Source organism: Clostridium paridis, assembly GCF_016765615.1.
Classification (GTDB): Bacteria; Bacillota; Clostridia; order Clostridiales; family Clostridiaceae; genus Clostridium_T; species Clostridium_T paridis.
Map to the genome: position 1 here is coordinate 837271 of NZ_JAESWA010000022.1, position 115343 is coordinate 952613.

106 protein-coding genes and 2 other annotated features (2 of these 108 only partly in view) are annotated in these 115343 nt (G+C 29.8%); of the genes, 18 read left to right on the plus strand and 88 right to left on the minus strand.

Annotated elements, in window-relative coordinates; all coding sequences use genetic code 11:
• From JK634_RS11895 to msrA, 11 genes are all read right to left on the minus strand, one after another.
• Positions 1-215 carry the 5' portion of a flavodoxin gene (locus JK634_RS11895; protein WP_202767861.1) on the minus strand. The gene continues 211 nt to the left of window position 1, outside the view, so 215 of the gene's 426 nt are visible here — the first part of the coding sequence; the start codon lies at positions 213-215; its stop codon lies off the left edge, out of view.
• A 284-nt stretch (positions 216-499) separates the two neighbouring features.
• The gene (locus JK634_RS11900) at positions 500-1552 is read right to left on the minus strand and encodes an undecaprenyldiphospho-muramoylpentapeptide beta-N-acetylglucosaminyltransferase (RefSeq protein ID WP_202768122.1); all 1053 of its coding nucleotides are present in this window, start codon (positions 1550-1552) and stop codon (positions 500-502) included.
• A gap of 120 nt (positions 1553-1672) precedes the next feature.
• Positions 1673-3445, minus strand: coding sequence for a single-stranded-DNA-specific exonuclease RecJ (gene recJ / locus JK634_RS11905; RefSeq protein WP_202767862.1), 1773 nt, complete (start codon positions 3443-3445; stop codon positions 1673-1675).
• A 9-nt stretch (positions 3446-3454) separates the two neighbouring features.
• Positions 3455-4663 (minus strand): M16 family metallopeptidase, encoded by a 1209-nt coding sequence (locus JK634_RS11910; RefSeq protein WP_202767863.1) that lies wholly within the window; start codon positions 4661-4663, stop codon positions 3455-3457.
• A 136-nt stretch (positions 4664-4799) separates the two neighbouring features.
• Positions 4800-5360 carry a DJ-1 family glyoxalase III gene (locus JK634_RS11915; RefSeq protein WP_202767864.1) on the minus strand — a complete coding sequence of 187 codons (561 nt, stop codon included), beginning with the start codon at positions 5358-5360 and terminating at the stop codon, positions 4800-4802.
• 13 nt (positions 5361-5373) lie between these two features.
• Positions 5374-8280, minus strand: a complete 2907-nt coding sequence (locus tag JK634_RS11920; RefSeq protein ID WP_202767865.1) for a DNA topoisomerase IV subunit A — start codon at positions 8278-8280, stop codon at positions 5374-5376.
• Between the two features lie 16 nt (positions 8281-8296).
• Positions 8297-10246: a DNA gyrase subunit B gene (locus JK634_RS11925; protein WP_202768123.1), complete on the minus strand. Its 1950-nt coding sequence runs from the start codon at positions 10244-10246 to the stop codon at positions 8297-8299.
• A gap of 273 nt (positions 10247-10519) precedes the next feature.
• Positions 10520-11908, minus strand: a complete 1389-nt coding sequence (locus JK634_RS11930) for a glycosyltransferase family 2 protein (RefSeq protein WP_202767866.1) — start codon at positions 11906-11908, stop codon at positions 10520-10522.
• 109 nt (positions 11909-12017) lie between these two features.
• Positions 12018-12302, minus strand: coding sequence for a DUF1294 domain-containing protein (locus tag JK634_RS11935; protein ID WP_202767867.1), 285 nt, complete (start codon positions 12300-12302; stop codon positions 12018-12020).
• Positions 12303-12371: 69 nt separating this feature from the next.
• A complete protein-coding gene (locus JK634_RS11940) occupies positions 12372-13355 on the minus strand; it encodes a DHH family phosphoesterase (RefSeq protein ID WP_202767868.1) in 984 nt (327 codons plus the stop codon).
• Positions 13356-13542: 187 nt separating this feature from the next.
• A complete protein-coding gene (gene msrA / locus JK634_RS11945) occupies positions 13543-14019 on the minus strand; it encodes a peptide-methionine (S)-S-oxide reductase MsrA (RefSeq protein WP_202767869.1) in 477 nt (158 codons plus the stop codon).
• Positions 14020-14115: 96 nt separating this feature from the next.
• Between msrA and uvsE the strand changes: the two genes are divergently transcribed.
• The 4 genes from uvsE (at position 14116) to metA (ending at position 18502) form a co-directional block, all read left to right on the plus strand.
• Positions 14116-15363 carry a UV DNA damage repair endonuclease UvsE gene (gene uvsE, locus JK634_RS11950; protein ID WP_202767870.1) on the plus strand — a complete coding sequence of 416 codons (1248 nt, stop codon included), beginning with the start codon at positions 14116-14118 and terminating at the stop codon, positions 15361-15363.
• Positions 15364-15469: 106 nt separating this feature from the next.
• Positions 15470-15633: a binding site (T-box leader), on the plus strand.
• 46 nt (positions 15634-15679) lie between these two features.
• Positions 15680-15949 carry an ACT domain-containing protein gene (locus JK634_RS11955; RefSeq protein ID WP_202767871.1) on the plus strand — a complete coding sequence of 90 codons (270 nt, stop codon included), beginning with the start codon at positions 15680-15682 and terminating at the stop codon, positions 15947-15949.
• A gap of 96 nt (positions 15950-16045) precedes the next feature.
• Positions 16046-17401: a PFL family protein gene (locus tag JK634_RS11960; protein WP_202767872.1), complete on the plus strand. Its 1356-nt coding sequence runs from the start codon at positions 16046-16048 to the stop codon at positions 17399-17401.
• Between the two features lie 183 nt (positions 17402-17584).
• The gene (gene metA / locus JK634_RS11965) at positions 17585-18502 is read left to right on the plus strand and encodes a homoserine O-acetyltransferase MetA (RefSeq protein ID WP_202767873.1); all 918 of its coding nucleotides are present in this window, start codon (positions 17585-17587) and stop codon (positions 18500-18502) included.
• A gap of 44 nt (positions 18503-18546) precedes the next feature.
• On the opposite strand, the gene secG is transcribed toward metA, so the two are convergent.
• The 12 genes from secG to JK634_RS12025 form a co-directional block, all read right to left on the minus strand.
• Positions 18547-18777 carry a preprotein translocase subunit SecG gene (gene secG / locus JK634_RS11970; protein ID WP_202767874.1) on the minus strand — a complete coding sequence of 77 codons (231 nt, stop codon included), beginning with the start codon at positions 18775-18777 and terminating at the stop codon, positions 18547-18549.
• A gap of 205 nt (positions 18778-18982) precedes the next feature.
• Positions 18983-20281, minus strand: a complete 1299-nt coding sequence (eno, locus tag JK634_RS11975; RefSeq protein ID WP_202767875.1) for a phosphopyruvate hydratase — start codon at positions 20279-20281, stop codon at positions 18983-18985.
• Between the two features lie 199 nt (positions 20282-20480).
• Positions 20481-21101, minus strand: coding sequence for a DUF2238 domain-containing protein (locus JK634_RS11980; protein ID WP_202767876.1), 621 nt, complete (start codon positions 21099-21101; stop codon positions 20481-20483).
• A 107-nt stretch (positions 21102-21208) separates the two neighbouring features.
• Positions 21209-22300, minus strand: a complete 1092-nt coding sequence (locus JK634_RS11985; RefSeq protein ID WP_202767877.1) for an iron-containing alcohol dehydrogenase family protein — start codon at positions 22298-22300, stop codon at positions 21209-21211.
• A 76-nt stretch (positions 22301-22376) separates the two neighbouring features.
• Positions 22377-23288, minus strand: a complete 912-nt coding sequence (locus JK634_RS11990; RefSeq protein ID WP_202767878.1) for an aldo/keto reductase — start codon at positions 23286-23288, stop codon at positions 22377-22379.
• A 125-nt stretch (positions 23289-23413) separates the two neighbouring features.
• On the minus strand, positions 23414-24160 hold the full coding sequence (gene larB / locus JK634_RS11995; protein WP_202767879.1) for a nickel pincer cofactor biosynthesis protein LarB: 747 nt from the start codon (positions 24158-24160) through the stop codon (positions 23414-23416).
• On the minus strand, positions 24153-25436 hold the full coding sequence (gene larC, locus JK634_RS12000; RefSeq protein WP_202767880.1) for a nickel pincer cofactor biosynthesis protein LarC: 1284 nt from the start codon (positions 25434-25436) through the stop codon (positions 24153-24155). The genes larB and larC overlap by 8 nt, the downstream gene beginning before the upstream one ends.
• Positions 25437-25501: 65 nt before the next feature.
• Entirely contained in the window at positions 25502-26227 is a 726-nt protein-coding gene (locus tag JK634_RS12005; RefSeq protein ID WP_202767881.1) for an energy-coupling factor ABC transporter ATP-binding protein, read from the minus strand.
• A 12-nt stretch (positions 26228-26239) separates the two neighbouring features.
• A complete protein-coding gene (locus tag JK634_RS12010) occupies positions 26240-27040 on the minus strand; it encodes an energy-coupling factor transporter transmembrane component T (RefSeq protein WP_202767882.1) in 801 nt (266 codons plus the stop codon).
• Positions 27037-28020: a cobalt transporter CbiM gene (gene cbiM / locus JK634_RS12015; protein ID WP_202767883.1), complete on the minus strand. Its 984-nt coding sequence runs from the start codon at positions 28018-28020 to the stop codon at positions 27037-27039. The genes JK634_RS12010 and cbiM overlap by 4 nt, the downstream gene beginning before the upstream one ends.
• 70 nt (positions 28021-28090) lie before the next feature.
• Positions 28091-29248 carry an aldo/keto reductase gene (locus tag JK634_RS12020; protein ID WP_202767884.1) on the minus strand — a complete coding sequence of 386 codons (1158 nt, stop codon included), beginning with the start codon at positions 29246-29248 and terminating at the stop codon, positions 28091-28093.
• Positions 29249-29276: 28 nt separating this feature from the next.
• Positions 29277-30455, minus strand: a complete 1179-nt coding sequence (locus tag JK634_RS12025) for an iron-containing alcohol dehydrogenase (protein ID WP_202767885.1) — start codon at positions 30453-30455, stop codon at positions 29277-29279.
• Between the two features lie 328 nt (positions 30456-30783).
• On the opposite strand from JK634_RS12025, the gene JK634_RS12030 reads away from it, so the two are divergent.
• The gene (locus JK634_RS12030) at positions 30784-31188 is read left to right on the plus strand and encodes a winged helix-turn-helix transcriptional regulator (protein WP_207753627.1); all 405 of its coding nucleotides are present in this window, start codon (positions 30784-30786) and stop codon (positions 31186-31188) included.
• Between the two features lie 63 nt (positions 31189-31251).
• Here the strand turns inward: JK634_RS12030 and larE are convergent, their stop codons facing one another.
• The gene (gene larE / locus JK634_RS12035) at positions 31252-32088 is read right to left on the minus strand and encodes an ATP-dependent sacrificial sulfur transferase LarE (protein WP_202767886.1); all 837 of its coding nucleotides are present in this window, start codon (positions 32086-32088) and stop codon (positions 31252-31254) included.
• A gap of 185 nt (positions 32089-32273) precedes the next feature.
• Entirely contained in the window at positions 32274-32597 is a 324-nt protein-coding gene (locus JK634_RS12040) for a winged helix-turn-helix transcriptional regulator (protein ID WP_238882459.1), read from the minus strand.
• A 122-nt stretch (positions 32598-32719) separates the two neighbouring features.
• Between JK634_RS12040 and JK634_RS12045 the strand changes: the two genes are divergently transcribed.
• A complete protein-coding gene (locus JK634_RS12045; protein WP_202767887.1) occupies positions 32720-33253 on the plus strand; it encodes a nitroreductase family protein in 534 nt (177 codons plus the stop codon).
• A gap of 50 nt (positions 33254-33303) precedes the next feature.
• On the opposite strand, the gene JK634_RS12050 is transcribed toward JK634_RS12045, so the two are convergent.
• The 27 genes from JK634_RS12050 to JK634_RS12180 all read right to left on the minus strand — a co-directional run bounded on the left by JK634_RS12050 (position 33304) and on the right by JK634_RS12180 (position 65386).
• Complete coding sequence (locus tag JK634_RS12050) at positions 33304-33885, minus strand: protein kinase (RefSeq protein ID WP_202768126.1); 582 nt, start codon at positions 33883-33885, stop codon at positions 33304-33306.
• Positions 33886-34056: 171 nt separating this feature from the next.
• Positions 34057-36606, minus strand: a complete 2550-nt coding sequence (locus JK634_RS12055; RefSeq protein ID WP_243425598.1) for a cation-translocating P-type ATPase — start codon at positions 36604-36606, stop codon at positions 34057-34059.
• Positions 36607-36850: 244 nt separating this feature from the next.
• Positions 36851-38386: a 2,3-bisphosphoglycerate-independent phosphoglycerate mutase gene (gpmI, locus tag JK634_RS12060; RefSeq protein WP_202767888.1), complete on the minus strand. Its 1536-nt coding sequence runs from the start codon at positions 38384-38386 to the stop codon at positions 36851-36853.
• Positions 38387-38536: 150 nt separating this feature from the next.
• A complete protein-coding gene (gene tpiA, locus JK634_RS12065) occupies positions 38537-39283 on the minus strand; it encodes a triose-phosphate isomerase (protein ID WP_202767889.1) in 747 nt (248 codons plus the stop codon).
• A gap of 87 nt (positions 39284-39370) precedes the next feature.
• The gene (locus JK634_RS12070) at positions 39371-40549 is read right to left on the minus strand and encodes a phosphoglycerate kinase (RefSeq protein ID WP_202767890.1); all 1179 of its coding nucleotides are present in this window, start codon (positions 40547-40549) and stop codon (positions 39371-39373) included.
• A 116-nt stretch (positions 40550-40665) separates the two neighbouring features.
• Positions 40666-41670, minus strand: a complete 1005-nt coding sequence (gene gap, locus JK634_RS12075; RefSeq protein ID WP_202767891.1) for a type I glyceraldehyde-3-phosphate dehydrogenase — start codon at positions 41668-41670, stop codon at positions 40666-40668.
• 89 nt (positions 41671-41759) lie between these two features.
• Positions 41760-42794, minus strand: a complete 1035-nt coding sequence (locus tag JK634_RS12080; RefSeq protein WP_202767892.1) for a sugar-binding transcriptional regulator — start codon at positions 42792-42794, stop codon at positions 41760-41762.
• Positions 42795-42952: 158 nt separating this feature from the next.
• Positions 42953-44320 carry an RNA polymerase factor sigma-54 gene (rpoN, locus tag JK634_RS12085; protein WP_202768128.1) on the minus strand — a complete coding sequence of 456 codons (1368 nt, stop codon included), beginning with the start codon at positions 44318-44320 and terminating at the stop codon, positions 42953-42955.
• Between the two features lie 239 nt (positions 44321-44559).
• Positions 44560-45588 carry a BMP family lipoprotein gene (locus JK634_RS12090; RefSeq protein WP_202767893.1) on the minus strand — a complete coding sequence of 343 codons (1029 nt, stop codon included), beginning with the start codon at positions 45586-45588 and terminating at the stop codon, positions 44560-44562.
• A gap of 297 nt (positions 45589-45885) precedes the next feature.
• Positions 45886-46728 carry a DegV family protein gene (locus tag JK634_RS12095; RefSeq protein ID WP_202767894.1) on the minus strand — a complete coding sequence of 281 codons (843 nt, stop codon included), beginning with the start codon at positions 46726-46728 and terminating at the stop codon, positions 45886-45888.
• A gap of 13 nt (positions 46729-46741) precedes the next feature.
• A complete protein-coding gene (locus JK634_RS12100; protein ID WP_202767895.1) occupies positions 46742-47203 on the minus strand; it encodes a tRNA (cytidine(34)-2'-O)-methyltransferase in 462 nt (153 codons plus the stop codon).
• Positions 47204-47356: 153 nt separating this feature from the next.
• Positions 47357-48196 (minus strand): Cof-type HAD-IIB family hydrolase, encoded by an 840-nt coding sequence (locus JK634_RS12105; protein ID WP_202767896.1) that lies wholly within the window; start codon positions 48194-48196, stop codon positions 47357-47359.
• Positions 48197-48200: 4 nt separating this feature from the next.
• Positions 48201-50417 (minus strand): transglutaminase TgpA family protein, encoded by a 2217-nt coding sequence (locus JK634_RS12110; RefSeq protein WP_202767897.1) that lies wholly within the window; start codon positions 50415-50417, stop codon positions 48201-48203.
• 23 nt (positions 50418-50440) lie between these two features.
• On the minus strand, positions 50441-51376 hold the full coding sequence (locus tag JK634_RS12115) for a DUF58 domain-containing protein (RefSeq protein WP_202767898.1): 936 nt from the start codon (positions 51374-51376) through the stop codon (positions 50441-50443).
• A gap of 154 nt (positions 51377-51530) precedes the next feature.
• Positions 51531-52466, minus strand: a complete 936-nt coding sequence (locus JK634_RS12120) for an AAA family ATPase (RefSeq protein ID WP_202767899.1) — start codon at positions 52464-52466, stop codon at positions 51531-51533.
• Between the two features lie 162 nt (positions 52467-52628).
• Positions 52629-54056 (minus strand): VanW family protein, encoded by a 1428-nt coding sequence (locus tag JK634_RS12125; RefSeq protein WP_202767900.1) that lies wholly within the window; start codon positions 54054-54056, stop codon positions 52629-52631.
• 233 nt (positions 54057-54289) lie between these two features.
• Positions 54290-55303 (minus strand): glycoside hydrolase family 25 protein, encoded by a 1014-nt coding sequence (locus JK634_RS12130; protein ID WP_202767901.1) that lies wholly within the window; start codon positions 55301-55303, stop codon positions 54290-54292.
• A gap of 62 nt (positions 55304-55365) precedes the next feature.
• Positions 55366-56811 (minus strand): sensor histidine kinase, encoded by a 1446-nt coding sequence (locus JK634_RS12135; RefSeq protein WP_202767902.1) that lies wholly within the window; start codon positions 56809-56811, stop codon positions 55366-55368.
• A 31-nt stretch (positions 56812-56842) separates the two neighbouring features.
• On the minus strand, positions 56843-57565 hold the full coding sequence (locus JK634_RS12140; protein ID WP_202767903.1) for a response regulator transcription factor: 723 nt from the start codon (positions 57563-57565) through the stop codon (positions 56843-56845).
• The gene (locus tag JK634_RS12145; RefSeq protein WP_202767904.1) at positions 57537-58184 is read right to left on the minus strand and encodes a phosphatase PAP2 family protein; all 648 of its coding nucleotides are present in this window, start codon (positions 58182-58184) and stop codon (positions 57537-57539) included. The genes JK634_RS12140 and JK634_RS12145 overlap by 29 nt, the downstream gene beginning before the upstream one ends.
• A gap of 236 nt (positions 58185-58420) precedes the next feature.
• A complete protein-coding gene (locus JK634_RS12150) occupies positions 58421-59326 on the minus strand; it encodes a D-alanine--D-alanine ligase (protein ID WP_202767905.1) in 906 nt (301 codons plus the stop codon).
• 198 nt (positions 59327-59524) lie between these two features.
• Entirely contained in the window at positions 59525-60160 is a 636-nt protein-coding gene (nth, locus tag JK634_RS12155) for an endonuclease III (RefSeq protein WP_202767906.1), read from the minus strand.
• Between the two features lie 21 nt (positions 60161-60181).
• Positions 60182-60886, minus strand: a complete 705-nt coding sequence (locus tag JK634_RS12160; RefSeq protein WP_202767907.1) for a lysophospholipid acyltransferase family protein — start codon at positions 60884-60886, stop codon at positions 60182-60184.
• Between the two features lie 72 nt (positions 60887-60958).
• Positions 60959-61960 (minus strand): tRNA epoxyqueuosine(34) reductase QueG, encoded by a 1002-nt coding sequence (queG, locus tag JK634_RS12165; protein ID WP_202767908.1) that lies wholly within the window; start codon positions 61958-61960, stop codon positions 60959-60961.
• Between the two features lie 4 nt (positions 61961-61964).
• Positions 61965-62549, minus strand: a complete 585-nt coding sequence (gene epsC / locus JK634_RS12170) for a serine O-acetyltransferase EpsC (RefSeq protein ID WP_202767909.1) — start codon at positions 62547-62549, stop codon at positions 61965-61967.
• Between the two features lie 21 nt (positions 62550-62570).
• On the minus strand, positions 62571-63482 hold the full coding sequence (cysK, locus tag JK634_RS12175; RefSeq protein ID WP_202767910.1) for a cysteine synthase A: 912 nt from the start codon (positions 63480-63482) through the stop codon (positions 62571-62573).
• Positions 63483-63560: 78 nt separating this feature from the next.
• Positions 63561-63833, minus strand: a binding site (T-box leader).
• 287 nt (positions 63834-64120) lie between these two features.
• Positions 64121-65386 (minus strand): magnesium transporter, encoded by a 1266-nt coding sequence (locus JK634_RS12180; RefSeq protein WP_202767911.1) that lies wholly within the window; start codon positions 65384-65386, stop codon positions 64121-64123.
• A 311-nt stretch (positions 65387-65697) separates the two neighbouring features.
• On the opposite strand from JK634_RS12180, the gene JK634_RS12185 reads away from it, so the two are divergent.
• Positions 65698-67575 (plus strand): YgiQ family radical SAM protein, encoded by a 1878-nt coding sequence (locus JK634_RS12185; protein ID WP_202767912.1) that lies wholly within the window; start codon positions 65698-65700, stop codon positions 67573-67575.
• 31 nt (positions 67576-67606) lie between these two features.
• Here the strand turns inward: JK634_RS12185 and JK634_RS12190 are convergent, their stop codons facing one another.
• The 3 genes from JK634_RS12190 to JK634_RS12200 all read right to left on the minus strand — a co-directional run bounded on the left by JK634_RS12190 (position 67607) and on the right by JK634_RS12200 (position 71667).
• Positions 67607-69946: an HAD-IC family P-type ATPase gene (locus tag JK634_RS12190; RefSeq protein WP_202768129.1), complete on the minus strand. Its 2340-nt coding sequence runs from the start codon at positions 69944-69946 to the stop codon at positions 67607-67609.
• Positions 69947-70052: 106 nt separating this feature from the next.
• Positions 70053-70739 carry a hypothetical protein gene (locus JK634_RS12195; RefSeq protein ID WP_202767913.1) on the minus strand — a complete coding sequence of 229 codons (687 nt, stop codon included), beginning with the start codon at positions 70737-70739 and terminating at the stop codon, positions 70053-70055.
• Between the two features lie 49 nt (positions 70740-70788).
• Entirely contained in the window at positions 70789-71667 is an 879-nt protein-coding gene (locus JK634_RS12200; RefSeq protein WP_202767914.1) for a YegS/Rv2252/BmrU family lipid kinase, read from the minus strand.
• A 316-nt stretch (positions 71668-71983) separates the two neighbouring features.
• On the opposite strand from JK634_RS12200, the gene pssA reads away from it, so the two are divergent.
• The gene (pssA, locus tag JK634_RS12205) at positions 71984-72505 is read left to right on the plus strand and encodes a CDP-diacylglycerol--serine O-phosphatidyltransferase (protein WP_202767915.1); all 522 of its coding nucleotides are present in this window, start codon (positions 71984-71986) and stop codon (positions 72503-72505) included.
• A 65-nt stretch (positions 72506-72570) separates the two neighbouring features.
• Here the strand turns inward: pssA and JK634_RS12210 are convergent, their stop codons facing one another.
• The 5 genes from JK634_RS12210 to JK634_RS12230 form a co-directional block, all read right to left on the minus strand.
• Entirely contained in the window at positions 72571-73029 is a 459-nt protein-coding gene (locus tag JK634_RS12210; protein ID WP_202767916.1) for a hypothetical protein, read from the minus strand.
• Between the two features lie 77 nt (positions 73030-73106).
• Positions 73107-73280: a hypothetical protein gene (locus JK634_RS12215; RefSeq protein WP_202767917.1), complete on the minus strand. Its 174-nt coding sequence runs from the start codon at positions 73278-73280 to the stop codon at positions 73107-73109.
• A gap of 18 nt (positions 73281-73298) precedes the next feature.
• Positions 73299-73856: a rubrerythrin family protein gene (locus JK634_RS12220; protein WP_202767918.1), complete on the minus strand. Its 558-nt coding sequence runs from the start codon at positions 73854-73856 to the stop codon at positions 73299-73301.
• A 268-nt stretch (positions 73857-74124) separates the two neighbouring features.
• Complete coding sequence (locus tag JK634_RS12225; RefSeq protein WP_202767919.1) at positions 74125-76893, minus strand: AAA family ATPase; 2769 nt, start codon at positions 76891-76893, stop codon at positions 74125-74127.
• Positions 76883-78019, minus strand: a complete 1137-nt coding sequence (locus tag JK634_RS12230; protein ID WP_202767920.1) for a metallophosphoesterase family protein — start codon at positions 78017-78019, stop codon at positions 76883-76885. The genes JK634_RS12225 and JK634_RS12230 overlap by 11 nt, the downstream gene beginning before the upstream one ends.
• Positions 78020-78302: 283 nt before the next feature.
• On the opposite strand from JK634_RS12230, the gene JK634_RS12235 reads away from it, so the two are divergent.
• The 6 genes from JK634_RS12235 (at position 78303) to JK634_RS12260 (ending at position 82761) form a co-directional block, all read left to right on the plus strand.
• Positions 78303-78857 (plus strand): signal peptidase I, encoded by a 555-nt coding sequence (locus JK634_RS12235; RefSeq protein ID WP_202767921.1) that lies wholly within the window; start codon positions 78303-78305, stop codon positions 78855-78857.
• A gap of 83 nt (positions 78858-78940) precedes the next feature.
• On the plus strand, positions 78941-79588 hold the full coding sequence (locus JK634_RS12240) for a hypothetical protein (RefSeq protein ID WP_202767922.1): 648 nt from the start codon (positions 78941-78943) through the stop codon (positions 79586-79588).
• 85 nt (positions 79589-79673) lie between these two features.
• Positions 79674-80276: a hypothetical protein gene (locus JK634_RS12245; protein ID WP_202767923.1), complete on the plus strand. Its 603-nt coding sequence runs from the start codon at positions 79674-79676 to the stop codon at positions 80274-80276.
• Positions 80277-80322: 46 nt separating this feature from the next.
• Positions 80323-81051, plus strand: coding sequence for an LPXTG cell wall anchor domain-containing protein (locus tag JK634_RS12250; protein ID WP_202767924.1), 729 nt, complete (start codon positions 80323-80325; stop codon positions 81049-81051).
• Positions 81044-81625: a hypothetical protein gene (locus tag JK634_RS12255; protein WP_202767925.1), complete on the plus strand. Its 582-nt coding sequence runs from the start codon at positions 81044-81046 to the stop codon at positions 81623-81625. The genes JK634_RS12250 and JK634_RS12255 overlap by 8 nt, the downstream gene beginning before the upstream one ends.
• Before the next feature lie 20 nt (positions 81626-81645).
• Positions 81646-82761: a hypothetical protein gene (locus JK634_RS12260; RefSeq protein ID WP_202767926.1), complete on the plus strand. Its 1116-nt coding sequence runs from the start codon at positions 81646-81648 to the stop codon at positions 82759-82761.
• Between the two features lie 73 nt (positions 82762-82834).
• On the opposite strand, the gene JK634_RS12265 is transcribed toward JK634_RS12260, so the two are convergent.
• From JK634_RS12265 to JK634_RS12390, 26 genes are all read right to left on the minus strand, one after another.
• The gene (locus tag JK634_RS12265) at positions 82835-83431 is read right to left on the minus strand and encodes a signal peptidase I (RefSeq protein ID WP_202767927.1); all 597 of its coding nucleotides are present in this window, start codon (positions 83429-83431) and stop codon (positions 82835-82837) included.
• Positions 83432-83685: 254 nt separating this feature from the next.
• Entirely contained in the window at positions 83686-83868 is a 183-nt protein-coding gene (locus tag JK634_RS12270) for an alpha/beta-type small acid-soluble spore protein (protein WP_202767928.1), read from the minus strand.
• A gap of 143 nt (positions 83869-84011) precedes the next feature.
• Positions 84012-84728: a gamma-glutamyl-gamma-aminobutyrate hydrolase family protein gene (locus JK634_RS12275; RefSeq protein ID WP_202767929.1), complete on the minus strand. Its 717-nt coding sequence runs from the start codon at positions 84726-84728 to the stop codon at positions 84012-84014.
• 40 nt (positions 84729-84768) lie between these two features.
• A complete protein-coding gene (locus JK634_RS12280) occupies positions 84769-85233 on the minus strand; it encodes a pyridoxamine 5'-phosphate oxidase family protein (protein WP_202767930.1) in 465 nt (154 codons plus the stop codon).
• Between the two features lie 55 nt (positions 85234-85288).
• Positions 85289-86221, minus strand: coding sequence for an LCP family protein (locus JK634_RS12285; RefSeq protein ID WP_202767931.1), 933 nt, complete (start codon positions 86219-86221; stop codon positions 85289-85291).
• 96 nt (positions 86222-86317) lie between these two features.
• Entirely contained in the window at positions 86318-86596 is a 279-nt protein-coding gene (locus JK634_RS12290) for a hypothetical protein (protein ID WP_202767932.1), read from the minus strand.
• Positions 86597-86892: 296 nt separating this feature from the next.
• On the minus strand, positions 86893-88551 hold the full coding sequence (locus tag JK634_RS12295) for a sulfate permease (protein WP_202767933.1): 1659 nt from the start codon (positions 88549-88551) through the stop codon (positions 86893-86895).
• A gap of 141 nt (positions 88552-88692) precedes the next feature.
• Positions 88693-90417 carry a hypothetical protein gene (locus JK634_RS12300; protein ID WP_202767934.1) on the minus strand — a complete coding sequence of 575 codons (1725 nt, stop codon included), beginning with the start codon at positions 90415-90417 and terminating at the stop codon, positions 88693-88695.
• Positions 90418-90582: 165 nt separating this feature from the next.
• The gene (locus JK634_RS12305) at positions 90583-90729 is read right to left on the minus strand and encodes a hypothetical protein (protein WP_202767935.1); all 147 of its coding nucleotides are present in this window, start codon (positions 90727-90729) and stop codon (positions 90583-90585) included.
• 554 nt (positions 90730-91283) lie between these two features.
• Positions 91284-91802, minus strand: a complete 519-nt coding sequence (locus JK634_RS12310) for an acyltransferase (protein WP_202767936.1) — start codon at positions 91800-91802, stop codon at positions 91284-91286.
• A gap of 207 nt (positions 91803-92009) precedes the next feature.
• On the minus strand, positions 92010-92216 hold the full coding sequence (locus tag JK634_RS12315) for a pectate lyase family protein (RefSeq protein WP_202767937.1): 207 nt from the start codon (positions 92214-92216) through the stop codon (positions 92010-92012).
• 544 nt (positions 92217-92760) lie between these two features.
• Complete coding sequence (locus tag JK634_RS12320) at positions 92761-94005, minus strand: oligosaccharide flippase family protein (RefSeq protein WP_202767938.1); 1245 nt, start codon at positions 94003-94005, stop codon at positions 92761-92763.
• Positions 93992-95074 carry a polysaccharide pyruvyl transferase family protein gene (locus tag JK634_RS12325; protein ID WP_202767939.1) on the minus strand — a complete coding sequence of 361 codons (1083 nt, stop codon included), beginning with the start codon at positions 95072-95074 and terminating at the stop codon, positions 93992-93994. The genes JK634_RS12320 and JK634_RS12325 overlap by 14 nt, the downstream gene beginning before the upstream one ends.
• A gap of 317 nt (positions 95075-95391) precedes the next feature.
• A complete protein-coding gene (gene wzy, locus JK634_RS12330; protein ID WP_202767940.1) occupies positions 95392-96816 on the minus strand; it encodes an O-antigen polysaccharide polymerase Wzy in 1425 nt (474 codons plus the stop codon).
• A 4-nt stretch (positions 96817-96820) separates the two neighbouring features.
• Positions 96821-97945, minus strand: a complete 1125-nt coding sequence (locus JK634_RS12335; protein WP_202767941.1) for a glycosyltransferase family 1 protein — start codon at positions 97943-97945, stop codon at positions 96821-96823.
• Positions 97938-99020, minus strand: a complete 1083-nt coding sequence (locus JK634_RS12340; protein WP_202767942.1) for a glycosyltransferase family protein — start codon at positions 99018-99020, stop codon at positions 97938-97940. Before JK634_RS12340 ends, JK634_RS12335 begins: the two co-directional genes overlap by 8 nt.
• 411 nt (positions 99021-99431) lie before the next feature.
• Positions 99432-100556, minus strand: a complete 1125-nt coding sequence (gene wecB / locus JK634_RS12345; protein ID WP_202767943.1) for a non-hydrolyzing UDP-N-acetylglucosamine 2-epimerase — start codon at positions 100554-100556, stop codon at positions 99432-99434.
• 4 nt (positions 100557-100560) lie between these two features.
• Positions 100561-101670, minus strand: a complete 1110-nt coding sequence (locus JK634_RS12350) for a capsular polysaccharide biosynthesis protein CapF (RefSeq protein WP_202767944.1) — start codon at positions 101668-101670, stop codon at positions 100561-100563.
• 28 nt (positions 101671-101698) lie between these two features.
• Positions 101699-102736, minus strand: coding sequence for a polysaccharide biosynthesis protein (locus tag JK634_RS12355; protein WP_202767945.1), 1038 nt, complete (start codon positions 102734-102736; stop codon positions 101699-101701).
• Positions 102737-102738: 2 nt separating this feature from the next.
• Positions 102739-103950, minus strand: coding sequence for a glycosyltransferase family 4 protein (locus tag JK634_RS12360; RefSeq protein ID WP_202767946.1), 1212 nt, complete (start codon positions 103948-103950; stop codon positions 102739-102741).
• Positions 103951-104255: 305 nt separating this feature from the next.
• The gene (locus tag JK634_RS12365; RefSeq protein WP_274601346.1) at positions 104256-104915 is read right to left on the minus strand and encodes a sugar transferase; all 660 of its coding nucleotides are present in this window, start codon (positions 104913-104915) and stop codon (positions 104256-104258) included.
• Between the two features lie 58 nt (positions 104916-104973).
• Entirely contained in the window at positions 104974-105507 is a 534-nt protein-coding gene (locus JK634_RS12370; protein WP_202767947.1) for a NeuD/PglB/VioB family sugar acetyltransferase, read from the minus strand.
• A 150-nt stretch (positions 105508-105657) separates the two neighbouring features.
• Positions 105658-106347 (minus strand): polysaccharide biosynthesis tyrosine autokinase, encoded by a 690-nt coding sequence (locus JK634_RS12375; RefSeq protein WP_202767948.1) that lies wholly within the window; start codon positions 106345-106347, stop codon positions 105658-105660.
• Entirely contained in the window at positions 106322-107074 is a 753-nt protein-coding gene (locus JK634_RS12380; protein WP_202767949.1) for a YveK family protein, read from the minus strand. Before JK634_RS12380 ends, JK634_RS12375 begins: the two co-directional genes overlap by 26 nt.
• A gap of 608 nt (positions 107075-107682) precedes the next feature.
• Positions 107683-108444, minus strand: coding sequence for a tyrosine-protein phosphatase (locus tag JK634_RS12385; RefSeq protein WP_202767950.1), 762 nt, complete (start codon positions 108442-108444; stop codon positions 107683-107685).
• A 197-nt stretch (positions 108445-108641) separates the two neighbouring features.
• The gene (locus JK634_RS12390; protein WP_202767951.1) at positions 108642-109610 is read right to left on the minus strand and encodes a radical SAM protein; all 969 of its coding nucleotides are present in this window, start codon (positions 109608-109610) and stop codon (positions 108642-108644) included.
• Between the two features lie 200 nt (positions 109611-109810).
• Here JK634_RS12390 and JK634_RS12395 point away from each other — a divergent pair, with 200 nt between their 5' ends.
• The 3 genes from JK634_RS12395 to JK634_RS12405 all read left to right on the plus strand — a co-directional run bounded on the left by JK634_RS12395 (position 109811) and on the right by JK634_RS12405 (position 112815).
• Positions 109811-110383 (plus strand): sigma-70 family RNA polymerase sigma factor, encoded by a 573-nt coding sequence (locus JK634_RS12395; protein WP_202767952.1) that lies wholly within the window; start codon positions 109811-109813, stop codon positions 110381-110383.
• Positions 110384-110584: 201 nt separating this feature from the next.
• A complete protein-coding gene (locus JK634_RS12400; protein ID WP_202767953.1) occupies positions 110585-112087 on the plus strand; it encodes a cell wall-binding repeat-containing protein in 1503 nt (500 codons plus the stop codon).
• Positions 112088-112182: 95 nt separating this feature from the next.
• Positions 112183-112815, plus strand: coding sequence for a hypothetical protein (locus tag JK634_RS12405; RefSeq protein WP_202767954.1), 633 nt, complete (start codon positions 112183-112185; stop codon positions 112813-112815).
• A gap of 100 nt (positions 112816-112915) precedes the next feature.
• On the opposite strand, the gene JK634_RS12410 is transcribed toward JK634_RS12405, so the two are convergent.
• Both JK634_RS12410 and JK634_RS12415 read right to left on the minus strand, forming a co-directional pair.
• Entirely contained in the window at positions 112916-113296 is a 381-nt protein-coding gene (locus tag JK634_RS12410; protein WP_202767955.1) for a GtrA family protein, read from the minus strand.
• A 16-nt stretch (positions 113297-113312) separates the two neighbouring features.
• On the minus strand, positions 113313-114248 hold the full coding sequence (locus JK634_RS12415) for a glycosyltransferase (RefSeq protein WP_202767956.1): 936 nt from the start codon (positions 114246-114248) through the stop codon (positions 113313-113315).
• Between the two features lie 143 nt (positions 114249-114391).
• Between JK634_RS12415 and JK634_RS12420 the strand changes: the two genes are divergently transcribed.
• Positions 114392-115343 carry the 5' portion of a hypothetical protein gene (locus JK634_RS12420; protein WP_202767957.1) on the plus strand. 743 nt of this gene lie beyond the right edge of the window, so 952 of the gene's 1695 nt are visible here — the first part of the coding sequence; it begins with the start codon at positions 114392-114394; its stop codon lies off the right edge, out of view.

Genomic DNA, 115343 nt, shown 5'->3' on the forward strand with positions numbered 1-115343 from the left:
AAAGGTTCCATTTCCTTTTGTTCTATTCTGTTGTTATCCATAGAAGGACTACCTAAAGCTACGCTATCTGCTTCTGTTATATCAGAAATTTTTGCATCTGCAACATGTTTTATTAACACCTCTGCTCCTGCTTCTTTAGCACCTTCAGTAATAGCATTGGCTAAAACTTCAACATTTCCGCCATTACTCCAATAAATGATACTCACTTTTTTCATATATAGCACCTCGTTTTGTTAAATAATTAACAATTCGTTTGTTTAAGCTTATTTCCCACATGGAAACTCACAATACTAATTATATATCATGGAAAATATTTTGCAAGTTTCATATTAAAAGAAATATTAAGCGTTTATACTAGTCTAGCTTCATTTTACCAACCTTCTGCCTAAATTTCTACAAATTGCTCAATAATTTAACTTTATTTCATATTTTTAAAGGAATACTCGTTTTTCTTTAAATTTTCTCAATCTTTAGACAAATTAGCTAATTTGCCTTTCAATTACTTTTTCATATTATCCATTATTACATTTATTATTGCCTCTACACCATTGCTCATACTGCTCTTTCTCATAGCATTCTTTAGAACAGTTCCCTCTTTTTTCAACCTCTGTATGGATTCAAAAAGAGTATCTTTATTTAAGTTTTCCTCTTCAAGCACTAAGCAAAATCCCTCTTTTTTAAAAGAATTAGCATTTAAGATTTGATCTCCCCTACTAGCTTTCTTTGATAAAGGTATTAATAACATAGGCTTTTGAAGTGATAAAAATTCAAATATGGAGTTAGAGCCAGCTCTTGAAACTACATAATCTGAGCTTTTCATTAGGTGTGATAGTTCATTAGATACATACTCAAATTGAGCATAACCTTCAATTTTATCTAGTGACTTATCAAAGTTTCCTTTACCACATATATGAATAATATTGAACTCTTTTAATAATTCATCTAATTTTTCTCTTAGTGCATCATTAATAACTTTAGATCCTAAACTTCCACCCATTACCAAAATTATAGGTTTATTGGTCTTAAATCCAGCAATATTCTTTCCTTTAATAATATCTCCATTTATAATATCGTCTCTTATGGGAGAACCTGTAAGTACCCCCTTATTATTTTTCACATAATTTAAGCTTTCTGGAAATGTAACACATAATTTATTACAAAATGGAGCACTTAATTTATTAGCAAGTCCTGGTGTAATATCGGACTCATGTGCAACAACAGGAATCTTTTTTATAGTTGCTGCCATTACAACTGGAACAGCAACAAATCCACCCTTAGAAAATACTACATTAGGTTTTTCTTTAGATAATATTTTTAATGCTTCAAACAATCCTTTAGCTACTTTGAAAGGATCTGAGAAGTTTTTAAAATCAAAATATCTCCTCAATTTACCAGAACTAATAGAATAATATTGTATTTTTTCCTTCTCAATTATCTCCTTTTCAATTCCATCTTTACTACCAATATACTTTATCTCAAAACCTTTTTGTTTAAGTTTTGGTACCAATGCAAGATTCGGAGTTACATGGCCAGCTGTTCCTCCACCCGTCATAATTATCTTATACAAAAAATCATCTCCCTTTGACTAACTAAACCTACATTATATTATATTTTTGCTTATGACTTTATAACAAAAGATATTCATATATATTTTTCTAGTATAGGTTAAACTCTACATTAATTTTATAGACTCAATTTTAATTTGAATTGATTTATTATCCTTGTATTCATTAATACTTGGATAATATACCACTGCACATTTAATATTACAATAACTACTCTCTTCAATTTCTATAGCTTTTTCTTTTCCATATTTTCCAAATAGCATTTCTCTAAACTCTTCTCCAATATTAAATGCTATTCCGGAAATATTTTTGTTATTACCAAAACTAAAACTTACTCTAATTGAATTTTTATCTGCACCAATAAACCAAATTCGCTTAATAAAAATACCCTTTTCTCCAAAAAGAGGTTTAGGATTTCCTTTTCCAAATGGAGCTAGTGCCTCTAGCTCTTCTATAATTTCAAAACTTATTTTTTCAAATGATAATTTTGTATCTATTTTAATTTCAGGAACTAAGTCCTCATCTGTTAATTTGCAATTCTCTAATAATTTTTCTCTAAGAAGTGGTAGCTTTTCTTCTTTAATAGAAAGCCCAGCTGCCATTGGGTGACCCCCAAATTTTGAAATTATCTCTTTACACTTAGATAGTTCCTTATACATATCGTATTTTTCTATGCTTCTTCCTGACCCCTTAGGCATATCTTTTCCAGAAGTCATTATTATAGCTGGAACATTATATTTCTCTCTAACTCTTCCTGCTACTATTCCTGCAAGGCTTTCATGAATAGAAGGTTCATATATGAGCATAACTTTATCATTCTCATACCCTCCATTTTTAATTTTATCGATTACCTTCTCTAAGCTTTCACTTGTCATCTCTTGTCTTTCTCTATTTAACTCTAGCAATCTTTTAGCTAATTCACTTGCCTCCACTTCATCTTTACACATTAATAACTCTAATGCTACATCTGCAGTTTCTAATCTTCCAGTAGCATTTATGCAGGGGCCTAGTATAAATCCCAAATGATATTCATTTATATTTTTATCCTTTAAATTATTAGCTTCAATTAACGCTTTTAATCCTAAATTATCTGTTTTATTTAATTTTTTAAGACCTTCCTTAACTATAATTCTATTTTCTCCTAGCAAATCCACTACGTCACAAACTGTGGCTATAGTTACAACTTCTATTAAATAATCCATTTCCTTTGACTCAATTCCTAATTCCATGGCTAGAGAACAAATAAATTTATAGGCGATACCTGCTCCGCATAGAACTTTAAAAGGATATCTACACTCTTTCTGTTTAGGATTTATAATTGCATCTGCTGGCGGAAGCTTTTCCTCATTTATCCCTTGTAAATTTTCTATGAAAGGTACATCGTGGTGATCTGTCACTACTACTGTCATTCCTAGACTTTTCGCATAATCAATTTCTTCATATGCAGATATACCATTATCACATGTAATAATAAATTCGTATCCTTCTTCATGAAGTTTCTTTATTCTATCTAAATTCATTCCATATCCTTCATTTTCTCTGTGAGGAATATGATATGAAACTATTGCACCACATGCTTTTAACCCACTTAGCAACACATAAGTGGAACTTACCCCATCACAATCATAATCACCATATACGAGTATAGGAACTTTTTTTATAATTGCTTCTTTAATTAATTGCACGCCCTTATCCATATCTTTCATAAGAATTCCATCATGAAGATCCTTTAATTCCCCATATAAAAATTCATTTGCTTGATCCTTAGTACTTATTCCTCTATTTTCAAGAATGGTACCTATATATTCTGGTATTTCTAATTGCTTATAAAGAAAATTCTTCTTTTCTGAAGAGCTTCTCATAGTCCACTTATCGTTCATTATTTCTCCTTATTTCAATATTTGAATAGACGGTTCACTAATTACCTTCTTTACAGTTTGATAAATTAATTGAACATCAATACTATTCAAAATATCTTTATAATTTAAGCATTCAATTCCTTTATTATACATTATTTCATTTGTAGTAACATACTTAGCAAGCTCTACTCCTCTTTCAAGCCAAAAATCTCTTTTTAATACAAGCCTTTTAATTAAAACGTCCAATTCCTCATTAGTTAATTTCCCCACTTTTTCAATCGATTCTTTTAATATAAAATCTATACTCTCTATAGTGTTACTAATCTTCTCTTTTGAAGTTGATGTATTTATTGCAAGAAGCCTTATTCCTTTTTCATTTTTAAATTCAGTCGAAATATCATACGCATAACCTTTTGCGTTTCTTATCTCTTCGAATAACAACGAGCTTACCCCTTCTCCCAGCAGCATAGAATATAATCTCAAGGCCTCTGTTTCTAGTTCATTAAGCTCTTCTATATCAAAAATATATTCAATTTTAGCACCACTAAATCCACTTACTTCTTTTTCATAACTTCCGGTTCTATTTTTCTCAGTTGGAATCTTAACTCTATTATATCTTTTCTCGTTTATATTAAAGTTTTTAAGTTCCTCTAATATTTCATGTTTTTCTAAAGAAGAAACAATAGTAATTACACAATTCTCAGCTACATAATGTGTGTTATAAAAATCTTTTAGTTCTTTTATTGATATTGATTTAATTGATTTTTCATTGCCTATTATTGTTTCATTTATTCTTCTTTCCTTATATGAATTAATAAACAATTCATCTTCACAATATTGAGAGAAATCTTCTTTCCATTCATTAGCTTCTTGTAGTATAACACTTATCTCTTCACTAAAACCAACTTCACTAAATGAAGGATTATTTATTATATCTGAAAACAATCTGAATCCTTTCACAAAATCATAGCTAGAGCATGTGCCATAATAAATTACATATGGATAATTAGTCATTGCATTATTAAAGGCAAAAACCTCATCTAACTCAGCATTAATCTCTTTTTCACTTCTAGTCTTAGTCCCTTTAAAAACCATATGCTCTAGTGCATGAGCTACACCCTTATTGAAACCTTCTTCACTATTAGCTCCCGCTTCAAACCCTATACAAAATGATGTCATTTCTCCATATACTTTTCTATATAAAACTCTAACTCCATTATTTAGAACAATTTTTTCCATCATCTATTCTCCTAAGAAAGTAATTTACCTTATATTTTACCATCTTTAAATAATCTTTTAAATAAAAAGAGATTTAAAACAAGGTTATTTCCTCATTTTAAATCCCATAAAATTTCATTTTTTTAATGCATTATATCTAAAACAATTTATTATATAGCATTCCTTCTCTAAGGGAAGCTGCCTTTTCATTTTCTTCAAAATATTTTAGTATTTCATAAGAAAATTCTAAAGCTATAGCTGGTCCTCTACTAGTTATTATATTTTCATCAATTACTACTAAATCGTCTTTAGGTATTGCATTATTATGATCTAATTGCCCTTCATAACCTGGATAACAAGTGCTTGATCTACCACTTAAAATTCCAGCCTTTGCAAGAACTATTGGTGCTGCACATATTGCTGCAACCAATTTACCAGTTGCAAAATAGTCTTTAACCAACTCTATAACTCTTACATCTGCTCTTAAGTTATCAGAACCTGGTTGACCTCCTGGCAAAATAATTCCATCATATTGATTTAATTCCCCATCCACAATACTTCTGTCACATTTGACTACAATACCATGAGAACCTGTTACTTCAGTATCTCCAAGTGCAACCATATCACAAACTACATCAGCTCTTCTTAATACATCAACCACCGTTAATGCTTCAATTTCTTCAAATCCTTCAGCTAACAGTATCATTGCTTTTTTCATTAAGATCACCCCTCTACTTGAAATTGACCTCCTTAACAAAGTCCTCAAATACAACAATCATAAGATTACTTCCCCTACCTGCTCTATTTTGAAGCTTAATGTCTTCTAAGACAATTTCTCGTTTCTCTTTTTTCTTAGATATAATTATTACCTTTTTAAGATAATTATAGCCACATTTCTCTCCATTTACAATTAAAGTTTGTAAACATTTGCCCATAATAACTTCATCTTCTTCTTTTAATGAGATTCCTGTAACTCCTGAAGCTACTTTGCCCATTACGCTTACACTAGAACCTTCAAATAATATTCCCATTGCTTTTTTAGTTATAATCAAAATATTAGGATTATCTCCCATTTTTGAAACTGATACAACCCTATCACTTGAAGTTTTTAATTTATATCCTATAGTATTGTTATAATCTCCCTCAAAATCCTTAAGTGACGTTTTCTTTATCAAACCATTTTTAGTAAAGAAGTATATATATTCTTCTCCATAGTAATCATCAACTGAAATTATTTCAACAACCTCTTCACCTTGCTCAAATCCACTTACTATCTTATTAAGTTCGATTGAATCAATTTCCTCAACTATAGCACTCTTAAATTTAATTACTTTTCCTAAACTAGTAAAGATTAATACATCGTCTACGGAATTGGTTACACAGGACATCAATGAAGCTGGAACCTTTCCTTCTTTTATAACTTTTACTTGGCCTTTTTTATCTAGACCAATTGTAAAATCTATAGGTTGATATTCTTCTACATATGTTGCTTTTTTCACAAAATCTTCACTAGACAAAATACATAATGCTTGAGGATAAATATTTCTATCTGCATCTTCAAGTTTTGGCTCACTCACAGTAAAAATTAATCCATTTTCACTTTCTATTTTTATATATCTCTCTATTCTTTCACTTTCAAAAAGATCTACTCTAAGTAGTCCATCTCCTTCTTTTAGCTTAAGAGCTTGAAGTTTCGTATATCCAGTAATGAATTTATCTACAGTACTCTTTTTAATACTGCCCTTAGTAGTTATAAATTGAAGCGAATAATTAGGTGTGAAATTATTAATTACTAATGCACCAACTATCTTTTCATTATCTAGGTTAAGACTTCTTAGGATTTCGTCTGCTTTTATTCCTTTATCTTTCCACTTCATTTCTGGAATATCGTTAATTTTTATTTGATACATATATCCACTCTTAGTGAAAAGTTCAATTGATTCTCTAGTATTACCTGATAAAAGATAAGCTAAGGAATCTCCTTCTCTGTACTCTATATCTTCAGGATTAGAATTGCTTCTATTATAACTCTTTAGAGGAATTCTTTTAATGAAACCTTCTTTTGATAAAGTAACAATGACATCCTCTACTACGATTAATTCTTCAATATCTATTTTGGCTTCACTTTCATCATGAATTATTTCAGTTCTTCTATCATTTCCGTATTTATTAGATATTTCTGAAAGCTCTTCTTTAATTACTCTTAGAAGTTCTTTTTCCTCATTAAGTATCTTCTTTAATCTATTTATTTCCTTTTCTAATTCTTTATATTCTTTTTTAAATACATTAATTTCAAGACCTGTAAGCCTATATAACATAAGTTCTAAGATGGCTTCAGCTTGAAGTTCAGTAAATCCAAATTTATTTATTAAATTTATAGAAGCATCTTTCTTAGATTTAGAAGATCTTATAGTCGCAATAACTTCATCTAGAACATCAATTGCCTTAATAAATCCCTCTACTATATGGAATCTTCTTTCTGCAATTTCAAGTTCTCTTTTAGTTCTTTTTGTTACTATATCTTTTTGATGTTCAACATAATGTTTTATTATAGACTTTAATCCTAATGTTTCTGGTTTTCCATTAGCTAGTGCTACCATATTAAAGCTAACATTACATTGTAGTTCTGTCTTTTTGAACAAATATTTCAATACCTTATCAGCCATATCTTCATCAGCAGATTTTTTAAGTTCTATAACAGCTCTTATTCCTGTTCTATCTGATTCATCTCTAATATCTGTAATGGACTCTAATGCCTTAGCATGTCTTTTATCTCCTGTCATTTCTGATATTGCTTGAAGTAGTTTAGCTTTGTTTCTTCTATATGGGAATTCGGTTATTACAATACCCATTCTTCCATTTTCTAATTTTTCAATAGAGGTTTTTGCTCTTAATGCTACCTTACCTTCTCCAGTTTCATATGCAGATATTAATGTATCTTTTCCAATAATAACTCCACCGGTTGGCAAATCTGGCCCTTTTATAAATTTCATTAATTCTTTTGTAGTTATCTCATTATTATCTATATAAGCTAATGTTCCACCAATAACTTCTCTTAAATTATGTGGAGGAATATTAGTAGCAAGTCCAACCGCTATTCCAAATGTTCCATTAACTAAAAGATTAGGATATCTTGCGGGAAGAACCTTAGGCTCCATTTCACTATCAGAATAGTTTGGAACCATCTCTACAACTTCTTTTTCTATATCTCGAAGCATTTCCATTGCTATTGGAGAGAGTCTTGCTTCTGTATAACGCATAGCAGCTGCTCCATCTCCATCTATTGATCCCCAGTTTCCATGTCCATCAATAAGCGGTTCTCTTGTTGAAAAATCCTGCGCTAATATTACCATAGCATCATAAACTGAAGAATCTCCATGAGGATGGAATTTACCCAAGATGTCTCCGACGATTCTCGCTGATTTATAATAAGGTTTGTCTGGGAATGCTTTTAATAAATAAGCTCCATATAAAATTCTTCTATGAACTGGTTTTAATCCATCTCTTACATCAGGTAAAGCTCTTTCTTTAGCTACTTCTATGGCGTAAGGAAGATAATTATCTGGCATGGCTTCTTCTATAGGTATCCTTATAATATTATTATCTCTTGGTATATCATTTTTCTTTTTTGTTGCCATTATGTTCTAGTCCTCCTTAAAACTCACCATATTTATACATATAATGTTTTCTTGGTTCAACTATATCTCCCATTAGTAGTGAAACCATCTTTTCTGCTTTTGCTGCATCTTCTATAGTAACTTGGAATAAGGTTCTACTTTCAGGGTTTAATGTAGTATCCCATAATTGCTCTGGATTCATTTCGCCTAATCCTTTATATCTTTGAATTAATGAGCCTTTACCTATTTCCTTCTTAACTTTCTCTAATTCATCATCAGAATAAGCATACTTATGAACTTCTCCATTTTTAGTATTCTTATAGACCTTATACAGAGGAGGCTGTGCTAGATATAAATGACCATTTGCTATTAGTGGTCTCATATACCTATAAATGTAGGTCATCCATAGTGTTCTTATATGATAACCATCTACATCCGCATCACTTAGAATAATTATTTTGTCATATTTCATATCAGATTCCTTATAATTATCTAAAGTCCCCGTACCTATAGCTATATTAAACATTTTTAATTCTTCAGATGCTAATACATTTTCTAGCTTCTGCTTTTCAGTATTCATTATTTTACCTTTAGATGGCATTATTGTCTGGAATCTTCTATCTCTTGCTTGTTTTGCTGATCCTCCTGCAGAATCTCCCTCAACTACGATAAATTCATTAACCATTTTATCTTTTTGAGTACATACTGCAATTTTACCAGCTAATGGAGCTGTGCCTTTTCCTATTTTTTTCTTTTCTGCTTCATTAATTTTTTTGATCTTTTCTCTTCTTGCTGCCGCATCTAAAGCATTATTTATTATACTAGTTGCTAAAGTCTTATTGTCTTCTATCCATTCTGAAAGCTTAGTGTATGCTAAATCATTCATCATTGTATAAGCTTCATTATTGCCAAGTTTTGTTTTAGTTTGTCCCTCAAAAACAGGATTTGTTATCTTAATCCTAACAATAGCTGTCATTCCTTCTCTTAAGTCATCACCTTCAAATTCCTTGTCTTTTTCTTTTATTAAATTCAATTTCTTTGCCCATTCCTTAAAAGCTCTTGTCATTCCAGTTTTAAATCCAGTTTCGTGAGTTCCAGCTTCTGTTGTAGGAATATTATTTACATAACTTGCAATATATTCAGTTGTTGAATCTGTGAATTGTATACATACTTCACCGTACATATTTATGCCTTGAACACTTCTCTCACCTTCAAAAAGTATGGCTTCTGGATGAAGAGGAGTTTTACTTTCATTTAAGTACTCTATAAAATCAAGAAGTCCTCTTTCTGAATAATATTCTTTTACTATAACCTCTTCTTTTCTTTCATCCCTTAGTTCAAGTTTAATACCCTTGTTTTGGAACGCTAACTCCTGTAATCTTTCATCTATAATATCAACCTTAAAATCTGTTGTTGAAAAAACATCTGAATCTGGCATAAATGTAACTTTGGTACCAGTAACCTCTGTTTTGCCTTTAACTTGAAGAGTTGTAACTGGCGTACCTGGCATATCTTTTTTAAGTTCTTTATCAAAAGCATATTCGAATCTTTGAACATATACTTTTCCATTTTGAGAAACCTCAACTTCAAGCCATTTTGAAAGTGCATTTACTACTGCAGCACCTACTCCATGTAGTCCACCAGAGGTCTTATAATTGGCATTATCAAACTTACCTCCAGTATGTAATTCAGTAAATACCATTTCCACACCAGATTTTTTCTTTATTGGGTGTATTCCTGTTGGAACCCCTCTTCCATTATCAATTATTGTAACACTTTTATCTTTATTTAATATAACTGTAGCTTTATCTCCAAATCCATTTGAAATTTCATCTATTGCATTATCTAATATTTCCCACACACAATGGTGAAGTCCCTTACTTCCAGTAGAACCTATATACATCCCTGGTCTAACTCTTACTGGTTCTAACTTTTCTAGTGAAGTTAATGAATTTACATCATAACTTTGGTTATTTTTTTCTTCTATCATATTTTCCTCCATTACTCAAAGCCTTATAGAAGAATTACTATAAGTTTTTTAATACATTATATATATCGTATATACTTTCCTATATCATTAAAAAAATATACATAAACTTTCTACATTTGTCAAACATGTGTTCCGTTAGTTATTAATTGAAAAACAATAAAGTGACTCAAAAGCTCTTAATTACTACGGATAGCAATATTTCATCTTTCGAGTCACTTAAATATTATTTTATAGTGTTTTCCCTCATCAATTATATATTAAGCAAACTATTTACACATCATATATGCCTATTTGTCTAACGTGCTTTGTATGATTCCATTCCTTATTGTTCTTTCTTAAGATTCCCTGAATAGTTATTGGTATCCAAGTTAATGTGTATATAGCATATAAAAGATATCTAAAGAAAATAAAGAATCCTTTTTTACCGAAAAATACATAAGCTAAAAGTAAAAATGTTAATGTATAAAGTGCATGAGTTCCAGTTATAATATATATGTTTTGAATATCTCCTAATAAAAGTGGATAAACAAATGAGTTCAATGAATATAATGCAAACAATACGAACAAACTATTAGTTATCTTCTTATCCTTAAGTATTACATATGGAGTAATTAAGAATTGTACAATTACAAATCCCTTCCATCCCCAATCACTAAAAAGATAACTTATTGAATATAAATGCACTCCTGTAGTATTTACTTGTACAAAGGTTATTAAAGCTGATATACCAAGTAATAATACTGTAAAGGGTTGAACTACATACAACGCGCAATCGAAAGCTCTAATATCCCTATCCTTAATCGCTTTTTTAAGAAGCTTAAAGAAAAATCTTGAAGCTACATCCGCAAAGCCCTGCATCCATCTTCTACGTTGTACCCATGATTGCTTTAAAGTTAAAGGCTTTTCATCATAAATTATGGCATCATGTGCCCAGCCTACTCTCTCTCCATTTAAAATAAGCTTGCAGCTGAATTCTAAATCTTCTGTTAAGCAGGTTGCTCCCCAACCAAGTTTCTTTAACATTTCTACATCTATTGCAAAACCTGTTCCACCTATTTGATTTGATAATCCAAGGTTTGTTCTTGCCAATTGATAAAGTCTATTTTGTGACCAGAAAGCAATGGAATATGCTGATGCAATCCATGAATCTTCAGGGTTTTTAGAGTCTAGATATCCTTGAACAACTTTATACCCATCATTCATTTTTGCATTAATTTCTTTTAAGAAATCTTTTGCAATTACGTTATCTGCATCAAATACTGAAATGGCATCATAATTTTCTTCCATCTTATATAATTTTGCAAACATCCATTCAAGAGCGTAACCTTTACCTCTTTTTTCCTTGTCATTTCTCTCAAAAACCTTAACTCCATGTTTTCTTGATATTTGTGCTGTCTTGTCAGTACAGTTATCCGCAATAACAAAAATATCATATAACTCTTTGGGATAATCAAGTTTCTTTAAACTCTCTAATAAATTCCCTATTACCACTTCTTCATTATGAGCGGCAACGATTAAGGCATACTTTCTGTTTGCTTCATAATTCTTATTTTCCTTTTTTCTAAAAAATCCAAATAACGATATTATTAGATAATACGCAGTTATACTAAACACAAAAATTTGGAATACAGCTGTTGCAGCAAAAATGTAATTCCCCATTTTATCCACTCCTAAATAATATTTAAATCCTTAGTCTATTTTTCTATTCACACTAAGCAATTATAACTAAATTTATACGCTTTAATTAACGCACCTTTATTACTATATTTCAACTTAGTAAAAAAATCAAGTACAGTGTTAGTTGAAATAGAATAATTATTGGCACTCCAATAACAAATTTTAAGTGTTTTGTTTTGTGTCTAAACACTTGCATTCCAAGAAAAACTCCAATGCTTCCACCTAATAAAGCCAATAGAAATAAAGTTTTTTCTTTAGTTCTCCATTTATGTTTTCTTGCCGCACTCTTATCCTTAAATACTATAAAAAATCCTAAAATGTTTATAGCAATTAAGTAACCAATTACCAATTCTCTCAAATTATTGATTCCTTTCATATATAACCTTGATTATATAAAATTAGTTTGTCCTAAAAACAACTTACTATTCACATAGCATATCAAAATCTATAATATATTTCTATATTCTTTAATGGATTTTAAGAATTTATTAATTATTGCATCCTCAGTACTTATTACTATATCCTTAGTTTTATCTAGAGATATAAGTCCACCTGCCATTTCTTTATGTCCTCCGCCATTTCCTATTCCACTCAATGCATTATTTACGATTTTTCCTGCATCAAGCTCGTCCATTTCATTTCTTATAGAAAACTTATAATCTTTTTCTCTTTTACTATAAACAACTGCAAAATCTATTTCTTTAATAGATAACATGAAATCAGATATGCAAGCTAATAAGGAATCTGTACAATTTGCTCCTGCATCTGCAAAACCTATTCCTTCAAAAACTCTAATGCTCTCAATTGCATTAGAGTAAGCTGCTATTTCCTTAATCTCTAAATTATTTCTTAATATTTTATTTAATATATTAATATTTGCTTTTTTGTATAAAAAGCAATAATATTCTATATCTTTTTCTGAAGCTCCTCTACTAAGATCCAAAGTATCCATCTTAATACCATATAATAATGCTGTAGCTACATTTATATCCATTTCTACATTATTTTCAAAATAATATTCTGCTATAATTGAAGAACAGGCTCCATATTCATCTCTTATATCTTCAAAAATATACTTTTCTTCCACAAAGATTGGGTGATGATCAATACATGCTACGTTTTCACAGGAGATATCTGAAACATTTTTGTTGTTTTTCTGAGCATCAACTACGATAATTACCATATCTTTATTTAGGTTATCTATAGTATTAATATATTCAATATTTATATTTAATAGTTCTATCATCTTTTTTGTTGAATATCTCTCTATTTCTCCAGTACAATAAAAAGTTGCCTCAATTCCTTTAGATTTCAATAACTTCTTTAATGCAAACGATGAAGCTATTGCATCTGGATCCGGATTATTATGAGTTTGTATAAAAACCTCTTTATTTTTTAATTTCTCAATTAGTTTATTTAATTTACTCATTTTCCCCTCATATATCAATAAAGTATATTTTAAATATATTATATCATGCTTTTCCCATAAATTTTTCATAGACTTGCAAGACTTTTAAGTAATTTTATTGGTGAAAACTGAAAAAAGCTCCAAAACTTAATTTTACAATTAAATTTGAAGCTCAAACTTTCATAGTTTTTTATAAAAAGCCCTATAGTTACGCATTTAAATTTATATGACAATAACCACCTGGATTCTTTTTTAAATATTTTTGATGATATTCCTCTGCATCATAAAAGCATTTTAAGTCTTTTATTTCAGTTACTATTGGCTTATCATATTTTTCTTGTTCTTTATCTCTATAACTTTGGATCTCATCAAGATCACTTTTATCAATGTAATATATACCAGTTCTATATTGATGCCCTATATCAGGCCCCTGTCTGTTTTCTACTGTGGGTTCAATTATCCCAAAAAATTTCTCCAAAAGATTATTTAGGGAAAGTACCTTTTCATCGTATCTTACATAGCAGGCTTCAGCATGACCTGTTGTACCTGTGCAAACCTCTTCATATGTTGGATTTTCTTTTATTCCATTTGCATATCCAACCTTGGTTTCTTTAACTCCTTCAATCCTCGAAATGTATTCTTCAACTCCCCAAAAACATCCACCAGCTAAAACTATTTCTTTCAAACTTATCACCTCGTTAACATATTCTTTTTTTTATATTATGATATATATAAGTTACTTTGTAAATAATAAACTATATTGATTCTGGTAGGTGATTTTATGAATATTGGATATGCATGTATTTCATTAACTACAAATGCAAGAACAAACAGAAAATTGCTATTAAAAAATTATTCTAATGATGCCCTAAGATTAATAATAAAAGAGAATCTCTCTGATTTAATGAAAATTTTAATTAATAATAAAAAGAATAAAATTTTTCTTTATAGAATTTCCTCTGATATTATTCCTCTTGCTAGTCATGAAATTAATACTTTTCCATGGCAAGAAGTATTCAAGGATGAACTCTTAGAAATTGGTACATATATCAAAGAAAACAATATGAGGGTATCAATGCATCCTGGTCAGTATACGGTTATTAATTCACCTAAAGAAGAAGTTATAAAAAATTCTATTGCAGAACTTGAATATCACACAGATTTTCTTAATGCCTTGGGAGTAGATTACACAAATAAAATAGTGCTACATATTGGGGGCGTTTATGGTGACAAAACTTCTGCAAAAGAGAGATTTATATCAAATTTTAGAAGTTTATCAGATTCAACAAAGCAAAGACTTGTAATTGAAAATGATGAAAAAAATTTTTCGCTTGAGGATGTTTTAGATATTTCTTATAAGATTGAAGTACCTGTTATTTATGATAACTTGCATAATTATTGCTATGGTAGTAACAATCTCACTCATAAAGAAATATACAAACTAGTATCAAAAACTTGGAAATGTAAAGATGGAAATATGAAAGTTCATTATTCAGAACAGGATAAAAATAAGAAAAAAGGATCTCATTCACAAACAATTAATCTTAAACTATTTTTAGATTATTTTAATGAGGTTAAAGAATTTAATCCTGATATAATGCTTGAAGTTAAGGATAAAGATATTTCTAGTATTAAAATAATTAACGCTCTAAATGAGCTAAGTGGTATCCCTGCTTCAAAATCATTGATTTATGATGAATGGGCAAAATATAAATATTTAATTATGGCATACAACTATGATTTTTATAAAGAATGTAAGAATATTATTAAAAATAATTCTGGAATAGTTGAACTATATAATAAAATAGATTCTTGTACACAGAATCCTTTACTGGATGGAAATTTAGTTAACACCCTTGAGCATATATGGGGATACTTTAAAACTTCAGCTACTTCCCAAGAAAAAAAACATTTTTTCAAACTATTGTCAGAAAAAAATTTAATCAAATGTAAAGATTATTTATATAAGCTTTCTTATAAATACCATGAGGATTATCTATTAAATTCGTATTTTTTTAAAGAATTATAATGTTAACCAAACATCATTATTAGCATAAATTAATTAATAAAATTTTATTTTTATTTTCAAATTGACAATTTTTAATATACATTATAAAATAATCAATATAATAGAATATTAAGCGATGAAAAAGAAAAGTAACAATATTTATTCTTTTAGAGAGGTTGTGTTCGGTGTAAACAACTAGATTGATATTGTAAAAGGAGCTTTGGAGCATTAAATTTTTAAAGATGGGCTATTGCCAAAAAGGGTGGAACCGCGGATTTTTTCGTCCCTTTGTTGGCAAGGCTTTTTTTTATATATAATTTTAGAAGGAGTGGATAAAATGAAAGCAATATTAACAGTAATAGGTAAAGATAAGGTGGGCATTATAGCTGGTATAAGTAGTGAACTTCAAGCGTTAGAAATCAATATCCTTGACGTTACTCAAACTATTATGCAAGGATATTTTACAATGATCATGATGCTAGATTTAGAAAAAACCACTAAGAATTTTGAAGAAGTTAAGAACAGTTTACTAAAAAAAGGTGAATCTTTAGGAGTAGAAGTTAAAATTCAAAGAGAAGAAATATTTAATTCTATGCACACACTATAGGGTTTTAAGTTCAACTATTAACTTATTCATGCCTGATATCAAACAAGTATAAGTTAAGTTTCCTATAAAAAACCCTAAATAATATGGAGGTATCATATGAACGCAAATAATATATTAGAAACCATAAAAATGATAGAAGAAGAAAAATTAGATATTAGAACTATTACCATGGGTATTTCTCTTTTGGATTGTATCGACTCTGATGGAGATAAAGCTAGAGCGAAAATATATGATAAAATCACAAAATCTGCTGAAAACTTAGTTAAGGTAGGAGAACAAATTGAAAGTGAATTTGGTATTCCAATAGTAAATAAGAGAGTTTCAGTTACTCCAATCTCTTTAATTGGTGGTGCTACAAATGAAACTAGTTATGTAAAATTTGCCGAAACCTTAGATAAAGCTGCTGCATCTTTAGGAATTGATTTTCTAGGCGGATTTTCTGCTCTTGTACATAAAGGATATACAAAAGGAGATAAGATTTTAATTAACTCTATTCCTGAAGCATTAGCAACAACAAACAAAGTATGCTCTTCTGTTAATGTTGGTTCTACAAGATGCGGCATTAATATGGATGCAGTTAAAGAAATGGGAGAAATAATTAAAAGAACTGCTGAACTTACAAAAGATACTCAAGGGCTAGGTTGTGCTAAACTTGTAGTCTTTGCGAATGCAGTTGAAGATAATCCATTTATGGCTGGTGCTTTCCATGGTGTTGGTGAAGCTGAACGCATCATAAATGTTGGAGTAAGTGGACCTGGAGTTGTTAAAAGAGCTCTAGAGAAAGTTAAAGGAGGTAGCTTTGATTTAGTTGCTGAAACTGTAAAGAAAACTGCTTTCAAAATCACTAGAATGGGACAATTAGTTGCTTTAGAAGCATCTGATAGATTAGGAGTACCTTTCGGAATTGTGGACCTTTCTCTTGCACCAACTCCTGCAGTTGGTGACTCTGTTGCTCATATCCTTGAAGAGATGGGATTAGAAGTAGTAGGAACCCATGGTACTACTGCTGCTCTTGCTCTATTAAATGATGCAGTAAAAAAAGGTGGAGTAATGGCTTGTGGCCATGTAGGAGGCCTAAGCGGAGCTTTCATACCAGTTTCTGAAGATGCAGGAATGATAGATGCAGTGCTAAATGGCTCATTAAACTTAGAAAAACTTGAGGCAATGACTGCAATCTGCTCTGTTGGGCTAGATATGATTGCAATTCCTGGTGATGCTTCTGCATCTACAATTTCAGCTATGATTGCTGATGAGGCTGCTATTGGTGTAATAAATAATAAAACAACTGCAGTAAGAATAATTCCTGCACCTGGTACTAAAGTTGGTGACATGGTGGAATTTGGAGGATTACTAGGTAGAGCTCCAGTAATGACTATTAACAAATACTCTTCTTTTGATTTTATTCAAAGAGGCGGAAGAATTCCTGCACCAATTCATTCATTTAAAAATTAGTGATATTTTAGATAAAAATAGCGATAGCATATTACTATCGCTATTTTTTTATCTAATAATCCCACTAAACTTGTTCTTTCCTAACATACTTGTTTTATGTATAATATATATAATGCAAAAATTATATATATTAATTAAAATCCTTGCATTTTTATGCATATAAATTTAATTGGGGGTGAAAGCATGCCGTTAAAAATTCCTAGTGATTTGCCTGCTTTCAATATCTTAAGAGATGAAAATATTTTTGTAATGAGTAATTTAAGAGCTGAAACACAACAAATTAGGCCTCTTAAAATTGCTATTTTCAATCTAATGCCTACAAAGATTTCAACTGAAAATCAGTTACTTAGGCATTTAGCAAATACTCCACTACAAGTAGAAATTAAATTAATCCAAACTAAAACATACACCTCGTCTCACACGTCTTCACAGCACTTAGATAAGTTTTATAATTATTTCGAAGATATAAAAGACGAAAAATTTGATGGATTAATTATTACAGGCGCTCCTATTGAGCATCTTTCTTTCGAAGAAGTGGATTATTGGGATGAACTTACAGAAATAATGGAATGGAGCAAACACAATGTTTACTCTACTCTTCATATTTGTTGGGGGGCACAAGCAGGACTATATTATCATTATGGTATTCCAAAGTACAAGCTTAAAGAAAAAATGTTTGGAGTTTTTCCACATAAAACCTGCGTTAAAAACCACGAATTATTGCGTGGTGTAGACGACATCTTTTATGCTCCTCATTCAAGACATACTGAGGTATTAAGAGAAGATATTGAAAAGGTTTATGATTTGCAAATATTAGCTGAATCTGATGAGGCTGGAGTCTTTATAGTAACTTCAAAGTCCGGAAGAGATGTTTTTATTACTGGTCATTTAGAGTATGATAGAACTACCTTGCAAGATGAATACGAAAGAGATTTATCTAAAGGTCTTAATATCAAAATACCAGAAAACTATTTTCCTCATAATGATCCATCCAAAACACCTTATGTAACTTGGAGATCAGGTGCTAATATTATATTCTCAAATTGGCTAAATTATTTTGTTTATCAAAATACGCCTTATAATTTAAATGAATTAGACTAATAAAATATACAAAAAAAAATAACTCAGCATCTGCTGAGTTATTTCTATTTAACTAAATTTAAAATTACTGTATTTATCGCAAATAGAGCCATTGCTATTGCTGTTAATTTTGCCAACATAGCTTCTTTTGTTCTACCTTTATTTTTAGCAAAAAAGGTTTCACTTCTTCCTTGAATTAATCCACTTAATCCATCAGTTTTACCTGGTTGAAGCATTACAGAAATTATTACTGCCAATCCTAATATTGTCTCTAATATTATTAATGCTGTTTTCATCCCTAACCTCCTGATTACAACTTAATACTAAGCTATACTATTCCCAATACTTCAAAACTTAGTATAAAACACCTTTTAATATGATATCATATTTAGTAAGTTATTACAATAAGTTTATTATTTATACTTAAATTAAGTATAATATAATTAAGCCTATATCTTATTAGTGTTATAAGATATAGGCTTTAATATTTCTAGTTAATATCTATTGCTTTTTAATATTGAAGAAAGCATCTATTCCTCTATATTCTGCAACATCTCCTAATTCTTCTTCTATTCTAAGTAATTGATTATACTTAGCAACTCTTTCAGATCTGCAAGGTGCACCTGTCTTAATTTGGCCTGCATTTACAGCTACAACTAAATCAGCAATAGTAGTGTCTTCTGTTTCACCACTTCTATGAGATACAACAGCTGTATAGCCTGCTCTATTAGCCATTTCAATAGCATTAAGTGTTTCTGTTAATGTACCAATTTGGTTAAGTTTTATAAGAATTGAGTTTGCAACTCCCTTTTGAATTCCAGTATTTAATCTACTTGTATTTGTAACAAATAAATCATCACCAACTAATTGAATTTTTCCACCTAATCTATCAGTAAGTATCTTCCAACCTTCCCAATCTTCTTCTGCAACACCATCTTCTATTGATATTATTGGATATTTTTCAACCCAATTTGCATAGAACTCAACTAACTCTGCTGCAGTTAATGATTTTCCTTCATGTTTTAATTCATACTTACCATCTTTATAGAATTCTGAAGATGCAGCATCAATTGCAATAAATACATCTTTACCTGCCTCATATCCTGCCTTTTGTATCGCTTCTAATATTACTGTAATTGCTTCTTCATTACTCTTAAGATTTGGAGCAAATCCACCTTCATCGCCAACTCCAGTTGAGTAATTTTTTTCATTTAAAGTTGCCTTTAATGCATGATATACTTCTGAAGAAATTCTTACAGCATCACTAAATGTTGCTGCTCCAACAGGCATAATCATAAATTCTTGTAAATCAACTGAGTTATCAGCATGGGAACCTCCATTGATTATGTTCATCATAGGAACTGGAAGAACTTTTGCATTTACTCCTCCTATATATTGATAAAGTGAAAGTCCTAAATAATTAGATGCTGCTTGAGCTACAGCAAGTGAAACTCCTAGTATTGCATTAGCGCCTAACTTACCTTTATTTTCTGTACCATCTAATTGAATTAATACCTTATCAATATAAGTTTGATCAAAAACATTCATTCCAATTAATTCTGTAGCTATTTCTTCATTTACATTTTCAACTGCTTTAAGTACTCCTTTTCCATTGTATAGTGCTTTTTCACCATCTCTTAATTCAACAGCTTCATAAATTCCTGTTGAAGCTCCTGATGGAACTGCAGCTCTACCAGTAGTTCCATCCTCTAGTACTACCTCTACCTCAACTGTTGGAAAACTTCTTGAGTCTAATATTTGTCTTCCTATTACGTCAACAATTTCTACATATTGTTTCATTAATTATACCCTCCTTATAAAATAACTAGCCTTATTATTATTTCTAGATAATCAATTAATAATACTAGTTTTTAGTTTTACTTAGTTTATGTAACCTAAAATTTACTTGTGCTATTATTATTTTCCTTTTCTATTTACATTATACTCCATTTATTTGATAATTTCAACCATTTGATAATAATTATCACTTATTCATTGATTATTTATCATCTATTTCATTTAATAGCTTCTGTATAAACCTTAATTCATTACCTTTTTGAAAAAAATATATTCTTGAGGTAACTAAAATTCCACCTATAGTTCCTGCAATGATATCACCCATTGTATCTATTAAACTATATCTTTGAGAGTCCAATCCGAAAAGCTGATCAGTTATAAACTCATAAATTTCCCATACTCCTGCCATAGATATTGAAAAAAACAATGAAAATAATACACCTAATAGTGGATTCAATCTTTTTCTATCTATTTCTCTGGTAAGTTTATAGAAAATTAAGTAACCAATATAGGCTAAAATCATTCCAGAAATCAAATGTAAAAACTTATCCCAATAATAAAATGTTTTATAGAACCCACATACTTTACCTAAAAACATAGCTAAGAAAATAAAAATAACTATTAAATTATATATAGTTTTGGGCAATTTAAATCTGCTTTTCTGTAAAAGAAACCAGCTACTTAATAACACTGCAAATGCAAATAGAGTATTACCAATCTTATTTTGGTAACTAAAAAAAACTTCAACAATAATAGCTATCCCTAATAATGCTATAAAAATACTTGTTAGATTAAATAACTTATTGTTACCACTTTTCCTCAATATAACCACATCCAAAAATTAAACTCACAGTCTATAATATACGCCTTGCATAATATTAATATCCATATGAGTAAAATTTTTAGTAGAGTATAATTTTCTTAAGCCTATTATTGAAAACTTCTTTTATATATATTTAACAATTCTTCGTAAGTAATCTCTTCAGGGTGATTTGCTAACTTCCCTTTATTTTCAATCATTCCTCTAGCATATTCCTCAATTTCTACATCAGTTAGATTTATTTGAACTTTTGTAAGCTTTCTTAATATTTCTTCAAACTTTTCATAGCTATCAATTCCTAATATCTTATGGATTTTATCAACCTTTTCTCTGTACTTAAATACTCTTAAGTATTCCACGTACAACACTCCATTTGCTAGTCCATGAGGTAGATCTTTATTGTAGGTAAGTGCATATCCCATTCCATGAGGTAATGATGTCCCTGTCTGTGCAATGAGTATTCCACCTAACGTCGACGCAAACATTAGCTTTTCTCTAATCTTTATATCTAAATTTCCTGAAAGCAAAGAATCAATGCATTCTCCCCATATTTTCATGCCAGTTTCTGCAATTGCATCTGTTAAAATATTTGCATTTTTATTTAGATATCCTTCAACCAAATGTGAAAATGCATCTACAGCAGTGTTTACTGTTATTTTTAATGGAGTCTCTAAAGTATATCTTGGGTCTAAGAATGATATTATCGGAAATATGCTCTGTCCATAATTCTTTTTTGTTTTTTCTTTATGAAGAGTAACTATAGCATACTGTGTAACTTCGCTGCCAGTGCCAGAAGTTGTTGGTACTGCAACTATATCCACAGATTTAAGGTTTGGTTTTAAAAATACGTCTTCCCCACATATTGAGGTGTTTTTAACTAATATTCCTATTACCTTAGAAGAATCCAGCGGAGATCCTCCTCCTATACCTATTATAAAATCAATTTTTTCTTTTCTTCCTAGTTCTCCTGCTTTTTCAATGGTTTCTAAGGAAGGATTCTCCTCAATCTCATCAAAAATAATATATCCAATTGAAGCTCTGTTTAATGCTTCTTGAACATCTTGTAAAGAGCCATTTTTCTTAGATGATCCCCTACCTGTAACTATCAAAGCCTTTTTACCTAGCTTTATAAACTCCTTATAATTTTCTTGGATTATATTTTCCCCTGAAAATATCTTAGTCGGCATATAAAAACTGTTCATTCAGAATTCTCCTTTGCTATTTATTAGTTATAGTATATAACAAAGGCAGATTCCTTAGAATCCGCCTTTAAAGCTATTATGGTAGTTCATTACCTGCTGCTCTATAAATTTCATACCATTCTTCTCTTGTTAATGAAACATCCGAAGCGGTGCATATATCTTTTAATCTATCTTTATTAGTTGTTCCAACAATTGTTTGAATTTTTGCTGGATGTCTTAAAATCCACGCAACTGCAAGTGCTGAAGTTGATATATTCTTTTCTGCTGAAATCCTATCTAGCACTTTATTTAGTTCAGGGAACTTATCATTATTTAAGAAAACTCCTTCAAAGAATCCATATTGGAATGGTGACCAAGCTTGAATTGTAATATCCTTTAATCTAGAATACTCAAGAACACTTCCATCACGATCTATTGCTCCTGGGAATTTTGTATTTACATTAATTCCAGAATCAATCATTCCAGTGTTAGTAATGCTAAGTTGTAATTGGTTTATTATAAGTTTATGCTCTGTATATTTTTGAAGTAATTCTATTTGCATAGGGTTATGGTTACTTACACCAAAGCTTTTTACTTTTCCACTCTTGTATAATTCATTAAAAGCTTCTGCTACTTCTTCTGGCTCCATTAATGTATCTGGTCTATGAAGTAATAATGTATCAACATAATCAGTTTTTAGACGTTTTAAACTTGCATCTACTGATGATAAAATATGTTCCTTGGAGAAATCATAAAATCCTTTTCTAATACTGCACTTTGTTTGAATTTTAATTTTGTCTCTAAGAGCTGGAGTAAGTGCATCACCAAAAAGTTCTTCACTCTTTCCTCCTCCATAAATATCTGCATGGTCAAAGAAATCAATTCCACATTCAACAGCAGTATTAATAAGGTCTTTAACTTCGTCTACTGAAAATTTATTTATTCTCATACATCCTAATACTATTTCTGACGCCATAAGTCCGCTATTACCCAAATTAATTTGTTTCATTTTATTACCCTCCAAATTTTACTTATATTATTTATTATTTTCTTAATACATTATATATCGATTACAGTTGTATCTTTATATCACCTCCCTAAAGTTCTCATAAATTCTAAAATAGTGATATAATTTTACAATTTATTAATGATACTAGCATTATAAGCTGCTCCAAATCCATTGTCGATATTAACTACACTAACACCGCTGGCACAACTATTTAGCATTGATAAAAGTGCCGAAAGCCCACCAAAGTTTGCTCCATAACCAACACTTGTTGGAACTGCAATGACTGGTTTGTTTACAAGACCGCCTATTACACTAGCTAGAGCCCCTTCCATTCCAGCAATTACTATTACTACTTTTGCACCTCTAATTATATCTAATCTGGAAAAAAGTCTATGAATCCCTGCAACTCCTACATCAGTAATTTTCTCCACTCTATTTCCAAGTATCTTAGCCGTTTCCATAGCCTCTTCAACTACAGGTAAATCTGATGTTCCTGCTGAAACTATAGCAATATAACTATCTGTAACATCCTGTTTCTTTTTTCTAATAGTTATTGTTCTTCCTAGAGAGTTATACTCAGCATCATTATATAGTTCTTTAACTGCTAAATACATTTCATATGAAGCTCTAGTTCCTAATATGTTGTTATCTTTTGTTAGCATAAACTTTACTATGTCTCTTACTTGTTCTACAGTTTTTCCCTCGCAATAGATGACTTCTGGATAGCCTACCCTAAGTTCTCTATGATTATCTATCTTTGCAAAGCCTAACTCCTTAAATGGTAAGTCCTCTAGCTTTCCTAGTGCCTCATCAATATCTATTTTATTATTTTTTACTGATTCCAATAATTCCTTTATATCTTCTTTATTCATTACCATTCTCCTGAAGCATTTTATTAACTTCTTTATAAACTTTTTCTATTGGTATGTTATTTTCTATTGCTATATTTCTGCAATCTTCGTATTCCGCCTTATACTTAACTAATTCTCCTTTATAGAAAGAGCTTTTAATAGCTACCTCTCCATATTTAGTTTTAACTTTAGAAAATTCTCTGCTTAGCATTATTTTTTCAACTTTATATTTTCTTACTCCTATGGATGTACTTTCTTTAAAAATTACATCTAGCACTTCTTTTTCACAATTATTGTTAACTAATATACTTAACTTTATAGCTGGTCTTCCCTTTTTCATAAATATAGGTGTTTTATAAACATCTAAAGCTCCTTTTTCAAAAAGCTTTTCCTCAATATATCCATATAATTCTGGATTCATATCATCAATATTTGTTTCTATAATGTACTGTTCCTGTATTTCTTCACGCTCTTCCTTTACACCTAAATAAACTCTCAATATATTTGGTATATCTAAGTCTCTATGTCCGATTCCATACCCAATTTTCTCTACTGAAAAATCTATTTTATCAGTAAATTCTTTAACGTTTGCTGATAAAATTGCTGCTCCAGTTGGAGTAGTTGTTTCAAATTGGACTATTCCCGTATTCATCGGAATATTTTTAAATATTTCTGCTGTTGCCGGTGCAGGTACTGGCATTAAACCATGTGCGCATTTTACAAATCCACCACCAACTTGAACAGTAGATGCCATTATTTTATCTACTTTTAAATAGTCTATAGCTATGGCTGCTCCTACAATATCTACTATTGAATCAGTAGCCCCTACCTCGTGAAAATGCACTTCATCAAGAGATTTTCCATGAACTTTAGCTTCAGCTGCCGCTACTTTCATAAACATTTCTATACTCATTTTTTTAATATTATCCTCTAGAGTACTAGAGTTTATTATTTCTTCAATATCTTTTAAATTTCTATGCTGGTGTTCATGGGCTATTTTATTAATATGTTCATGATTGTGAGCATGTGTATGCCCATGTTCGTGAATATGGCTGTGATTATGCTCTTCTTCGGTGTGTTCATGATGTGTATGTTCATTTTTAAGTATTACATCAACTCTTGTTCCTGTTATTCCTTTTTTTGCCGAAGTTTCAAATTTTATTTCATACTCTGAATCCAATCCTAATTTTGAAATCTCTTTAATTAAATATTCTCTTGGGACTCCTAAATCTATCAAAGCGGCTAAATTCATATCCCCGCTTATTCCGCAAAAACAATCATAGTATAATACTCTCATATTTATCTCTCCATCACTTTCTCTTTTAAAGATTTATATACGGTTTTAAGGTTCCTATAAAAACCCTAGATTATGTTATATTCCTTTAAAAATTCTTCATCCTCTATAATGTTACAATATTTATCATCTCTTATAATTTTATGATTCTCTGAAAATACAATTGCTCTTTCAAACATTCCATCAACATATTGAAAGTCGTGAGTTGCACAAATTATTGTTTTTCCACTCTTATTTAGTGCAATCAATAAATCCCTTAGGAACCTTTTACCTTTTGGATCTATTCCACTCATAGGCTCATCTAATGTTAATATTTCTGGATTTAAGGCCAATACACTTGCAATTGCAACTCTTTTTTTCTCTCCACCGCTTAAATTATATGGGTGCTCATCTTTTATTTTTTCTATATTAAGCATTTTGAGACAATCATTAACTCTCTTATTAATTTCATCTTCTCTTAATCCCATTTGAATAGGACCAAAGGCTATCTCCTCAAATACTGTTGAGCAAAAAAGCTGAGTATCTGAATTTTGAAAAACAAAACCAACTCTTTTATGAAATAACTTCAAAAATTTATTATCTTTCAGTTTATTTTCATTAATTTCAGTTCCATCAAAAATATACTTACCTTCACTTGGAGATATAATTCCATTCAATAACTTCAAAAAAGTTGATTTCCCACTTCCATTAGGGCCTATTATCGCTATTGATTCTCCTTCTTTTATATGAATGTTAATATCCTCAAGAGCTTGTTTACTTTTGTAAGTAAATGAAGCTTGCTCTAGTTTTATCATTTATTAATCTCCTTAACTTGTTATAAATTGAAATATAAAAACAGTAAATAATAATATATTTATTATTATATAGATATAATCAAATTTTCCCAAGTTAAATTTTATAGGTGTGTTATATTCTCCTATGAAGCCTCTGCATTCCATAGCATAAGACATTTCTTCACTCATCTTATAGGATTTAAGAAATAAGTTTCCAATAATTTTTGAAATGGAATTATATTTATCATTATTAATTCCAACTGATCTAAGTTTAAATGCATATAGTAAATTAATTGAATACTCACCTAGAAGTACAATATATTTAATTGTTATCTCCAAAATCCATATAAATATATCTGGTATAAATAATAATTTTAATGACTTGCTAATTTCACTCCATTTAGTATTATGAGACAGTAAATTCGTTATGATTATTGTTGTTACAATCTTTTGACAAAGCAATAAACTATTATATATATTTCCATATAACATAGATGGTATTAATGCGACTAATGTTATGAATGGGAAAACTATACTTGATAGTAATATTCTTTTTCTTTCTTTACTATCCATAAAAAATAGAGTTATTAATATATATAAGTCAAATATAGATAAAAATATAAAACTTCTTGTTATTGATATCAAAACTACACTTAATATTGAGGCAATAACCTTAACGGTAGGATTTATTGAGTATATTATTTCATCCTTATTCTTATTTTGTCTTATTATAGCTATAATCCTAATTAATGAGAAAATACTTTTTTCTATATATGAATTTTTTTCATCTTTTGGCACGTAACTATCTTTTACTAAAAGCCATTCTTCTATCATTCTTCACCTTTCGTGTGTCTTCTTAAATTTATTTTTGAAATAATCTTAAACAGAATTACGATTAGTATTACCCCAGCTAAGGCTGATAATATATACCCTATATTTTCTTTTATTCCACTTATACCATAGCCTTGCATTGGTGCATTAAAATTAACTCCTTGTTCCATCCCTTTTGGTGTAAAACCAAGTGTCTTGCTTATCTCACTTGTATCCCATTCTCCCCAAGCAGTTCCAGATGCCAATAATCCTAAAGGGGTTGCTAAAATAATCACTAAAGCTATTACAAATATCCCTTTTATCTTACTAACACTCCCTTTGTATATTACTTCTGGAGAAACCTTCCTTACATAACTATACACTCCAGCTGTAATTATTCCTTCCAAAACCCCAACCACTAATAAATGAGGAATAGTCATAGCTGGTATAGAAACATTTAATCCATAGGGACTATATAATGGCAATCCGTTTCCATCCTTAAACAAAAGTGGCTGTATTCCAAATTCTATTGCGGCAAATAAAGCTGCAACATTAACTGATATATATCCACTAGCAAGAGCTCCAATATACTCCGCTTTCTTTCCTGGAATTACTTTTTTTATAAAACTAAAAATATAATATGCTGTAAAAGGCATTATAAATGCCATATTAAAACAGTTTACCCCTAGTGCCAGTACTCCTCCATCACCAAAGAACAATGCTTGGATTACAAGTGAAATAGTGACGGCAATTACTGCACTATATGGTCCAAGTAATATAGCTGCCAATGCTCCACCAACTGCATGTCCAGTTGTTCCACCTGGTAGAGGTATATTAAACATCATAGTCAAAAATGAGAACGCTGCTGAAATCCCAAGTAAAGGCATTTTTTGTCTTGTTACTTCTTTTTTAATCTTAATGCTAGCCCTTCTCCATATTGGAATCATTGCTGCACCAAATGTAGCACAAGTTGATGGACTTAAATAATTATCTGGTATATGCACTAATGAACACTCCTTTGAATTTAAATACAAATATTGCCATAAAAGCAAAAGCTTTTATGACAATATAAACTTATGCAAATAATGCAGTTACATTCTTTAATTCTTGACGAATTTTAATTGATTGCGGACAATGGCTTTCACATTTACCACATTCAACACAATTTATTGCTCTTTCCTCTGGCTTAACTGAACTATATCTAGCTTTTAGTTCTTTTTCAGTACCTGGAGTAACAAATAAACTATATTCGTTATAATAAGTGAAGTTCTTAGGTATATTTACGCCTTTTGGACATGGCATACAGTACTCACATGCAGTACAATTAACCTTCACTCTTTCTTTATATACATTTTTAACTTTATTCATTATTTCTAACTCTTTTTCTGATAAAGAGTTTGGAGCTGCATCACTAGCTGTTCTTATATTCTCATTGATATTATCCATATCATTCATTCCACTTAATACCACTGAAACTTCCGGGTGATTCCATACCCATCTTAGAGCCCACTCAGCTGGTGACCTTTTAACATCATATTCATCGAAGGCTTTCATTGCTTCTTCTGGTAGATTTTTAACTATCTTTCCACCTCTAAGCGGCTCCATAATAGCTACACCTAAGCCCTTACTAGCTGCATATTGCAAGCCTTCTTTACCTGCTTGATAATTTTCATCTAGATAGTTATATTGTATTTGGCAGAATGACCAATCATAATAATCAACGATATCTTTAAATACTTCTAGTTTATCATGGAAAGAAAATCCTGCATATCTTATTCTTCCATCTTTTATAGCAGAATCTAAGAATTCATCTATACCTAATTTCTTAAGATTTTCCCATACACCTGCATTAAGCGCATGAACCAAATAAAAATCTATTCTATCTGTTTGTAGACGCTCTAATTGAGCATTTAAATATTTATCCATATCTTCTCTAGTCTTTATTAACCAGCTAGGTAGCTTTGTTGCTAGATTTACTTTTTCTCTATACCCATCTTTAAGAGCTCTTCCCACGAATGGTTCACTCTCTCCTCCATTTCCCATTCCTGTACCGTGGTATGGGAATGCTGTATCAATATAATTTACTCCATTATCTATTGCGTGACGTATCATTTCAGTAGCTTTTTCTTCGTCTATTTTAGTACTATCTCCATTAATAATAGGCAGTCTCATACACCCAAATCCAAGCTCTGATACTTTTTCATTTGTTTTTCCATATGTTCTGTATAACAAAGTAATTCCCCCTCAAAAGTTATATTTCTTACTTATATGCTTTTAGCATAATTTCTATGGTCTCTTCAATTGATAATTTATATGGATCTAATTCAAATAGTCCACCCATTGTTTCTCTGGCATTTAGGGCTAGACTAGGAATTTCTTCTTTAGTAATATTATAACTTGACATTTTTAGTTCTCTTACACTACAATCTTCTTGTAACTTAACTAAAGCTTTTACAAAGGCCATAGGTCTTTCTTTTTCATTTATTGAATTAACATCAACACCCATAGCTCTCGCCATATTTACAAATCTTTCAGGAGATCTTTCCGCAAAAAATGTGTAATATGCCTCTGAAAGCATAATAAGTCCAGCTCCATGAGGAAGTTCTGGATGATTAGCACTTAGTGCATGTTCCATTGAATGCTCTGATGTACAGCTTGATGTAGATTCTACTAAACCCGAAATAGTATTTGCCAGAGCAACTTGTGTTCTAGCCTCTAAATCACTTCCATCCTTAACAGCCTTAGAAAGATATTTTGCTATTAATTCAATGCTTTTAAGTGCATATGCATCACTAATAGGTGTAGCTATATTAGCTATATATCCTTCAGTTGAGTGAAAAAGTGCATCAAATCCTTGATAAGCTGTAAGATTTGGTGGAACTGTAAGCATAAGTTCCGGATCTACTACTGATAGTGTAGGAAATGTATGTTCATTTCCAAAACCTATTTTTTCTTTAGTATCCTCCTTCGTTATAACTGTCCAAGGGTCTGCTTCAGTACCTGTTCCTGCAGTTGTTGTAATTGCAACAATAGGAAGTACATCTTCTTTAACAGGTAATCCTTTTCCTGAACCTCCCACAATATAATCCCAGTAGTCTCCAGGATTATTCACCATAACTGCTATGCTTTTTGCAGAGTCTATACTACTTCCTCCACCAAGTCCTATTATGAAATCACAGTTTTCCTTTTTAGCTAGAGCTGCCCCTTCCATAACATGACTCTTTATAGGATTAGGTAAAATCTTATCAAATAAAACATATTCAACTCTTTTCTCAGTAAGGATATTTTCCAGCCTGCTCAAATAGCCATACTTTTTTACTGATTTCCCTCCTGTGGTAACAATTAATGCCTTTTTTCCAGGCAAGTTCTCATTTAAAAGTTCATTTAATTTTCCTGCACCAAATAAAACTTTTGTTGGTATATGATAATTAAAATTCATCACAAAACCTCCTATTAATTAGCAAAAGTATATATATATAGTATATCATTTGGAATTTTTCCTACAAGACTGTACTTTATTGAAACATAGTATCCAATATGATACTGTGTTTCAGATGTTATAGGTTTTTTATAGGAAATCTAATTTATTCATACATAAATAAGTTATTAGTTGAAATTAAAGCCCTTAAACTTGCTAATTCATCTTAACTCCTATAAAATAGTTTTGATATTATATTTGTAGTATAATAATTTTAGTATAAAATGACTTTAGATATTATAAGGCTTTAAGATACAATAAAATTCATACTATTCTAGGAGGATACTTCATGGAAGAAAAAATAACTAAGTTGAAGGAAGCTACTTGTGAGATTGAAGTAACATTTGAAGTAATCGGTGGAAAATGGAAACCACTCATATTATGGTATTTAGGTGAAATTAACACTTTGCGTTTTGGACAACTAAAACATTTAATACCTGATATTACACATAAAATACTAACAAAACAATTAAGAGATCTTGAAGAAAATGGATTAATAGAACGAAAAGTTTATCCAGAAATTCCGCCTAAAGTAGAATATTCTATTACTGAAAATGGCAAAGAAGTTTTACCTATTCTTGAAATGATGTGCGATTGGGCTTATAAAAACAATTATTTTAATTATGATTTAAAATATGATTTATGCGGTGAAAATATAAAAAATACTTTATCATTATATGCCAATGATATTTAAGTCCCTATAAAGTAGAAAGATGTTACTAATAGCTTATATAAGCTATTAGTAACATCTTTTTTGCTATTTCTTTAAAACTAATTTTTTTTCGTTTTCAGAAAGAACTTCATTCATACTTCCTGTTCTATATCCTAACATATCTAGTGTTACATATGTGAAACCAATATTCTTAAATTCATTACCTATATTATCCATAACTTCTATACTAAAGAACTTTTCTCTCTCAGAAGGTTCTACTTCTATTCTTGCTATTTCTCCATGATGTCTAACTCTAACTTGCGTTATACCCATATCAAGCAGGAATTGCTCAGCCTTCTCAACCATCTTCAATTTATCTATAGTAATCTTGTTTCCATAGGGGAATCTTGAAGATAAACATGCAAAAGATGGTTTATTCCATGTAGGTAACTGAAGCTCTTTTGATAAATCTCTTATATCCTTTTTTGTAAGGTTAGCAAGCTTAAGAGGACTTACTACTTCAAGCTCTTTTGCTGCTTGCATTCCTGGTCTAAAATCTCCAGTATCATCAAGATTAGAACCATCAAAAACAAATTCAACTCCATTTTCTGAAGCTACCTCACCAATCTTAGTAAATAATTCTTTTTTACAATAATAACATCTATTTTTAGGATTACTTGCAAAGCCTTCTATATCCAATTCTTCTGAAGAAATTATAATATGCTTTACACCCATATCCTTTGCATACTTTATAGCTTCATTTAATTCTCTTTCAGGATAAGTTGATGAAGTCGCAGTAACTGCTACTAATTTATCTCCTAAAACTTCATGCGCTACCTTCATAAGAAAGGTACTATCAACACCTCCTGAAAAAGCTATTGCAGCGCTGCCATGTTCTTTTATTATATTTTTGAGCAATTCATATTTTTCTTTAAGTAGCATATTTTCTCCTCCTAATTTATATATATATGGCTTGTCTATTTTATAGGGTTTTAAGTTAAGTTTCCTATCAAAAACCCTATACATATCTATAGTATAATTAGACTCAATTATCTATACAAGAATGCACTTTATTGAAATATAGTATCCTAAATGATACTGTATTAAATCTTTACTTAACCTTTAGGTTAACACCACTTTTTTCCCCATATATTCATCTCATTAATTATATTTCTTAAGTCTTGTCCCTTCTCAGTCAATGAATATTCTACTGCTGGAGGGATAGTAGGATAAACCTTCCTTTGTACTACTCCACATTGTTCTAATTCTCTAAGTCTTAATGTTAATGTTTTAGGACTTATGTTATGCAGAGATTTCCTTAGTTCACCAAATCTTTTTGTCCCATCAAAAAGGTTTTTAATTACTAAAAATGACCACTTTCCATCTAAAACATTCAAAGCTTTTTCCACGCAACATATTGTATTATCATTGTTTTTAATTTCATCTCTCACACTAATTCACTCCTATAGTTCCTTTTAGGTAATCATATGTCATAAATGTAACCACTTCCAATTTTATAGTTATGGTGTTATACTTGTCAACATGAGAAATAATTTAATTGGAGGAATTTCAAATGAGTTTTTTTGAATTAGCTAAAAAAAGATATTCCGTAAGAAAATACGTGTCCAAAAGCGTAGAAGAAGAAAAGCTAACAAAAATATTAGAGGCTGGTAGAATCGCTCCTACAGCTGCTAACTTTCAACCTCAACGTTTAATCGTAGTTCAAAAAGAAGAAGGACTAACCAAACTAAAGAAAAGCGCAGATATTAAAGGTGCACCTTTAGCCATAATTATATGCTCAGACCACAATACTTCTTGGAAGAGAAGATATGATAATAAAGATACTGCTGACATAGATGCAAGTATAGTTACAACACACATGATGTTACAAGCTACTGAGCTAGGTTTAGGTTCAGTATGGATCTGTCACTTTGAACCTGATATTCTAAGAGAAGAGTTTAAATTACCAGATAATTTTGAGCCAATTAACATTTTAGCTATTGGATATGCATCACCTGAAGAAGATGCTTCTCAGAATGCTTCTCCAGATAGACATGATTCTAGGAGAAAACCCTTATCTGAAACAGTATTCTTTGAGACTCTTTAAAATAAAGAGGACTGTAAAAATGCACATGAGGCCTTTTTACAGTCCTTTATTTAGTTCAACTTAAAATATTTCTTGAATTTATCCATCCATTCCTTAGCAACTCTGGTGTCTGTCTTTTTTAGGTTCTCCACAAAGACTTCTAAAACATCTAACTTTTCTAATCCCTTCATTAGATGTCTTGGATATGATTTTTTTCTACTATAGCTATTTTTAGGATCAATAATTTTGATATTACCTTTCCCATCCACATAAACATCTCTACATCTAATATCTAGTTTTGTAAACTGCAATTTTTTAAATTCTTTTATAACCTTATATAATTCTTTAGTTAATTCTTTAGTTAATCCATTCTCTTTTATATATTTATCTAATCTAATACCTTCAACCAATTCACGAATTATATACTTATCTCCATGTTTTATTATCTTGGGAAAATATTTAGAGCCCTTAGCTCTCTTGAAAACTTGTGCCTCTTTTAAACATATTTTTTTATCATAAAATATTTTAATTATTTTTTTCCCTGGTAATAAATAAACAATTCCATTATGTCCTCTTCCTAAATATTCTCCCTCTTTAAGTAAATTCTCAACCTCATCATCTAGTTCCAAACTAACATCATACTTTTTATCCATACTATTATCCATAAAAATTACTTTATACCATAATATGCATTTAGAAATATTTTGCTATAAACTATGAAATATTTTCCGGGAAATAATTATAATATTTTTATTTATGATTATAGAGTATAGCATTAAACCTTCTATACTCTATAATTCACATTTAATATTCATGATATTTTATCATTGCTTAAATTCTGATGCATTAAATCTAATATCTGTTTTCTTATTATTACCTATTATTTTTATTACTTCCCACCATATTGATGATATTACACCTATGACTATAGCTAATAATAACATCTCAATTTCTAAACCCGAAGTTCTAAAAATTTCATTTAAAAATGGTATATACACTATTAAAAATATCATAATTAGTGCAAGACTATTAATAAGCAATCTTGCTTTACTTTGTTTTTCTTTAAATATATTAAATATACATTGAGTATTAGATCTATTTACTAGAACTAATATAACATTAGATACAATTAGAACTACCAACGCAAAACTTCTAGCATAATCTACATCAACCCCTAAATCCACCATGTAATGAAATGGAATAAAAGCTGCAGCAAACATTGATATGCCTTGCAATATAACTTTAAAGGTTAACATTTTAGTTAATAATGGCTCTTTGGGATCCCTTGGTGGCTTATCCATTATATTAGGTTCAGCCTCTTCCCCTTCAAAAATTATTGAACAAGTTGGATCAATTATAAGTTCGAGTAAAACAATGTGTACAGGTAATAAAATCTGTGGAAGATTAAATAAAGGTGAAAATAATGACAAACATATTATTGGTATATGGATAACCATAATATATACCATAGCTTTTCTGATATTATCAAATATCCTTCTTCCATCTTTTACAGAACTCACTATTGTTGTGAAATTGTCATCCATTAGTACCATATGAGCTGCCTCTTTTGCTACCTCTGTCCCTCTTTTTCCCATTGCTATACCTATGTCTGCAACCTTTAATGCAGGCGCATCATTAACCCCATCTCCAGTCATAGCCACTATTTCTCCTGATGCCTTCAATGCCTTAACAATCCTCATTTTATGCCCTGGAATAACTCTAGAAAATATATCGCAATTAGTTACTTCTTTGCATAACTCCTCATCACTCATATTATCTATCTCATTTCCAGTAATTGCTCTATCCTTAAATTGAAGTCCTATCTCATTTCCTATGGCCATAGCTGTTTTATTATAATCACCTGTTATCATTACAACTCTTATTCCAGCTTGCTTACATAGTTTAATTGCTTCTTTTACTCCTTCCTTCGGAGGATCTTGAAGTCCAATTAATCCTCTAAAGTTTAGCTCATACTTTTCAATATCTTGGTATAACTCCTTAGAGTCACAGTCACATATTGTAATAACCCTCAATCCCTTACTTGCCATGAAATCAACTTCTTTTAGGATTCTTTGTTTTTCTAATTCATTCATTTTGCATAGATGAAGTAATGCTTCATGGGAACCTTTTACTGCTACATAAAATCTATCATCTCTACTATAAATATTTGCCATTCTCTTGGTTTCTGAATTGAATGGAATATTTAACTCCAAATCAAAATTTTTAATGAAAGTATCTTTAATTCTTTCATTTGCAATTTTAATTATAGCCTTTTCCATTGGATCGTATGGATCCTTCTCACAAGCAAAAAGCATCAACCTGCTCAAATATTCATCCTTAAAATCATTAATATCAACATACTTTCCATCAAAAACACTTTTAACTTCCATATCATTTTTCGTGATTGTCCCAGTTTTATCAACTGCTAAAATGGTAGCTGAACCTAGAGTTTCAACTGCAGATATTTTTCTCATTAAAGCATTTTTTCGTGCTAAACGAAACGCTCCTAAGGAAAGAAATACTGTTAATACAACCGGAAATTCTTCTGGAATTATAGCCATTGCAAGAGTTATTCCTGCAAGTATACTTTTTATTATGTCATGGTTATAAAAATATGTCGCTATAATAAGTGTTATGCATAATATCAGCCCAACAATTGCCAAGTTCTTAACTAAGGTCTGTATCTTATTTTGCAATGGAGTAAGTTCTTCTTTTGTCTCACTTATAATTTTTGCTATCTTTCCATATTCAGTATTATACCCAGTTAACTCTACCTTTGCAGTGCATGTTCCAACCACTGAAAGAGTTCCAGCATATAATTTATCTTTCTTCCAATATTCTTCATTATCTTGCACATCTTTACTTATATTTTTAAATACTGGTTCAGCTTCTCCAGTAAGAATTGATTCATCTACAGAAAAGTTCGATACTTCTAAAATAGAACAGTCCGCCGGTATTCTATCCCCTTCACTTAATATGACAATATCTCCTGGTACTAGTTCAAAACTTTTTATTATTACTTTTTTCCCATCTCTAATTACTTTAACATCTGGCGCTGTTAATTCCTTTAAAGCATTTAAAGTTTTCTCTGTCTTCCATTCCTGAATAAATGTTATAGATGCTACGAATCCTACGAAAATAAGCATTATCAATGCTTCTTTAATATCTCCTAGGATAAGATATATTGTCGCAGTCCCAAGTAGAAGCAAAAACATAGGTTCCTTAAAAACTCCAATAAACTTTTTTATTGGGCTTGCTTTTTCATTATTAGTAACTTCATTTAGCCCATATTTATTTCTTAACTCTAAGACCTCTTTTGAAGATAATCCTCTCATACAATCATCCTTCATCATATCACCCCATAAGTTTTTCATTCTTACTTTAATATATGCTAATCACCATGATTTGTTTCAATTGATAATGAATTAATTATAAATATACGCTTTCAAGCTGATTATGTCAATATATTCCAAAGAATACTTATTTTCAATTGATAATAATAGTCTATAGTAAGAGTTAATATATTCCAATTAATAAACATTCCTTCTCCCTTAAAACTTATCTCAAAAACAAAAAAAGCGAAGGCACGCCTTCACTTTTTTATATAAATGCAATTTACTACTTAATTAAACTATTTCCTGTCATTTCTGCTGGTTTCTCTAAATCCATAACTTCAAGCATAGTTGGAGCTATATCTGAAAGTCTTCCGCCTTCTTTAAGTTCTCTTCCTTTAGCTTCATTACTAATCCAAAGGAATGGTACTGGATTTGTAGTATGAGCAGTAAATGGAGTTCCTGTTGAGAAATCAATCATAGTTTCAGCATTTCCATGGTCTGCAGTAATGAATACAGTACCATCCTTTTCTAAAACCTTAGACACTACTCTATCTAAACATGTATCTACAGTTTGAATTGCTTTTTCTGCTGCTTCAATAACTCCAGTATGACCTACCATATCAGGATTTGCATAGTTTAATATTATCATGTCATACTTATCTGAATCTAATCTATTTATTAGTTCATCAGTAACTTCGTAAGCACTCATTTCTGGTTTAAGATCATAAGTTGCAACCTTTGGTGAGTTTATAAGTGCTCTATCTTCATTTTCATATGGTTTTTCTACTCCACCATTGAAGAAGAATGTTACATGAGCATACTTTTCTGTTTCAGCAATTCTTAATTGATTTAATCCTTTGTTACTTACATATTCACCTAAAGTATTATTAATTCCTTCTGCTCTATATGCAACTTCTACACCTTCTAATGTTTTATCATATTGAGTCATAGTTACATATGTAAGATTAAGAGTTTCTCTCTTAAATCCTTCAAATACTTTATCATTTATAGCTCTAGTAATTTCTCTAGCTCTATCAGGTCTAAAGTTAAAGAATATAACTGAATCACCATCTTTAATTGTTCCAGTTGCATGACCTTCTTCTAAAACAACAGTTGGTAATACGAATTCATCAGTTTTGTTATCATGGTATGAATTTTCCATAGCTTCTACAGCTGAATTTGCAGTTTCACCTTTACCATTAACCATAGCATCATAAGCTAATTGAACTCTTTCCCATCTATTATCTCTATCCATAGCATAGTATCTTCCACTTATTGTAGCTACTTTCCCTATAGAATTTTCTTTCATATAATCTTCAATTTCTACAACAAAATCTTTTCCTGATGATGGTGCAACATCTCTTCCATCCATAAATGCATGTAGATATACTTTTGTTAAACCGTTATTCTTAGCTAATTTTAATAGTCCTTTTAAATGGTCTATGTGAGAGTGAACTCCACCATCTGATAATAAACCTAATAAATGTAATGATGAATTATTATCTTTTGCATTTTTAACAGCTTTTAATAACGCTTCATTTTTAAAGAAATTACCTTCTTCAATTTCTTTAGTTATTCTTGTTAATTCTTGATATATTATTCTTCCTGCACCTATATTTAAATGTCCTACTTCTGAATTTCCCATTTGACCAGTTGGTAACCCTACATCTAATCCTGATGCTTGGATTTGAGTATGAGGATACTCATTGAATAATCTATCATAATTTGGTTTGTTTGCAGCTTCAACAGCATTTCCATCTGACTTTGGAGCTATTCCAAAACCATCTAATATCATTAATAAAACGGGTTTCTTTGCCATAATTACCTCCAAAATAATACTTATTATTATAAAAAGAAACAGTCTTCTCTTTATTTTACTAGTTAATTATATTCTACCGCTAATAAAAAAACAATAGCAACAAACACTCTTTTAGCGTTGCTTATTGCTATTGCATAAATTTAAAATGGATTAGTAATTTACTATTGCAGCAAAGTCAGTAGCAACTAAACTAGCTCCACCTACTAAAGCACCATCTATATCAGATTGAGCCATTTGTGCTTTTATTGTATTAGGTTTAACAGATCCACCATATTGTATTCTAACTTTATCAGCAACTTCTTTTCCGAACATTTCTGCAACAACATTTCTTATAGCCATTATTGTTTCATTTGCTTGTTCGTCTGTAGCAGTTTTTCCAGTTCCTATAGCCCAGATTGGTTCGTAAGCTATAACAACTTTTTCTGCTAAATCAGTTGATAAACCTTCTAAATCAGCTTTAATTTGAGCTCCAACAACTGCATTAGTTGTTCCATTTTCTCTTTGCTCTAAAGATTCTCCACAGCAAAGTATTGGAATTAAATTGTGAGCAAATGCAGCTTTTACTTTTTTATTTAAAGCTTCATCAGTTTCATTGAAATATTCTCTTCTTTCACTATGTCCTAAAACAACATAGCTAACTCCCATAGCTTCTAACATTCTTGGAGCAATTTCTCCTGTGAAAGCACCTTTTTCTTCAAAGTGCATGTTTTGTGCAGCAACTTTTATGTTTGAACCTTCTACTGCTTTTAATACAGCATCTAAACAAACAAAAGTAGGGCATACTACTACATCACAAGTAGCATCCTTTACTAATGGTATTAATTCTTCTACAACTTTTACAGCTTCAGCTGGAGTGTAGTGCATTTTCCAGTTTCCTGCAATTATAGCTTTTCTCATTATTTTCACCTCATAAAAATTTGAATTAAGGTTTTTAGCTATATAATTTATATAAAGCTAAAAACCTTTAATGCATAATATTTAAAATTATTTATCGTTTAAAGCAACTATTCCTGGTAATTCTTTTCCTTCAAGGAATTCTAATGAAGCTCCACCGCCTGTAGAGATGTGAGTCATTTTATCACCAAATCCTAAGATATTAACAGCAGCAGCTGAGTCTCCTCCTCCGATTACTGTTGTTGCATCTGCATCTGCCATAGCTTTTGCAACTGCAATTGTTCCTTTGTTGAAGTTTTCGAATTCAAATACTCCCATTGGTCCATTCCAGATTACTGTCTTAGCATCTTTTACAGCTTCAGCATAAAGAGCATCTGTCTTTGGTCCTATATCTAATCCCATGTGTCCTTCTGGAATATTTTGATCTTCAGTAACAACAGCTTCAACATCTTTGAATTCTGTAGCAACTCTGTGGTCTACTGGTAATAAGAATTTAACTCCCTTTGCAGCAGCCTTTTCTATCATTTCTTTAGCATAGTCAACTCTATCAGCTTCAACTAAAGAAGTTCCGATTTCATATCCTTGAGCTTTTAAGAATGTATAAGCCATTCCTCCACCTATAATTAAAGTATCTACTTTTTCTAATAGGTTATTTATAACAGCTATTTTATCTGAAACCTTAGCTCCACCTAAAATTGCAACGAAAGGTCTTACTGGATTATTAACAGCTTCTCCTAAGAACTTTAATTCTTTTTGAATTAAATATCCACATACAGCTGTTTCAACAAACTCAGTTACTCCAACTGTTGAACAGTGAGCTCTGTGAGCTGTTCCAAATGCATCATTTACAAATACGTCAGCTAATGAAGCTAATTCTTTTGAGAATGTTTCTTCATTTTTAGTTTCTTCTTTTCTGCATCTTGTGTTTTCAAGTAATACAACATCACCGTCATTCATTTCAGCTACAGCTTTTTTAGCATTTACTCCAACAACTTCTTCATCTCTTGCGAAAACAACTTCTTTTCCTAACATTTCAGTTAACTTTACAGCAACTGGTGCTAATGATTTTGAAGCATCTTTTCCTAAATGTGAGCAAAGTATAACTTTAGCTCCATTTTCAACTAAATATTTTATTGTTGGAAGTGCTCCTGTTAATCTATTTATGTCAGTAATAACTCCATCTTTTAGTGGAACGTTAAAATCGCATCTAACTAGAACTCTTTTACCTTTTACTTGGATATCTTCAACAGTCTTTTTATTGTAACTCATATCTTCACCTCATAATATAATATTTGTTAAAAAAGGCCTGGCCTTATAGACTTTTAACTACAAAACCAGACCTCTTATAATTGTCTACGTTCTAAATATCTAATCTATTACTTAAATTATTTTGCAAGTTTAGCAAAGTAAGATAAAGTTCTGATTAATTGAGATGTGTATGACATTTCGTTATCATACCATGAAGCAACTTTAACCATTTGGTTATCTCCTACTTGGATGATCTTAGTTTGAGTTGCATCAAATAATGAACCGTAGCTGATTCCTATTACGTCAGAAGAAACTATTTCATCTTCAGTGTATCCGAAAGATTCAGTAGCAGCAGCTTTCATAGCAGCATTTATTTCTTCAACAGTTGTAGTTTTTCCAAGAATAACTACTAACTCAGTTAATGAACCAGTTATAGTTGGAACTCTTTGAGCGCCTCCATCTAATTTTCCTTTTAATTCAGGAATAACTAATCCTATAGCTTTAGCAGCTCCAGTTGAGTTAGGAATGATGCTTGCAGCAGCAGCTCTAGCTCTTCTTAAGTCACCTTTAGCGTGAGGACCATCTAATGTATTTTGGTCATTAGTGTATGCATGGATTGTAGTCATTGAACCATATTTTATTTCAAATTTGTCATTTAAAACTTTAGCCATTGGAGCTAAGCAGTTAGTAGTACATGAAGCACCAGAAATAACTGTTTCTGTTCCATCTAATATATCATGGTTAACATTGAATACAACTGTCTTCATATCTCCAGTTGCAGGAGCTGATATAACAACTTTCTTTGCACCAGCTTGGATATGAGCTTCAGCTTTTTCTTTAGAAGTAAAGAATCCAGTACATTCTAATACTATGTCTACTCCTAATTCTTTCCATGGTAAATCTGCAGGATTTCTTTGAGCAGTTATTTTAATTTCTTTTCCGTTTACAACGAAAGCGTCTTCCTTAACTGTTATTTCTCCATTGAATCTACCTTGAGCTGAATCATATTTGAATAAGTGTGCTAATGTTTTAGCATCAGTTAAATCGTTGATTGCAACAACCTCTAATTCTGAATGTTCCATCATCTTTCTTAATGCTAATCTACCTATTCTTCCAAATCCATTAATAGCTACTTTTGTCATTGAAAAAACCTCCTAAAAAGATATTTAATTATATAAAATATTCAAAAATATTTATATACACATTTAAGTTTGCTTAGTGAAAGTAATATTTATTCATTACTTTCAAAATATTTTATTATGTTTGTGGCAGCACCTTCATCAGTTACAAGTACTCCATATTCGTTTGTATTTTCTGTAGCTAAGATTGCTTCAACTTTATTTTTCCCACCAGCTACAGCAATATGAGTTCCTATTTTTTTAGCAACATCATAAGTAATTCCAATTGAGTTAGAAATAAAAACTACTTCTCCCTCTTTATTAAAATAACATCCAAAAGCTTCTCCTACTGCTTTTAAATCTCGTATTTCTTGCTTTTCAGCTTCAGTAAGACCTCTTTTTTCAGCCATTTCTTCTGCTATTCCTATTCCATATATAAGTACATTTGACTTATGAATACTATCAATAATTTCTTTTATTTCTCTTTCCTTTAAAAGTGTATCTAAAGCATTTCCACTTAAGTTATCTGGTACATGAAGCATCTTATAACTTCCATTTAGTTTATAAGCTAATTCTGCTGCTAAAGTACTAGCCTGAGTTTCTACTTTTTTACCCATACCGCCTCTAGCTGGAACTACCAATACATCATGAACATTCGACACCCTAGGAAAATTCTCTACCACCTCTTTAATGGTGCTTCCTCCTGTAATAGCAACTACATCTCTGCTTTTTATAATCTCTCTAGCGTAGTTTGCTGCTGCTTTACCTAACTCTTTAATAATAGAAGGATCAGCTTCTATATCTCCAGGTACTACAATTACTTTTCTTAGTCCAAGAATTTCACGTAACTTTTGTTCTACATCAGCCAAGCCTTTAATCTCATGAATAAAGTCCTTTAATTCTTCAACTACTTTTTCTCCCTGGGTGGTAACGCTCATTCCAGGAGTGCTTATTTGAATTAAATTTTGTGCTTTTAGAAAATTCACTTCTGTTCTTACTATTCTTTCGCTTAAGTTTAGCTTGTTTGCTAAAATTCTTCTTCCTATCGGTTGATAATAATATATGGTTCTCAAGATATTATATCTTTTTTCTAAGACATCAACTAACTCAGGAACAATATTTTTAAGCAATCTTAGAATATTCTGCAATGTCAACACTCCTTTGGTACACTAATGTCCCACTTGCAACTTTTACGTCCCACATCTATTATTATAAAACACTATAGTAATTTTTAAAAGACATTTTGTGAAATTTTTTCTAAAAAGTTATTATATTTACTTTACTTTTTCCTAATTTTAACTTAATATTAAAATCTTTTTCTCTTGCTTGAAGACTTTATTCCCATTTCTTCTCTATATTTTGCAACTGTTCTTCTTGATATATTAAACCCATTATTATTAAGCTCATTGCAAATATTCTGATCAGATAAAGGCTTTTCTTTACTTTCAGAATCAACGAGCTTTTTGATTTCATTTTTAATCTTTATTGTGTTAATATCCTCTTCCCCATTATCTCCAGCAATTCCTGTTGTAAATAAGTCTTTTATTTTTATAGTTCCTCTATCTATTAATATAAATTTATCTCTAATAGCTCTACTTACAGTTGATTCATGAACATCAAGAGCTTCTGATATCTCTTTTAATGTCATAGGCTTAAGGTAATTTTCCCCTTTATCAAAATACTCTTTTTGCTTTTCTAATATCTTTTCTAAAACTCTATATAAAGTGCTCTTTCTTTGCTCAATACTTTTAATTAAAAACATTGCTCCATTTATCTTTTGTTTAACATAATCTCTCGCTAAATTATCCTTTGATCCATTTAGTATCTCTTTATACATTGGGTTAATAGATAGCTTAGGTAGAACACCTTCATTCATTATGATAAAATATTCTCCATCAATTTTCCTTATTGTTGCATCAGGAATAATAAATTTCACTTCTTCCCCAGTATAAAAACCTCTAGAAGGTTTAGGCTCTAATGTCTTTATTATATCCCCATATTCTTGTGCCTCTTTTGGGGTTACATTAAGTGCCTTAGCTATTTGTGCATATCTATTCTCAGCAATATCCTCTAAATGTTCTTCAACAATTGTATAAAGTTTTTCATTTCCATATCCTCTCTTAGTAAGCTGGATTTCAAGACATTCTATGAGATTTCTTGCACCAATACCAGTAGGCTCTAAACTTTGTACAAGCTCCAACGCTTCCTCTCCAACTTCTTGAGAAATATTTAGTTCTTCCAAAATATCTTCAAGTGATATATCTAAGTAACCCCTAGCATCTAAACTCTCAATTATATACTTGCATATTGTTCTTTGGAATTCATCAATTGATAACTCCATAATTTGTTCTAACAAAAAATCCTTTAGTGTTTTTTCTGTAGAAATAAAAGTAAATGGAGACACTTCATCTTGGTCATAACTTCCGAAACTTTGGTTTCCATAGTTATCAAACTCAAAATACTTTATCATCTCTTTATAGTCGTACTTATCCTGCATCTTTACTTCTTCTAAATCCTTTTCATAATTTGCATCGATTACAGGATTTTCTGCATATTCTTTATTTATATATTCTAATAATTCATTTGATGACATTTGTAAGAGCTTAACGGATAATTGCATTTGCTGAGTCATTACAAGCTTCTGCTCTTGAGTTAATGTCATATTAAAATTCATATTCATGCCATCACCCTTATACTACATTTTATCTTTTATAGTTTAGTATCCTATTTACGTCATTATAAGTTTTTTATTGTTAACTTAAAACCCTGTAATCATTGTAACTTTAAACCCTTCAAAAAACAATAAAGTATTCATATTTTATTACATAGATTTTTTTATAGGAAACTTAATTTATTCTTGTTTGATATTAGTATTGAATAAATTATTAGTTGAACTTAAAAATCTAAAATAGATTAACCTTTAAATTCTCTTGCTTCATTAATACTCTTAGGAATCTTAATTATCTCAGTCATTATTTTATTTCTATAGCCTTCTACTTCATTTCTAATATTAGCAGGTATTATTTTAGGATTAGTAAATTCAAAATCTATTGCTAAATCTTTTATCCCCAAGGTTTTCATATTACTTACCCCGCTTTTAAAAGTCCCTGTAGCCAATTCTTTGCATGCATCATAAGTAACTTTGTCTATGTTTCTTATTAAGCTACCAAGGATTTGTGTGGAGTACTCAGGTAACTTTTTCCCCATGTTCACTCCTGTTGCAAAGACATATTTTTTTTCATCCTTTGCTGCCTTAAAGACACCTTCAGCTTCCTTGTCTAAGGTTTCAAATATAATATCACATCCTCTGTTATATAATTCTGTTGCATTATTATAAGCTTCATCTGTACTTAGTTCCTTTTGCCACATACGTGTATTTTGTCCATTTATTATTTTCTCTGCTGCAACTGGATTTGAGATTTTAAGTCCAGCTACTAAACCAGATAAATATTTATTTTCTTTTTCCTGATTGTTAAGTGAAATAAAGCCTACGCTATTAGTCTTAGTCAATCTCCCAGCTACCAAGCCCACTAAAAAAGCCCCTTCCTCATCCTTAAATTCAATAGACTTTACATTTTGATTATCACTTTTTCCATCAATTAGTGTAAAATACTTATCACTTAAATCTAGAGAAGCTCTATCTAAACTTTTTTTCATATTCGGTCCAACAGTCATAACTAATATACTGTCATTATATAATTTTTCTAGTTCTTTATAGTCAATTTCATTTGGGTTATTTTCTTTCACATTTATCTTTATATCAAATTCTTTGCTAGCTCTTATAAGACCATTATATGTACTTTCATTACGTCCATTATCCGTAATTATGTCATTTCCAGCTAGAAAACTAACTTGATTATTATTGTTAAAAGGTTCCATATAGATGTCATTATACCCCAAAAGGTTTGTTGACAATAATAGAAAGAGTGCAATTCTTTTCATTTCTCTACCTCCTTTTAACATTAGTTTTTCCACTATTCTTATTGTAATTCAAGCTGTAAATCTTGCAAAAAAATACATATTATAATGAAGTATTATAATATAGGCATTATAAATAACTATTTAAATGTACTCCCTCTATTTACCTATAATTTTTTATAGGTTTAATTGGATTCTAATGGGTTTTTTATAGGAAACTTAATTTATTCTTACATAAATAAATTATTAGTTGAACTTAAAACCCTATACTTCATAAAAACAAAAAAACTTGGCTTGTCCAAGTTTTTTCAGCTATTACATTTATTTATTTTTAGGGATAAAGAAAATTCCTGCTGCACCTGGTCCAGCATGTATTCCTACAGTACATCCAACTTCTGCTTTAATATACTCAATATTATTTTCATCTAGGTATTCTTTCAATTTATTATATACTTCATCCCCTGATGAATTTAATAATAGTAAAGGTTCCTCTTTATCTATTTCAGCACTTATTAAATCATCAATAATTTTCTTAATTACTTTTTTAGTTCCTCTAATCTTTTCCTTTACTACCATTTCTCCATTATTAACTTCTAATATAAGACGTATTCCTAAAACACTTCCAATCACACCTGCTGTTTTTGACAATCTACCGCCTTTTACTAAATGTTCTAATGATTCAAATGCCAATGAACTTTTAATTACTTGTTTCATTTTTTCTATTTCATCAACGATTTTTTCAATCTCCAATCCATCTTCTATAAGATTAGCTGCTTTAAGCACTAATAGCCCTAACCCTGATGTAACATTTTGTGAATCAATAACATATATATCATCACTTTCTAACATCTCTTTTGCTATGCAGGCAGATTGATAAGTTCCACTCATTTTTGATGATAGGTGAATAGATATAATCTTATATCCTTCACTTAAATATTTCTTATAACAATCATAAAATCTTTGTGGAGTTACTTGAGCTGTTGTTGGGAATATAGGCCCTTCCTTTACCCTTTGAAACAAAGTAGTTGTATCTATCTCAACTCCGTCTAAATAACTTTCTTCCCCAAAATTAATAAGCAGAGGTAATGACTCTATTTTTCTTTCTTCTAATATATCTTTAGATAAATCTGCTGTAGAATCCGTTATTATTTTAATTTTATCCATTAATAACTCTCCTTTACTTCATATTGGGGAAATTCAATTGTCTTAATGCTTCATATGCTACAATTGCAACAGTATTTGATAAGTTTAAACTTCTAGTGGATGTATTTATCATTGGAATTCTCATTCCGTGTACTTTATTATGAACTTCTTCTGGCACACCAGAAGTTTCTCTTCCAAACATGATAAAGTCTCCTTCTTGAAACTTTATTTCATCATAGTATTCTTGCGCGTGAGTTGTTGATAAGAAAATCCTTGATGTTCCGTATTTATCCATAAACGCATCAAAACTTTCGTGAATCTCTAAATCAAGATCCTTCCAATAATCTAATCCAGCCCTTCTTACACTTTTTTCGTCTATGGAGAACCCAAGTGGTTTTATTAAATGCAATTTAGCGTTTGTTAAAACACAAGTCCTAGCAATATTTCCAGTGTTTTGTGGAATCTCAGGCTGGTACAATACTATATTAATATTCAAACTTTTTCCCTCCATTTATGTTGATAATACTTTCACTATTATTTAGGTCAATCCTTACTAATAGATATAATAAGACTTTTAAAATTTTATATTTGTAAATAAAATACTAGAAATAATATTACACCATAACTAACTTATAGTCAAAATTCAATTTTATATTTTTTCCTCTAAAATAAACTTTCTAATAGCATATCCAACGCCACTATTATCATTATTAGTGGTTACAAAATCCGCTTTTTCTTTAATACTAGCAGATGCATTGCCCATTGCTACTCCTAGACCTGCATACTCAATCATGGAAATATCATTTTCATTGTCTCCAACGCATATAACTTCTTCTCTTTTTATTCCTAAATGTTCACTTAGAATTTTTACTCCGTTACCTTTTGAAACTTTCGCTGCATTAATTTCAATATTAAGTGGATATGAGCTAGTCACTTCTATATCAGGAATTTTTCTTAATTCCTCTTTAGCTCTTTTTATCTTTTTTAAGTTAAAACTAAATGTTATACATTTTAGTATTTCTTCTTCCTTTTCATTAAGTAACCTTTTCCACGCATCAATACCAACAATACTTTTTAGAGAAATTTTATAGTCTACTGGAATTCCTCTAGCAGAAAATAAATATCCCAGCAATTTTTGAAGTATACTTCCACTGTATATAGCATTACGAGTATGAAAATGAGGTGTAAGCTTATATTTTTTAAGTATATTAAGTATTTTTAGTGAAGTATCATATCCTATGACTCCTTTAAATATTTCTCCTCCATCCTTATCTATTATTATAGCTCCATTGGCTGCAATAATAGGTGCCTTTAAATCGATATAATCTGCATAAAAAGCAGCATTATTATATATTCTTCCTGTTGAAATTGCTACTACAACACCTTTTTCTTTAGCTTTTTTTATACTTTCTTTATTTTCATTACTTATCTTTTTTCTACTATTTAGCAATGTTCCATCCATATCTATGCATATAAGTTTATATTTCATCTAATTAATCCTTTCTTAAAAAGAAGAACTTTTTTATTAAATAGGTTATATTCCCATCTTTCTTCTTTAGATAGTTCTCAAAATAATCTACATATTCTTCTCCATTTACTAACTTAACTTCATTCCCATAATGTTCTAAATAAACTAATTGAATTAAATTTTTAAGCTTATTACTTAGAGTTACATCCTCTATTCTATCAATAAATTCTCCATAGGTTTCATAGCTTTCTTTAAGTATATTAATCGAACTCAAGCCTTTTTCATAATATAAAAATATTTTTTTTGCTGAAGTTTCTTCTCTAAGGAATTTATACTTTCTTTTTACCAGTACGATCCTTAGTGCAATCATAACTATTATAAGAATTCCAATAATCCTAAAGAATTTATCATTCTCTATTGTAACGTTATTTCTATTTGCTATATTAACTGAATTATTATCTTCACTTTTTTGTGATTTGGCTCTCTCCACTTTTCCTGATGCATTAACATTACTGCTATTACTTGTAGCAAAATTACTTATAGAATCTTTTTCACTAAATTCATACGCAGTGGGTGAAGCGTCTACCTCCTGCCATATATTATCTTGTTTTATTTTAGAGATATCTTCATCTAACTTATAGTTCACTTCACACCAAGCATGTGCATCCATATTAGTAACTATGTAGTTTCCATCATTATCTCTTTTATCTGAAAGTTTAAATCCTTCTACATACCTGGCAGGTACACCAGAAATTCTACACATCATTGTCATAGCAGTTGCAAAGTACTCACAATATCCTTTTTTTTCTGTAAAAAGAAAATAGTCTATGAAATCTTGTCCTTGTGGTACTTCTGATACATCTAAGGAGTACTCATAATTAGCCTCCAAATATTTTTTTATTGCCTCAACTTTATCTTTTGAGCTAATTTTATCTTTGGTGATATTTCTTACTAAATCAAAGGTTCTTAGAGTAACAGAATTAGGTATTTGCAAATAAAAATCTGGAACTTCACTGCTTATCTTGCCATCTGAAGCAATTTTCAACAACTTATTATCGATTATAGATTTTTCTATAAAGGAATCATCTAGAAATGTAACAGTATAAGGAGTGTTAGTTAAATTTTTAGAAAAAAATATATTACTAAACCCATCCTTATATATCCTTTGGTTACTTTCATCCTGAATATCTGTTGAATACTTTGGAGCGTAATAACTTTCATTTTTAATATTAGGAGATATTTTTACTTCTATAATTTTCCCGCCCAATTCTTTTATTTCCCTTACTAAATTATCACTACTAGTTTCCACATCATTTAAAACAATCTGTTGATGATTACTTACCCATCTATCCCCAATATAAGTATCTCTCACATTTCCCCTAAAATAATATTGCTTATTTATCTCACCTTGTAAAAAAGTAATTTTAAAAGCTTCCTTGTCATTCAATTTGAGCTTTCCACCTAATTTGTCTTGCGCTTGAGAAAAACCTGTTCTACCTTCACTATATCCTATAAAGCTCCCATCAGACGAATCATTATATTTAGTTTTATTTATAGATAAATTAGCTTTAATCTTGGTAGAGTATGCCCCAACTTTTCTGTATGGTAGTTTAGTTGATATTCCTATTAAAATAGCTATTAACCCTAGTGAAAATAGGATTAACTTCCACTTAGTGATTTTGTATTCTTCAAAGTCGTGACCCTCTTTTATAAGAAAGTGCTTTAAATTATTTGCACCAAATGTTAATAATATTGCTAACAGTAAAAATGGCATTGTATAAATTATTTCTTCTTTATAGCCTAGGAACCATAAAACAGCTACTATGGATAGATCTAAATATGTAAGAATTCCTAATGATCCTATCTTAGATAAATATGCTCCCCACATATATATAAATGGGACAATGGTTATTATAAAATATCTATATTCTTTAAAATCAGTAGATTTCCCACTGGATAAATTGCTGTTTATAATTTCAATAGAATTGTTCGCACCTCTAGAGATAAAGAAAATAAAAAACAAGCATCCAAATATAGCTATACTCATAGGAATTGTTATCCTATCTGATACTTCTTCTCCTAATACAGTCCATGTTAACAAAATTGATATGACTATGGTTCCAACTATATTTCCATAATCGATATTTTCAACTCTATAAGCACTTTTTAGTAAAAACAAAATATATACTACATTCAAGGATATCAGAAATAAATTTAATCTATGCTTTCTTATCCATTTCATAAAAATAATTACCTCGTAAAATATTAAATATTGATAATATTATCTTTGCTATATTTAGAAAAAGAGTAAAATAAACATTCATCAGCATGATACTTTTTTTCAATTTTACTTATATCTATATCTTCATAAAAAGGTACTATTATAATAGGAACCGTAACCAAACTTATATCGTCATTTAATAAATAATCATTTATATCCACGTCTCCAAAGCTAAAATTAGTTAGAAAATATTCTTCTAATAACTTTATACCTATGTAATCATGTATAAATAGATTTTTACTGTTCTTATTATTTATAAATAAATTAATTGAATATCCTTCACTAACTTTTTTAAATATATAATTAAATGCAAATTCGACTAATTCCTCTTCTTTTCTACCAGTAGGGTCAATGTCCATAATTTTTTTACTCATATCTAATATTAATATTTCTGATTTTCCTTGATTACATTCATATTCTTTAACATAAAGCTCTTGCCTTTTACAAAGCAATCTCCAATGTACCCTTTTCAAACTATCTCCTTGTCTATATTCCCTTAATTCCCTTAATTCATCCATACTATTAAAATTATATCCCTCATTCTTATGTATCTCCGGAATCTTATTATGGATTTCCCTTGTTTGAAGGTTTGTATTCCTTTTAACATAAACTTTTACTATGGATTTATAGTGTAGTTTAAACTTCATTTTTATTATTCCTAACGGATCTATAAGTGTGATATTTAATCTACCAAAATCATATATTCCTCTAATACATGGGACAATTTTATCTTGCAATTTTAATTCTCTCCAAAAAGAAAAAACATGTCCTTGATAGTTTTTCATAATATAACTTATTTCTTCATTTTCTATTTTTACAATTGGTAAATATAATGGAATTTTTGATTTTATCTCTGTTGTAATATTAATATTTTCTTCAGTAGATACCTCAAATTTATCTAATTCTATAGATAAATCCATAGCCTTATATATAACTGTAATATATGTTATGGAAAAGAAAAGAGCTAGTAGAAGCATATACAATATGCTTGAAAAAACAATCCCTCCCTCTATATACACTAAAAAAGCACTAATTATTATTAACAATAAATACTTTAAATCTATTTTGACCATGCTAAATTACCTTTGGTATAGCAACGCTATTTAATATATCTTTCATTATCTCATTAATATACTCTTCTTTATTTCTGCCACTATAGCTAGGTATAACTCTGTGATTAAAAACCAAAAAGATGTTTTCTTTAATATCTTCTGGTATAACGAATTCTCTTTCGTTTAGATAAGCACTTGCTTTAGCAATTTTTTGCAATGTTAGTGCTGCTCTTGTACTAACTCCTAGTAAAAGCCTATTATCTTCCCTTGTCTTATTAGCTATTGCTACTATGTATTTTATTATTTCTTCGTGAATGCTTATAGAATCAACTTCTTTAATTATTTCAAAGAATTGGCTTTTATTAATTACTTTCCGCGCTTCATCTAGTGGATTTAGATTATTTTGCATTTTAAGAATCTCCTCCTCACTTTCTTCTGTGGGATATCCTAAGGAAATTCTTATTGAAAATCTGTCCAATTGAGCTTGCGGAAGTATTGATGTACTTATATATTCTAATGGATTTTGTGTTGCAATAACAATAAATGGACTTTCTAACTTATAGCTATTTCTCCATTCAGTTATTTGTTTTTCTTCCATTGCTTCCAAGAGTGCACTTTGTGTTTTAGGGGAAGTTCTATTTAATTCATCTGCTAATAATATGTGTGAGAATATTGGTCCTTTTCTAAATTCAAACTCACCTGTATGTTGATTATAAATAGATACTCCTAATATATCACTGGGTAATAAATCTGGAGTACATTGTATTCTTGAAAAATTCAAATCCAAGCTTTTTGCTAAAGCTTTAACTAAGGTAGTTTTACCTAGTCCTGGCAAATCTTCAATAAGAATATGCCCTCCAGATATCACTCCTTTTAGCAAATCATTTATTTCCTTTTCCTTACCTAATATTACTTTATTTAAATTGCTTTTAATTTTTGTAACATAACTATAGTTCATATTATTTCTCCTATAACTCTAATTGCATATAAATATTTTAACATAATATTCCACAATAATAACCATCTTTAATTTTTACCATAAGAAAACTTTTATAAACAAATAAGGTTATAGCTAGTAAGTTAGTTTACTAGCTATAACCTTATGTTAATCACTAAAATATTAAGATGTTTTATTATCTGCTGGAGCCTTAGGTTGTTCCACCTTTTTAGTTCCTCTTTTTAAAACTCCATCAACCTTCCTATAGGTGTCTGTTGCAATAGTTTCTCTATTTATTTCCTTGCCACCTTGATAAGTTACTTGATAGCTTCTTACTTTATAACCTACTACAGGTTTTTTATCCCACTGAGTTTCTCCTTCTGGTAAAGTAGGGTCATCAACAGTAGTTGTTGTTGGTTGAATTGTTTCTAAGTTTTCTGCTACTAATTGATACGTTTTTCCTTGCATACTTTCAACATTTCCATATATATTAACATATACATTTCTACTTGCTGTGTAAGCTTCAACATAAACTGGGAAATCATAAGTATTTTTAAATTTATAATCCAATACTCCCCATACAACTGTCGCATCTAAACCAGGTTGAGAATAACTTGTTGGCATGGAATGATTTGTTCTTTCTACGGATCTTATGTTTGCAGCCATAACAGCTCTATAAAGAGTTGTTGAGACCTGACATATTCCTCCACCTAGACCATCTTCCACTTTATCTCCCACAAAAATTGCTGCATCTTTAAATCCTCTTGCGTAAGTTCTTTCTCCAACTGTTTCATTATAGCTAAAAGTATCACCCGGCATTAATAACTTACCATTAATATGACTTGTTGCTAATTCTACATTTGTAGACCTTCCGGGATTAGATGTAGCATAACTAGTTTGATATGATGACATTTTTCCAGTTATCTTAGAAAGCTGATCCTTTGTAATGGAAGGTTTGTCCTCTACAGTTGTCATAGCAATTTCTGTATCTTTACCAATCTCACCATTAATTGACTCTTTAAGTTTAGATGTCAACTCATCTTCATTGATCTTTACACCATTTTGTTCAGGTGTAATTGATATATTTCCATTACTTATAGAAATAGAGGCATCTTTTGCAGGTTTATTCATTTCACTAGTAACTTTTTGTTTAAAAGCATCTAATTTTTTTTCATCATATTTAAAATCTATAGATAAGTTCTTATTATTTTTACCATCAATCCATGCTTTTTTACCAAAAAAACTAGAATCCTTACCTACTGCTAATGCATCATTTGCAGTCTTTTCAACATCAAACTCAGTAGAAAGTTCTGAATAACCTAATGAAAAACTTGTATCATTGACCTTCAGGTTAATCTTTTTATCTTTAATTTTATCTACAAAATTATCTTTTAGAATTTGTAGTACTTGTTCTTTTGTTTTTCCAGATAAATCCACCCCTTGAACCTTAACCCCTGGGTATACTTGATCTGACCAGGATTTTATCTTGCTATTAGTAAATAATGCATAAGCTGAGGTTCCGGATAAAATTACGGCTATTATAACTAGTATTGGAACAACTACTTTTTTATTAATTCTAAATTTATTTTTCTTTGAGTCCTTTTTCATCATATTCTCCTCTCTACATACGCAAATCTATTATACTACAAATTACTTATACAATAAACTAATTTATTCTAACAAAAAGTTTATATTTTTCTTAAGAATTTTTACTTTAATATTAATAAATCTAAATAACTGTAGAAATTTGTAGTAAAATAAAAAGTGGATGTTTTTATAGGGTTTTAAGTTAAGTTTTCTATAAAAACCCTATAGTTACATCCACTTCAAAAATCACTTTTTGTTTAAGTGAAAAATAAATATTCTCCACTAAAATATATCTGATTATTATCTATTCTACTTTCTCTACTTAACGGATTTAATATATAAGCACTTCTTCTCTTAGATATCTCTCTGTCTTTATCAAAAGCATGAATTTCTATCTTAATAGTTTGATTTTCAGGGATATTCAATTTTCTTCTTGGTATGATAACTCTATTTTGATCTTTATCTGTAGTAGTATAATATTCGCCATTTACGAAAATATTATATCCGTTTAGGTCTGGTTCTGTATTAGGTTTCCAAGTGACATATATGTTATTGCTATCCATAGTTGCATTTAATCCTTGAACTATTGCTGGCTGTATTAGGTATGCTATATTATCTGGTCCCCAGTTTAAATCATTAGGTGGATTTGCTCCTTTTGCTGTTCCTTTTTCAGTATATTGCCAAATTCTCCACCTAGTCCATCCTCCTACATTCGGTGGGATTGGAGGATTTCCTGGAATCTCCCTATACATTGCAATCCATAATGGCATATCACTTAATGGATATCCCCTTCCTGGTATATAAAAATTGTTGTATATTTCTATAAAGAATGTGCCTGTATATAACATTAGTCTACGATTAGTCTTTTTTTCAAATCTCTTTCTAAACCTATCCACCCAATTTATAAGACCAGCCGTAGAAATTGATTTATCTTGTGGTGCCTCCACGTCAATTACTGGGAATAAGTCTCCATAATCACGGTTTCCAAATCCAAGCTGAAGAGTATTTATAAAATTATCGCATTGACTATCTGCTGTGGTTAAATCATATGATGGAAGTGCATAATGATAGGCTCCTACTGGGATTCCATAATTCCTTGATGATTTTGCAAAATCAACAAATTTTTTATCTACCCTGAAAGTTCCTGTTGATGAACCCGATGCTCTTAAGTATAAAAAATCATAACTTCTAGCTATTACCTGAAAATTCACCCCTTGAGTATACTCATTTATATCTAGTCCGAAAAGACTACGAGGATTCTTATCCTGCATCCTTTGCCTCCAAATAATTTCTTCTATAATAAGATATCCAATTGGTAGTTAAAAAGTTACAGTTAGTTTTTACAATTTAATCTTATAATAAAGCTTATATTATCACCTAAGGATTCTGCCCATATTTCTCCCTCATGCATGTAAACTATATTTTTAGCTATGGCTAAACCTAGGCCGCTACCTGAGGTTGTACTTGTTCTAGCCTCATCCATTCTGTAAAATCTTTCAAATATTTGATTTAGCTTTTCTCTATCTATTCTATCACCTTTATTTTTCACGGATATAAACACTTTATCCTTTATTCTCCAAATAGATACCTTTACATCTGAATTCTTAAAAGAATATTTTATAGCATTGGTTAATAGATTTTCCAAAACCCTTACCATTTTATCTGGATCTAACGAAACCATAATCTTTTCATTAGGATAGGATTGAATAACATTCAATTCATTTTCTTCAAATAAAGGCATCATTTCATCAGTAATCTGCGATAAAAATTCTACTATATTAACGTCTATCGGGTTAAGTTTTATTCCCTCATTTGTTAGTTTTGTAAATTCAAACAAGTCTTCAATTAATATTTTTAATCTCTCTGCCTTTGAAAAAGCAATGTTTAAATACTCGTGCATTTGCTCTTCACTTTCATATTTACCTTCTTTAACTAGGCCTAAGTATCCCATTACTGAAGTTAATGGAGTTCTTAAATCATGCGATACATTTGTAACTAAATCATTTTTAGTTTTTTCAATTGTTCTTTCTTTCTCTATATTGGTATTTATTTTATTAGCCATATAGTTAATATTCTCAGCTAAAATTTTAAGTTCATCATTACCTTTTTCATTAATCCTATGTTTTAAGTCTCCTTCTGCTATAATCTTTAAATCTCTAGATATTTCTTCTATATATTTCATTTTATCATTTGTAATTCTGATAAATGCAAATACGAATACCACTAAAGAGCCTAACAGAGCAAAGAAACTATTATTCACAGTGTAGTGTTTGTAACTTATTCTATTTTCAGCCTTAACATCAAAAATTAAAAATACATTTTCACCTTTAACTTTTGCTGGATATACATAAGCTTTTTCACTTTCATTTGCTCCATTGTTAAGTGTACTCTTAAATATCTCTTGTAAATCCACCTGATCACTTGCAGTATAATTTACCTTATAGTATATCTTCCCGTCAGCATTAACAATTGCTAAACTTGAATTATGTAAATCTTTTTTTGCAAAGAAAGTATCCATCTGCTGCTTATTTTTTATGTCCACATTACTTTTGTTTATTTCATAAACAAAGTTCTGATAATATTCTTCGCCATAATTAAAATAGTATTCGATGTATTCGGATGTTATAGTTCTAGAGAACATCTTATTAAATACTCCGTATGAAAAGAATGCAAGAAGAAAACATATTCCGAATACAACAACCAATTCAAATCTTATGCTTTTCTCCATTCTTTCGTTAAAAAGCCTATAAATTATCTTTATAGGCTTCATAATCTTCATATTTAGTATTCTATTTAACCTTCTATTAATTTTATTTATCAATTTTATAACCTACTCCCCATACTGTCTTTATATATTTAGGGTTTCTTGGATTTTCCTCTAGTTTTTCTCTGATTTTTCTTATATGGACCATTACAGTATTGTCTGATTGTATAAATTGTTCGTTCCATACGCTTTCGTATATATTTTCAATAGAAAATACTTTCCCTTTGTTCTTTGCAAGAAGAGCAAGAATATCAAACTCTATTGGAGTTAACTTTACCTCTTCATCATTTAAAAATATTTGATGACTTTCTAAATTAATAACTAATTCATCAGCTTGTATGACATTGGAATTCTCTTTTACCTTAAAACCTGTTTCATCATTTATAATCGCTTGATTTAATCTTTTAAACCTTCTTAATTGTGATTTTACTCTTGCAATCAGTTCTAATGGATTGAAGGGTTTAGTAACATAATCATCTGCTCCTGTGTTTAATCCAAGAATCTTATCTATGTCTTGTGTTTTCGCAGAAAGCATTATTATTGGAATATTTTTTTCTTCTCTTATTTTAAGGCAAGCTTCTATCCCATCAACCTTAGGCATCATAATATCAAGTATAACTAGGTCAACCTCTTCATCACTTAATATTTTTAGCGCTTCTTCTCCATCGCCAGCCTTTATTGTATCAAAGCCTTCTCCTTTTAAATATATATCCACCAAATCCCTTATTTCTTTTTCATCATCAACTATAAGTACCTTCTCTTTCCTCATCCTTCGAAGTCCCTATCCTTTCCTCTAATAAATTTATCCCATTTATTATAAAATATCCTAACCCTAATGCTGAAATTACATCTAAAATAAGATGTTGTTTAACAAAAACTGTTGATAAAATTATTGATACTACTAAAGTCAGTATCATGTATTTTTGATAACTCTTAAGATTTTTCAATCCTAATAAGAAATAACCAATTACTGCTGTTGTATAAACATGTATACTTGGAAAACAGTTAAACGGATTATCATTCTGATAGGTGTATCTAACTAGTCTAGATAGAAAATCATTTCCCACTATTACAGGTCTTGCTATAGTGGTTTGAAATAATAAATAGATACCATAGCATATTGAAACTCCTATACACAAAGAGTATACAGCTTTATAATAACTTTTTTTATCATTAAACATCAAAAACAAAACTCCGCCTACTAAAAAGACATACCAACTGTAGTAGGGTATTATAAATATTTTTAGGAAAGGTATCTTCATATCAAATATTGTTGTAAGGTTACTAACTTCATTCCAAGGTTTATTAAAAACCCCATATAAAGAACCTATTATTCCATATATTCCAAATAACCAAATGTGTTTAATATTTTCTTTAACCTTATCCATAAATCCCCATCCTTCGTAGCTTTATAATTATATTTTAATATGAATTTCTTTAGAAAACAAAGTATAAATTCTTAATATTTCCTTAATTACATTATGCTTTTATAAGCTTAATTGCGTCCTTATATAAGTAACTTTTCCTTCTTTATTATTAACTTTTACCATAATTATATTAATACTTATAAAAAAATAACAGAGATGCCCAATATTTAAGACACCTCTGTTATAACTTATAGTACTTAATTTCTTGAAACCTTTAATGATTTATCTATAATAATATCTAAAAGCTCATTAAATTCAATATTTATTCCTGCTGCACTCTTAGGTATAAGAGAATTTTTAGTCATTCCTGGTAAAGTATTCACTTCTAATATATATGGAACTCCTTCTTTAACAATCATATCTACTCTAGCATAAACTGAACATTTCAATGCTTTATAAGTTGCTAAAGCCATTTTCTGTACTTCTGAATAAAGTTCTTCTTCTAATTCAACTACAAATTCATCTGCTCCGCCATCTGAATACTTTGATGCATAATCAAAGAATGAAGATTTAGGTTTTATTGCAATGATAGGATATAGTTTTCCATCAATAACTGGACATGTTATTTCATCACCTTTAATGTATTCTTCTATCATTACTTCAGAATCCCACTTAAGTGCTTCTGCTACACAACCTTCAATACTTTCTTTATCATTTACAACAAATGTTGCTACAGAAGATCCTCCAGAATTAGGTTTAACTACAATTGGATATCCTAATTCTTCTATAACATCATAATTTATTTCTTCAATTGATGAAACATTAAACCATCTTGCAGTTCTGATATCACAAGCTTTTAATACTTTTTTAGTCATATCTTTGTCCATACAAACAGAAGAACTCATTATTCCACATCCTGAATAAGGAATTCCTAATGTTTCAAGAACAGCCTGTACAGCTCCATCTTCACCGAATTTACCATGCAGTGCAAGCAATGCAAAATCTATCCCTTTTACTTTTTCAACTAATTCTTCTTTACTATTCAAAAGTATTGGTACTATTTCATATTTATTTTTATCAAGATTTTCTACTACAGAATTACCACTAGCTATAGATATGTCTCTTTCAGAAGAAACACCACCCATAATTACTCCAACTTTCATTAATGAACCCTCCAAATAATAAAATCTTTGTTTATTATAAACCTTTAAAGCTTAATTGGCAATTAACAAGTATGCTAATTAAACTATATTATTTATAAAGAATCCTGGATATTGTGAAATTTCACATAACATACAATGTGAAAAATAAAAAAGCAGAAGCCCTAAGCTTCTACTCTCAAGTAAACTTTCATAAACAACTTAATCTTTATTAATTGTTTTAAAGTAATTGCAATACTTGTTAATAACGCATCCTTCACAATTTGGTTTTCTCGCAGTACAACATCTTCTACCATGAAATATTAGTAAATGGTGTGCATGAGACCACTGATTTTTAGGTATTTCCTTCATGAGTTGTTCTTCAGTTTTTTCTACATTATTTGCCTCTGCCAAGCCAATTCTATTTGATACTCTAAAAACATGAGTATCAACTGCTATAGCTGGCACTCCAAATGCATTTGACAACACCACATTAGCAGTCTTACGTCCTGCCCCTGCTAATGATGTAATTCCTTCCATAGTATTAGGAACTTCACCATTAAATTTGTCTTTTAATTGTCTACACATTAAGTAAATATTTTTTGCTTTATTTCTATATAAACCTATTTGTTTTATTCTATTTTCCAATTCTTCATGGGTTAAAATTAAAAAGCTATCTAAGTCAGGATACTCTTTAAACAAACTTTCTGTAACCTCATTAACTTTCTTATCAGTTGTTTGTGCAGAAAGTATAGTCGCCACTAGAAGTTGAAAAGGTGAGTTATGGTCCAGTTCACACTTTGCATCTGGATATGCTTCTTTTAAAAGTTCTAAAACTTTTCCAGTACTCTTTTTCATAGCTCCTCCTTAATAAAATATTTAAGAATAAAATCCTCTATACTTTTCTGGTAATAGTTTAGCTATATTTTTCATAATATATACCAAAACTCTATCATCGTATTGATGTTTATCCTCATCCGTTTCTTTTAATGGAAGCGTAAATGGTTCTCCAAATTTCACAGTAACTTTTGAATTATTCCATTTTTCTTTTGCCATATCACCATCTTTATTTATAGGTAGTAATATTTCACTACCTTCCATACCTATTGGCACTATCTCTGCCTTAGTTAATCTTGCAATTAATAGAATACCTTTTTTAGCTTCAATCATGGCACCTGTCCTGCTTCTTGTTCCTTCTGGAAATATTAAAATATTATTTCCTGCTCTAACGGTCTTTACAATATTCATAATAGCATCTTTATCTGCTGAATTAGGTTTTATATTAATAGTCTTAACTATCTTTGCTCCTAAGTTAGTTACTGGGTCATTAGATAATTTGACACCTGCAATAAAAAACGGATCATATTTTTCCTTCAGAAGTTTATTTAAAATCAATCCATCTGAATTGCTTAGATGATTGCATATAAATATCTTAGCTCCCTTAGCTTTATCAATATTTTCAAATCCTTCTACATTTAATTGAGCATATCTTTTTATATACCCATTGGCTAATTTTCTTGCTATGATTATGAACCACTTTTCAGGCAGTACATTTATAACTTTTGCTAAAGACTTTGATATCATTTCCTTTTCCCCTCACTAAATAAATGGTTTTAAATTCATAAAAAAACCTATATTATAAATTTTCTACCACAATTATAAATTACTTTTCTCATAAAGTCTATTCAAATAGTCTTTTAAGTATGGTGATTGAAATTTAATATCTTCAAATTCCATTTTATTTTTGTCATAATTTCTTATTAGTGAGTTTCTAATTATAATATTTTTCCCTCTCCATCCACAGGAGGTTATCTTTAACTTATTCTTAAACTCTTCATTATTTATGTAAATTAGTTTTTTGCTATCTTCCTCATTCATAAAATCTAAAGGATAGAATTCCATCAAGCTACTTCTTTTAGCTTTTTCATTATATGGGCAATGTTTTTGACAACTATCACATCCAAAAATTCTTCCTTCCAATTTATCAAACCAAATATCATCAATATCTTTTTTTTGAGTAATATAAGATAAACATATATTAGGATTTTTTCTTTTGCTATTAATTGCTTTAGTTGGGCATTCATTATGACATATATTACATTCCCCACAATTAATAAATTTATTTAAACTTTCAAATGTTAGGTTTGTTGAATTATCTATTTCAAGATCAGTTATTATTTCGCCTAGAAATACATATGAACCATATTTTTCAGTTATAAGCATATTGTTTTTGCCTATAAATCCTATGCCCGCAAGATATGCTATGTATCTTTCAGGTAAAGTGTTAGAATCAACGAAACAATAGGCTTCTCCTCCTAACCCTCTAATAAAACCTGCAACTTTTTCTAAGTACTCTAAAACAACCTTGTGATAGTCATTCCCTCTTGTATAAACAGAAAACCCATTATCTACATATTCACATGCATGAAGATAAGGGAAAGCTATAGAAACTATAGTCTTCCCCTTATTATAGTAATGGTTAGGATTCACTCTTTTATCTATGTCCTTCTCTTCAAACTCATTTTCAAGAGAAAGTTCTTTCCTACTTTCATAAAAACCTCTAAGCTCATCAAAAACTCTACACTCCGTAAATCCAACTAAATCTAGTCCTATTGAATTACAGTACTCTAAAATCTTATCCTTAATGTTCTTTTCCATATAATCAAATCACCATTTCATTAAACATTTTTCTCATTTTTCCTCTGACATCAGTAATTTCAATAATAGTTGCTGAAGTCTTAACAATATTCCTTGCTGGAGCTCCAACTGCTGTAGCATCTTTTGGAACATCTTTTAAAACTACAGAATTTGCGCCTATCTTGGCTCCATCAGAAACTACAATAGGTCCTAGAACCTTTGCACCACTGCCTATTACTACATTACTTCCAATCGTAGGATGCCTTTTCCCTTTTTGCTTACCAGTTCCACCTAATGTTACACCATGATATATTAAAACATTATTGCCAATTTCTGCTGTTTCACCAATAACAACACCCATTCCATGGTCTATCACTAAACCTCTGCCTATTTTAGCTCCAGGGTGAATTTCAATTCCTGTGAGGAATCTAGCAAGCTGCGAAATAAGTCTGGCAAAGAAAAACATTTTTTTTGTATAGAAATAATGTGATATTCTATATGCAATCAGAGCATGTATCCCAGGATAAAGCAAAAGTACTTCAATAAAACTCCTTGCAGCTGGGTCATTTTTCATGACACTATTAACATCATATCTTAGATTTTTAAACAAGCTTATCACATCCTACATTAATTAATCATATAGGCCCATAGAAATATATTTTTCTCCTCCATCTGGAGCTATAACTAATACTTTTTTACCTTGTCCAAGCTTTTTAGCAACTTGAAGTGCTGCATATAATGCTCCACCAGCTGAAATTCCTATTAGAACTCCTTCTTTTGTAGCAAAGTCTTTTGCAGTTTTAAATGCATCTTCTTCAGTTACTTGGATTATTTCATCAATAACACTTGCATCATATATATCTGGAACGAAACCTGCTCCAATACCTTGTATTTTATGTGGTCCTGGATTTCCGCCTGATAATACAGGTGATTTTGCTGGCTCAACAGCTATGACTTTCACATTAGTTTTATAATTATTCTTTAGGTTCTTACCTACTCCAGTTACAGTACCACCAGTACCAACTCCTGCTACAAAAGCGTCTAAGTCTGGAATATCCTTATATATTTCTTCTGCAGTAGTTTCATAGTGTTTTTCTGGATTAGCCAAATTAGTAAATTGTTGTGGCATAAAGTATCCTTCTTGCTCAACCAATTCTGTAGCTTTAGCTATTGCACCTTTCATACCTTTAGCGCCTTCAGTTAATATTAATTCAGCACCATAAGCTTTTAAAAGGTCTCTTCTTTCTTTACTCATTGTTTCAGGCATAGTTATAACAACTCTATAACCTTTTAATTTTCCTATCATAGCAATTGCTATTCCTGTATTACCTGAAGTTGGTTCAACTATTGTTGATCCTGGCTTTAATAAACCTAATTCTTCTGCTTTTTCAATCATTCCAAGTGCTGCTCTATCTTTTACACTTCCACCTGGATTAAACTTTTCAAGTTTAACATAAACTTCTGCTGAATTCTCATCAGTTAAAGTCTTAACCTTTAATACTGGTGTGTTTCCTACTAATTGTAACGCATTTTCATAAATCATACTATATACCTCCATGTATCTTTATATTAATTTTAATTTTTTTACGTATAATAAAAAAAATCCCAATCTCTAATAAATTATAGAGACGAGATAACCCGCGGTTCCACTCTAATTAAGCATATAACGCTTCACCTTAAAATCATTTTAACGGATGAAATCCGGATAACCCTACTAAAGTAATTTTTCAGGATATCAGCTCCAAAGTGCACTTCACAAAGATTTAAGTAAAGGCTTTCCACCGCCGCCTTCTCTCTTTTTAAATAACTAATAGTTAAACTTACTTTAAAGTTTTCCCTCAAATTAGTTATCTTAACTTTCCTCTAAGCTACTCTTCTTTTTCATAACTTTTAATTCCCACTATTTTGATATGGTTTATATACTTAATTATATGCTCTTTATTCCAAAAGTCAACAAGTTTTTTTAATTTTTATTTTTAATTTTTTTTGAATCCTTACCTTTTTCTATTATTCCTTACTAATTTAATAATAATGTATGAAAAAACTTATTATTTTCACACTCTTTTTGATATTTTATATTTAAAGCATTTGAGGAATAACTTGTAAATGATATTATTGTTTAAATAATCATTTGCAAGTTATTCCTCTATATTCATAAGTACCATTTATTTTATATTTTAATTAAACTGCTTTTCTATTTTTCTTTCTCCAAAATGGCAATAATATTTCATCTACTAAGTCGTGCATTAAAACAATTCCTAATAGCTTATTTTCTTCATCTACAACAGGAATAGATAAAAGGTCATATTTGCTTTCCTTTTCTACCAATTCATCTAATGAATCATTATGTGTAACCTTTTCAACTTTATCATTCATTATTTCAGAAAGTTTCACATTATCCTCATTCATAATTAAATCTTTTAATGCAACTGAACCAAGTAATCTTCCTTCACCATCAGTAATATATATGGAATACATTACTTCATCATCCGGCTTAGTTTCTCTAAATATTTCTATTGCTTCCCTTACTGTAATATCTATATTTAAGGCAATAAAGTCTTTATTCATTATACTTCCTGCAGTTTCATCTTCATATGAAAGAAGTTCTTTAACTTCTTCTGCATCACCTTTTTCTAACGAAATAAGTATTTTTTCTCTTGATTCATCATCTAATTCATCCAAGATATCAGCAATTTCATCATTAGGTAAGTTTTCTAAAACTTCTGCTTGCTTAAGCTCAGATAACTCCTTAATTACTGTACCCTTGTATTCTGGTTCCATTTCCTCTAAAGTATCTGCCATTAAATCTTCATCTAGTGTTTCAAATATTTTTCTTCTATATTGAGAATCCAAATCTTCTAATATATCTGCTAAATCTGCTGGATGAAGCTTTGATAACTTTTGATAAGGATCTGTAATCTGAAGTGAATCATTAACTAGCTCTAAGGATTCAACATCGTCCCACATAATAGCCTGTTCGTCTATATCTTTATGCAACAATTTCATTAAAGGCTGTACCATTTTTTCAATGCCTTTTCTTCTATAGATAGCTAAAGTACCTGTTTCAACCGCTACAACTCTATACTCACCAGCAATTTCAACTATTCTAAGGTCATTTACTCTTACTACCTGTTTTCCATTTATATCTACTATGTTTTTATCTAATAGATTTTGGGATAGTAGATAACTATAACTTCTAGGCAGGATTTCTTTGCTACCTCTTGTTTTAATAACAATTTTATTATTGTCACTTAAATAAAAATCTATATTTCTAAATTCAAATTCATACATTACATTTCCTTTTTTCACTCTATATCCTATAATACGTGGGTATCCCTCTTCGGTTGTAACATATGCATCCTTTAAAATTCCAAGCACATCATCAAACTCGTCATATACCTTTTTATTTAAAATTGAGCTATATAGAAATACATTTAACTTTTTCATGCCTACTCCTCCTTATTTAATTTTTACTTTTTAATAAGAAGGAATAGGCATGTTTATACTCCTAGGGTATGAAGACCATTCCTTCTATGTATTCATTTGTTATGACGTCCAATATCGAACTACCTTCCGGTCCTGCCTCCAACTTTTTTCACCCTTTCTTTTCAAAATAATTTTATTCCTAATTCATTATATTATATCTAGGTAAAAAAGCAACAAAAAACTAAGTTTTAAGGCATTTCTGTTGCTATTGATTCTATTGATGTGTTATCATATATTGATTATGAAACTGAAAGAGAAAGGTCGATTTTCTAATGAATTTAGTTAAGGAATTTTTACCCATAAATAAACAGGATTTAATAAAAAGAAATATAGATCAATTAGATTTTATTATTGTTACAGGTGATGCTTATGTAGACCATCCTTCGTTCGGAACTGCCATTATAGGAAGAACTTTAGAAGCTCATGGATATACAGTAGGGATTATAGCTCAACCTAATTGGAATAATGCTGATGATTTTAAAAAACTAGGTAAACCTAAATATGCCTTCCTAGTCAATTCAGGAAATATAGACTCCATGGTTAACCACTATACTACTGCAAAAAGAAGAAGAAGCGATGATTTATATTCTCCTGGTGGAAAATCTGGTCATAGACCTGATAGAGCAGTAATTGTATATTGTAATAGGATTAAAGAGGCCTATAAAGACGTTCCAATCATTATAGGTGGAATAGAGGCTTCATTAAGAAGATTTGCACACTATGATTATTGGGATAACAAAGTAAGAAGAAGTATTTTATTAGATTCAAAGGCTGATCTTTTAATATATGGAATGGGTGAAAAACCAGTAGTACAAATAGCAGATTTATTAAGTTATGGATTAGATATATCTAAGCTAACTAGTGTTAATGGTACTTGTTACTTAACTAAAGATATATCGAATTTAAAAAATTACATATTAGCACCTTCTTTTGAAGAAGTTTCAAAAGATACATTGGCTTATAATGAAAGTTATAGAATTGAGTTTTATGAACAAGATCCGATTAGAGGGAAAACTATTATTCAACCTCATGGTGATAGATTTCTAGTTCAAAACATACCTCAAGCTCCATTAACTCAAGAAGAAATGGATTTTACATATAATCTTCCTTATACCAGAAAGCCCCATCCTATTTATGATTCTGAAGGGGGTATTCCTGCAATAACAGAAGTTAAGTTTTCTATAACTTCCCATAGAGGATGTTATGGCTCTTGTTCATTCTGTGCACTAACCTTCCATCAAGGAAGAATTATACAAAATAGGAGTTCTGATTCTATTGTTGAGGAGGCTAAACTCTTAACTACCTTAGATGACTTTAAGGGGTATATTCATGACATTGGAGGCCCTACAGCTAATTTCAGACACAAGTCATGTAAAAAACAAGAGGAGCATGGAACTTGTAGAGACAAACAATGTATGTTTCCAAAACCATGCAGCAACTTAATAATAGATCATACTGAATATCTAGGTGTTTTAAGAAAAGTACGAAGTTTGCCTGGTATAAAAAAAGTATTTGTTCGTTCAGGTATAAGATATGACTACCTAATTCACGATAAAAACACTGAGTTTTTTAGAGAATTATGCAAGCATCACATAAGTGGTCAGCTTAAAGTTGCTCCAGAGCATGTTGCTCCTAAAGTATTAAAGCAAATGGGAAAACCAGGTCGAGATGTTTATGATAAATTTGTAAAGAAATACTTTGATATAAATAAATCTATAGGGAAAAATCAATTTCTTGTTCCTTATTTAATGAGTTCACACCCAGGATCAGATTTACATTCTGCTATAGAACTTGCTTTATACGTTAAAGAAATGGGATATAATCCAGAGCAAATTCAAGATTTTTATCCAACGCCAGGATCACTTTCCACTACAATTTATTACACAGGAATTCATCCTCTAACTGGAGAAAAAATATATACTCCTAAGACTCAAGAAGAAAAAGATATGCAAAGAGCCTTAATACAGTTTAGAGTTCCTAAAAATTATAACTTAGTAAAAAAAGCTTTAATAAAAGCTGGTAGGGAAGATCTAATAGGTTTTGGCCCTAAATGCCTAATTCCTCCTACACCTCCAAAGATTAAGGCTGGAAGAGAAAATAATAAAACTCATTCGACAAACAATAAAAATTTTAAGAAGAAAAGCCATTAGTTTTAATAGAAAATATAAATAGCTCATCCTATTATGGATGTCTATTTATATTTTTTTCTATCATTATAAAAATACTATTCATTGCCCAGCTTACTGCAACTACCGCAATAATTAATATTACATCAAATATATTTATTATACTAAAGCCAAAAAAATCAGCAGATAACCTAACTGCAAAGGAAATGAAAAACACAATTGCCATTAGCGCAACTAAGGTTCCTTTAAATATATTTAACGGCTTAGAAACATTAAGTAAAATTAATAAACTAATACATCCTGATACTAATATGCTTAAAGTTCTTAATTCCTCAATTGGTCTTCCCTGATAATATGCAATAAGATATACCAAAAGAGTTCCTAAGCTAATACTTATTCCATTTGGTATTGATATAGATAAAACCCTTTTTAAAAAACCCCTATGAACCAAGGCCTTATTAGGAACCAAGGCTAAAAACATTGATGGAAATCCAATGCTAATTGAACCTACTAAACTTAACTGTATAGGATCATATGGAAAAGGCAAGAAAATAAGTGCAAAAATAAGTGAAAGTAGTATTGAATACACAGTCTTTGACAAATATAGTTCTGAAACTCTCTCTAAGTTATTTATCATCTTTCTTCCCTCTTCTACCACCCTTGGTAATGCATTAAAATTTGATTCCAATAAAACTAGCTGAGCTACTGCTTTAGTAGCATCACTTCCTGAGGCCATAGCAATTCCACAATCTGATTCCTTCAGTGCCAAAACATCATTAATTCCATCTCCTGTCATTGCAACTATTCTTCCTCTAGACTGCAAAGCCTTTACTAATTTTTGTTTCTGATAGGGAGTAACTCTACCAAAAATGACATTCTCCTCTATTACTTTAGAAAGTTCTTCTATGTCCTCTGGTAAGTTTCTTGCATCTATATATTTATGTGAGTTTTCAACTCCTACTTTCTTGGAAACTGATGCCACAGTAATAGGATTATCTCCTGAAATTATCTTAATATTTACCCCTTGTTTTCTAAAATATGCAAGGGTTTCATTAGCATCTTTCCTTATAATATCCTCCATCAAAAGTATTGCCATAGGCTCAATATCTTCTGGTAAATTCTCATTTAACTTTTTATTTTTAAAATGCGCTAATATTAGGACTCTTCTTCCATTTTCAGCCTCTTGCTCTACTATACTTCTAACTTCTCTATTGTCCTCACTCACTATCATTTCAGGTGCTCCCAAGACAAAACTTCCTATTTCTTCAATTTCAATTCCGCTCCACTTTTTTGTGGAATCAAAGGGCTCCATATGTTTAACTATGTACTTGCTAAATATAGGTATCTCCTTTCTTAAAGCTTCAAAAGTTGAATTACCTCCCGGGAAGCTTTTAATAAAGGTTCCTAAAATTTCTTTTATATCTTTGATATCATTCTCCTTCCAGGGAATTATATCTATTATCTTAAGCTTTCCCTCTGTTATGGTTCCTGTTTTATCTATACACATAGTATCTACTCTAGCTAACACTTCAGTTGCAGGAAGTTCTTGCACTAAGGTTTTATATTTTGAAAGTCTGATTACTCCTACTAGAAAAGTAGCACTTGTTAATAGAACTAATCCTTCTGGAACCATTCCCACTATACCTGCCACTGCACTTATAAATGCCTCTTGCCAGGTGGATTTTGTAAATAATATCTGGGTAACAATTAAGAGTACTCCTATTGGTACTATAAGCCACATAATATACTTTAATATTTTATTAATAGCTCCTTGCATCTCAGAATTAATAACTTTAAATTTTTTAGCTTCTCTCGATAACTTAGCTGCATAGGTATCCTCGCCTACCTTTATTACTTTCCCATATCCATAACCTGAAACAATAAAACTTCCTGATAAAAGGTTGTCTCCTTTCTTTTTCCCAATATAATCTGATTCACCAGTAAGCATTGATTCATCAACTTCTACATCTCCCATTGGTAATAAAACTGAATCCGTAACTAATTGAATACCTGGTTCTAAAATAATAACATCATCAAGGACTACTTCTTCTGAATTAATCATTACATCTATACCACCTCTAACAACCTTAACCTTAGATTTACTTAATAAAGAAAGTTCTTCAATTGTTTTTTTTGCTCTAGTTTCTTGGAAAATCCCTATAATAGAATTTGTTATTATTACAAAGGCAAATAATGCATTTTTGGGAGATCCAGCAACAATTACTATTGCTGCTAATACTAAATTTATCGCACTAAATCTTGTAAATACATTTGCTCTAATTATCTGAAACCATGTTCTTGAAGGAGGACTTACAACAACATTAACTAATCCTGCTTTTATTCTTTGTTCCACTTCTGTTTTTGTTAACCCTAATTTATTATCTGTTCCTTCCATCACATTTCACCCTCTTTAGTTTTTTCCGATAGAAACTTAATAAAAAATGAAGAGTATATACTCACTATATATACTCTCCATTATCGAAAATATTTAACAATGTTAATTAAAGGTTTTTCCTTAAAAGCGTACTTGTTGCTTTTACTTGCCCTTTAAACAAACTTAAAGAATAATTTAATAATAAAATCACTAATAATTCGCTGAAAATAGGATATGCAAAAAATCGTATATTAGATAAATATAAAATATTTTCTAGTATTACTCCTATTGTTACACTTAATAGTAAAATTAATGGAACTCTTACAGCATACTTATAGTCTAAAAAAATAATTATACTTGAAGACAATATAAGTATTATGAGCATATAAGTGATTCTATATATGAAATCTGTAGTTAAAACCACCATGAATCCATAATCATTATCTACCTTCACATATGCTTTTGCTAGATACATATAGACTATATATGAAATCGTAAATAGAAATAATAAAACATATGCAAAGTTAAACTCTAATTTTTCTTTTCTAAGTAACACATACAAAATCAATATAGAAAAGAGGATTGTTGCTAGATTATCTAAGTAAATCAATGGTTTAAAATAAATTATAAACTGCTGATTATTCCCTAATGCAATATAAAATTGCGAAATAAAAGATAGCAATGCAAAAATACATGAAATCAGCATATATACCTTTAGCTTTCTTGGACACGAAGTTCTAACTTTTATAAGAATTCTCAGCAAAAAAATAATTATAAATAGCAATATTAAGTACTGGAAAAATTCTTCTGGCATACCTACTCCTAATGTTTATTACTACTACTTATAATTATTATGTTTATCATTATTTTATTCCTAAAACTTCAATTCCATTTTTTATACACTGAATATTAAGTGGAAAATCTGGACCTCTTTCGCCATCAATATCTGTTACTATATCTTCAGGTGATTCAATTATAAGATTATCAGTCTTAAAATAAAGAACATTTGGGCTATCTAGATGTTCCCCTCTCAATACTTTTATGAATAGAGGAATTAAATCTATAATTGTTATAGCCTTGAACATTATTACATCTAAATATCCGTCCATCACATCTGCACTAGTTGCAAGGTTAAAACTTCCAGCCGTTTGTCCATTAAATACCAATAACAGATACATATATCCATCATATTCAACTTCTTTCGACTTTATGTTAACCTTTAGTTTTCTGAAATTAGGGAGTTGCTCTAATCCCTTAAGATAATATGCAAGCTTACCTATTGTATTTTTAAGATTTAAATCAGTTTTTTGAGATACATCTGTAAATAACCCTGTGCTTGCAACATTTACAAAATATTTATTATTTATCTTTCCTATATCAACGCCCTTTGGTTTTGAAGATAATATTTGTCTTACACAAGTAGCTATATCCTGTGGTAATCCCAAAAATCTTGCAAAATCATTAGCTGTTCCTACTGGGAGAATTCCCAAAGGAATATTGATATTCCTTTCTTTCATGGCATTTACCAATGAATCTACTGTTCCATCACCACCAGCTACTAAAATATAGTAGAAAGATTCATCAATATCATTTAATGCTTCATCTATAGTAATCCCTTTTTCAATTCTAAAAGGTACAACTTGGTAACCAAACTCTTGATGTATTGAAATAACTTTATCTAATTCTGAAAGAATTAAATTTTCTCCTGAAAAGGGATTGTAAATAAATTTTACCTTTTTCATGAAAATATCCTCCTCTTAATTTATACGAGAAACAAAAATGATTATACCACTATTACCAAATGTTGTCGAGATAGTCTCCAGTTCATAGCCAACATATGTAATCAAATTTCTAATATTTTATCCAATTATTTGCGTCATATTACGAATGTATTCTTAAATTTACCTTATAAATACATTAATTATTCAAATAATCTATATTTTCCTCTTAATTTTTTAGATTTCATAGAGTATAATAAATATTGGTTTATATATTCTAAATATATTAGGACTTATTAGATTATATATTTTAGTTAATTATTTTTTTAGGAGTGATTATATGAGAAAAAGCAGCATACCTAACTTATTTACTTTTGCTAACCTTGCTTTTGGATTACTATCAATTATTGCAACATATAACGATAACTATTTTTTAGCAGCCATTTTTATAATTGTTGCTGGTTTAATAGATAGATATGATGGAAGGATTGCTCGTTTTTTAAATGTTTCTTCTGACCTTGGAAAAGAATTAGATTCATTAGCTGATTTAGTTTCCTTTGGTGTAGCACCTTCAATACTTACTTTCGTATTATATGGATTCCAAAACCTAGGTCCTTATGGAGTATTAGGTTATATATGCGTTATTTTATTCCCTATTTGTGGAGCATTTAGGTTAGCAAGATATAATGCTTCAACATTTGATGGGGTTTTTACAGGGGTTCCAATAACAATTGCTGGAGCAGTAGTTGCACTTTTTGTTTTAGTAACTGTAAATAATAAAACTTCTGTATTTATACCAGTTGTAATAATGATCATTTTATCTTACTTAATGATTAGTACATTTAAGCTAAAAAAAGTATAATTTTATTTTATATTAAAAGGGATTCAGTATAAACTGGATCCCTTTTAGTATATAGTTGAAACTTGCTAATCTTTATCTTTTATTTCTTCAATATATCCTGTAGGAAATTCACCATCAAAATCAGCTCTCTCTTCTTCTCTAAATTCCTCGTCAACTTTCCTTTCAAACTTACCATCTTTCCCTTCAAATCTTTTACTATTTTGAAATAAAAGTTCATTATCTATTTCAGTTAGTATAAGATCTTTTTCTGTTTTCATTACCAATATATCACTCTTAATCTTCACAAAATTTAAGTATGTGTATTCAGTACATTCTAGAATTTTTAATATTTCATCTATTAAATCTCCTAACTTATCTGCTCTTTTAAGTGCTTTCCTTACATCAGTTTTTTTTGCAAGTGCAATATTATTTAATTCACCTGCTGCCCCTACTAATAATCTATATGAATTTACATACTTCTCCATCAATATAACAAGATTTGTAATCTCTTGATAATAGGAGCCTATTATTTCATTATATCCCATACCATCACCATTTGTACTGCTTTCTATAATTTATATTAATGCTAAGGGATTTTATGCTTATATATACTATTTTCAATTTATAATGTATATGATTTTAGAAAATTGTCCACATACTCTTCATCTATATCACAATAAATATTTGACTTAGTATTAATTTCCCTTACTTCATTTGAAATTATACCATCCTCTATATCTGTTAACTCTTCTCTAATAACAGGAAGAAAATATTCTTCTGGATAGTTAAAATACATACTTTTCACCTCTTAAAATTAATCTTTATATCCCTTTTCAGACAAAGGATCACAATATAGTTTAAAATATCCTTGAGGATATTTACATAGAGGGCAAACTCTTGGAGCTTCACTACCTTCGTGAATATATCCACAATTCATGCATTTCCATAACTTATCTCCATCCACTTCAAAAAAGCTATTAGAATCAAGCTGATTATAAAGTTCTGTATATCTCTTCTGATGACTTGCTTCAACTTCTCTAAGTTCTTTGTAGAAATCAGCTACTCTGTCAAAGCCTTCTTCTCTTGCATCCTTTTCAAATTCTTTATAAAGACTTCTAGCTTCTTCTGTTTCTCCGCCTATTGCATCTAATAAATTACTTTTTGTATCTTTAGCTAGTTCTAAGTATCTCCTATATACTTCTCTGGCATGTGCTAATTCATTATGAGCAGTTTCTTTAAATATCTCTGCTACCCATAATAATTCTTCTTGTATTGCTATTTCAGAATAAATTGTATATTTTGTGTTGGCTCTAGACTCCCCAGCAAAAGTTTTAAGTAAATTTCTTTCAGTTTTGCTTCCCCTTAAATCCATGATTTCTCCTTAATTTATTAATATATATACCTGATAGTACTTAAAAAGGTACATACTACTCTCTTATTAAAATATTCAATTATTTTCCTAATGTTACTTTTACATTGGGAAAATAAAGAGAATCTCAAATACATATTTATATTTAAGATTCTCCTAAAAAACTCTATATTATAGAGTTTTAAGTTCAACTAATAATTTATTAATGCCTGAAAATGTCCATAAACTGACATTTTCAAACAAGAATAAATTAAGTTTCCTATAAAAAACTCTATATAAGTTCTATCACTTGCATTTCGGTATTTAAAGACTCTATTTTAGAAGCCATATTTTTTAATATATCTACTTCTCTCTTTTGGCAGCTAAACAAAATTATCTGTCTTTTATAACTAACTTCACTTAATACCTCTAGTACATTCCTAAGCCTATTATCATCATATTGAACAAAAGCATCATCAAAAATTAAAGGTACCTTTTGCTCTTTAAAAAGCATATCAACAAGCGCTAACCTTAATGAGAGATATACTTGATCCCAAGCACCATTACTTAATAATTCCCCACTTAAGATATCACCTCTACCCTCAACAACTACAAGCTCATAATTCTGTGATACTTTTACTTCTTTGTATTTACCTGATGTTAGCTTTGAAAAATAATATGATACTTTCTCATTTAATACCGGTCCCATATTTTTTTGAAGTTCTTTAAATGATTCCTCTAATAATTCAATAGCTAGTTCTACTCCTTTCAATCTTAATGAAAGTTCACTAATATTATCTAGTACTTCTTGCAAATCTCCCTCTATGGAAATTAAACTTCTTTTACCTAAAAACCTATTATATATTGAATTTTCTACATCTTTAAGTTCTTTCTCAATATTTATAAGTTTTAAGTTTGTTTGTTTAATTTCAAAATCAACCTCTTCTTCTGTTTCATAGGAATAATCTAAATTATCATTAATAATATACTCAAGCTCTTTATTTATATTTTCTAAATCTCTATCCTTAAGAAGAACCTTATAAGTTTCTTCTACTGATTTAAGCGAAGCTTGTACCTGCTCTTTTTCTTGTAATTTATCTAATATCTTATCTAATTCTAAATTCAAATTATTTAGTGGAATGTCTTGAAACCCTATCAATTGTAACTTGTCGTATAATTTTTTTTCTTTTCTCTCTTTTTCATTATTAAGAGATTTTAGATTTTCACTATAATTGTTCCATCTTTCATTCACAATTTTTTGTCTAGATAGAACTTCCTTTAAATCTTTAATCTTTAATAGTAACGCTTCTAAGCTATCACACCTAGCATAACCAAAAATAGTATTTAGCATCTTAGTATCTTCTAAATATCTACTTTTGATTTCACTTATTTCTCCATTATAACTTTTTTCTTCTCTCTCTTTTATTAACGCACTTAGTACTCTTATTTCTTCTTTATGTCTTTTATATTTACTTAAAGACACACCTAATTCCTCTAGTGATGAAAACTTAAGCATATTTACATATTCATTTAACTTATTTTCTTTATCTATAATTTTCTCTTCTATCTCTTTTAATCTTTCTTTGCTATACTTATCATCTGTTAATTTCTCAATATCTTTAGATAATTTAAATCTTATATTTAAGAGAAATCCAACAAAAAATAGGGGTATTATAGAGAAGCTTGGTTTAACAAGTGCTAATGCAATTGAAGATAAAATACCCAATATAATCGAAATAGTAATAATAAAATTACTATTCTTTTTTTTCTTAATTTCCTTAGTTAAATCCTCTTTATACCCTAAGTCAATTTTATCTTTTAACATAAAAAGCAATTCTTCATATTCTTTAATGGTACTATCTATGTCATCTTCATAACCTTCAATATTAACCCCTTTACCTAATGAAAGCTTAATTTCATTCAAGCGGTTTTTTAACCCATCAATCTCTTTTATATTCTCTTCATAAACTAGGATTTTACTTTTATTAACTTCTATTTCCTTATATAACTTTAATGTTTTTTCCTCTAAGTCATCTCCTAATTCTATTATACTTTTATTGCCCTCTAGTATTTCTTCTATGCTTCTTCTTTCCTTCTCTATCTCTTGTTCTTCTTCTAATTTACTTTCAATAACCTCATTAAAACTTAATAATACTGCTACATCTTCTTTTATAACCTCAACTTTTTCTCTATCTAGTAAGCCTTCTTCTGATTTGAGTTCAACTTCAATTCCTTCTGCTAGTTTTTTCAATTCCTGACTTTTTCTTAAATATTCTAGAATATCTTTATATTCCTTCTGTAATTTCATTTTTTTAATATGTTTTTTATAGAAATCTAATTTTTTTAATTTTAATTCTGTTTCTTCTTTTTCCTTTTTTATATCTATTAATCTACTTTCATCTTCTATATTTTTATTTGAGGTAATAAGAAAATCTTCTCTTTCTTCAATTAACTTATCTTTACTTTCTTTAAACTTATCTAATTCTCCATTTCCCCTTGTTGTTATTATTGATTTTCGCAATAGCTCTAGTTTAGCAATTGCCTTGAAATAAGATACTCCTTCTTCTCCACTTTCGAAACTATTTGTTAATCTATGCATAACCTCATCATCCTTAGAAGAACTTACATATGTTCCTAACCCTTTAATAAAAAGCGTATTCTCAAAAGAACTAAGGCTTATATTTAAAAGATCTTTTCCCGGTTCATCTAAGCTTATTTCATTTACCTTACTTCCTGATATTTCATCTATAATATTAGAATTATCTTCTTTCTTTGTATTCCCAAAGGATCTTATTATTCTCAAGTCTTCACTTTTAACATTAACTAAAAGTTCTCCTTGAGATCTTTCAGAATTATATATTGCATATCTAGTCCTTAAATTATCCCTTAAAGACTTGTTTCTTTTTGCTGAAATACCATAAAGCCAAACTTTTATGAAACTTTGAAGAGTGCTCTTTCCTGCTTCATTTCCGCCATAGACTATATTAATTCCTTCTTTAAAGGTTAATTCTATGTTTTTTAAGTTTCCAAATCTCTTGATTTTTAGGTCTTTAATAATCATTACCCTTCACTTCCTCTTCCATTAACGCCTCTAAACCTATCTTAAGAGCTTCCTCAAGATAAGTTTTTTCTTCTTCAGTCGCATCTAATAACCTTTCAGCTACTTTTCTATAATAAATTCCTCTCAAAGAATTTTCCTTCTTTATAATATCAATATCTAAATTAACCCTTGTTTCATCCTTTATTTTAATATAATAAAATTTATCTTTTAGCCTATACTCTAAGGTTTTAACTTTTATAGGCATTTCACCATTAATATAACCTGATAAAATTACTTTGTAAAAATTTCTATTAGTATCTTCATCTTTTAGCGACAATAGTATTGAATTAATTACTTGTTCTTGATTAGTGCAATTGCTAATATCTACTTCTATTGAATTATATGTTCTTTCACATAATGGTAAAAACTTAAGATTGACACCATCTTTATATACTTCACCAACGACTATTCCCTTTTCTCCAGTTTCATCAAAGCCTCTTCCTTCTGGGCAGCCTGAATAAGCATAGAATGTATCGTCTTCCTTTCTTATACCTGAAAAACCATGCCTATGTCCTAAGGCTAAGTAATTTAAATTACTCTTTCCTATTTCCTGAATAGTAATAGGGTTATATTCATTTCCTGTAGAGGTGGTAACTTCACCATGCAGTGCCATTATATTAATATATTCCTTATATATTGAGGGAATATTAAAATTCTTTAACAGTGATGTATTCTCATAATTTGAGCTAAAAGAATACCCATAGACAACAGTCTTAATCTCTTCTAGAACTACATATTCTAGTTCATTTGAAAAAATAAATACATTTTTAGGCCAATTAAAAACCTTATAGAAACTTTTTTCACTTAATGGATCATGATTTCCTGCTGCTATAAATACCTTCGTGTCTTTTAATGTTTCTATCTCACTTTTTAAAAATTCTAAGGTTGACTTCTTTATTGAAGAATTGTCAAATATATCTCCACATAGAAGAAGAATTTGTACACATTCTTCATTGGCTAAATCTATGATTTTTTTAAAACTCTTCTTTATATCTTCATTTCTTTTCTCACCATAAGAACTAGATAATTCTTTGAAGGGAGAATCAAAGTGGAAATCTGCTGCATGTATAATTTTTATCCTATTCATATAATCACCTTTTCCGGTTTAAAATTACTCTCAATCGAACTATTGTTCTTATTTTATCATAAGTTTACAGCGAAAAAAAGAGTCTCCTTATAGCCCCTTAATTTAATAATTAATTTATTTTATAATTTTAAAATAAATTGTAATATGTATCCAATTAAGTAAATATATATAAAATTGTAACTTAGTTAAATAAGTTTATATATATTTACTTATAAATTTAATATTTAACTAGTAATTAACACTATTTTTTAAAATTTGTGAATAAATTTAAGGAGGGCATAAGATGAAAAAGAAGATATTCAAGTATTTATCAAACATAATAATTGCTTTACTTTTTGTTTTAGTAATAGTTGCAGCTTATAGCAACATACAATCAAAAGGAAAGCCAGGTAATCTTACATCCATTGGATCTTATGAATGGCTGTCTGTACTCTCTGGAAGTATGAAGCCAGTATTTAATCCTGGAGACCTGATAATTGATAAAAAAGTTGATGCTAACAATCTTAAAGTAGGAGATATCGTAACTTATATCTATGATAAAAGCTTTCTAACATCACATAGAATAACTGAAATTAATAAAGACAATAAAGGAAATCTTGTATTTACAACCAAAGGCGATAGTAACAATGCAAAAGATGATATTTCAATTTCTTCAGATATGATAGTAGGTAAATATTTTTTTAGAATACCACTACTTGGATATCTATTATTAAATATAAAAGGATTACCTTCAGTTATAGGTATATGGCTTTTGTTTTTCTTAGTTACTGGAACAGAAATATATAGAATATATAAAGAACAAAAAAAGGCTGAACCTAGCGAATTAAAACCCGAGTAATATTTACTAAGTTATGAAAAAGGCGCGCTTTTCATATAAATTTGATATTAAATTATAAAATTAAAATTTTAGGGGGAAAAATTATGAATAAAAAATCAATTGGAGCATTATTATTATCTGCATCTTTATTAGTTGCAGGTACAGCATCAACCTTTGCATACTTTACTACTACAGCAGATTCAACTACTCAAAAAATTACATTAGGAGATGTAAAAGTTAATTTTACTGCTCAAACTGAGTGGAGTCTTTTAGCTAGTGGAGTTGACATAGACCACTTTAGTAGAAATAACTTTTCTAATCTTCTTAATAAAAATGATGAAATACTTCCAAGTGGAGACAATGTTTCAAGAGTAGCCCCTGGAGATGTTTTAACTAAAACTTTCACATTAAAGAATGAAGGCAAACTAGATGCTAAGGTTAAATTAAGCCTTGATGACATAAAAGTTGGTAGAGCTGACGATAAAGATCTTTTATTATTAGATTCAAAATTATTTAACTTTAAAGCTTATGCAGTTAATGCAGATGGTACCAGAGGAAATGAGATTAACTTAGTCTTAGCTCCTGGCTATGTATTATTAGATGCTGGTTCTGGTCAAGAAGTTGGAATTACTGTTACTACTCTAGTTGACAACAGTATGACAAATGGTGCTATGAATAAAGTATTATCCTTTAATTTACATGCAGATGCAACTCAATGGAACAACCCAGGTTGGAGTGAATCTGGTCACTAATCACTTGCTATATTAACTTCATAAATATTACAGTGCTTTAAAATTATTTATCGCACTGTAATTCTTTATATTTAGGAGGATATATATGAAGAATTCAAAGCTAATAATTTTAATTGTCCTTTCAATTCTTCTACTAACTTCAGGCACTGTGGGGGTTTATGCATATCTAACTGCTACCACTAAAACAGATCCTATTACATTCACCCTCGGCGATGTAAAGCTTCAAACCTCTAATTCTCCTTGGGAATATGATCCTATTGTAATTGAAAATGCAAAATCTTTAAGGAATGATCTTGTAGAAGGAAAACCTCTTACTTCTGATCTTAATATTAATAACTTAAGACCTGGTGATGCTTTCAATAAGGAGATTACTATAAAATACACTGGTTCTCTCGAATCTAAGCTTAAGATAACAAAGGGAACCTTATTAAGTGAATCGCCCTTCACCTTAAGTATAGAACTTATTAATGGTAATTCAACCATAAAAATATCCAAAGACTCAAAAGATGATAACACTTGGTATGTTGAGAATGTAAAACAAAATGCTTCATTAACATTTAATGTGAGATTAGAAGTTCCGACAAATATTACCAATTCCACTGGTGATAACCTTACCTTAAATAATGATGCTTTTAAACTACTAGATATTACAGCCACTCAATGGAATAACCCAACCTATAGTAATTAATATAGGGTTCTAATTATTAAAATCCTTTAAGCAAGGAGTATAAAAAATGAAGATTAGAAAACAAATTAAAAAATTTATCCTTGCCTTATTCGTTGGAGCAATGATGGTTTCTCTTGTAGTTGGCTCTATAAAGGCATCAGCACTTCAAGGTGTTCAAGACAAGGTAACTATTGTTCCTAAGGTTAGCGATAATAATTCAGGAATGTTTGATGAAAGTGATGGATTTTGGTATCCAGGAAGAAAACTTACTAAGGACTTTGTAATAAAAAATGATAATACAACTGACCTAGAAATAAGTAAAATCTCAGTTAAAATAGAATCAGTTAACAACTTTCTGTTAAGGAAAGTTATAAATCCAGATGAAAGTATATATAATGAATTTTTAAAGAATTTAAAAGTTCAGTTAAAAGATAAAGATTTAGTTCTCTTCGACGGTACATTTGAAGACCTCAAAAATAATAGTGTTTTGTTAGATAAGCCTATAGTAACTTCTGGCGGCAGTTCAGAAGATATTTCTATTACAGTTTATTTAAATGAAACTACAGGAAATATATTTCAAAATCTACAACAGCTATTTAATCTAAGTATTCAATTTTCATTAAAGGATGGCGGGACTGTGACTACTGCCATTACTACACTTCCTAAAACCGGGGCAGCAGCTAACTTTGCCCTTTTAACTGCTTTAGCTATGGCTCTTATTGGTATAGGATTAATCATTTTTGATTACAGACAAAAAAAAGCCTCTCTAAACAAAGGAGGTAATAGCATTGAATAACAAAAAACTTATAAAGATTATTCTACTTTGTTTAACATTAACATTTTCTGGAGTTGGAGTCACCTATTCTTATTTTGTTTATAACGAAAAAGTTGAAAACAGTATTAATGTATCCATTGGAACAATACAATCTGATTTCGTAAATTCTAAAACACAATCACATATCACATGTCCTATAGTTAATATTAGTGGATTACTTCCAGGTGCAACTCAATCTAAAAACTATAATATAAAGAATATAGGAAGCCTAACATCTAAAGTTGCATTTAGTTTAGATAACTTTACAGAATCAGAAAAAGATGCATTAATTCCATATATAAACTTTAGAATTGAGTCTGGCTCTAATCTATTATATGATGGTACTTTAAAAGGCTATATTGAAAGTTCCGATAAAATACTCACTTTAAAAGATCAAAATGATGACCCAATTCTTTTAAAAGCAGATAGTGGCATTGAAGTTAAATTAAGCTTTACTCTTCAAAGTAATGTTCCTTATAAAGCTGAAGGAAAAAGTCTTAAATTCAATATCAATATTCACTCAACTCAACCCAATGATCCTCAGTGGTCTTATTAAAATTAGGAGGTGAAGCGATTATGAATTTAAGAAAAAAATTATCTTATCTTTTCTTATGCTTGGTTCTTCTAGTGACAAGCTGCAATATAGGAACCTATGCTTTTTTATCTGACAAAGCTACAAATTCTAATAATAGTATATCTACTGGGACGTTTCCAAAACCAATTGTAAAACTATATGCTTCAGTAGGTCCAATATACAAAAACTTCTTCACCAGTAATAAAGACTATGAAAGTCCTAATTATAGGCAGTGGCTTGATAATGCATCAACTTTTATTATTAATGATTTACTAAACAAAACCTCCCAAGAACCAGTGGGAAGTGATTATAATAAATTTCAAAATATCTTATCTAATAATAGTGATTTTATTAACGTAAAAAATGACATTTCTACTTCTAGCTTTAAAAGCTGGGCTGGTGAAATAATAAAAGATTCTAGTAGTGTTAATGAGCATGGCTCGTTAATGCACAATATTGTGGTTATTGGTACACCAATAAAGGAAGGTTTAAATTTAGGTAAGATTAATGTAAATAGTTGTGGATTACAAATTGAACAACAAGATATCTTTCAAAGTATTGAAAAGAAAAATAAAGATGATAAAATGAATGAATATATTCTAAAAAGAGATGCAAATGAACTTAATCTCGCTAATAATACAAATAGAATAATTACCTTTGATTACGTAAATGGTCAATATGTTAAAACTGGAACTGGCACTAATCAAAACTATGTTCCTGCTACAGAAGCAGATTTAATCATATTTGATATAGGAAGTGAAGGTTATAGTGTATTGCCTGATGAAAAATCAAATCCTTCCTCCTTAAACTATCTTAATAATCTTCTTATTGGCAAAAGAGTTTATGCTAAAAAAACTGGAAAAGATTTAACTACTCCTTGGACAGGAGAAATGAAGAAATTAGTGTTAAATGGAATGGTACCAAATGAAGATTATAGATGTAGATTAGACAGAACCGAGTGTACGGCAATATTTACTTATAAGGAATATCAGGTATCACCTCAAAAGTATATTGTTAATTATTTAAATCCTAAAGATAGTACTAAGGAAATAACCTCTAAAAATACGGAGATTAATGTTGATGAAGATTTAAATATGCCATCTGAAATTTTCAACTAATACTAGAAAGTATTTTAATTAAAAGCCCTTATCTTTTAAATCAAGATAAGGGCTCTTTTCTACATATTTCAATCTAATTAATATCTATATCATTCGTTGTGTCATTTATGACTTCACTTTCTGACGCTTCTAGATATTTATCACCATCAAGTTTCTTATTTTTCTCTTTAATAAATGCTGTAGTTTCCTTAATGATTACATAGAGAATCAATATCCAAATCACTGCAAGTGCAATCGGCCCTTTAAATATTGTAATTATAAGACCCATATAAGGTAATTTAAACTTATACTTACCTACTACATCCTTTGAATTAACCAGCTTTTCATCCTCAACATTATTTGCATCACCTTTTGTTTTATAAAAAACTTCTGAATTATTATTCTGTACATCCACTATTCTATGAGTAACTAAAGTATTACTCTTTTTAAAAGTAATTACGTCTCCTGATTTTAATTTATCTGTAGGAGTTTCTATATCTATTATAAGATCATAAGCTTTAAATGTAGGAGTCATACTATCACTTAATACAGATAAAAATTTAACATTTCCTATTCCTGGCACAGTATCCTTTGATATCTTTGAACTTATAAAAGAACCAACAGAAATTATCGATAAAATAATCAATATACATAGCACTACATTTTCTACTATCTTTAAAAACTTTTTCATTTTTCCACTCCTTACATTTTCAAGATTTACACTTTATTATTTATGTCTCACATGAAAATATATGAATGGAAATCTAGGTTTATAACCTAAAAAGATCTTTCCAAGAAAGATTATTAACTCTCTCTTGAAAAGATCTCGGTAGCTTATAAACTTGAACTTTCTGGTGGAACTTCTCCCATAGTAATCCCTCCTAAAATTTCAAAGTCATGATTACCAGTAAATAATGTTCCGTAGAGGCTAACCCTTAGCTCTCTCTACTTCAAGTGGCTCTCGTATTCGGCTACCATTCTTTTTACCATTTCGCCTCCAACTGAACCACATTGTCTAGCTGTTAGGTCTCCATTATAATCACTAAATGGAACACCAAGTTCTCTAGCTATTTCTGTCTTAAATTTACTTAGACCATTTTTTGCATCGGGAACTAATTTTCTTGACATGGCGGTTTCCTCCTTTGGCTTATGGATTTTTGTAAGCTCCTAAGAAAAATTAATTTCTTTAAGCTTACACTATTATATTAACCATTATAAAACTACTTATTCTTTATTATTTTTTCCTAAAGTGGTAGTTACTTCATAATATTTTAAACTAAATCTATAAAATATTTAAACATTCTAGTCATGTCATCATTATTTCTCATTTTCTCTGGATGCCATTGAACTCCAAACACCTTATTATTTCCTTGCATCTCTATGGCTTCAATAACTCCATCCTTTGAAAACCCAGTTGCAATTAAATCTTTTCCCAGTCTATTTATGGATTGATGATGAAAACTATTAGTGCTTATAGATTTCCCAAATAACTTCACTAAGTTTCCACCATCTATAAAATCAACAGTATGGGTAGCAATATCATTATCTCCTACTTGAGAATGTTTTAGGTAATCCTTATATCCATAACTTATGTCCTGATGAAGTGATCCTCCAAAAAATACATTTATAGCTTGAATTCCCCTGCATATTCCTAAAATTCCTTTATTAAAATTTAATGCGCTTTTAATAACTCTTAAATCAAATTCATCCCTATCAGCACTAATGCTTCCTTGCAAAGGCTTTGGTTCTTCTCCATAATATAAAGGATTTATATCACCACCGCCAGAAAGTACAACTCCATCAAGGGAAGAAATTATTTCTTCTATATAGTCTTCATCATTTATAACTGGTAATATTATTGGTATTGCACCAACCTTTGCAATAGCATTGGCATAATCAGCATTAACTTGTATTTTCTCGTCACCCACAACGCGTCCATCACAAATAATCGTTAAATTAGGAACTATTCCTATTTTCTTTTTTCTCATGTTTTCACCTTCCACTATTCCAGATTACTATATTATTTTATTATCTTCTAGCCTTACCAGTGATATAGTGAATTTCAATTTTTACTATATTAGTAACTTCATGGGCTCTTTCTATATATTTCATTCCTTCTTCATTAAAATCACTTGAATATTTATTGATAAATTCCTTGAGAACTTCAATTTTTTCAGTTCCTGATATTTCTTTAGCTTCTCCAAAAGCAATTACACTTTCATACTTTGTGGTAAATTTTTCTGGAACAGCTTGAACACTTCCTACAACTGTAAATGAAGTCTTAGGATTCTTTCTTAAAGAATCTATTTTAAACCCAACATTTGCACAATGAAAATAAATAGCTTCGTTCAGGTACACATAATTAACTGGAACTCCATAAGCATACCCATTTTCACCAGTAACAGAGAATATACCATAGTTTTCGTGATCTAAAATTTTAACTATATCATCTTTCAATATTTCTCTTTCTTTTTTTCTCATTTCTCTAAACATACTAACACCCCTCTTTTATTCTTTTAAATCTGAACTTTAATCTCTGAACTCTATTTTACTTTGTTTCATAAATAAAGTCATGTAAATATTTCTTATTAGCTTCTATATCAACATCTTCAAGATACAATCCATTTAAAATTAATAGTTTATGTGTACCATCTACAGGAATTCTGTACTGCTTAATTTCTTTATTATTAAATGAAACAATTGTACTAGCAATGGATATAATTGATCTATTATCTAAGCTCGTTTCAACATATGGTAGTAATGAAGAGGCGATAGAAGGTAACTTCAATGTACCTTGACTCTTAATTTTCTTAAAAATTTCATTCAATACGGTTCTTTGTCTTTCAGTTCTTTCAAAATCACTATCAAGTTTTCTTATTCTAGAATAAGAAACTGCTTGAATTCCATTTAAATTTTGAACTCCTGGATTTCTTAATTCATAATCACCCTGAATATTATATAATAACTTTAAACTTTTAATGCCTCCATTTGCATATGGTATTTCTTCTTTTTTTATATTAATTTCTACGCCCCCTAAGGAATCAACAATATGTATTAATCCATCCATATTAACCATAATATAGTCTTTAATATCAAGACCAAAGTTTACATTTACAGTTTTTATGGCAAATTCTATCCCTGCATTTATGTAAGCATGATTTAATTGTTGCTTCTCTCCATTCGGCTTATTAATATACATATCTCTTAGTAGAGAAGTTACCTTAACTTCATTATTCTTTTTATCAATAGATAACACCATTATACTATCAGTCATTTTGTTACTACCATCAACTCCAAGAAGTAAAATGTTTGTCACCTCACTACCCTTTATTTCTGTTACACCTAAAGACTCATTATCTTTAGAAATACTAGTTTTTTTAACCTTACTCAAAAATCGGTTAGCAGTAAAAAATACTGTGCCAACTATAGCAACAATTAGTACTACTACAACAATTAATATTTTCTTTTTCTTGCCTTTCATTGTCCCACCCTATTTCTTTAATTTATAATTTCAATATATTATAACCTTTTTTGATGTTTATAGAAATATCCAAAGCAAAAAGCAATAGATTTTTCTCTATTGCTTTTTCTCAAAAATATCTTTTAATTTTAAATACTCATCCGAACTTACTGGAAAGTATATTTCCTTTTTAAAAAGCATTCCAACGTTTTCTCTATACGCATAGAAAGTATCGTCAGTGCCCCTTTTAAAGTTTTTTGATGTTCTATTTTTTGCAATTATGTATTTCTTACCATTATAATCTTCTGCTTTAAAGTAATCTCCGCAATCTTTTTTTATAATGCATCTCATAAGAATTATGTCTTCTAGGTCTTCAATTTTATTTAACAAATCCATATTTCAACACGCACTCCAATTCTTTCATTTATATGTATATAATAATTTTCGTAAAACTTAAAATAAATTTAATAGTTTGTTAAAAAAAAATTTTTTTATTCATTTAATTCTATTTCATATCATTTTATAAATGTTTTCACTCATTATCATATACCATTTTCCAAAATACGTCAATTTATCATATAACCTTTTTACAAATTTCATTGTATTTTTTAATTATTCGACTTAAATTAATGTATTCTGTGCTTATAACTGCGTTAAATTACTTCTTAGTTTTTTAAGTTCTTATCCTTTAACTATGCACTCTGTTCTCTGCCATCTTCTAACCAGTTTGCTTGTTCGATGGCTTCAGTAATTGAACTGCAAAAATTCTCTTCTCCAATTATATCTACATATCCATACTTTTTAAGCATTTCCATAGGTTGATTTTGAGCATCTAAAATGATTAATTTTGTATGATGCTTTTTACAAATATCATATAACATTTCAAAGGAATGGTATGCCGTAGAATCCATAAACGGAACCTTGCTCATTTTTATAATTAATATTTTTGATGGATTTCCCATCTCCCTTATTGCATTAACAAACTTGTTTGCTGCTCCAAAGAAAAATGGTCCAGTTATTTCAAAAATCGAAATATCCTCTGGAGTATTTACATTATCAACTAATTCTATTACATCCTCATCTTCTGAATCATCTAATAAATATTTAACCTCTGAGATTTCTGCCATCTTTCTCATAAATAAGAATGACGAAAGTACTACACCTACTCCGATTGCTACCACTAAATCTAAAAACATGGTTAAGAAAAAGGTCACTAAGAATACAATCGCATCACTTTTAGGTGCTTTAAATATCTTTTTAAATGCCTCCCATTCCCCCATGTTATATGAAACCATAACTAATACTGCTGCTAATGAAGCCATTGGAACAAGCTTCACATATGGCATAAATATCATCATTATAAATAGGACACCTAAGGAGTGGATTATCCCTGCCATTGGAGTTCTTCCACCATTTTTTATATTTGCTGCAGTTCTTGCAATAGCCCCTGTAACTGGTATTCCTCCAAAAATTCCTGAAAATATATTAGCTAAGCCTTGAGCTATTAATTCCATATTTGAACGATGTTTACCGCCAATCATTCCATCAGCAACAACAGCTGATAACAAGGATTCAACAGAACCCAGAATAGCAATTGTAAGCGCTGGCATCATAAGATCCTCAATAGTACTTAAACTAACCATTGGGAATATTGGTTTTGGAAATGAAGAAGAAAGATTACCAAATTCACTTCCTATTGTGGTTACATTAAGCTTTAAAACCATATTAATTATTACTGCTACTATAATAGCTACAAAAGTCCCTGGAATACGCTTATTTACTTTTGGCCAAAAAATAATAATTAATAGGGTTATAACTGAAATTATAAGACTATTCACATTTAAGGTTTTTATATTTGATATATACGATATCCACTTACCAGCAAAGTCTGAAGGTACATTTTTTATAGTTAAACCCAAAAAGTCCTTTACTTGGGTGGATAATATTACGATGGCAATACCACTTGTAAATCCAGTGGTTATAGCTGAAGGTATATATTTTAATAAACTTCCAAGCTTAAGCAATCCCATGATTATAAGAAAAACACCTGCCATAATTGTAGATATTATTAACCCCTGAATTCCATACTTTTCTATAATCCCATACACTATAACAACAAAAGCCCCAGTTGGCCCTGCTATCTGAACTCTGCTTCCTCCAAATAAAGCTACTATGAAGCCTCCAATTATGGCTGTATAAAGTCCTTTTTCTGGCGATACTCCTGATGCAATTGCTAGGGCAATAGACAAGGGTATAGCAATAATTGCTACTATGATTCCTGATATAAAATCTTTGAAGAACTGTTCCTTATTATAATTTTTAAAACACGTAATGGATTTTGGAACTAACACTAAAACTCATCTCCTAATATTTAATAATTCAAAACGTTAATATTATACCATAGCTTATAATAATAACTTCCTTTTATTGAATTTTAAGAAAATTCTATTAGTTCCACAAAAAATACAGGAGCCCTTAGCTCCTGCATTATACTATTTATTTAATTTAAAGGAGGTTACTGATAATATTGTTTGATTTTCCATATCAGCATATTTTAAAGTAACATTATCTCCATCCCTTGCCAAAACTACATCTGCACTTACATTCTTATTAATCATGAATACTTTATCATTATTCTCTAATTTAATGTAAAAGATGGCCTTTCCTTCTTCTGTTGTTTGATTTATTCTCCATATCTTTCCTGTAGCTTCTTGCTCTTTAATAGTAGATGCATTATTATCAATTTTAGCATCTGATGATTCACTTATCTTTCCTTCTACAATTGCCTTTTTAAATGAATCTAGCAAATCTGCTTTATTATCTGCTAAAATAGCATATTTACTTTCAGCAGCCACAAGACCAAGCTTTACAAAAGATCCATCTGTTTTGTTTATTACTGGTATTATCCAAGTATCTACTCCATAGATATTGTATAATATCGGTTGTGATGTAGTCCAATTAGCTTTATCTGCACCTAAAAGTTTTTCTACTGCATTCATAGCACCTTGTCCATTTAACAAACCTGGAGTCTTATAATAAATCATCTCCCCTGTTCTTGAATCCATTAGTGTATATCCAGTCATAGTGGTTGAATTATCTGAGGTATTTGTATGATCAGTAAAGAAATACATTTCTCCGTTACTTCCCACTACAGGTATAACTTGATTCGACTCAATCTCCATGCCTTTTAGGTCTACTCCCGAACTCCAAGCAGTTGGAATATGAACCTCTTTTTGTCCAATTTTAGAATTAATAAATCCTTTCTTATATAATCCGAAATACTGATTATATTGTTCCGCTACATTATAGGTGTATATCTGATCTATCCACTTAGGGGCCTCTTCCTTACTATAAGTTTTTGTCTCACCAGTCTTTAAGTCATATGTTATGACTCCATCGACTATATCTCCAGTTCTCCCAAACTTATAGTGCCCATATGAACCCACATAATAAGGATTTAGGTTGTCATCAAGTTCAACATTTGTATTTAGTAAAACAGAATCCTGCTTTGCACTTCTCATTTTTCTATAGATGTTATTATTAAATAATAGTGATTCACTATGATTAAAACTTACTTCTATAAGCTTTGGTTCTTCTAGTCTTTCCGCTGAAACATAAATAACACCTGGTAATTCTCTATTTAATAAAGCTTTTATTGTTCCATCAAATTCAACTGGCGCTACATAATATGCTCCATTAGGAGTTTTCGTTAAATTCAATTGACCTACTTTATAAAAACTTGGATTTGGCAGAGACCCAATTAAGTTTTGCATTTGATAGTAAGCTGTTTCTGGTGGTACTATTATAATATTTTCAGTATTAGCCTTTGGAGATTTTGTAGTACTCTCAGTTGCTCCTACCATAGCATAAAGCCCCTTTGCATTTGCTATAGAGAAAGGTGCCGTATTATAAATACCAGCTACAACTACTAAAACTACTGAAGCTAAGACTATTTTTTTAGGAAACTTTCCCTGTAGGCTTCTATTTGTGTAACTTAATCCGGCTTCAATTAAAGCCATAATTATCTGAAATATGCCTACAAATCCTACTATCGAGATTATTAAACTTATACTTTTATCTCTGTTTGCCACATAAAAGATTACAAAAGAAAATATAAATCCAACTATGTATCTAAAAATATTATTTCCCTTTGTTGCCCTCTTAAAGTTAGGATTTAAAAATAGTATTGGAACTAAAAAATAAAACAACAAAAACATTTTATTTACTCCTTTATAAGTTATTATATACCATATAAGAAGTATATATGCTTATCTATCTGTTGTCAATATTTTTACTTTAGATATTATCAGTTATTTTTAATAGATTTAATTAGAATACAAATAGTGAAACTTCTGCTTATGTTGCATACATAACTTCTTTCTTTATAGAATGACTTCTTTGTTTTTTTCATCAACTCGCATATCTTCTTTAATTATTTCATTTAAATAGCCATCATCTAGAATTATATAACTTCCTTTGCTGTTTTTGCTTAATATTTTTAAATATTCAATCAATTCATCCACTGACATGATTAATCACCTACCATTGAAAAAGGATTTTAACGACTCCTTTAAAATAATTTACTTTGAAAATATATCTTAATATAGGAATAATTACGTCAACAAATTGAAAAAGCTTTAGATTATAACCTATATTATTTATCAATACATTCTACGTTAGCTCTGACATATATATGTGTATCACTCGCTTCCCCGGATGGAGAAACAAGTGGCAAAAAATACATTAATTGGTATAATACTTATACAAAAGAATCTAGTGATATAGCAATAAATGAAGATAATTGCTACAAATACAGATGTTCCGTTCTACATCAAGTTAGTAGACAACATGAAAAGTTTGATTATGGTAGAATTTTATTTGTTGAAAACTATGAGCTCTTAACAAAAAGATACCCTAATGGATTATACCCATATATATGGGGACTTACCGTTATATCTTAAATTAAATAGAATAATAGAGGAGATATGCTCTCCTCTATTATTTTGCTACATAATTTATAAAATGCGTCCAATATTATTCTTTCTAATCATAAAATCTACAATAATTGCCTATTGAGCAATAATTAATTTAGTTTTTTAACTAATTTCGCAGGCACTCCTGCATATAGTGAATTTGGCTCACAATCTCTAGTCACAACAGCGCCAGCCGCTATAACAGAACCTTTTCCGATCTTAACGTTACTGATAATAGTAACATTAGCACCAATCCAACATCCATCCTCTACTTGTATTGCATCAAAAGATGCATCTCCAGCTCTACGTTCACTTGGCCCCATTTTATGATTGTCTGAAATAAAATGTACACCAGGTCCAACACTTACATTACTTCCAATTGTCACATTTGGCCTAATTATGCAATCAAAGTTAATAAATGTATTGTTTCCAATAATAATTGGCTGTTCCTTTAAAGCTCTTAATTCAGTTCTACGTAAAATATTTACTTGATTTCCTATCCTGATAGTCCCTTTAGGGCTATGCCATAACCTAACATTCTCAAATTGACATTTACTTCTAACTTGATATTTTAATGAATAAAACTTGCTTCTTAACCACTTAATCCCTAATTCTATCTTTTTAAACATATTGTACCTCCTATTTTTAATTACCAACTTTAAAGATCTGTTCGTCCCATCCTATTTACATCTAAATAATTATTAATGGCTTGTCTGTTTCACAATTTTCTTTAAAGTATATTATAAGTCTACATGCAATATTTTTCCACATAATTTTGTGAAAATCTGACTTGGATAAGTTGTTGTTAGATATTTTGTCTGATGTGATTGGGTTTTTTACATGGTTTTTGAACGCTTAATTTCCGCTTTATCTCCTACTAATGAAACAAATTTGGAAATAAAAATTGATCCTGAACCACTAAATTTATATCTGCCGTTAAGAAATTCAGCATGAGATACACGATGAGCTTCAGCAGCGTAGTCTAATGCAACTTGAATTGCAACCGTATCATCAGTAATTCCATAACCTTTAGCACCGAACATTTCAGAAGTAACATATGGTTTGTTGTATTTAGAATATCCTCCTATTAAGATGGTAATTTGCTAAAAATATTTAATCTTATTTCTAACAATTATTTTAATTCATAACCATAAGTAGGCATCAAATATTTAGCTGCTTTAATAACTTCGAAAATACAATTAAAATATCCTAGTAAAGCAACGTGTTGCTTTACTAGGATTAATATATTACTTATCTTTAATTTTCATTGTTTAGAGACTCTTATTAAACCAAAGCTTAAGATTTTGAAAGTATTCACTATGTCTATTTCTATCTTTATTAAACTATGACATTAGTGATTAATAAATAATATTTACATTCTAGATTGATTTTGCAAAACCCTTCTTTTTATACTAAGACAATGTCAGCCCAACGCAGCATTATAAACTTGTGAATTAAATAACCTTTGGGCCTAATTCTTTATTTTGTAACTCCAGTTTCCTAAATGATTTCTTCGCATCCTAATTTATTAGATCTTCTCTTACTTACAAGTCCATCACCATAAGGATTTCTTGCGCATTATTAGCCTCAAGAATCCGACTTAAAAAACTTCTTATTTCGGCAATAAACGAAATACCTAATAACGAAAAGGGTTATTTCAGACAAACTACAACTAATTGCTAATCCATATAAGTTAAGATTACTGGATAAAATCAATATTCCCAAGCCACATACCTGAACAACAGATGCTATAATCGTTGTTGTTGTCGTTTCTTTTACCTTACCAATTGCCCCTAAAACTGGCCATCCATAAAGCATGGAATAAAAACTAAATATAAACGCAGGAAGCAAAATTCTTAATACATTCCCTGCAGATATGTATTTGTCTCCACCTATAACTTGCATTACTGTCTCAGATGCAAAAAAGACTATTGCACTCCCTATTAGCATTGGAATTATCATTATTATATTAATTTTCTTTATAATATTTATATCTTTTTCTCTTAACATATGTGGATATAAACTATTTGTAATAGGATTATACAGGGCCTTAGCAGCAGATAGAATTTGCATGCAAATTCCCCAAAAAGCAATATTGCTCATGGATAAATAAAATCCAGCAACTACTGTAGTTAGTGCTCCAAATACCGTAGTTGCAAAGTTAGATATAAAATAGACAAAAGACTCCCTCAAATCTTTTAGCCATTCGCGAAATGAAGAAAATGAAATCTTAATTTCTAGCTTTCTTACAAAATAAAATGATATAATGACAGCAACAATATTTCCCACAATTTCTAGTGTTGGAATCAATAACAAATCGCCGTCTCCGTGAATCATCACAAATGTCAAAAAGGTAGTTATTGACTTTGCAACAATGTAAGGAATTGCAATTAAATGCATTTTTTCTAATCCACGAAACATGAAATCAAATAGAAAAATAGTCACTAATGCCGATAATAAATAAAGTGAGCTAAATAACTTATTCTGATTTAGTATAGGAATGAACATTGATATTATTATAAAAAATAATGTAGCATAAATAGCCAATATTCCTTTCTCTGCTAATGTATCACCTGTTATACGTCCAACTTTTTCCTTATCCGCCGCAACAAAAACAATTTCCTTTGTTGCAGAGAGTAAAAATCCAAAATCAATAACCAGTTGAACATAGACTATAAGTGCCCTAACATACGTGACAATTCCATACATATCTGTTGAAAGTGTTCTAGTCAAATATGGTAAAGTAAGTAATGGAAATACCAATTTTACTATACTCATTAAATATAGAGCTATAGTATTTCTAAAAAACACCATCTTGTTACTGCGCATCATACTTTTCTCCTAAAACTTGTCCTAACAACTCCCATGTGAGACTGGATTTTCTAATTACTTGGTCATCAATCTGAATTTCTTTTTCATGGTACTTTTCTAAAAGTTCGTATATTTCTTCCGGTGCTGCATTAAACAAGGAAGTACAGCGACCACTTTCTCCAATTTGAGAATAAAATCTTACTGTTTTTTCCGGATGACAAGCAACTGCCACAACTGATTTTCCAAAAGAACATGCAACAACACCAACATGAAGTTTGCAAGTAAGCACGACATCTATAGTTTTTAAAAATGCTGTCATTTCAGACGGATTTTCATATATAAAATGTTCACATTTTACTCCAGATTCACTTTCAAACTCCTTAAAATATTCTTCTTCATATTCCAAAATTGAATCTGAAGTTACAACTACCTTATATTCTGGATGTCTCACTATGAACATTTTAACACCCCTTGCAAATTTTAGGAGAGCCTCTCTTGAATGATTATAATGAACCAAGAGTACTCTTCTATTGTTCTTAGTTTGTTCTATTCTTTTCATCTGTGAACTCTGATTAGATTCTTTCAAGGCTCTTGTTATGATCAAATCTCCACTTTCGATAATATTTGCTTTGGGACATAGTTTTTTTAATGCTTCATATGATTCTTTATCTCTGACTGTAACAAATTGTGAATGATTGCATATTCTTCTTATTCCAAAGTTCATAAATGAACTATGATTTGGGCCAGCTCCAATCCCCAATACCACCATTGGAACTTTTTTATATGATGCCCATATTCCTAAAGGCATAAATCGAAGAAATTGAACTAAATTATCTCGAAAACGAGCCTTATGTCCCTCGCCAAAGTATCCTCCAGGTATATAAATAATCAAATCCGCCTCTCGCCTATTAATAGACCTATTTTTTAAATAATCTTTAAGATTACTTTCAAAGAAAAAAGATGGTTGATAAAAGTTAACGTTAATCCCTTTTTCTTTTAGATACTCATAAACTATTTCTCCATATATATAATCACCATAATTACTCGAATCACAATTTGTTGCGCCATGCAAAATGAAATTACCTATCATTTTTCATCCTCCCTACAGTAATGGTATTACCACAAGTTATTACCTAACTTTTAGCACTAATACTGTATTTTTCAAAATCTTTATATAAATTTAATATCCCACAAAATGAAAAGGAATATTTTCAAACCATACCAAAATACACTTTATACCAAATATAAAAAGTAAACCTTTGCGTATACTCATTATTACCAATCTCTTGAGCTTCACAAATAACAAAAAACTTAAAAATTTGCAAATTCTCTAAATTTTAAATAAATCTCATACGGCTCAAATATAATGTCCTTCTTGCTATTTAACTAATAATCATTATAAAGTTATCACACTTCTTTAGTAAACTTAAACCGTTCAAAAATAAAAACTACTATAATTAACATTATTATCGCTCGATATACATCAAAAAACTCACTACGTACCAATATAATTAACTGTGAAAATATTGAAAAATACATAGCACAGCTCTTTCTAGTATTGAAATTACTATTTATATTTACAAACTTGCAAATGAGAACTCCACATAATAATGCTGCAAGTACGCCTCCAAAATATCCCCAATTCCAATACAATTCACCAATAAAACTTGAGCCAACAGGTGCTCCAATATATGGATTTATAACATATGTCGATGATGCAAGATTAAAAAAATCCCCCACAAGCCACCCAATTGGTAAAAAGGATGGTAATGTTCTTAAATATGATAAACCATACTGATATGGCATTATATTGGGAACCAATTTTACAATTGAAGCAACTGAAAGCAAAGTAATTCCGGTCTCCGCAAATGTTTCTCCTCCTATATTTTCAAATAAATTAAATGAAAATAAATTTTTGACTAATTCAGGTCCTATTGAACGTAAATCAAATCTATAATTACGTATTGTTATTATTACATTTAATAAAATAATTGCTATAACTCCGTAGATAATATTTCTTTTAATTGATAGATGTCTCTTTTCTAGAGAAAATTCGTATCCAAGAAAAATTGATAATATGGAAAAAATTTGAATTTTTCTACTTCCAGTTAATATCATTATACAAACTAAATATATTAAGACAATAACAAATATTCTCTTTTTTGATCGTTCTTTAATGCATCCACTAAAAAATATAAAGAAAATTCCTGGTAGCATTAAATACGCTAAATCATCCCATACTCCTGAACTTACAGCTCCTGAATAAGCAGAATATGAATTTACTGACTGTGTGACAGAAATAATATGTACATCATTTATTACCTTCGCAATTGCACCAATTAAGAAGATAATAATACCACTTATGTACAACCTCTTGTCTGGTGCTATTTTCTTCAGATTGTCTTTTTTTAATGCATTAGTACTATTATAGAACATTAGATATCCAATTGAAAAGAATTCCAAACACAGTATTACAAAAATATATGAATGAAATAATTCACTATTTTCAAAGTACATTATTGGATTCCATAACAAAACCGACTCTAATGCAAAAACTTCTCGAAACAAATAACCAAACATAAAAAGATATGAAATCACTACAAACCAGAGTCCAAAATCATAAAATGGAACCTTTTTCAACCTAAAACTAACCATTTGAATACAAATTAACCCGCAAACCCATGGAAATAATCTTACATTATAATCATAAAGGACTTGCTGGTTGTTCCAATTTATACTTAACCAGATTAGAAAAAATGCAATAAAAGATCCATTCATCATCCATAAAAATATATCGTATATTTTTGACTTATTTTTTTTAATAACCACCATAAGACTACACCTTTTTCAATTGTTTAATCAATTCTAAATACAGTTTATACAATTTCTCTGCTTGATACATGATATCATATTTTCCATTCTCCATTGATTTCCCTAACTTAAACCTATCAATCATATGGTTTTTAGTATATAAGTTAAAAATATTTTCAGCCCACTTTTTAGGAGTTATATCAAGTGACAAATAACTGATATCTCCAGTAACATTGATTTCTCTTGTGATTTTATCTGATATGCATGCCTGCAAACCTGCAGCCTGAATTTCCACTAAAACAACAGGTAATCCCTCATATCTTGAAGGTAGTACAAAAAAGTCGATTGCTGACAATAGCTCAGGAACATCCTTTCTTACCCCTAAAAACTTGACGTGATTTTCAATTCCTAATTCTCTGCATTCCTTTTCTAAATTGTTTCTATCTTCTCCTTCGCCAATCAGTAATAGTTTTGAATTCGGATTTAATACTACTAACTCCTTCATTATATGCAACAGAAAACTCTGATTCTTTTGATATGTGAGTCTTGCAACATTCCCTAATACAAAATTTTCTTCCAAATTCATCTCTGATCGCAACTTAGATCTCACAGATTCGTTATAAGCATATTTTGATAAATCAATTGCATTATCAATAACCATAACATTACCAGTTTTGTAATCTTTATCACCAAATAGCCATTTTGCAGCATCAACTCCGCAGGCAAATTTATTTGTTGCAAATAATTTAGATATATATGTAAGAAACATTCTATATGCTCTCTCACCCAAACTCTCATTAACAAATGCCATATGGCTATGGATAATCCTAACTTTGCACCCAAATATTCTAGCAAATAATAGACCAATCGTAGACTTGTATCCGTGGCAGTGCACAATATCATAATTTCCATTTTTAATTATTGTTGCAACATCTTTGAGATGTTTGATAGGATTTTCTCTAAATCTTTTCACATGAAAAACTTCACTATTTAAGCCAATGAAATTCGACTCCATATACCCAATTTCGCTGCCGGGTACTATTGCATCAAACTTGATTTTTGCTAAGTCCATATGAGAGTAATAATTATATAAAAAGCTTTCTACTCCACCGCCATCTAAAGTTGTAAAAAGATGTAATACTTTAATCATGGATTTCTACCTTCCCCTTTATATCTTGTAGTTTTTTCGTTAATTCTATCTCAAGTTCAGATTCATCTTTATATACATCCGCCATAAACATATCACAATTGTGAATCAGCTTTTTTCGATCCATCTCAACACTATACTGATAGAGTACATCTTTTTCTTCCATAGCGTTCATTCTCAAGGTAAAACCAATCCCATATTTTTCTGAAACCTTCTCCATATAAGTTCCTTCACAAACCAAAATTGGTTTATACAAACACGCAGAATAATACAATTTATTAGAAAGAGCATAGTCCAAGAGTGGAGTATTATTCCCATATAAATTCATTATTAAGTCTGTATTTTTGTAATAATTTAATGTTTCATGAAAATCGAATGTATCTATTAAAGTTACATTGTTTATTTGATTCTTTTCGCAAAATGCCTTCAACTGAGTAGCATTAGTCCCAATAAAATTCAAATGAAATCTCTTATCATTTTTAAAAAATTGAAGAACTTTCTCATTTTGTTCCATAAAACGAACCAGTCCAATGTAACTTATGTAAATAGTTTGATAGCTACTATTTTGATATTGCCTATAATTTTTATAATCATTGTGCGGTATATTATGTGTTACATAGTACTCACCTCGGGGCAAAAATTCTTCATACCCTTTTGAGGATATTATATTCATTATAGAATTACTCACAAGTATTTTTTGTGCTATCCTATATAGAAAAAATCTTTCATAGCTATAATCACGAACATCATATATATACCTATTCTTAAAATTAAAGATAAGCAAGTCTAATAGAATAAATGAAACTATTGAATGTAATGGAATAAGAATGGTATAGTTCTCCTTTTTAACTTCACTGATTACAAATTTTCTATACTTAATATATCCCAAGACTTTACTTATTTTACTCAGGGATTCGTAATAAAATCGTATATATCGTGATTCACAAATATCCTCATTACCATTTTTATCCCAGTAAATAATCTTGTAATCAACATTCAACTTATCTAAAATAGAAATATAGAAGTTTATATAAGGGGTCAAATACACATTATCTGCCAATACTATTAATGCTTTCATTTGGGATATCTCTCCTATCTATTCTTCTATAGCCACTCTTTCATTAGTTTTATATACAAATCTCATATAAAATGGATTTAATGATGAAGTCTAAACCTATTTTCTTCGTCATCTGGCTACGAAAAATTCCTAATATTCCTTATCTGATGTTCTGAATTCTCAGAAGCTAAAATAAATCCACATCCTTAACCTTCAACGATGCATTTTATTTCACCATTAATGGCACCAATTATCAGTTTACTTCTGATAAATAATAACTAACTCTTCATTTTAAAGAAGATTCATCACTTCAACCACTTGCACCATCACAAGAATAGCATCCTCCATTGCATAGTATCTGCTATTCTATCAATAGACTTTTTACCGTGAGATACTAAATTACTTTCCTTCAACTCTTTCGTACAACTTTTATTATTTCCCCCAAACCACTCTATTCACGTAATCAGTATACGACAATATTATTCTAAGAATCTTGTCAGATACATTAGGCATACTATAATCAGCTACTCTTCTTAAAGTATCTACTTCTTGGTTTTCAAGAACCTCTAGCCCCTGTAATATCCTTTGTTTCTCTAATCCAACCATCATAACTGCTGCTTCTTCCATCGCTTCTGGTCTTTCATGGGCTTGTCTTATATTTAAAGCTTTAAATGCTAAAATAGAAGACTCTTCACTTATAGTTCCACTATCACTTAATACAACTTTAGCTTTTGTTTGAAGTTTTACATAGTCGTTAAATCCAAGTGGCTTCATAAGTGAAATTAATGGATTAAATTCAATGCCCTTTGCATCTATCATTTTTCTTGTTCTAGGGTGTGTACTTACTATAACCGGCATATTATATTTTTCTGCTATTGAATTTAAGCTCTCAACTAAATTTAAGAAGTTTATTTCTGAACTTATATTTTCTTCTCTATGAGCTGATACTACGAAGTACTTTCCTTCCTTCAACTTTAATCTTTCTAATACATCTGATTTCTCAATGTCTTCTTTTCTTGAGTTAATTACTTCAAACATTGGACTTCCTGTTTTTATTATTCTATCTGATGGAAAGCCTTCTCTAAGTAAATATTCTCTTGCTATATCACTGTAAGTTAAATTTATATCTGAAGTATGGTCTACTATTTTTCTATTAGTTTCTTCTGGTACTCTTTGGTCAAAACATCTATTTCCAGCTTCCATATGGAATATTGGAATATGTCTTCTCTTAGCTGCTATTGCTGCGAGACAACTGTTTGTATCACCAAGTACCAGGAATGCATCTGGATTTACTTCTTCCATTATTGGATCTATCTTTACAAGTATATTTCCTATAGTTTCAACTGCGGTTCCAGTAGCTGCATTAAGGAAAAAGTCTGGTTTTTTCAATTCAAAATCATTAAAAAATACTTCATTTAGTTCGTAATCATAATTTTGGCCAGTATGAACTAAAATATGTTCTATAGCTTCTGATTTTTCCAACTTATTTATAACAGCAGATAATCTTATAATCTCTGGTCTTGTTCCAACCACTGTCATTACTTTTAGCCTCTTCATCTATTTAAACCTCCAAAAAATAAGTATCTGGCTTTTCAGGATTAAATGCTTCATTAGCCCACATTATAGTCACCATATCATTCTCTCCGACATTAACAATAGAATGCGTATATCCTGTTGGAATATCTACTACTTGTAATTTTTCTCCACTTACTCTATATTCAATAATATCTTCTGAATCTATTTTTCTGAAACGAATTAATCCTTCTCCACTCACAACTAAAAATTTCTCATTTTTAGTATGATGCCAATGATTCCCCTTTGTTATTCCTGGTTTCGATACATTTACTGAAACCTGACCTCTTTCAGAAGTTCTTATAAATTCAGTAAAGGACCCTCTATTATCACAATTCATCTTTAAGTCATATGAAAAATCATCTGTTGGTAAAAAACTCAAATAAGTACTATAGAGTTTTTTACTCAATAAATCACTCATATCAGCCACTGAAAGATTTTTTCTACTTTCTTTAAATCCTTTAATTTTATCAGCTAATTCACCTAATCTAATATTGTAAAAAATAGGTACAACACAATATTTTTCTTGCATTGTTGGCGTTCCTTCTAATGCTCTTATGAATTCATCAACTACATCATCAATATAACATAGTGTTAATTCAGCATCAGGATTATTTATCTGTATATCTAAACCTCTTGCTACATTATTGCAATAAGTTGCCACCACTGTATTATAATTAGGTCTACTCCATTTTCCAAAAAGGTTAGGTAATCTATATACTAGAGCTTTTGCTCCTAATTCTCTACTATAGTTAAATAATAATTCTTCTCCTGCTCTTTTACTGTTACCATAAGGATTATCTCTTTCAGCTTGAATAGAAGAAGTTATTAAGATAGGGGATTTATTATTATATTCTCTAAGAAGATTAAGTAGTTCAGAGGTAAACCCAAAATTACCTTCCATAAATTCTTTTTCATCCTTAGGTCTATTTACACCAGCAAGATGAAAAACAAATTCACAATTTTTAGCATATTCATCAAGTAATGCTTTATCAGTATCTATATCAAATTTATATATATCCTTGTATCCCCTATTAATAAGTTCTGATATAAGATTTTTGCCCACAAAGCCATTTGCTCCTGTAACAAGTATTTTCATAATAACGCCTGCCTCTCTATAGGATAAACTATTTAGTTCCTTTTCTTACACTTTCCCATTTTTCAAGTTCTTCTCTTATATAATCAAGCTGTAGCAACTTTTCTTTGATTTGTCCAACTGTTAACATTTCTGTATTATGTGAATTGTACTCTTCTTCATTTGAAAGCAATTCATTTCCTTCTACAAAATACTTATCATAATTTAGGTCTCTCTTATCTGCTGGTATTCTGAAGAATTCTCCCATATCAACTGCGTGCATATACTCTTCTTTAGTAAGAAGCGTTTCATATAGTTTTTCTCCATGACGAGTACCTATTATTTTTATTTCATTATCCACATCAAATAGTTCTTTCATTGCCTGTGCTAAATCTCCAACAGTGCTTGCAGGTGATTTTTGAACCATAATATCTCCACTTTCAGCATTTTGAAATGCAAATACTACGAGTTCTACTGCTTCCTCAAGACTCATTAAATATCTGGTCATTTTAGGATTTGTTACAGTTAATGGTTGTCCATTTTTTATTTGTTCTACAAACAATGGAATAACTGAGCCTCGGGAAGCCATAACATTTCCATATCTAGTGCCACAAATTATTGTTTTATCTGGTGATACTGTATTTGATTTTGCTATAAACACCTTCTCCATCATTGCTTTTGATATCCCCATAGCATTAATTGGATAAGCTGCCTTATCTGTAGAAAGACAAATTACTTTCCTTACTCCATATTCTATAGATGCTGTAAGCACATTATCTGTTCCAATAACATTAGTTTTCACAGCTTCCATTGGGAAAAACTCACAAGAAGGAACTTGTTTAAGAGCAGCTGCATGAAATACATAATCAACCCCATGCATGGCGTTTTTAATACTAGCTAAATCTCTAACATCACCTATATAAAACTTTATCTTATCATTTTTATATAGTTTTCTCATATCATCTTGCTTTTTCTCATCTCTAGAGAAAATACGAATTTCTTTAATATCTGTGCTTAAAAATCTTTTTAGTACTGCATCACCAAAGGAACCAGTACCTCCTGTTATAAGTATGGTTTTATTCTTGAACATATTTACGCCTCCAAATCTTTTAGTGACAAATCTAATACTGACATGAATTTATCTTTGCTGAAATTATCCAAATAAAATTTTTTTGCATTTGTAGACATCTTTTCTTTTTCATTGCTATCACAAAATCTTTTTATCAAATCTGCTAAAGCTTTATAATCTTCTGCTCCACATGAAAATCCGCAGGATGCCTTGCTAATGACACGTCTTGTCTCCCCATTAATAGCTCCTATGATTGGTTTTCCTGCAGCCATATAAGATTGCACTTTACCTGGCAATGTATACGATAGAACTTTATTGTCTTTTAAAGTTATAAGCATTGCATCTGCCATATCATAAAACTTCGGCATATCATCAACTGGTTTTCTTCCATAATACTTTATATTTTGAAGTTTCAACTCTTCAGTAAGTTTTTTACATTCATCTAATTTTGAGCCGTCACCTACTATATGAAAAGAAATATTTTTAATTGTTTTAAGTTCATTTGCTGATTTAATAATTGTTTCTACACTCTGCATATCCCCTATATTTCCTGCAAATACAAAATTATAAACATTATTTTCTGTAGTTGCTGCAGTTTCATTAAGTGAGTTTTTATCATTTTGTACAAACAAGTCCTCAGCATATTGTGGCAAGTGCCTTATTTTAACAGTGTTTATTTGAAGGGTATTTCTAAAATACTCTTCAAACATACTCGATGTAACCAAAATTAAATCTGCAGATTTATATATCCACTTCGAAATTTTATAAAATACCTTATATATTATTGAATCTTCTTTAATTCCTCCAGCGGCTAAACTGTCCGGCCATAAATCCAAACAGTAAAATAAAATCTTTTTATTATGCTTCTTTTTATAAGCCATTGCTGGGATTCCCATCATTACTGGTGAAAGCTGATTAACAAGTACTACATCGAACTTTTCTTTCATAAATATTGCCTTTAAGGTTGCTGATAATGCATAGCTAAAGTAGTTCAAAAACAATTTTATTTTGTTCTTTCCTCTTCCTATTTCAAAACATCTTATTATTTTAACCCCGTTCAATATCTCTTCTCTTTTATTACCATGACGATATTCTTGAAGGACTACCCCTTCAGGATAGTTTGGCAATCCAGTTAATACTGTTACATCATGGCCTCTCTTTACAAGACTCTCACATATATCTGTTATTCTAAAAGGCTCAGGATAATAATACTGACAAACAACCAATATCTTCATTCACTCTATCTCCTTGTCCCATTTTTCTGACTAATCTCTTCCCATTCTCGCATCAAGAACTCGCAATTTGCCGAATACTTGCTTATTTTTAAACATTCAATATTCATAAACTCTTTAAACACAAGCTTTTAACTTCGAATAGATTTCTTATTCTATCCAAATTTTGTATTACCATCCAATTATATCGATATTATGCATACCCTAAGCTTCAAGGAAATAACTGCTATCACCTATAACTAAGTGGTTACTTAATAATTAAATTTTTTCTTCTTATTTTATTAATTTGTTCGTAAGTTTTCTAAATCCTATTGCCCTATGGTATCGCTAGTTGATGTTGGCTCATTAGTTGTAGAAACTTGTTGATACTCTATTGTCCCTGTTCCACCTTCAACATTACCAACTCTTTTTAATACGAAGCCAATAGTTTTAGTAAACACCCTTGCATCCATTTTGAATCCCAAGTTCATTACATAATCACCATCGTATTTTGCTTTATCTTCTATCGATATTGTATCTCTTCCATTTATCTGCGCCCATCCAGTAAGGCCTGGTATTATATCATTTGCTCCATATTTATCTCTTTCTTCAATCAAATCAAACTGATTCCACAATGCCGGTCTTGGTCCTATTATGCTCATTTCACCCTTAATAATATTTATAAGTTGCGGTAATTCATCAAGGCTTGTACTTCTTAATATTTTGCCACTTTTTGTAATGAAATTTTCTGGGTTTTTAAATAAATGAGTTGGCATATCTTTTGGAGTATCACACCTCATAGTTCTAAACTTTAATATCAGAAACTCTTTCTTATTTTTACCTATTCTTCTTTGCTTAAAAAATATCGGTCCAGGCGAATCTATTTTAATTAAAATACTTATTATTAAAAATAAAGGACTTAATAAGATAAGTGCTAATAGTGAAAGTAAAAAATCAACCATTCTTTTTATCATTATATAAATCTTCATATACCAAACCTCCCTCATGAATTCTATATATCTTATCGTTAAGTAATTCAAAATTACTTTAAATACAAGAACCTTCATTAACTAATGAACCTGCATCTATATAAGAAAGGTCACTAATTGTGCACATACTTCTGACAATTGCGCCACTGGAAACATGAACTCCATTTCCTAGTTTACAATCGTGATCAACAACTGCACTTATATTAATAATGCATCCATTTCCTATGCTTGTAGATGTATTAACAACAGCACCTGCCAAAATTACAGTTCCTTCATCTATAGTTGCATATTTACTTATTATTGCTGTAGGGTGAATGATCACAGCTAATTCATAGTTCTCTTCTTTTAATTTATCTATAAGTTCTAATCTAAATTCATTGTTTCCAATAGCAACAATCACATAATTAAACTTATTCCTAAACTTCTTATAATCAGCTATTTTTCCAACAACATTAAAATTCAGAACCTTATTCAAATTATCTCTATCATCCAAAAAAGCAATATCATCCCATATGCCTTGAAGTTCTGCAGCTTCAGCTACAACTCTTCCATGGCCTCCGGCACCTAGTATAAGTAAATTATTTTTCTTCAATTCTAAAAACATCCCCTATAACTTTAAATTAATTATATTTAAATTGAATAATTATTCCATAGTTTACCATTTATTTTTTAAAAAATTTTAGAAATAGTCTCTTCTTCGGCTACTTCTAAAATATAAAGTTTCTATATAAATATCTAAATCTTAATCTTCTGAATAATAGCTATTATAATATTTACTGCTTCCATAACCATATTCTCTAGCATTATCTGGTATCTTATTCTCTACTACCCCTAGTATTTTAGCCCCTACCTTAACTAAAGAATCTTTTGCTTTTAATATGGCAGCTTTCTCAGTAGTTCCATAGGCTGCTACTATTAAAGTTCCATCTATTGAAGGTGATAAAACAAATGTATCAGAAACTACTAAAATAGGTGGTGTATCTATTAGTATTACTTCAAAAGCACCTTTAAGATCTGATAATAGCTTTTTCATATTCTTAGATCCTAACATTTCTGAAGGATTAGGCGGAATAGGCCCACTAGGAATTATCTCAAGATTAGGTACATCTACTCTAAAAATACTTTCCTCTATTGTACTTTCTTTAAGCAATAGTGTTGTTAATCCATGAGTATTAGAAGCACCAAACTTTTTATGTACAGTTGGTTTTCTAAGATCACAATCTATAAGCAATGTTCTTTTACCTGCTTGTGCCATTGCAACTGCTAGGTTGGAAATAACGGTACTTTTTCCTTCACCCGGTCCGCAAGAAGTTACAGCAATAACACTTGACTCCTGATCTACTAGTGAAAACTGAATATTACTTCTTAAAGTTCTGTATGCTTCTGCTACAGATGACTTAGGATCGTTATATATTACTATGTCTTTTATCACGCTTTCCACCTCTTCCCTTTTTGCTCTTAGTATCTATTGCTCTTCCCTTTTTACCCTTAACTTCAATTAACGGTATGTTTCCTATTACAGGTAGTTCTAATAATTTTTCTAACTCATCTGGATCTTTAACAGTATTATCTAGATATTCAAGTAGGAATACTAATCCTAATGAAACAAAAATTCCCAAGACAAATGCTATCCCTATATTTAAAAATGGTTTAGGACTAACTGGTGATGAAGGCAACACTGCATCATCAACTAATTGAACGTTGTCCACATTTTTTATTTTTTTAGTAACAGTCTTTAATGACTTAGCCACTTGATTAGCTATATCTTTAGCTTCATCTGAACTTTTTGACTTAACAGATATAGTTAAAAACTCAGTATCCGCACTGGGACTAGCTGTAATCATATTATTAAGTTCTTCTGGCGTTTTATCTAATTTAAGCTCATTTACTACATCTTCAGCCACTGCTCTAGATTTTGCATATATGCTATATGTTTTAACGAGTTTTTGATACATCAATACATCATTATAATTCTGATTACCAGTATTTTTATCTGTACTTGTTTGATTGTTACCTATATCTACAGATATGCTTGCCTGATAAGTAGGTTTTATAACAAAAAAACTTACTACCCCACTCACAAATACAGCTGCAAGAGTTATTAAAAATATCAGTAGTAATCTCTTTTTAATCAATTGTATATATCCTTGTAATTCCATCTTGTTCCTCCATTTTTTTGCATTCCATCAGTAATTATATCATTTTATATTTATGTTTATAACTTAAAATCACCCAAAATTATTCAAATAACTAATATTTTGTCCATTTTTCTCGTTATTTCACATAATTTCCATAGTTTTTCTAGGCCTAAGGAAATAAACGGTTTGTTAATTATCCTTTGCCTTATATACCATATTATTCCTTAAATACCTCAATAATTATATATGTTTTAAAATTCCTGATTCTATGGTATAAATTTAAAATATAATAATAGTTTATACCACTACTTCAATGTTACAAAAAATTCATAAATCCTTCAAATGTAATTCTTGGTATATAGACTAACATAGTCCCAAGAAAACTTTCATGCTTTAAATTTCAAGTTTTTCTTTAATTATTAGGACTTATTGAAAAAAATATATATTTTCCCTTTATTTTACATACAACCTATGACATAGTATCATATTTATAAAAAAAATAAAATGATATTTTCAAAAATTAAATATATTTTTGAAGATAAAAAGCAAAGGTACCTCCCCTTTGCTTTCATAATATCCATAGAAACTCCACTACATTTTATACTTATCTAGATTTCGCTTCAAACTCTTTATTTTCTTTTAAAAAATCCAAATATTGATTTTGAACTCTTTTTTAGTTCATTTATCTCGGGTAGTTCTATATATTCACCTAATAAAACCTTTTTTTGGTTATTATCTATCCAGGTGCTTAAGCTGGGGTTTATTTCCTCTAGCTTGTCTCTTCCACTTTTAATATTAGTTTTTCTTCTTGAATCATTATGTCCGTCGCTGCCTAGAATATGGATCATATTTCTTTTAGCTAATATCTCTGAAATATCTTTAGGTTCTTTTCCGTACTGTCCCACTAGAGAACCTGCATTAACCTGAAGTAAATATCCTTCTTCTATCCAATCTTCTAGGATATCTATATTATTCATAAGTTTAAGGTTTCTTTCTGGATGAGCAATTATAGGCTTAATACCAAGTATAGATAATTCATAAAGTACATCATTAGAATATCTTGGAATGTCCCGCATAGGAAATTCTATTAGCATATATGGTCCATTATTAATTCCCCATATCTTCTTTTCTTTAAATAACTGAGGTAACTTCAAATCCATATATACCTCAAGGCCAGATACTATGTTAATCTCACTCTTAGCTCTTAACTCTTCAATCTTGCTAGAATATTCTTCAAGACTCACCTCATAATTTCCTAATATAAAATGAGGGGTAGCACATATATATTCCGTTCCTTCTTCTTTAGCATTCTCTATCATGCTAAGAGACATATCTATATCTTTAGCACCATCATCAATCCCATATATAATATGTGAATGAAAGTCTATCATATGTTCCTCCTCCTTATACAAAAGTTCAAGTTCAGATATTGATAGAACTTCTTGTAACTCAAATCATATTTATATTATATCAAATTAATTAGCCATTTTGAATAACTTAAAAGCAATATCATAGCTATAAATTTTAATTATATGTACTATTAAATAGACTTTTTAAGAAGCTTGAAATATATTTAGTTTCATTTTTCTTACTTAATAAGTTCCTCGTAAAGACTCCTTACTTGATTTAAATGATCATCAATTGCACTTTGATCCATCTTTTCAAATTCCTCTGAAGTCCCATTACAAATGTTTGCAGCTAAAATAACCTTATGTAAATTATGTTTTTCAAAAAACTCACATGTCTTTTTCAAATCCGTTCTAAAATCATAAGGAACTACAATTCCTATATCTCCATAAGGATAAATCTCTTTACACTTTTTCAAATTTAATAGAATATTATTATACTCATCTAGATTTTTCTCACTTACATATCTTTTATAATTACTTTCAGGTCCATAAAACTTAACAAAAATTTTAGAATCGTGTATTAATAAAAACCTGACATTTTCTTCAGTAAGCAAATTTCCATTAGTTAATATATTAAAAGAGATTTCATTTCGAAATTTAAGATTACAATAATTCATAATTGTTTTTATTTCCTGAAATTTAAGTAGTGGATCTCCTCCATAAAAAGTAATTATATATTTATTAATAACTTTATTTTGATTAAATCTCTGCATTTTTAGAAAAAAAGTATCCAGCGTTTTTAAAGACAATTTTTTGCTAATTGATTTCGAAGAATTGTATTGCTGTTTACAATGTTTGCACTTTTCTATACACTTGTTAGTTACATTTATCATAAGCTCTACCTTATCTCTACAAATGAAAACTTTAAATCTGTCATCTAAAAGAAAATCTTCTAACAAATATATTTTTTCATTATTTTTAATATTAAAAATCAACTTATTAAGTGTATATAAATTATCTATAACTGCCAAACACCCATTTGGTATTATGTATTTCCCCTGTTCATTCTCACTTAATTCACTATATTCACCCTCAAAATTACCAAGATTACCTTCTCTTGCACTTGTAATAATTTCAGACTTTTTTTTAAGCTCATCTTTTAAAGTTCTAAGCTTTTCTATTGTGAAAGATGAATCTAAACTAACCATATAATTATCCCTCCATAAAATTCCACTTACCTAAAAATTTTTGCATTTTGAGGAAATTTATAAGCTTTTATTATTTATTTCAACTAATTTATCGTCTTTTTTTTACTCTTCTTAACAATATATTCATAAACATCTTAAAAATCCTCACTCTATTGTAATAATTTTACATATTTTTTCGTTTTAATATTGGGAGGTATTATATGGAATATTATTTGTTAACACTAGTAAAGAAAGCAAAATTTAATGATATGAATTCTATAGAAGAGATTATTGGTTTATTCACACCCTTAATAAAAAATAGAACAAAAAGCTTATATATTAAAAATCACGATGAAGATGATTTAATGCAAATTGGACGAATCAGCATAATAAAAGCAATTAATAATTATGACCTTAATAGAGATTCATCATTTATTTCTTATTTAAAAAATACTATTGATAAAAACTACTTTTATGAAATACGCAAAAATACTAAGTGTTTTTATGAAACGAGCATCTACCATGCTATAAAGCATAGTAAGTTCTGCAACAGCTTTTTTGTGTCTGAAGAAAACATTGAAGCTAATTTCTTAGATAAAGAACTACATTATAATCTTACAAAGGCAATCACTTCTCTATCCAATAAAGAAAAAGAGTTAATAGAGTATGTATATTTAAAGAATACATGGGGAGGTCTTACTCGCTATTCAAGAGAAAAGGCATTACCTTATAATGAAGTACTTAACTTAAGAAATAAAACACTGTCAAAATTGAAGAATGCATTAACTCTTTAACCTATTTCCACTTAATTGTAAGTTTTAATTTTATTAAACATTGTGTATAATTATTATGTCAATAAAATCAAATTATAGGGTTTTTTAAGTTCAACTAATAATTTACTCATGCTTGAAAATGTTCAGATACCGACATTTTTAAACAAGAATAAATTAAGTTTTCTATAAAGAACCCTAAATAAAAAGAGGTGAAGAGAATTAATGTTTAAAAATCTAAAGAAAATTTTTTCTTTAATACTAATAGCTTTTTTATTAATTCCTGTTATTAGTGTACAAGCTGTTCCAAAACCAATTCCAATAATTGCTGCTCCAACTGCTTCTCAAAGTCAGATGGAAGCTTGGGCTAAAAATCACGGAGCAACTCAAACTTTTATAAGCTTAGCTAAATTATACTATACCTATGCACCTAGCCATGGAGGTATTGATCCAGTTGTTGCTTATGCTCAAGCAGCAAAAGAAACAGGATTCGGTAATTTTGGCGGTGTTTTGGATGAAAGTTTTAAAAATCCATGTGGTTTGAAAACTACTAAAGGTGGAGATGATACTGATCCTGCTGCCCACCAACGTTTTGCGTCTTGGGATCAAGGTGTAAAGGCTCATTTAGATCATTTAGCTCTATATGCAGGTGCTGATGGATATCCAAAAGCAGATGGACAAACTGATGACCCTAGACATTTTCCTTCTATATATGGCACAGCCGGAAACTCTGTTGCTAACTTAGGAGTAAAATGGGCTCCAAGTTCAACTTATGGAACTGAAATCATTAATTACATTAACGAAATAAACAATAACTTCTATGCAGCAAAAATTTCTCCTTACCGCTTATCTGGTTTAGATAGATTTGCTACTGCTGTACAAATAAGTACTTCAGGCTGGGCTACTTCTGATAATGTAATTCTAGCTTATGGTCTTGATTTCCCTGATGCGCTGTCTGGAGTTTCTTTAGGATATATAAAAAATGCACCTATATTATTAACTGAAAGCAAATCAATTCCTCAAAGTACATTAAATGAAATTTCAAGACTAAAAGCAAAAAATGTATTTATATTAGGAAGTACAGGCGTAATATCTTCTCAAGTGGAAAATACTCTTAAGGCTAAAAAGCTTAATGTGATTCGTCTTTCTGGTAAAGATAGATTTCAAACTGCAGTAGCTATAAGTAATGAAGTTATGAAGAATAATACTACAAAAACAGCTGTTATAGCGACTGGTCTTGATTATCCTGATGCTTTGTCTATAAGCTCGTATGCTGCATTTAATAAGTACCCAATTTTATTTACTCTTACTAATGATCTAAATGTAGATACAAAAAACTTTTTGACTACAAATGGAATTAAGAACGTAATCATTCCTGGTTCTCCTGGAGTAGTTTCAGCCAATGTTGAATCTCAAATAAAACAATTAGGTATATCCGTTACAAGAGTTTATGGTCCAAATAGATATGATACAGCTGTGAATATAGCTAATACTTTTAATACAAGTTTTAAGAGCGGAGTATTTATCACCATAGGAAGTGATTTCCCTGATGGCTTAACTGGTGGTGTACTAGCAGCAAAAAGAAATATGCCAATGCTTCTTGTTGAAAAGAACTCTATTCAGAATAATACACTAAGATATATTAAGTCAAATGGTGATATAAATTTATATGTTTTAGGTAGTTCAGGAGTAATTTCTGATAATTTAATTAACCAAATTAAAAACTAATATGGTCATATAAATAACATATATTTTATTTATACTACCTCCAAAATATGCTATAATTATATATATAAAACAATCATATTTTTGGAGGTGGTATTATGAAAAAATTATTAAACCTAGTATTAGTTTTAATTGTATCCACATTTACTCTCTTTGCATGTACATCTAAAAACGCAACATCTTCTCCAAAACCAAACACAGTAACTCCTGATAGCACAATTGAAAACGTTTCACAAGAGGAGGATATTAAATCAACTACCTCGAATACAGAGACTAATACTCAAGCAAATAATTCTACAGAGATCAAGACCATTTCAATGGAAACCTTTATTATTTATGATGTTAATGCAGACAATATGAACCTAAAAGAAAATTATAAGTATACAATAAATAAAGATTTAGATATATATTCAAAGGTACAAACCATTTCTTCAGAGGTTATGCATAACTACTTTAATGGACTTCCATATTCGGTTGCTTTTAAAGAAATTAATAATAAGTCAATTGTTATTATTAATCTTATAGATGATAAAATACCTACAGATGAGAATAGTTGGTATCAAAAATTTCAAGGTTCTACTGGAGCAAATATTAATTTTAAAAGAATCTCAGAAAACATTCTTCAAAAACAATATTCTGGCAAATGGGTAGATGGTATTGAGATTTTATATAATGGAAAAACTCCTGAATTTGAGCATGTTCCTGAAATGAGTAACATTATTAATAGATAAATGTAACTTAAAAACAAATCATAATAATTTGTTCTAAAAATACAAAGAACCATATCAATTTTCTTAGAGATATTGATATGGTTCTTTCTTTTTATGGTTATTACTTAAATATAACTTTTCTATATAGTATGAAATTCCAAAGTGTTATCATACACATAGTTATAAACTTTGCTATTATGTCAAGCACTCCTAATCTAACCATAAATACAATAGCATTTGTACTAAAAGTAGTATTAGCGATGAACAAAATTATATATAGTACAATGCTTCTATATATATTTGATGAGTTTTTAAATGCCCACCCTCTATTAATAATAAAATTAAAGACTGTTGCTATAAATACTGCAGCAATATTTGATATAGAAAGATCTAGATAAATTATTTTTCTAAAGAAAGTATATAATAGCAATTCAAGTAGTGCTGTAGATCCTCCTACCAATAAATATTTGCCAAATTGCTTCCCCATAGCTTTATTTTTCATAAATGTATTTGTTATTTTACTTCTCATCTAAAAATCCTTTTCCTCGCTTTTTAGCTATAATGTATCTTGGTCTTCCTTTTACCTCGTCATAAATCTTTGAAATATAGATGCCTATTACTCCGAGACTTAACATTATGCATCCCCCTATACCAAGTATTAATATTATCACTGTTGTAAACCCAGTTAAAGCTTTGCCAGTAAATTTCATAATCAATGTCTGAACCGATAACACTACATCAATGACCAGCATAATAAGTCCAAGCCAAGCAACTATATAAAGTGGTGCTGCCGTATAGGAAGTTATCGATTGAATAGCTAGTTTAACTAAGCTTTTAAATGACCACTTAGACATTCCACAAGTTCTTTCCTTTACTTCGAAGGGTATTTGAATACGGTTATACCCCACCCAAGCTGACATTCCTCTAAAGAATGTTATTGACTCATGCATAAGTTTCCAAGATTCAACTACCTTTTTATCTAATAACTTAAAATCGGATGCACTACTTAAGTTTATTTTTGTTGCCTTATTAAATAACTTATAAAAAGTCAAGGCTGCTAGTTTTCCAAATAAAGACTCTTTTCCTCTATTTGATTTTACTCCTTCAACAACATCATATCCTTCTTCTCTCCATAATCTTACCATCTCAGGTATTAATTCTGGTGGATGTTGTAAGTCTGAATCTATTATAACAAATGCATCTCCAGACGCATTTTCTAGTGCTGCACACAACGCAGCCTCTTTACCAAAATTACGACTTAATTCTATAATGGATACATTCTTATAACTTTCATAAAGCTTTTCCATCTCATTGCATGAATTATCCTTAGATCCATCATTTACTAGTATAATTTGATAGTTTATATAATTACCAGACATTATATTCATAACTTTCTCTATATTAGAATATATTTGTTCCCCTTCGTTATATACGGGCATAATTATTGATATCACCAAATCACTCCTTATTTATTCCCGATCATATAACATATTATTCCTATTTTTACATTCTTCTATACATAACTTGTATACATATTACATTATAGTGAAATACTAGTATATATAAAGATATATACTCTCAATTAATCCATATAACTATGAAAGGTTCTACATTTATGAATTATAATTATAATTTCACTAAGATAATAATTTTTAAAAGTAAAAAATATAGTGTTTTATTAGCATTACTAATTCTTATGTTAATTGTTCATCATTATGTTTTCTTATATGCAGATGACCTTTATTACTGCCGTGACGCTTCTGTAGGCCTAAGAAACTTACCTCACTTCATATATGGTGTATTAAATGAAAATGGACGTGTATGGGTTCACTTACTTCTACTTGCAATAGTAAAATACAATGTATTCTTATTTAGAATAATCAATCCAATTATTATTACCCTTACTGCCTTATTGGTTTCTAAAATATGTCTCAATTCAGGAGTAGTTAATAAAGAAAGTACTAAGAACTTCCTTATTGCAACTTCTTGCGCTAATATGTTTTTTATCCTATTACCTATTGAAGTTTCAAATACTACCATTTATTATGCAGCCTGCTCTCTTAACTATCTTGTTCCAACAGCTGTAACAATAATTTATGCATATCTATTATATAATGACTATTTGAAGGATACAGATAAGTATAAATCTAAATGGTGGATTGTACTTTTGGCCTTTTTTGCTGGTTCTTCTACTCAGCAGTCAGGAATGATAGCTATAGGCTTTACTGTGCTTATTCCACTCTATTTTAAAATTTTTAGAGGAATAAGGTTTTCTAAAGGTCTTATTCCATATTATATTTCAGTATTCTTTGGATATTGTTTTGTAACTTATGGTTCTTTTAGAAGAGCACTATTTGAAACAAATACAGGAAAAGGAATGGATATCCCCTTATCAATTGACACCATGTTAAAGACTAATATTTTTGAAGCGCCTGCTGTTAGCTATGTTATAATAATTTGTTTATGCAGTGTGTTTTGGCTTTATCATTATTCAAGTGAAAATAGAGAAACTGATAGTAAAACAATTTTATCAGTAAATAAAGCTTTAG

Excerpts from the sequence above, each read along its gene's own strand:
- JK634_RS11900 (WP_202768122.1), bottom strand. The coding sequence starts at position 1,552 with ATGACGGGTGGAGGAACAGCTGGCCATGTAACTCCGAATCTTGCATTG.
- recJ (WP_202767862.1), bottom strand. The coding sequence starts at position 3,445 with ATGAACGATAAGTGGACTATGAGAAGCTCTTCAGAAAAGAAGAATTTT.
- JK634_RS11910 (WP_202767863.1), bottom strand. The coding sequence starts at position 4,663 with ATGGAAAAAATTGTTCTAAATAATGGAGTTAGAGTTTTATATAGAAAA.
- JK634_RS11915 (WP_202767864.1), bottom strand. The coding sequence starts at position 5,360 with ATGAAAAAAGCAATGATACTGTTAGCTGAAGGATTTGAAGAAATTGAA.
- JK634_RS11920 (WP_202767865.1), bottom strand. The coding sequence starts at position 8,280 with ATGGCAACAAAAAAGAAAAATGATATACCAAGAGATAATAATATTATA.
- JK634_RS11930 (WP_202767866.1), bottom strand. The coding sequence starts at position 11,908 with ATGGGGAATTACATTTTTGCTGCAACAGCTGTATTCCAAATTTTTGTG.
- JK634_RS11935 (WP_202767867.1), bottom strand. The coding sequence starts at position 12,302 with ATGAAAGGAATCAATAATTTGAGAGAATTGGTAATTGGTTACTTAATT.
- JK634_RS11940 (WP_202767868.1), bottom strand. The coding sequence starts at position 13,355 with ATGAGTAAATTAAATAAACTAATTGAGAAATTAAAAAATAAAGAGGTT.
- uvsE (WP_202767870.1), top strand. The coding sequence starts at position 14,116 with ATGAATATTGGATATGCATGTATTTCATTAACTACAAATGCAAGAACA.
- JK634_RS11955 (WP_202767871.1), top strand. The coding sequence starts at position 15,680 with ATGAAAGCAATATTAACAGTAATAGGTAAAGATAAGGTGGGCATTATA.
- JK634_RS11960 (WP_202767872.1), top strand. The coding sequence starts at position 16,046 with ATGAACGCAAATAATATATTAGAAACCATAAAAATGATAGAAGAAGAA.
- metA (WP_202767873.1), top strand. The coding sequence starts at position 17,585 with ATGCCGTTAAAAATTCCTAGTGATTTGCCTGCTTTCAATATCTTAAGA.
- secG (WP_202767874.1), bottom strand. The coding sequence starts at position 18,777 with ATGAAAACAGCATTAATAATATTAGAGACAATATTAGGATTGGCAGTA.
- eno (WP_202767875.1), bottom strand. The coding sequence starts at position 20,281 with ATGAAACAATATGTAGAAATTGTTGACGTAATAGGAAGACAAATATTA.
- JK634_RS11985 (WP_202767877.1), bottom strand. The coding sequence starts at position 22,300 with ATGAACAGTTTTTATATGCCGACTAAGATATTTTCAGGGGAAAATATA.
- JK634_RS11990 (WP_202767878.1), bottom strand. The coding sequence starts at position 23,288 with ATGAAACAAATTAATTTGGGTAATAGCGGACTTATGGCGTCAGAAATA.
- larB (WP_202767879.1), bottom strand. The coding sequence starts at position 24,160 with ATGAATAAAGAAGATATAAAGGAATTATTGGAATCAGTAAAAAATAAT.
- larC (WP_202767880.1), bottom strand. The coding sequence starts at position 25,436 with ATGAGAGTATTATACTATGATTGTTTTTGCGGAATAAGCGGGGATATG.
- JK634_RS12005 (WP_202767881.1), bottom strand. The coding sequence starts at position 26,227 with ATGATAAAACTAGAGCAAGCTTCATTTACTTACAAAAGTAAACAAGCT.
- JK634_RS12010 (WP_202767882.1), bottom strand. The coding sequence starts at position 27,040 with ATGATAGAAGAATGGCTTTTAGTAAAAGATAGTTACGTGCCAAAAGAT.
- JK634_RS12025 (WP_202767885.1), bottom strand. The coding sequence starts at position 30,455 with ATGAATTTTAATTATCATATACCAACAAAAGTTTTATTTGGTGCAGGA.
- JK634_RS12030 (WP_207753627.1), top strand. The coding sequence starts at position 30,784 with ATGGAAGAAAAAATAACTAAGTTGAAGGAAGCTACTTGTGAGATTGAA.
- larE (WP_202767886.1), bottom strand. The coding sequence starts at position 32,088 with ATGCTACTTAAAGAAAAATATGAATTGCTCAAAAATATAATAAAAGAA.
- JK634_RS12045 (WP_202767887.1), top strand. The coding sequence starts at position 32,720 with ATGAGTTTTTTTGAATTAGCTAAAAAAAGATATTCCGTAAGAAAATAC.
- JK634_RS12050 (WP_202768126.1), bottom strand. The coding sequence starts at position 33,885 with ATGGATAAAAAGTATGATGTTAGTTTGGAACTAGATGATGAGGTTGAG.
- JK634_RS12055 (WP_243425598.1), bottom strand. The coding sequence starts at position 36,606 with ATGAAAAACTTATGGGGTGATATGATGAAGGATGATTGTATGAGAGGA.
- gpmI (WP_202767888.1), bottom strand. The coding sequence starts at position 38,386 with ATGGCAAAGAAACCCGTTTTATTAATGATATTAGATGGTTTTGGAATA.
- tpiA (WP_202767889.1), bottom strand. The coding sequence starts at position 39,283 with ATGAGAAAAGCTATAATTGCAGGAAACTGGAAAATGCACTACACTCCA.
- JK634_RS12070 (WP_202767890.1), bottom strand. The coding sequence starts at position 40,549 with ATGAGTTACAATAAAAAGACTGTTGAAGATATCCAAGTAAAAGGTAAA.
- gap (WP_202767891.1), bottom strand. The coding sequence starts at position 41,670 with ATGACAAAAGTAGCTATTAATGGATTTGGAAGAATAGGTAGATTAGCA.
- rpoN (WP_202768128.1), bottom strand. The coding sequence starts at position 44,320 with ATGAATTTTAATATGACATTAACTCAAGAGCAGAAGCTTGTAATGACT.
- JK634_RS12090 (WP_202767893.1), bottom strand. The coding sequence starts at position 45,588 with ATGAAAAGAATTGCACTCTTTCTATTATTGTCAACAAACCTTTTGGGG.
- JK634_RS12095 (WP_202767894.1), bottom strand. The coding sequence starts at position 46,728 with ATGGATAAAATTAAAATAATAACGGATTCTACAGCAGATTTATCTAAA.
- JK634_RS12105 (WP_202767896.1), bottom strand. The coding sequence starts at position 48,196 with ATGAAATATAAACTTATATGCATAGATATGGATGGAACATTGCTAAAT.
- JK634_RS12110 (WP_202767897.1), bottom strand. The coding sequence starts at position 50,417 with ATGAAATGGATAAGAAAGCATAGATTAAATTTATTTCTGATATCCTTG.
- JK634_RS12115 (WP_202767898.1), bottom strand. The coding sequence starts at position 51,376 with ATGGATTTATCTATAGAATTAGATAAATTTGAGGTATCTACTGAAGAA.
- JK634_RS12120 (WP_202767899.1), bottom strand. The coding sequence starts at position 52,466 with ATGAACTATAGTTATGTTACAAAAATTAAAAGCAATTTAAATAAAGTA.
- JK634_RS12125 (WP_202767900.1), bottom strand. The coding sequence starts at position 54,056 with ATGATGAAAAAGGACTCAAAGAAAAATAAATTTAGAATTAATAAAAAA.
- JK634_RS12130 (WP_202767901.1), bottom strand. The coding sequence starts at position 55,303 with ATGCAGGATAAGAATCCTCGTAGTCTTTTCGGACTAGATATAAATGAG.
- JK634_RS12135 (WP_202767902.1), bottom strand. The coding sequence starts at position 56,811 with ATGAAGATTATGAAGCCTATAAAGATAATTTATAGGCTTTTTAACGAA.
- JK634_RS12140 (WP_202767903.1), bottom strand. The coding sequence starts at position 57,565 with ATGAGGAAAGAGAAGGTACTTATAGTTGATGATGAAAAAGAAATAAGG.
- JK634_RS12145 (WP_202767904.1), bottom strand. The coding sequence starts at position 58,184 with ATGGATAAGGTTAAAGAAAATATTAAACACATTTGGTTATTTGGAATA.
- JK634_RS12150 (WP_202767905.1), bottom strand. The coding sequence starts at position 59,326 with ATGAAAGTTGGAGTAATTATGGGTGGTGTTTCTTCTGAAAGAGACATA.
- nth (WP_202767906.1), bottom strand. The coding sequence starts at position 60,160 with ATGAAAAAGAGTACTGGAAAAGTTTTAGAACTTTTAAAAGAAGCATAT.
- JK634_RS12160 (WP_202767907.1), bottom strand. The coding sequence starts at position 60,886 with ATGATATCAAAGTCTTTAGCAAAAGTTATAAATGTACTGCCTGAAAAG.
- queG (WP_202767908.1), bottom strand. The coding sequence starts at position 61,960 with ATGGAAAAGAACATTAAGGATAAGATTTTAGAGTACTGTAATTCAATA.
- cysK (WP_202767910.1), bottom strand. The coding sequence starts at position 63,482 with ATGATTTATGAAAATGCGTTACAATTAGTAGGAAACACACCAGTATTA.
- JK634_RS12180 (WP_202767911.1), bottom strand. The coding sequence starts at position 65,386 with ATGAAAAAGTTAAATGTATTTCTATATAGCTCAATTTTAAATAAAAAG.
- JK634_RS12185 (WP_202767912.1), top strand. The coding sequence starts at position 65,698 with ATGAATTTAGTTAAGGAATTTTTACCCATAAATAAACAGGATTTAATA.
- JK634_RS12190 (WP_202768129.1), bottom strand. The coding sequence starts at position 69,946 with ATGGAAGGAACAGATAATAAATTAGGGTTAACAAAAACAGAAGTGGAA.
- JK634_RS12195 (WP_202767913.1), bottom strand. The coding sequence starts at position 70,739 with ATGCCAGAAGAATTTTTCCAGTACTTAATATTGCTATTTATAATTATT.
- JK634_RS12200 (WP_202767914.1), bottom strand. The coding sequence starts at position 71,667 with ATGAAAAAGGTAAAATTTATTTACAATCCCTTTTCAGGAGAAAATTTA.
- pssA (WP_202767915.1), top strand. The coding sequence starts at position 71,984 with ATGAGAAAAAGCAGCATACCTAACTTATTTACTTTTGCTAACCTTGCT.
- JK634_RS12210 (WP_202767916.1), bottom strand. The coding sequence starts at position 73,029 with ATGGGATATAATGAAATAATAGGCTCCTATTATCAAGAGATTACAAAT.
- JK634_RS12215 (WP_202767917.1), bottom strand. The coding sequence starts at position 73,280 with ATGTATTTTAACTATCCAGAAGAATATTTTCTTCCTGTTATTAGAGAA.
- JK634_RS12220 (WP_202767918.1), bottom strand. The coding sequence starts at position 73,856 with ATGGATTTAAGGGGAAGCAAAACTGAAAGAAATTTACTTAAAACTTTT.
- JK634_RS12225 (WP_202767919.1), bottom strand. The coding sequence starts at position 76,893 with ATGATTATTAAAGACCTAAAAATCAAGAGATTTGGAAACTTAAAAAAC.
- JK634_RS12230 (WP_202767920.1), bottom strand. The coding sequence starts at position 78,019 with ATGAATAGGATAAAAATTATACATGCAGCAGATTTCCACTTTGATTCT.
- JK634_RS12235 (WP_202767921.1), top strand. The coding sequence starts at position 78,303 with ATGAAAAAGAAGATATTCAAGTATTTATCAAACATAATAATTGCTTTA.
- JK634_RS12240 (WP_202767922.1), top strand. The coding sequence starts at position 78,941 with ATGAATAAAAAATCAATTGGAGCATTATTATTATCTGCATCTTTATTA.
- JK634_RS12245 (WP_202767923.1), top strand. The coding sequence starts at position 79,674 with ATGAAGAATTCAAAGCTAATAATTTTAATTGTCCTTTCAATTCTTCTA.
- JK634_RS12250 (WP_202767924.1), top strand. The coding sequence starts at position 80,323 with ATGAAGATTAGAAAACAAATTAAAAAATTTATCCTTGCCTTATTCGTT.
- JK634_RS12260 (WP_202767926.1), top strand. The coding sequence starts at position 81,646 with ATGAATTTAAGAAAAAAATTATCTTATCTTTTCTTATGCTTGGTTCTT.
- JK634_RS12265 (WP_202767927.1), bottom strand. The coding sequence starts at position 83,431 with ATGAAAAAGTTTTTAAAGATAGTAGAAAATGTAGTGCTATGTATATTG.
- JK634_RS12270 (WP_202767928.1), bottom strand. The coding sequence starts at position 83,868 with ATGTCAAGAAAATTAGTTCCCGATGCAAAAAATGGTCTAAGTAAATTT.
- JK634_RS12275 (WP_202767929.1), bottom strand. The coding sequence starts at position 84,728 with ATGAGAAAAAAGAAAATAGGAATAGTTCCTAATTTAACGATTATTTGT.
- JK634_RS12280 (WP_202767930.1), bottom strand. The coding sequence starts at position 85,233 with ATGTTTAGAGAAATGAGAAAAAAAGAAAGAGAAATATTGAAAGATGAT.
- JK634_RS12285 (WP_202767931.1), bottom strand. The coding sequence starts at position 86,221 with ATGAAAGGCAAGAAAAAGAAAATATTAATTGTTGTAGTAGTACTAATT.
- JK634_RS12290 (WP_202767932.1), bottom strand. The coding sequence starts at position 86,596 with ATGGATTTGTTAAATAAAATTGAAGACCTAGAAGACATAATTCTTATG.
- JK634_RS12300 (WP_202767934.1), bottom strand. The coding sequence starts at position 90,417 with ATGTTTTTGTTGTTTTATTTTTTAGTTCCAATACTATTTTTAAATCCT.
- JK634_RS12305 (WP_202767935.1), bottom strand. The coding sequence starts at position 90,729 with ATGTCAGTGGATGAATTGATTGAATATTTAAAAATATTAAGCAAAAAC.
- JK634_RS12310 (WP_202767936.1), bottom strand. The coding sequence starts at position 91,802 with ATGTTTAAAAAGATAGAATTAGGGATTAAGTGGTTAAGAAGCAAGTTT.
- JK634_RS12315 (WP_202767937.1), bottom strand. The coding sequence starts at position 92,216 with ATGTTCGGTGCTAAAGGTTATGGAATTACTGATGATACGGTTGCAATT.
- JK634_RS12320 (WP_202767938.1), bottom strand. The coding sequence starts at position 94,005 with ATGATGCGCAGTAACAAGATGGTGTTTTTTAGAAATACTATAGCTCTA.
- JK634_RS12325 (WP_202767939.1), bottom strand. The coding sequence starts at position 95,074 with ATGATAGGTAATTTCATTTTGCATGGCGCAACAAATTGTGATTCGAGT.
- wzy (WP_202767940.1), bottom strand. The coding sequence starts at position 96,816 with ATGGTGGTTATTAAAAAAAATAAGTCAAAAATATACGATATATTTTTA.
- JK634_RS12335 (WP_202767941.1), bottom strand. The coding sequence starts at position 97,945 with ATGATTAAAGTATTACATCTTTTTACAACTTTAGATGGCGGTGGAGTA.
- JK634_RS12340 (WP_202767942.1), bottom strand. The coding sequence starts at position 99,020 with ATGAAAGCATTAATAGTATTGGCAGATAATGTGTATTTGACCCCTTAT.
- wecB (WP_202767943.1), bottom strand. The coding sequence starts at position 100,556 with ATGAAGAGGCTAAAAGTAATGACAGTGGTTGGAACAAGACCAGAGATT.
- JK634_RS12350 (WP_202767944.1), bottom strand. The coding sequence starts at position 101,670 with ATGAAAATACTTGTTACAGGAGCAAATGGCTTTGTGGGCAAAAATCTT.
- JK634_RS12355 (WP_202767945.1), bottom strand. The coding sequence starts at position 102,736 with ATGTTCAAGAATAAAACCATACTTATAACAGGAGGTACTGGTTCCTTT.
- JK634_RS12360 (WP_202767946.1), bottom strand. The coding sequence starts at position 103,950 with ATGAAGATATTGGTTGTTTGTCAGTATTATTATCCTGAGCCTTTTAGA.
- JK634_RS12365 (WP_274601346.1), bottom strand. The coding sequence starts at position 104,915 with ATGAAGATTTATATAATGATAAAAAGAATGGTTGATTTTTTACTTTCA.
- JK634_RS12380 (WP_202767949.1), bottom strand. The coding sequence starts at position 107,074 with ATGGAATTACAAGGATATATACAATTGATTAAAAAGAGATTACTACTG.
- JK634_RS12385 (WP_202767950.1), bottom strand. The coding sequence starts at position 108,444 with ATGATAGACTTTCATTCACATATTATATATGGGATTGATGATGGTGCT.
- JK634_RS12390 (WP_202767951.1), bottom strand. The coding sequence starts at position 109,610 with ATGGTTAGTTTAGATTCATCTTTCACAATAGAAAAGCTTAGAACTTTA.
- JK634_RS12395 (WP_202767952.1), top strand. The coding sequence starts at position 109,811 with ATGGAATATTATTTGTTAACACTAGTAAAGAAAGCAAAATTTAATGAT.
- JK634_RS12400 (WP_202767953.1), top strand. The coding sequence starts at position 110,585 with ATGTTTAAAAATCTAAAGAAAATTTTTTCTTTAATACTAATAGCTTTT.
- JK634_RS12405 (WP_202767954.1), top strand. The coding sequence starts at position 112,183 with ATGAAAAAATTATTAAACCTAGTATTAGTTTTAATTGTATCCACATTT.
- JK634_RS12410 (WP_202767955.1), bottom strand. The coding sequence starts at position 113,296 with ATGAAAAATAAAGCTATGGGGAAGCAATTTGGCAAATATTTATTGGTA.